Genomic DNA, 114,243 nt, shown 5'->3' with positions numbered 1-114,243 from the left:
CCCATGCCGTCTGGGACTGGCGCGTCATCGGCGATGATGCGCCAATGACGGATGCGTGTCAGTTTGGCGAATCCGATTTCAATTATCTGTCGCGGCGCTGGGAGGCGGCCGGCTGGAGTTATTTCTACGAGCATGCCGCGACGGGCCACCAGCTTGTTCTCATTGACGACACCACCCGCGCGGCGTTGATCGACGGCGGCGCCGACGTTCCCTACCAGCGCCACGGCGGTTCGTACGAGGAAGACGGTATCGGCGAATGGTCCCCGGTGCGCCAGTGGATGCCCGGCAGCGTGGCCGTGGCGCGGTTCGATTTCAAGAATCCGGCCCGGCAGTCGCAGAATATCAGCGCGGTGCCGACCGTGAGCAAGCAGGGCGCCGTGCTGGATATCGAGTCGTATGAATACGCCGGCGCCTACGGCTTCAAGAACCGCCAGGACGGCGACCGCTTGGCCAAGCTACGGATGGAAGAGATGGAAGCGGCCGGCAAACATTTCGAAGGCGCCGGCAACAACCGCTATATGATGCCGGGGCGCTGGTTCCACCTGGTCGGCCATTTCGACGACAGCCTGGCCGTCGGCGAACGGGCCGGGGAGCAGAACGCCTTCCTGATTCTCGAAGTGCGGCACGCGGCAAGCAATAACTATTTGCAGGGCGCGGACGGCCCCGCCGGTTACAGCAACCGCCTGCGCTGCATCCGCAAGGCGATACCATGGCGGCCCGGCCGCAATTTCAACAGCGTCGACACCAGGATCTTGGCGCCGCAGACGGCCAGCGTGGTCGGCCCCGCCGGACCCGACAGCATACACGTCGACAAGTATGGCCGGGTGCGCATCCAGTTCCACTGGGACCGGGTCGGCGAATACGACGACCGAAGTTCGGCCTGGGTGCGCGTCGCCGGTTTATGGGCGGGTAGCGAATTGGGCGCGGCGGCGATACCGCGCGTCGGCTCGGAAGTTTTGGTAGCATGGCTCGATGGTAATCCCGACCATCCGATCATCACCGGCGCCATCCATAACCAGCGCAATATGCCGCCATGGGCGCTATCGACCCAGCAGGCGTTGACGGGCCTGCGCAGCCGCGAGTTGAAGGCCAACGGCGGCAACGCCGCCAGCGGACGCAGCAACCACTTAATCCTCGACGACACCAATGGAAAAATACAGGCGCAGCTAAGAAGCGACCACCAACACAGCCAATTGAGCCTGGGCCACATCACCCGCATCCAGAGCAACGCCGGGCGCCAAGACGCCCGCGGCGAGGGCTGGGAGCTGCGCAGCGACGGCAATGGCGCTTTACGCTCGGGCAAAGGGATGCTGATCTCCACCGAAGCGCGCGCCGGCGCGCAAAGCCACATCACCGACATCGGCGAGCCGTTGCGGCGGCTGACGACGGCGCGCGACCAGCACGAGCGATTCGCCGATTTCGCGCAGCAGCTGGAGGCGCAGGAGAAAAACGCCGACCAGAGCGCGGTGGCCCGGGCCATTAAAGAGCAAAACGAGGCGCTGAAAGGCGGCGGCGAGCAAGGCGAGCTGGCGGCGCCGCATTTGCTGGTGGCGGCCGCCGCCGGCATCGAGGGGACGACGCCGAAAAGCATCCACCTGGCCAGCGGCGAACACACCGCGCTGACCACCGGCGGGCACGTCAGCCTTAGCGTCGGCGAGCGCCTGCTGGCCAGCGTCAAAGGCGGCATCCGCCTGTTCGCGCATCAGATGGGCATGAAACTCATCGCCGCCGCGGGCGTGATTGAAATCAAGGCGCTGACCGACGCGATCAAAATGATCGCCAAGCTCGATATCGAAATCATCAGCACCACCGACAAGATCCGCATCTATTCGACCAAGACCGTTGAAATCGGCGCCGGCGACAGTTTTACGGTGTGGAAGCCGGACAGCATCGTCGACTACACCCAGAACCGCATCACCTTCGCCAATTTTTCGGCGCCCGGGCCAAAAATGATGCCGGGCAGCGTGCCACAACTGCCCGAGGGGAAAATTTGTACCAAGTGCATGCAAAACGCCGCCAATACCGCCGGCACGCTCAGCAAAATCGGCTAACCGCCGCGACGCGCAACCCTTTGTTTTAAAGACGCAATGACACCGACACTCCATTACTTGCTCGACGGCGCCATGGTGGGCGGCGCCGATAGCCGCCTGCCGGCGGCGCTGCCCCATCCGGCCTGGCTGTACCCGCTGGCCGGCCGCGATGACCCCGGCGCGCCGTTCGGCGCCATCCTGCTCGATCCGCAGGCGGCCGCCGCCGCGCAGCAACAGGAGACGCTGCTGGCGTTGCGCCAGGCGGTTCCGTCCGGCTTGCACTGGTCGGTCATCGAATCCGCGCTCACGCCGGCGCAGATGGCGGCGCACCTGAGCCAGTTCACCAAAATCCTGCTGGACGACAGGCAAACCTATTTCTTGCGTTTTACCGATTGCCGGGTGCTGCTGGTCTTGTCCAGCGTGCTAACGGCCGGGCAATGGCGCGCACTGACGGCGCCCATGGCGACATGGGAAATCCATCTGCGCGACGGTAGCCGGCATGCGCTGCCGTTGGGCGGCAGCGACGTCGAGCCGGCCGCCGCGCCCTGGATATTGCGCGACAACCAAGTCGCGGCCTGCATGGACGCGGAGGAAGCGGACATCTTGTTAAACCAGCTTGGCTACACACTCGACAACATGGGCGAAAATATCCACCACTACTGGAACGCCGCCAGACGCTGCGTCGCCGCGTGGCAGCAGGACGGCGCGGGAAACCGGCAGACCTTGTTTTATATTGCGCGCAGGGCGTTCCAGCCGGAAGGAACAGGGCTGCAAGCGAGCGAGCTGAACGCGCTGTTTCTGGCCTCGCCGCCGGTCTGTTGATGGAGGGCGCCCAATGACTATGAAATCCTTGTTGCGATATCTGCAGCGGCTTTGTTACATCGTCGGCGTGTGGATGCTGGCGGCTTGCGCCGGCCCCGGTGGCGGCAGTCGGGCACCAGCCGAAATGATGGGCGTTTCCATTGTCTCAGTGGGCCACATTGGTGGAATGGTTGGTATTCCCAATTTTTATGTTAATGGCGCGTGGGGTGGAAACAGCACCGGTTGGGGAGGTGGAGGAAAGAGAACCTGTTGTGTAAGTTTGCCTAAAATTCCGCAACCGACGTCGGTGACAGTGAAGTGGAAAACTTGCGATATCAGCCACATTGAATTTATCAATGATCGAGCGGTTGATCCGAATTCGAAGTGCAAGTCCGAATGGCACGAGGCCAGCGTTCCGGTGCATTTCACAGTGCCGCCGGGGGATAGTTTTGGTTTGAACATTCATTTTTTGCCGGGCAACAAAGTAGAGGCTTGGTTGGCGAATAAGGGGTTGTTAGCCCCTGACTACCCGGGGCCAAAATATTCGAGTGGTCCCGCCCCGGACTATGCCGTGGAGTAGTTTGGCGCATGCAATTCCAAAGGGGCAGCGATCAAAATGCAATTTGAAAGGGAGAATGCAATGAATGTAATGATGAAATCCACGCTGCGAAATTTGCGATGGTTGTGCTGCTGCGTTGGTTTGCTGGTACTGGCGGCTTGCGCCGGCCCCGGTGGCGGCAGTCGGGCACCCGCCGAAATGATGGGCGTTTCCATTGTCTCAGTGGGCCACATTGGTGGAATGGTTGGTATTCCCGATTTTTATGTTAATGGCTCGTGGGGTGGAAACAGCACCGGTTGGGGCGGGGGCGGCGGAACGACTTGCTGTGTAAATTTGCCTAAAATTCCGCAACCGACGCTTGTGACGGTCAAGTGGAAAACTTGCGATATCAGTCACATTGAGTTTGTCAATGATCGAGCGGTTGATCCGAATTCAAAATGCAAGTCTGAATGGCACGAGGCCAGCGTTCCGGTGCATTTCACGGTGCCGACAGGGAAGAGTTTTGGTTTGAACATTCATTTTTTGCCCGGCAACAAAGTGGAAGCATGGTTGTCCAACAAGGGCGTGGGAAAAGCGGACTACCCGGGGCCAAAATATTCGCGTGGACCCGCCCCGGACTATGCCGTGGAATAGTTTGGAACGTGCAATTCCAAACATACTATTTATGAATAAAGGATAATATTGCTATTTTCGTGAGTGGTAACAATCAGAGTGCAATATAAAGGGAGAACGCGATGAATGTAATGATGAAATTCACGCTGCGAAATTTGCGATGGTTCTGCTGCGGAGTTGGTTTGCTGGTACTGGCGGCTTGCGCCGGCCCCGGTGGCGGCAGTCGGGCACCAGCCGAAATGATGGGCGTTTCCATTGTCTCAGTGGGCCATATTGGTGGAATGGTTGGTATTCCCGATTTTTATGTTAATGGCTCGTGGGGTGGAAACAGCACCGGCTGGGGCGGAGGAGGAAAGACAACCTGTTGTGTAAGTTTGCCTAAAATTCCGCAACCGACGCTGGTGACGGTGAAATGGAAAACTTGCGATATCAGTCACATTAAATTTGTTAATGATCGAGCGGTTGATCCGAATTTAAAATGCAAGTCTGAATGGCATGAGGCCAGCGTTCCGGTGCATTTCACGGTGCCGGCAGGGAAGAGTTTTGGCTTGAACATTCATTTTTTGCCGGGCAACAAAGTAGAGGCATGGTTGTCCAACAAGGGCTTGGGAGAAGCGGACTACCCGGGGCCAAAATATTCGAGTGGTCCCGCACCGGACTATGCCGTAGAGTAGTTTGGAACATGCAATTCAAAATATGCCGTTTATGAGTGAGGAATAATATTTTTATTTTCGAAATTGGTAACAATCAGAATGCAATATAAAGGGAGAACGCAATGAATGTAATGATTAAATCCACGCTGCGAAATTTGCGATGGTTCTGCTGCGGCGTTGGTTTTCTGGTACTTGCGGCTTGCGCCGGCCCCGGTGGCGGCAGTCGGGCGCCTGCCGAAATGATGGGCGTTTCTATTGTTTCCGTGGGCCACATCGGTAGAATGGTTGGTATTCCCAATTTTTATGTTAATGGCTCGTGGGGTGGAAACAGCACCGGTTGGGGCGGAGGTGGCGGAACGACTTGCTGTGTAAGTTTGCCTAAAATTCCGCAACCGACGCTGGTAACGGTGAAATGGGAAAGTTGTGATATCAGTCACATTGAATACAAAAATAATCTAAGAGTTGATCCTGATGCGAGGTGCACACTAGCATGGCATGAGACTAGCGTTCCGGTGCATTTCACGGTGCCGCCAGGGAAGAGTTTTGGCTTGAACATTCATTTTTTGCCGGGCAACAAAGTGGAGGCTTGGTTGTCTAATAAGGGGTTGGGAGAAACGGACTATCCGGGGCCAAAATATTCGAGTGGTCCCGCCCCGGACTATGCGAAGGAGGAATAAACTTGAGCGCTCCCACCCATTATTTGGTGCCGCCAACGCTGCAACGCGCAGACAAATTGCCCCACGGTACCTGCGTCGATTGTAAATCCGTCGTCAACATCGGAGTTTTTTTTGATGGCACCGACAATAATTTTGAGCGCGACAAGGAAAAATCGGGCCATAGCAACGTGGCCCGTCTTTTTTTAGCATATAAAAATGATTATAAAAACGGACATTTCAGCCATTATGTCGCTGGCATTGGAACGGAATTCAATTTAATTTCCGAAAGCAAGCCCTCTTTCAGGGGGAGTCCATGGGGCGCGGGCGGCGAGGCGCGCATCGTATTCGGGCTGTTGCAGGTGTTGAATTCGTTGCACGCGTTCGTCAATGGAAACAGGCGGATGTTTGACGGCGAATGCGTCAAGGCGCTTGCGGGCGATCGCACTGTTGCGGAAACGAATCCCGACCAATGGCCGCCTGCGGCATTGACAGAAGAGGACAAGCTATTGACGGCGCTGGACCTGCCTAGCGGGCTGGTCGGCAATGCGACGCTGCGGCACGCTTTTTTGGCAAAGCACGCCGGGAAACTCGGCATGCAATTGGCGCGCAAGGAAACAACGCCGAATGTTTCTGGGGTTTATCTGGACGTGTTTGGTTTTTCACGCGGCGCTGCGGAGGCGCGCGTGTTTTGCACTTGGTTGTACGAGTCGCTATTAAAGGATGGCAAGCTTTGCGGCGTCCCCGCCTATGTGCGCTTCCTCGGCTTGTTCGATACGGTTGCCTCTGTCGGTCTCAGCGTAACCGGCCACAATTCGTGGGCGACGACCCAGAATTTGCGCATTCACCGCGCCGTTAAAAGTTGCGTCCATTATGTCGCCCTCCATGAATTTCGCAACAACTTCCCCTTGGACAGCGTGTGCGTGGACGGTGTCGTTCCTTCGAATTGCTGCGAGCAGCTCGCCCTCGGTAGCCACAGCGATGTGGGTGGCGGCTATGAGCCCGGGTCCCAAGGCAAGGGCGTTGTTTTGCAGGCGTCTGACCCGCGTACTCCGGAAAAATTGACGGCGACAAGGGCGGGTGGGGATAAATACAAATTGTCGCAACTGCCGCTGAATCTGATGCTCGCCGCCGCGCGCAAGGCGCGCGAGGCACACGGTACCGATGGCGACCCTTGGCTGGACTTTAAATCGGACGAGGGCGATCAGAAAAATCTGACAACAGAATTTGCCTGTGCCCCCGAAACCCAAGTGGCGGTGCAGCGCTATTTCGCCGGATGCGGCGTGGCTCCCGGTGTAAGCGTGGACCAGGCTTTCCGCGAACACATGACCCTGTATGTGGCGTGGCGCGTCGCCGTGACCTTGCAGAAGAACGGATTTCAATCCCTCCCCAGCGCTCAGTATGCGCAGACCACGGATGACCTCCACTCGTTTTACAAGCAAGGACAGGACATGTTCGCCGAGCAGATGAAGGCTATCGATGGCATGACGGGCATGCTGCGCAAACCCACGGAAGACGATTTTAAGGAAAGAAAGTATCACGGCAAGGCCGGCGAGATCCATAGGCGTGCCAAAGCCATGACCGTTGCGGCGGACATCGGCTTGTTTTTCGACCAGTATGTGCATGACTCTTACGCCGGCTTTATTTCAAAATTCGGCGACGGTTTCTTCATGGGAACGGCCCATGGCATCGCCGAACCTCGCCGGTATTTTTGTTATCGCCTGATGTACCAGGGCGACGACAGGCAGCTCAACGTCATGCTCCAGCAACCTCAACCGGCGCAGGAATACGCGTGACGCCGCGTTCATCCACCGCCACCGAAAGTATTGCATGTCACTGCATATTATTACCGTAGGCGACGACACCGATCACGGCGGCAAGGTAATCGGCGGTTCGCCCAACCACTCGATCGCCGGCAGGGCGATTGCGCGCGTTGGCGATCTGGTCGATTGCCCGCAACGCTATCCCGGCGGCCGGCCGCACGGCGTCAATCCGATTCTCGACGGCCACGCCACCTACAGCGTCGACGGCAAGGCGGTGGCGGTGGATGGCAGCGCCACAAGCTGCGGCTGCAAATTGATCGGCAGTGTCACCGCCACCGTCGACTAGTCCGCCTCGTCTGGCTATCGCGTCCGCTTGGCGGGCGGGAAGGGCGCCGGCATCGCCGGCCCGGCGCCGCAGCGCTTCAATGCGATCCGCATAGCGCCTGCTTGGCGGCGTTATGGTTACCGGGCGGCAGGCCGGCTTCCCCCGCTGTTTGCGAATATTTCTCTCATGATGCGACTCCTCCAGCGAAGGCGGCGCGCCGAATTGCAGAATCGTAGTTCCTTTTTTTGCAGCCGACGAGGCCCTATTACGTCTTGTGTGCGCCGCAACAAAATGATATATTTTCCCTCCCTTTGCTACTTAATTTCACATACCGCCATGGCCGATCTGCGTCGCCTGCCCAACCTCGCCGCCCTGCGCGCCTTCGAGGCGGCCGCCCGCCACGAGAACTTTTCCCGCGCCGCCGAGGAAATCCACGTCACCCACGGCGCCGTCAGCCACCAGGTGCGCGGCCTCGAGGAGGAGCTCGGCGTGGCGCTGTTCGTACGCAAGGGCAAGCGCCTGGCGGTGACGGCCGAGGGCCAGCGCTTCGCCGCCGTGGTGCGCAAGTCGCTGATGGAGATCGCCGTCGCGGCCGAGGCCCTGAAGGCGACGGCCGGGCAGAAGCGCCTGACCATCACGGCCATGCCCTCGTTCGCGGCGCGCTGGCTGGCTCCGCGGCTGGGCAACTTCATCGACCTGTATCCGGACGTTGAAGTGGTGCTGCAGTCGAGCGGCCAACTGGTCGACCTGGAGCGCCAGGCGGTCGACGTCGGCATCCGCTTCGGCGCCGGCAACTACCCCGGCCTGACAGTGGAAAAACTGATGTCGGACTATTACTATCCGGCCGTCAGCCCGCGTTTCAACGGCGGCAAGCTGCCGGCCACGCCGCACGAACTGGGCCAATACCACCTGCTGCGCGGCGACGACGAGCCCTGGCTGCCGTGGTTGCGCGCGGCCGGCACCGACGTCGCCGAGCCCAGCGGCGGCATCGTCTTCCACGACCTGGCCATGCTGATCCGCGCCGCCGCCAACGGCGACGGCATCGCGCTGGCGCGCCACGTCATCGTCATGCAGGAAATCGCCAGCGGCGAGCTGGTGCGCCTGTTCGACACCGCCGTCAAGTGCCCGTACGCCTACTACTTCGTCTGCACGCCGCAGGCGATGCTGCGCCCGGAGGTGGGCGCCTTCCGCAACTGGCTGTTCGCCCAGGTGGCGCAGTTCGACGCCAATTACGGTTGGCCTGAATTGCCGGAAAGTAACTTGCAGTCATACGAACATGACTACCGACGGGAGTGGCAATGAACTATAATTCGGCCGCGAAATATTTCATTTTTTATATTTTTCGCCGCGCCACCGCAGCCCGGTCGGCTATGTGAAATTAAGAGAACAAGCTCTCCGACGGGCGCGGCCGCGCCGGCGAAGCTGCCCAAGGTCGTCATCCTGGCCACCGGCGGCGCCATCGTCGGCAGCGGCGCCGACAGCGCCACCGCGCAGATGAAGGCGCCGCTGGTCGAGGCGCGCCGGCGCCTGTTTGCTGCCATACTGGGCGCCCGAACAACTTCGCGGCGGCCCGGCCCGCCGCCCCGGTGCCAATGGCTATCCTCTCCGACATCACCCTTTATCCGATCAAATCCTGCGCCGGCATCAGCCTGCGCGAGGCCACGCTGACGCGCGCCGGCCTGATGACGGACCAGATCTACGACCGCGAATGGATGGTCGTCGACGCCGCCGGCCACTTCCTGAGCCAGCGCGAGCATCCGCGCATGGCGCTGATCACGCCGCGCCTGAAGGCCGGCACGCTGGAGCTGCGCGCGCCCGGCATGCTGCGCCTGGAAATCGAACTCGGCCTGCCCGACCCGCACCTGGCGCCGACCTTGCAGGTGCAGGTGTGGGACGACCGCCTCACGGCCTACGATTGCGACGCCGTCACCGCCGCCTGGTTTTCCAACGCCGTCGGCGTGCCGTGCCGGCTGGTGCGCTTCCACCCGCACGCGCAACGACTGGCCAGCAGCAAGTGGACCGGCGCCGTCGCTGCCCCGACGCTGTTCTCGGACGGCTACCCGGTGCTGCTGGCCGGCGCCGCCTCGCTCGACGACCTCAACGACAAACTGCTGGCGGCCGGGCGCGCCGCGATCCCGATGAACCGCTTCCGGCCGAACCTGGTGCTGGCCGAGCTCGGCGCCTTCGAGGAGGATTACGTCGACACCTTCCAGTTCGGCGCCACCGCGCTGAAGCCGGTCAAACCCTGTTCGCGCTGCGCCATTCCGGCCAACGACCAGGCCAGCGGCGTGCCCGGCCCCGACCCGTTGGAGATCCTGCAAGGCTACCGCGCCAAGCCCGAGCTGGACGGCGCGATTTGCTTCGGCATGAACGCCATCGTCGTCGACGGCGGCGACGAACGCATCCGTGTCGGACAGGAAATCGGCGTCGAGTTGTCATTTTGATTCGCACTCATGCCGTATTTATACGTTTTGCCATATCCAAGCCGGCCAACTTGGCGTAATGTTCTAACTGGCCGGCGCGCCGCGGGCGGCGTCAGCCGCGCGCGCCGCTTGGGACGCTTTGGATAAGGGTTTGGATATGACGTACGATGTGACGGCAACGACGCCGCCGGCTGGCCTGGCAGAGGAAAACCAGAAGTTGCGCGAGCGCATGGCCGCTTTGCTGCAGCAAGCCGAGCAGAACCACGCGATCATGTGCCGGCACCAAGCCTTCGACTTGGAAATCGTCGGCGCCGCCACCTTTCCCGAATTGATCGGGACCATCTTCCGCACCTTGCCGGCGATCTCGGAACTCGACGGCGTGACCCTGAGCCTGCTCGACGAGGGCGGCGACATCTTGCACGTGATGGAGAAGCTGGGCGTCGACTTCGCCGATTTCCCGCAACTGATCTTCGTCGACGGCGAGGCCGCGCTGGGCTTCGGGCCGGGCGGCGCGGCGCAGGCGGCGTCGCCCAAGCCGCTGCTGGGACCGTACGCCGGCGGCGCCCACGGCGCGCTGTTCCCGGCGCCGCCGCAGCCGCTGCGCAGCGTGGCGCTGGTGCCGCTGCTGCGCAACCGGCGCCTGATCGGCAGCCTGAACCTGGCCAGCGCCGACGCCGCGCGCTTCACGGCCAGCCTGGGCACCGACTTCATCGAGCACATGGCGTCGATCATCGCGATCTGCCTGGAAAACGTCATCAGCAACGAGATGCTCAAGTACATCGGGCTGACCGACTCGCTCACCGGCGTCTACAACCGGCGCTACCTGGACCGCCGCCTGCCCGAGGAGATCGCGCGGGCGCGGCGCCAGCGCTACTGCATTTCCCTGATGTACATCGACATCGACCACTTCAAGCGCGTCAACGACAGCGTCGGCCACCAGGGCGGCGACGAGGTGCTGCGCGAAGTGGCCGAACGCATCAAGCACGAGCTGCGCCGCTCCGACGCGCTGGCCCGCTTCGGCGGCGAGGAATTCGTGGTGCTGTTGATTGACGCCGAACTCGACAGCGCGGTGGCGGTGGCCGAGCGCATCCGCGCCAGCATCGCCAACGCCCAGTTCGCGCTGGCGGCCGGGGTCGAGGTCGGCGCCAGCGTCTCGATCGGCGTCGCCAGCCTGGCCGGCGACGACCACGACATCTCGATCGAGGCGGTGGCGCAGCAACTGGTGGCGCACGCCGACAGCGCGCTGTACCAGGCTAAGCAGCGCGGCCGCAACCAGGTGGTCAGCTTCCGTTAGGGTGGGGGATTGCGCGGGCCGGCCGCGCTGGAAGCAAGCCGGGGCAAAGAGCCGGGCTCAAACCTCAATGCCGTTCACTTAACGTGTCGTAGTTCGGATTAGCGCGGCGTAATCCGACACGGTCCGCGGCGGCGCTTGTCGGGTTACGTCGTTCCGGCTAACCCGACCGACGACAATGCTTCGGCGATGTTAGCGCAGCAGCAGGCTCTCGGCGCGCAGGACGGCTTCGGCGCCGCCGCGCAGCACCACCACGTCGCCGGCCTCCAGCACCGTCGCCGCGTCGGCCTCCAGGCGCGCCTTGCCGCGGCGGATAGACGCCACCTCGGCGCCGCAGCCGGCCAGGTCGACCTGGCCCAGCGCCCGGCCGACGCCGCCGGCGCCCTGGCCCAGCGTGACCGAATGCAGGCGCACCAGGTCGGCGTCGTCGCCGACGTCGCTGGCGCCGTGGAAGTAGCCGCGCAGCGAGGCGTAGCGCGCCTCGCGCGCGGCCTGCACCCGGTGCACCACGCGCCGCAGCGGCACCCCCAGCATGATCAACGCGTGCGAGGCCAGCATCAGGCTGCCCTCCATCAATTCCGGCACCACCTCGGCGGCGCCGGCCGCCTTCAGCAGGTCGAGGTCGGTGTCGTCGTGGCTGCGCACGATCACCGGCAGCGTCGGCGCCAGCTCGTGCACCAGGTGCAGCACCCGCAGCGCCGACGGCGTGCTGGCGTAGGTGATGACGACCGCGCTGGCGCGGTAAATGCCGGCCGCGACTAGGCTTTCGCGCCGCGCCGCGTCGCCGTACGAGACGCTGGCGCCGGCGCTTTGCGCCTCCTGCACCCGCTCCGGGTCGAGGTCGAGCGCGTGGTAGTCGATCTTTTCCTCAGCCAGCAGGGTCGCCAGGCTTTGCCCGCTGCGCCCGAAGCCGGCGATGATCACGTGCTTCTGGGTCGACATGGTGCGCGTGGCGATGCGCGTCAGCGCCAGCGATTGCATCATCCATTCATTGCTCGACATCTTCATGACGATCTGGTCCGACTTGGCGATGATCAACGGCGCCACCAGCATCGACAGCACCATCGAGGCCAGCACCAGTTGGATCAGGAAGGGGTCCATCAACTCGACGCCGCCGGCCAGGTTGAGCATCACGAAGCCGAACTCGCCGGCCTGCGCCAGCGCCAGGCCGGTGCGCATCGACACGCCGTCGGAGGAGCCGAACAGCTTGGCCAGCCCGGCGATCAGGGCGAACTTGAGCAGCACCGGGCCGCATAGCAGCAACAGCACCAACCACCAGTTCTCCAGCACCAGGCGGACGTTGAGCAGCATGCCGACGGTAATGAAAAACAGTCCCAGCAGCACGTCGCGAAAGGGCTTGATGTCTTCCTCGACCTGGTGCTTGTATTCGGTTTCGGAGATCAGCATGCCGGCGACGAAGGCGCCCAGGGCCAGCGACAGGCCGGCGCGCTCGGTGATCCAGGCCGCCCCCAGTGTGATCAAGAGCAGGTTCAGCATGAACAATTCCTGCGAGCGCCGCTTGACGACGATGGCGAACCAGCCGCGCACCAGCTTCTGGCCGATCACCAGCAGCAGCAGCAGCACCACCACCGCCTTGGCGCTGGCCCAGCCCAGCGTGGCCAGCAGGTTGTCGGGGTTCTTCGCCAGCGAAGGGATGAGGATCAGCAGCGGCACCACGGCCAAGTCCTGGAACAGCAGGATGCCGATGATCTTGCGGCCGTGCTCGCTTTCCAGTTCGAGCCGCTCTGTCAGCATTTTTGACACGATCGCCGTCGACGACATCGCCAGCGCGCCGCCGAGGGCGAACGAGACTTGCCAGCTCAGGTGTATGTATCGCGGCAATTGCCCGGCGACCAGCCAGCCGAGCAGCATGGTGGCGGCGATCGTCGTCACCACCTGGGCCATGCCGAGGCCGAAGACGATGCGCCGCATCGCCATGAACTTGGGCAGGGAAAACTCCAGGCCGATCGAAAACATCAGGAACACCACGCCGAATTCCGCCAGCGCGGTGGTGGCGTGGCTCTCGGCGGCCAGGCCCAGCGCGTGCGGGCCGATGACGATGCCCACGGCCAGGTAGCCGAGCATCGGCGGCAGGTGCATCATGCGGAAGGCGACCACGCCGAGCACGGCGCTGCCGAGCAACAGCAGGGTCAGTTCAAGCGAGGAAAACATGGAATCGGCATGGCGCGTGGATGGATTTCGTTGTTTGTTGCGACTGGCAAGTTTTTTGCTTTCCTAATTCGTTTATACTTTGGGCATGAGTGTAACCCATGAAAAAACAATGCTGAAAGCTTTTGATGCAAACACCGCGCGGCGGGCGCTGCAACTGGCGCGCGAGACCCTGCAAATCGAGGCGGACGCCATCACCGCGCTGCACGCGCGCCTGGCCACCGACGACAGCGTCGGGCGCGCCGTCGCGCTGCTGCTGAACTGCGGCGGGCGGGTGGTCGTCTCCGGCATCGGCAAGTCCGGCCACGTCGGGCGCAAGATCGCCGCCACGCTGGCCTCGACCGGCACGCCGGCGATGTTCGTGCACCCGGCCGAGGCCGCCCACGGCGACCTCGGCATGGTGACCTCGCAGGACGCCTTCATCGCCATCTCGAACTCCGGCGAAACCGCCGAGCTGATGGCGATCGTGCCGATCGTCAAGCGCATGGGCGGCATCCTGATCGCCATGACCGGCAACCCCGGCTCCAGCCTGGCGCGGCTGGCCGACGTCCACCTCGACGTCTCGGTGGCCAAGGAAGCCTGCCCGCTGAACCTGGCGCCGACCGCCAGCACCACCGTCACGCTGGCGCTGGGCGACGCGCTGGCGGTGGCGCTGCTGGACCTGCGCGGCTTCAAGGAAGAGGATTTCGCCCGTTCGCACCCGGGCGGCGCGCTGGGCCGGCGCCTGCTGACCCACGTGCGCGACGTCATGCGCAGCGGCGCCGCCGTGCCGACGGTGCCGGTATCGGCGACGCTGACCGAGGCGCTGCTGGAAATCACCAAAAAGGGCATGGGCATGACGGCCGTGGTCGACGCCGAACAGCGCCCGCTGGGCGTGTTCACCGACGGCGACCTGCGCCGCCTGATCGAGAAGGTGCAGGACTTCACCAAGGTGGCGATCCGCGACGTGATGCACGCCAACCCGCATTGCATCGGGCCGGACCAACTGGCCGTCGACTCGGTCGCCGAGATGGAGAGCTTCAGCATCAACCAGATGCTGGTGGTGGACGCCGACGGCAAGCTGGTCGGCGCGCTGCACATCCACGACCTGACCCGCGCGAAGGTGATCTGATGACGACCGAAGACACGCTGCGCCGCGCGGCCCGGGTGCGCCTGATGATTTTCGACGTCGACGGCGTGCTTACCGACGGCAGCCTGCATTACGGCGAGGACGGCGAATCGATGAAAACCTTCAACGTCCACGACGGCCTGGGCATCAAGCTGCTGCAGGAATCGGGCGTGCAGACCGCGATCATCAGCGCGCGCCGCTCGCCGATCGTGGCGCGCCGCGCCGCCGACCTGGGCATCAGCCACGTGCACCAGGGCGGCCACGACAAGCTGACGCCGTTTCGCGCCCTGCTGGAAACGACCGGCTTGAGCGCCGAGCAGTGCGGCTTCATCGGCGACGACGTCGTCGACCTGCCGATACTGGCGCGGGTCGGTTTCGCCGTCAGCGTGCCCAACGGGCGCGACGACGTGCGCAACCGCGCCCACCACGTGACCCAGGCCGGCGGCGGCCGCGGCGCCGTGCGCGAAGTGTGCGAACTGCTGCTGCGCGCGCAGGGCAACTATGACAGCGTGCTGGCGCAGTTCCTCGTATGACGCGGCGCTCCCCCTTTCCGGCGGCGGTGCGCCATGCGTAAGCGCCAGCCCCATCCGCAGCGCTGGCGCACCGCGCTGACGCTGCTGGCCGGCGTCGTCTTCGCGCTCGGCAGCTTTTGGCTGCTGCAGGTGCTCAAGCAGCAGGGCCAGGACGGCGTCGTCGGGCAGCCGCGCAACGAGCCCGATTATTTCGTCGACAATTTCAGCGTCGTGCGCATGGGCGTGGACGGCAAGCCGGCCTACATCGTCTCCGGCGTCAAGCTGACCCACCGCCCGCTCGACGACTCGTCCGACATCGAGCGGCCGTACCTGCGCAAGCTGTCGCCGACGACGCCGCCAATGGACGCGCGCGCGCTGCGCGGTCGCATCGACCAGGACAGCAGCCGGGTCCAGCTGAACGGCAGCGTCGTGGTCGACCGGCCGGCCGGCCCGGGCGCGGCCAGCATGAACTTGAAGACCGAGGCGTTGACGGTGTTCCCCGACGCCGACCGCATGGAAACCGACCAGCCGGTGGTGCTGTTGCAGGGCGCCAGCCGCATGAGCGGGGTCGGCATGCGCGCCAACAACGCCACCGGCCAAATCGAGGTCGCGCAGCAGTTGCGCATTACCATTCCGCCGCCGCCGCGCTGACGCGGCCGCCGCCCTTTTACCCAGGAGTACGCAAATGAAGAAAATTGTGTTGTTGGCGCTGTTGTGCGCCGCCTTTGCCGGCGCCGCCCGCGCCGAAAAAGCCGATTCCACCAAGGAAACCGTGATCACCGCCGAGCAGGGCGTCGCCGACGAGGTCAAGCAAACCCGTACGCTGACCGGCAACGTCGTGCTGGTCAAGGGCACGCTGACGATGAAGGCCGGGCGCGCGCTGATCCTGGTCGACCCGCAGGGCTACCAGTTCGCCACCTTCTGGGCCGCGCCGGGCAAGCTGGCGACGTTCCGCCAGAAGCGCGACGGCGAGGGCGACCTGTGGGTCGAGGGCGAGGCCGAGCGCGTCGAATACGACGACAAGACCGAAATGGTCAAGCTGTTCTCGAAGGCCAAGCTGACCCGCCTCGAGGGCAGCAAGAAGACCGACGAGGCCGAGGGGCCGTTCATTTCCTACGACAGCCGCAAGGAGTTGTTCGCCATGGAAAACACCGCCAGCGGCGAAAGCAAGCCGGGCGGCGGCAGCGTGCGCATGGTGATCCAGCCGACCAAGAGCGCCGCTGCGGCGCAGGAGAAGAAGTGATGGAAGCGATCCACGGCGCCAGCACGCTGGTGGTGCGCGGCCTGCAAAAAAGCTACGGCAAGCGCCAGGTGGTGCACGACGTCTCGCTGCAGGTCGAGTGCGGCGAGGTGGTCGGCCTGCTGGGCCCCAACGGCGCCGGCAAGACCACCTCGTTCTACATGATCGTCGGCCTGGTGCCGTCGGACGCCGGCAGCATCGACATCAGCGGCGTCGACATTTCGCGCCTGCCGATCCACCGGCGCGCCCAGCTCGGCCTGTCCTACCTGCCGCAGGAGGCGTCGGTGTTTCGCAAGCTGACGGTGGAGGACAACATCCGCGCGGTGCTGGAAATCCAAAGCGTCGACGGGCGCGCGCTGAAAAAAGCCGAAATCGAGGCCAGGCTCGACACCCTGCTGGCCGACCTGCAAATCGAAAAGCTGCGCGAGAACCAGGCGCTGTCGCTGTCGGGCGGCGAGCGGCGCCGCGTCGAGATCGCGCGCGCGCTGGCCACCAACCCGCGCTTCGTGCTGCTCGACGAGCCCTTCGCCGGGGTCGACCCGATCGCCGTCATCGAGATCCAGCGCATCGTGCGCTTCCTCAAGGAGCGCGGCATCGGCGTGCTGATCACCGACCACAACGTGCGCGAAACGCTGGGCATCTGCGACCGCGCCTACATCATCAACCAGGGCTCGGTGCTGGCCTCGGGCCGGCCCGACGACATCATCGCCAACGAATCGGTGCGGCGGGTCTACCTGGGTGAACATTTCCGCATGTAAATCCGATGAAACAATCCCTGCAACTGCGCACCTCGCAGCACCTGGCGCTGACCCCGCAACTGCAGCAGTCGATCCGGCTGCTGCAGCTATCGACGCTGGAGCTGCACCAGGAGCTTGAGCAGTTGCTGGGCGAGAACCCGCTGCTGGAACGCCTCGACGACCCGCTCGACCGCTCGCTGCGGCTGCTGGCGGACGGCGCGCTGAGCCCGACCGGCGCGCCGCCACAGGACGGCGCGGCGGCGCCGGGGCAAGATAGCGCGCCGGCGGCCGACGCCGAACCCGCGTACGACGGCGCCGAGCACGCCGCCGCCGACAACGGCGACAGCGACTGGAGCGAGATCGGCCGCGGCAAGGCGCCCGACGACGAGGATTCCCGGCCGCAGCTCGAAGCGAGCCAGCGCACGCTGCGCGAACACCTGATGGAGCAAATGCGCGTCACCGTGCAGCCGCTGCGCGACCGCGCGCTGGTCGAGTTGATCATCGACGCGCTCGACGACAACGGCTACCTCGAGGAGCCGCTCGACGAGATCCTGGCGCGCCTGCCGGCCGAGCTGGACGTCGGGGCCGACGAGATGCGCACCGCGCTGGCGCTGCTGCAAAGCTTCGACCCGGCCGGCGTCGGCGCGCGCAACGCCTCCGAATGCCTGGCGCTGCAAATCAAACGCCTGCCGCGGATCGCCATGGTGACGCGGCGCATGGCGCTGCTGATCGTCGAGCGGCACCTGACCTGGTTCGCCCAGCGCGACTTCAACAAGCTGAAAAAGGCCCTGCTGTGCGACGACGAGGACTTGCGCGAGGCGCAGACGGTGATCCGCCAGTGCAACCCGCACCCGGGCGCGGTGTTCGCCGCCGACGTCTCCGACTACGTGGTGCCGGACGTCGTCGTCAAGCGCGCGCGCAACGGCTGGCACGTCAGCCTGAACCACGAGGTCATGCCGCGCCTGCGCGTCAACGCCATGTACGCCAACCTGCTCAAGCAGGGCAAGGGCGAGGGGGCGATGGGCGCCCAGTTGCAGGAGGCCAAGTGGCTGATCAAGAATATGCGCCAGCGCTTCGACACCATCCTGCGCGTGGCCCAGGCCATTGTTGAGAGGCAGAAAAATTTCTTCTCGCACGGGGCGGTGGCGATGAGACCCCTTGTGCTCCGTGAAATAGCTGATAAACTGGGTTTACACGAGAGTACTATTTCTCGGGTAACAACTCAGAAGTATATGCTGACCCCGCATGGCATGTTTGAGTTGAAATATTTCTTTGGTAGCCATGTCGCCACCGAAGCGGGGGGAGAGGCATCATCGACGGCGATACGGGCGCTTATTGTGCAATTGACAGGAGCTGAAGACCCGAAAAATCCTTTATCCGACAGTAAGATTGCGGACATGCTGGGAGAACAAGGCATGGTGATTGCGCGACGCACTGTTGCCAAATACCGGGAAGCGCTGAAGATCCCGCCAGTCAGTCTGCGAAAATCGTTGTAGTTTTACTTTGGTTCCTCTGCGCGCCAGAAGACCGGCGAAGGCACGAACCCGACATCATCTTTAGGAGTGTGTATGAATCTCACTATCAGCGGACATCATCTCGAAGTGACACCGGCCATCCGTGAATACGTACAAACCAAACTGGAGCGCGTGCAACGCCATTTCGATCAAGTCATTGATATTGCTGTCATTCTGACCGTAGACAATCTGAAAGAAAAAGATAAACGGCAAAAGGCCGAAATCAACCTGCGCATGTCCGGCAAGACCGTGTACGTGGAAAGCCTGTCGCAAGACCTGTACGCCGCCATCGACACCCTGATCGACAAACTGGACCGCCAGGTCATGAAGTACAAAACCAAAGTGCAAGAGCACGGTCACGAGGCGATCAAGCATCTGCCCGACACCTACGAAGCCGCCGCCGTCTAATCCGGCCCCCGCTTCCCACCCCGACTAAGGGCGCGTCTCGCGCCCTTTTTTGCGCCCGCGCCCGCGCCGCCGGTGCGCTAGTATACGTTCCTTTCCACCTGCCATCGACCCTGCCATGAGCGAATTCGTCCACACCTCCGTCCAGCACCGCACCGCGTGCATCGTCCTCGACCGCCCCAAGGCGCTGAACTCGTTGTCGCTGGCGATGGTGCGCCAGCTCGCCGCGGCCCTGCTGGCCTGGCGCGACGACGCCGGCGTCGACGCCGTGGTCATCAAGAGCAGCAGCGAGAAGGCCTTCTGCGCCGGCGGCGACATCCGTTTTTTCTACGACGCCGGGCGCGCCACGCCGCTGGCCGGCAGCGCCCTGCTGGAGGACTTCTTCAGCGAGGAATACGCGCTGAACCACCTGATCCACTTTTATCCGAAGCCCTACGTGGCCCTGCTCGACGGCGTGGTGATGGGCGGCGGCATGGGCGTGGCCCAGGCCGGCCCGGCCAGCCGCGTGCGGGTGGTAAGCGAGCGCACCAAGATGGCCATGCCGGAGGTGAACATCGGCCTGTTCCCCGACGTCGGCGGCAGCTATTTCCTGTCGCGCGCGCCGGACCGGCTGGGCCTCTACCTGGGCTTGACCGGGCTGACGATAGGCGCGGCCGACGCGCTGCACGCCGGCCTGGCCGACCACTTCGTGCCGCAAGCCCAGAATGCGGCGCTCACGGCGCTGATCGCGGCCACCCCGGGCGCGTTGCTGCCCGCCGCGATCGCCGCCTTCGCGGCGCCGTTCCAGGCCGAGGCGGGCGCCAGCGCGCTGCGCCAAGAGGCCGCCGCGCTGGCGCGGCATTTCGGCGCCGACTCGGTGGCCGGCATCGTGGCGTCGCTGGAGGGCGACGCCTCGCCCTTCGCGCAAAAGACGCTGGCGGCGATGGCGCAGCGCTCGCCGTTGATGATGTCGGTGACGTTTGAGCTGCTGCGCCGCGGCGCCGCGCTGGGGGTGGCCGATTGCCTGCGCATGGAGCGCACCGTGGTGCGCCACAACTTCGCGCACGGCGAGGTCATCGAGGGCGTGCGCGCGCTCGTCATCGACAAGGACAACGCGCCGCGCTGGTCGCCGCCGACGCTGGCCGAGGTGACGCCGCAGATGGTGGCGGGCTTCTTCGCGCCGGTGTGGCCGGCGCACGCGCATCCGCTGCGCGAGCTGGCGTAGGCCGGCGGCTCCGCCGCTACGGTTGTTCGCGGTGGCGCAATACCACCTGTTCGGTCGGGCCGAAGTGCTGCGCCAGGCGCTCGGCCATGTACACCGAGCGGTGCTGGCCGCCGGTGCAGCCGACCGCCACCGTCAGGTAGCTGCGGTTGTCGGTCTTGAACGAGGGCAGCCATTTGGCGAGGAAGGCGCGGATGTCGCCGAGCAGCTCGGCCGCCGCCGGCTGGGCGTCGAGGAAGGCGATCACCGGCGCGTCGCGCCCGGTCAGCGGGCGCAGCGCCAGGTCGTAATACGGGTTCGGCAGCGCGCGCACGTCGAACACGAAGTCGGCGTCCAGCGGCACGCCCAGCTTGAAGGCGAACGATTCGAAAAACAGCGTCAACGGCGCGCGGTCGACGGCGACGATTTCCTTGATCCAGCCGCGCAGTTTGTTGGCGCTCAATTCCGACGTGTCGATCACATGGCCCAGTTGTTCGATCGTCGACAGGCGTTCGCGCTCTTCGGATATGCATTCGATCAGGGTGCGCCGCGCCGCCGGGTTCTGGCCGGGGCGCAGTTCGTGCGACAGTGGATGGCTGCGGCGGGTTTCGGAAAAGCGCGCCACCAGCGAGTGCGTGGTGGCGGTCAGGAACATGACCTTGACGTCGTGGCCGTCCTGCTTGAGCCGGCCGACGTCGTGCGGCAGACTGGCCAGCGAGGCGGCGCTGCGGGCGTCGACGGCGACCGCCAGCGACTCGGTGCCTTCCTGTAGCAAGGTCGATACGAGCTGGCTCAGCAGCGCTGGCGGCAAGTTGTCCACGCAATAATAACCGGCGTCTTCGAGCACGTTCAGCGCGACCGATTTGCCGGATCCGGAGATACCAGTGATGAGGACTATATGCATAGGCCTTGATCATACAATAAGATCAAACACGGCGCTGAAAGCAAGCTGCTGTACATCCGATGGCAGATGCCATGCCGCCGGCCGGCCGCGCTAGTCGCCGCTCATCGCCTGGCGCTGGCGCTCCATGAATTCCTGCAGCGTGTCGATGCCGCGCAGTTGCAAGATGGTGTTGCGCACCGCCGCCTCCAGCAGCACCGCGATGTTGCGCCCGGCCGCCACCGGAATGACGACCTTGCGCACCGGCAGGCCCAGCACGTCCTCGGTGGGGAACAGGAAGGGCAGGCGCTCGACCTCCTCCTCCAGCGCGCTGCGGCGCACCAGGTGCACGATCAGCTTCAGGCGCATCTTGCGGCGCACCGCCGTTTCGCCGAAGATCGCCTTGATGTCGAGCAGGCCCAGGCCGCGCACCTCGAGCAGGTTTTGCAGCAGCGGCGGGCAGCGGCCCTCGATCATGTTCGGCGCGATGCGCGAGAATTCGACGGCGTCGTCGGCCACCAGGCCGTGGCTGCGCGAAATCAATTCCAGGCCCAGCTCGCTTTTGCCGAGCCCGGAATCGCCGGTGATCAGCACGCCCACGCCCAGCACGTCCATGAAGACGCCGTGCATGATAATGCGCTGCGCCAGTTTCTTCGACAGGTAGACGCGCAGGAAGTCGATCACCTGGGCCGCCGGCAGCGGGGTGGAAAACAGCGGAATGTTTTTTTCATCGCAGATGGCGAGGATGTCGGGCGGCGTTTCCAGGCCCTGGGCGATAATCAGCGCCGGCGGCCCGCCGGCGATCAACTCGCCAATGATGTGGCTGCGCGAGCCGGACTTCAAGCGCTGGTAGTAATTGATTTCCTGGTGGCCGAAGACCTGGATGCGGCCCGGGTGGATCAGGTTCAAATGGCCGACCTGGTCGGCGGCCGAGGCGACGTCGCCGGAAATGAGCCGTTCGCCGCCGGGAAAGCCGGCGAACCAGCCCAGTTGCAGGCTTTCACGGTTGTCGTCGTACAGGCGTTGGATCGTCAGCGGTGTTTGCAGCATGCGCGGGCTCACTCAGGAATGGATAGTCACGCGCAGTGTAGCGCAGTTTAGCCCGCCGCCTGCAGACTGGGTTGCCAGTTGATAATGCGCGCGTGCACCGATTTCGGGTCCGGGTCGGTCGCCAGCGCGGTGCGGAAGGCGTCGTCGGAAAACATTTCGGCGATTTCCGACAGGATTTCCAGATGCTGCTGGGTAACGTGGTCCGGAATCAGCAGGAAGAACAGCAGGTTCACCGGCTTGCCGTCGGGCGATTCGAACGGAATCGGCTCGGCCAGACGCACGAACGCGGCCAGCGGCGCCTTGAGCGTCTTCATGCCCTTGATGCGGCCGTGCGGCACGGCCACGCCATGCCCCAGCCCGGTGGAACCGAGGCGCTCGCGGGCAAACAGGTTGTCCGACACGGTGGAGCGGGCGATGCCGCAATTGTTCTCGAAAATCAGACCGGCTTGTTCAAAGGCGCGCTTCTTGCTGGACACTTCCAGGTCGAGCAGGACGTTTTCGAGAGATAATATTTTGCTGAGGTTAGTCATAACACTAAGTGAAATGGTGCGGTGCACAAAAGGGGCTTGCGAGCAGAATTATAGGCTTGTTTTTGCGCCGTGTAACATGAATTCTGTTGCCGCCACAACCGCCTCAGTCCGCTTGAAGGCGAACCGGGGCCGGCGGCCGCGGCGTCCGCACTCGGGCGGGCCGTGGCTTCGCTATTTCTGGCGCGAAATACGCTGTCTTGCCGATTTTTCCATTCTACATGACTGTTTCGCCAATTATTCAACGCCGGGGCCGGCTCCGGCGGATTTCCAGTAACTTATTACATTGTAAATGAAAACGCGGTCGGTGCCGCTTGCCTGGAAGGTAGGGGCATTGCACCAGCCAGTCAAGGCGCGCGGCGCGCGAACGCGCGCGCGTTTGCGCCGCGTCAAGCGGCGATCGTGCGCGCGCCCTTGACGCGTTTGAACAAGCCCACGTAGCGGAATTCGCCCGTTGCGCCCTGGGCTGGCCGGCCGCTCCGTTTCGGCCGCTACTGGCGGGCGTTGCGCAGGTTGGGCGGACGCTGGCCGGTGCTGAAGTTGCTGCGCCATGGGTTGATGTCGAGTCCGCCGCGGCGGGTGTAACGGGCGTACACGGCCAGTTTTTGCGGCGCGCACTGGCGCAGGATGTCGACGAAGATGCGTTCGACGCATTGCTCGTGGAACTCGTTGTGCTCGCGGAAACCGATCAGGTACTTGAGCAGGCTTTCCTGGTCGATCTGCGGCCCGGCGTAATGGATTTGCACGCTGCCCCAGTCCGGCTGGCCGGTGACCAGGCAATTCGATTTGAGCAGATGCGACAGCAGTTTTTCCTCGACCGGCGCCTCGTCCAGCGCCGCCTTGAGCAGCAGCGGCGACGGCGTGTACTGGTCGATGTCGATGTCGAGGCGGTCCAGCAGCAAGCCGTCGAGTTCGCCCATTTTCAAGCCGGCGAACTGTTCCTGCAAGGTCAGCGCGACCTGCACCGGCGCGCCGAAGCCGCCCGACAGGTCTTGCTGCAGCAGCGCCTGCAGGGCGTCGGCGCTGGCCAGTTTGGTCTGGTTGAAGGAGTTCAGGTAGAGCTTGAACGACTTCGACTCGACGATATTGGGCGAGTCGGCCGGCACGGTGACGCGGGCGATCGCCACCTGCGGCTTGCCGCGCAGGTTGAGCCATGACAGCTCGTAGGCGTTCCAGATGTCGACGCCGAAAAAGGGCAGGGTGCCGTGCAATTGCAGCTCGTCGCGCTTGCCCTGGCGGGGAATCGGGAACAGCAGTTCGGGGGCGTAGTCGCTGCGGTAGGCGGCGCTTTTGCCCAGCGGGGAGAGGTCGGCGGAATTGGTCATGGTGATTTGAAGGTAAGGTGCCGCCGGCTGGCAGCGAAGCAGCGGCGTGAATCTGGGGTCGGGCCTTCTCGCCTTGGCGCTGAGGGTCCGACCCCGGCTGTGCGCCGCCGGTTTTTGCGTATGCCGGCGGCGCGCGGGTGCAGCCCGCCCTCTGGTCGTGGGATTATCCCAGGAACAGCTTGTAGACGGGGTTGCTGCTTTCGTCCCAGTAGCGGTAGCCGAGGGTGGTCAGGAATTGGCCGAACTCGCCCATTTCGTCCTGCGGCACCTGCAGGCCGATGAGGATGCGGCCGACGTCGCCGCCCTGGCTGCGGTAATGGCACAGCGAAATGTTCCAGTTCGGCGCCATGCTGTCGAGGAAGCGCATCAGCGCGCCCGGGCGTTCCGGGAACTCGAAGCGGTACAGCAGCTCGTCCTGGGCCAGGCGGCTCTTGCCGCCGACCAGGTGGCGGATGTGCGACTTGGCCAGCTCGTCGTGGGTCAAGTCGAGCGTCTTGAACTCGTGCTCCTCGAACTTGCGCGCCAGCACGCCCGATTCGTTGCGGTTGGCGATCTGCACGCCGACAAACACGTGCGCCTGGCTCTCGTCGCTGATGCGGTAGTTGAACTCGGTGACGTTGCGCGCGCCCACCAACTGGCAGAAGCGCTTGAAGCTGCCGCGCTGCTCCGGCATCGTCACGGCGAACACCGCCTCGCGCGACTCGCCCAGCTCGGCGCGTTCGGCAACGAAGCGCAGGCGGTCGAAATTCATGTTGGCGCCGCAGGCGATCGTCACCAGCGTTTCGTTCTGGACCGGATGCTTGCTCAGGCTGGCGCGCTCGATGTACGCCTTGGCGCCGGCGATGGCCAGCGCGCCGGCCGGCTCCAGGATGCTGCGGGTGTCGGTGAAGACGTCCTTGATGGCGGCGCAGATGGCGTCGGTGTCGACGATGATGACCTCGTCGACGTACAACTGCGCCAGGCGGAAGGTTTCCTCGCCGACCAGGCGCACCGCGGTGCCGTCGGAAAACAGGCCGACGTCGGGCAGCGTCACGCGCTCGCCGGCCTTCAGGCTGCGCGCCATCGCGTCCGAGTCCAGCGTCTGCACGCCGATGATCTTGATGTCGGGGCGGATCTGCTTGACGTAGGCGGCCACGCCGGAGATCAGGCCGCCGCCGCCGATGGCGATGAAGATGGCGTGGATCGGGCCGGCGTGCTGGCGCAGGATTTCCATGCCGATGGTGCCCTGGCCGGCGATAACGTCGGGATCGTCGAACGGGTGCACGAAGGTCAGCTTCTGCTCTTTTTCCAAGGTCAGCGCGTGGTTGTAGGCGTCGGTGTAGGAGTCGCCAAACAGCACCACCTCGACGTTGGCGCCGCCGCGCGCCTTAACCGCGTCGATCTTCACCGGCGGCGTGGTGGTCGGCATCACCACCAGCGCGCGGCAGCCGAGCCGGGCCGCCGACAGCGCCACGCCCTGGGCGTGGTTGCCGGCCGAGGCGCAGATGACGCCGCGCTTGAGTTGCGCCTCGCTCAGGTGGGCCATCTTGTTGTAGGCGCCGCGCACCTTGAAGCTGAACACGCTCTGCATGTCCTCGCGCTTGAAGTAAATCCGGTTTTCCAGGCGCTGCGACAGCGCCGGCGCGAACTCCAGCGGGGTTTCAATGGCGACGTCGTAGACGCGGGCGGTCAGGATTTTCTTCAGATAGTCGATAGTCATAGTCTGCAAACAGAGTGATTCTGGGCCAGAGGGTCTGGAACGTGTTCGGTGGAGCAAAGACGTGCTGGTCGCGGCGGGTAGCCGAAGCGGGCGCCGCGGCGGCCGCCGGCCGGTGGGCCTGGCGCCAGCGTGCGGCGATTCTCGATTGTACTGTGCGGGTGTTGCGCTTCATTATAATGGACACCTTTCGCCTACCTCAAAGAGTTCGATGATCGAATCTACAATCGCCTGGTTGCTGCACCTGTTGGCGGCGCCCGAAGTGGGGCTGACGTCGGTCTTCATCATCAGTTTTATCTCGGCCACGCTGCTGCCGCTGGGCTCGGAGCCGGCGGTGTTCGCCGTCGTCAAGGCCAACCCCGCGTTGTTCTGGCCGGTGATCCTGACCGCCACCGTCGGCAACACCCTCGGCGGCATGGTCGACTACTGGCTCGGCTACCGCGCCAAGGTGGCCTTCGCCAAGGAGCGCGACACGCGCTGGTTCCGCTGGCTGGCGCGCTACGGCGCCAAGACCATGCTGCTGGCCTGGTTGCCCGGCATCGGCGACCCGCTGTGCACGCTGGCCGGCTGGCTCAAGCTGCCGTTCTGGCCCAGCGTCGCCTACATGGCGGCGGGCAAGCTGGCGCGCTACCTGACCATGACGAGCCTGCTGTTGTTCGTGCCCGACGGCGTCTGGCAACGGATCGGACAACTGCTGGGCTAAAGCCGCCGCGGCCGACGGGATTGTTTATTTGCAATAATAGCCTTTTGTTGGCAGGATCTATCAAGAATGGCGTATTTTCATCATATGGATTTGGTGATATACGCGCTTCGCCGCGTTTCGGGCGGCGCCGCCGGCCTCGCTTAACCCGTAGGGGGGCGAGGGCTGTTCCGGCATGGTGCGGCGCAATACGCTAAAATGCCTCTTTAGGGTCAGTCCACAAGTCCACATATACCATGAACGCCCCCGCACACATCAAAGCACTGCTGGCCGAAACGCCAAACGGTCCCGCCGCCACCCGGCTGCGCGAAATCCCCTATAACTACACGTCGTTTTCCGATCGCGAGATCGTCATCCGACTGCTGGGGGAGCACTCCTGGAGCCTGCTCGACGAGCTGCGCGGCGCGCGCCAGACCGGCCGGTCGGCGCGCATGCTGTACGAGGTGCTGGGCGACATCTGGGTGGTGCGGCGCAATCCCTACCTGCAGGACGACTTGCTGGACAACCCGAAACGGCGCCAGGAACTGATCGCCGCCTTGCACCACCGCCTGGCCGAGGTCGACAAGCGCCGCCTGACGGTGGACGCGGCCAGCGAAGCGAACCTGGACGACGCCGCGGCGCAACGCCGCAGCGCCAGCGTCGAGGCGCTGCTGAAGGCGGCCAGCAAGGCCGTGGCCGACTTCGGCGACGAGTTCCGCCAGACCTACGACCTGCGCAAGCGCACCACCAAGGTGCTGGGCCGCTACACCGAAAAGCACAACATCTGCTTCGACGGCATGAAGCGCGTTGCCCACGTTACCGACGCCACCGACTGGCGCGTCGAATACCCGTTCGTCGTGCTCACGCCCGACACCGAGGACGAGATGGCCGGCCTGGTCAAGGGTTGCATCGAACTGGGGCTGACCATCATCCCGCGCGGCGGCGGAACCGGCTACACCGGCGGCGCCGTGCCGCTGACGCCGCTGTCGGCCGTCATCAACACCGAAAAACTGATTACCCTGGGCGAGGTCGAAATGACCATGCTGCCCGGCGTCGAGCGCGAATACGCGACGCTGCTGTCGGGCGCCGGCGTGGTCACCAAGCGCGTCTCGGACGCCGCCGAAAAGGCCGGCTTCGTGTTCGCCGTCGACCCGACCTCGGCCGAGGCTTCCTGCATCGGCGGCAACGTCGCCATGAACGCCGGCGGCAAGAAGGCCGTGCTGTGGGGGACCGCGCTGGACAACCTGGCCTCGTGGCGCATGGTCGACCCGAACGGCGACTGGCTCGAAGTGACGCGCCTGGAGCACAACCTGGGCAAGATCCACGACGCGCCGGTGGCCAAGTTCAAGCTCGAATGGACCCACCCGACCAGCCGCGGCGCCGCCAAGGCGGCGCCGTTCAAGACCGAGTTGCTGGACATCGCCGGCCGCAAGTTCCGCAAGGAAGGCCTGGGCAAGGACGTCACCGACAAATTCCTGTCCGGCCTGCCGGGCATCCAGAAAGAGGGCACCGACGGCCTGATCACGTCGGCGCGCTGGATCTTGCACAAGATGCCCAAGCACGCCCGCACGGTCTGCCTGGAATTCTTCGGCCAGGCGCGCGACGCGATTCCGTCTATCGTTGAAATCAAGGACTACCTGGACGGCTTGCCGGCCCGCGGCGACGGTTTCACGACGATCCGCCTGGCCGGCCTGGAGCATCTGGACGAGCGCTACCTGCGCGCCGTCGGCTACGCCACCAAGTCGAAGCGCGGCGTGCTGCCGAAGATGGCGCTGTTCGGCGACATCGTCGGCGACGACGAGAACGCGGTGGCCATCGCCGCCTCGGAAGTGGTGCGCATCGCCAACACCCGCGTCGGCGAGGGCTTCGTCGCCGTCAGCCCGGAGGCGCGCAAGAAGTTCTGGCTCGACCGCGCCCGCACGGCGGCCATCGCCAAGCACACCAACGCCTTCAAAATCAACGAAGACGTGGTGATTCCGCTCAACCGCATGGGCGAATACACCGACGGCATCGAGCGCATCAACATCGAACTGTCGATCAAGAACAAGCTGCAACTGGCCACCGCGCTGAGCGACTTCTTCGGCGCCGGCAACCTGCCGGTGGGCAAGAGCGACGACGCCTCCGACGACCGCGTCGACGACGCCGAAATGCTCGGCGACCGCGTGCAGCAGGCCACGGCGCTGCTGCGCCAGGTGACGGCGCGCTGGACCTACGCGCTGGCCGGGCTGGACCTGCCGCTGGCCAGCGCCAAGGACCAGTTGGCCGAATTGGGCCTGGAGCGCCTGCTGCCGGTGTTCGAGGCGCGCCTGGCGCAGCAGCCGGACGCCACCCTGTTCGACGTGGTGCAGGACCGCACCGTGCGCATCACCTGGAAGCAGGAAATCCGCGCGCAACTGCGGCAAATCTTCAACGGCGCCGCCTTCAAGCTGATCCTCGACGAAACCACGGCGATCCACGCCCGCGTGCTGCGCTCGCGCGTGTTCGTCGCGCTGCACATGCACGCCGGCGACGGCAACGTCCACACCAACTTGCCGGTCAACTCCGACAACTATGAAATGCTGCAGGACGCCCACCAGGCGGTGGCCCGCATCATGGTGCTGGCGCGTTCGCTCGACGGCGTCATTTCGGGCGAGCACGGCATCGGCATCACCAAGCTGGAGTTCCTGACCGAGGAAGAGATCGGCGAATTCCGCAGCTACAAGCAGCGCATCGATCCGGAAGGGCGCTTCAACAAGGGCAAGCTGCTGAACCTCGACGGCCTGGGCGCGGACTTGCGCAACGCCTACACGCCGTCGTTCGGCCTGATGGGCCACGAATCGCTGATCATGCAGCAAAGCGATATCGGCGCCATCGCCAACAGCGTCAAGGATTGCCTGCGCTGCGGCAAGTGCAAACCGGTGTGCTCGACCCACGTGCCGCGCGCCAACCTGCTGTACTCGCCGCGCGACAAGATCCTGGCGACCTCGTCGCTGATCGAAGCCTTCCTGTACGAAGAGCAGACCCGCCGCGGCATCTCGGTCAAGCACTGGGAAGAGTTCGAGGACGTCGCCGACCATTGCACCGTGTGCCACAAGTGCGTCACGCCGTGCCCGGTCAACATCGACTTCGGCGAGGTGTCGATGAACATGCGCAATCTATTGCGCAAAATGGAAAAGAAAAGCTTCAAGCCGGCCCTGGCCGCGACGATGTTCTTCCTCAACGCGACCGACCCGACCACCATCAACGCCTCGCGCCAGGTGATGATCGGTTGGGGCTACAAGGCCCAGCGCCTGGGCAATGATTTGCTGAAGAAATTCGCCAAGAAACAGACCAAGGCGCCGCCGCCGAGCCTGGGCAAGCCGAAGGTGCGCGAGCAGGTGATTCACTTCATCAACAAGAAAATGCCGGGCAACCTGCCGAAGAAAACCGCGCGCGCGCTGCTCGACATCGAGGACGACAAGGTCATCCCGATCATCCGCAATCCGAAGACCACCACGGCCGACACCGAAGCCGTGTTCTACTTCCCGGGCTGCGGTTCGGAGCGGCTGTTCTCGCAAGTGGGCTTGGCGACCCAGGCCATGCTGTGGGAAGTGGGCGTGCAAACCGTGCTGCCGCCGGGCTATCTGTGCTGCGGCTATCCGCAGCGCGGCAACGGCGAGTACGACAAGGCCGAAAAGATGATGACGGACAACCGCGTGCTGTTCCACCGCATGGCCAACACGCTCAACTATCTGGACATCAAGACGGTGCTGGTATCCTGCGGCACCTGCTACGACCAGCTGGCGACTTATGAGTTCGACAAGATCTTCCCCGGCTGCCGCATCATGGACATCCACGAGTACCTGCTGGAGAAAAAGGTCAAGCTCGAAGGCGTCAACGGCACGCGCTATATGTACCACGAGCCATGCCACAACCCGATGAAGCTGCAGGAATCGGGCAAGACGATCAACGCGCTGATCAGCACCGTCGACAACGTCAAGATCGAGAAAAACGACCGTTGCTGCGGCGATTCCGGCACCCTGATGGTGTCGCGCCCCGACATTTCGACCCAGGTGCGCTTCCGCAAGGAAGAGGAAATGATCAAGGGCGCCGACAAGCTGCGCGCCGACGGCTTCGCCGGCGAAGTGAAGATCCTCACCAGCTGCCCGGCCTGCCTGGGCGGCGTCTCGCGCTACGGCGAGGAGGCCGGCACCACGGCCGACTACATCGTCGTCGAGATCGCCAAGCACTTGCTGGGCGAGAACTGGATGCCCGACTACGTCAAGCGCGCCAACGACGGCGGCATCGAGCGGGTGCTGGTGTGACCGTCCAGCCCTGCGACCTGTGCGTCCTGCTGGCCGGCTTCGACGCCGGCGCCGGCCTGGACGCGCTGGTGTGGCGCGACGAGCGGGTGGCCGTCGCGCTGGTCGACGAGGCCGGCTATCCCGGCTTTTGCCGCGTCGTCTGGCACGGCCATGTGAAGGAAATGAGCGATCTGGGCGCGGCCGAGCGCAGCCGCGTGATGGAGGTGGTGTGGCAGGTCGAACTGGCCCAGCGCGAAGTGATGCGGCCGGAAAAAATCAACCTGGCCAGCTTCGGCAACATGACGCCGCACGTGCACTGGCACGTGATCCCGCGCTACCTCGACGACGCCCATTTCCCGAACCCGACCTGGGCCGCGGCCCGGCGCGCGCCGGCGGCCGACACGCTGGCGGCGCGCGCCGCGCTGCTGCCGCAATTGCGCGCCGCCATCGTCCAACGCCTGAATTCCTGAGCGCCTGAGCACGCCGCCAAACATTTACCAAGAGAACACCATGACAGGCTCCAGACAATCGGCCCCGACGCCGCAACCGACCGGACTGACGGTGCACAGCAAATCGCGGGTGCTCGACGTCAGCTTCGACGACGGCGCCAACTTCTCGCTGCCGTTCGAATTGCTGCGCGTGTGCTCGCCGTCGGCCGAAGTGCGCGGCCACGGTCCGGGCCAGGAAGTGCTACAGCTGGGCAAGCGCGAGGTCGGCATCACGGCGCTCGATCCGGTCGGCAACTACGCGGTGCAACCGACCTTCTCGGACGGCCACAACACCGGCCTGTACTCGTGGGAGCTGCTCTACAAGCTGGGCGCGCAGCAGGAGCAAGTGTGGCGCACCTACCTGGAGCGCCTGCACGCCGCCGGCTTCCCCGGCGACAGCGGCCGCGAGCCGGGCGCGGCGCTGCCGGCGGCGCCGGCGGCCGGCCACGGCTGCGGCCACAAGCACTAGTGGCGCCGCGGCTGAGCCGCATCCGGCGCGAATTCTTGACCTGGGTTCGCGATTCAGAACAAGCCGGGCCGCGCCGGCGCGCCGCTTGTATAATGCCCGCACATCAATCAGGCTGATAACCATGACCAATACGACGCATTTCGGCTATAAAACCGTTTCGGAAGACGACAAAGTGCACGAGGTGGCGAAGGTGTTCCACTCCGTCGCCGCCAAATACGATGTGATGAACGACCTGATGTCGGCCGGTTTGCACCGCCTGTGGAAGACCTTCACCATCGCCAACGCCGGCGTGCGCCCGGGCTTCAAGGTGCTCGACATTGCCGGCGGCACCGGCGACCTGGCCAAGGTGTTCGCCAAGCAGGCCGGCCCCGGCGGCGAGGTCTGGCTGACCGACATCAACGAGTCGATGCTGCGCGTGGGCCGCGACCGGCTCTTGAATCGCGGCCTGTTGACCCCCACCTTGTTGTGTGACGCGGAAAAACTGCCGTTCCCGGACAATTATTTCGACCGCGTCAGCGTCGCCTTCGGCCTGCGCAACATGACGCACAAGGACCAGGCGCTGGCCGAAATGCGCCGCGTGCTCAAGCCGGGCGGCAAGTTGTTGGTGCTGGAATTCTCGAAAGTGGCGGCGCCGCTGCAAAAGCCGTATGACGTGTATTCGTTCTCGGTGCTGCCGTGGCTGGGCCAAAAAATCGCCGGCGACGCCGAAAGCTATCGTTACCTGGCCGAGTCGATCCGCATGCATCCGGACCAGGAAACCCTGAAAACCATGATGCAAGACGCCGGCCTGGAGCGCGTGCAGTATTTCAATTTGACGGCCGGGGTCGCAGCTTTGCACACGGGTATCAAACTGTAGGAGGTTGGCATGAATATCAAGAAATTTCTGGTCGGCGCGACACTGGCCGCGCTGTCGTTGTCGATGCTGGCCGACTCGATCGCCCGCCCGATGGGCGGCGGCCGCTCGATTGGCCGGCAGTCGCACAACGTGAGCCGCCAGGCGCCCGCGCCTGCCCCGGCCCCGGCGGCGCAACGCCAGGCCCAAGCCGCCGCCGCGCCCGCCGCGGCGCCGGCGGCCGCGGCCAAGCCGCCGAGCCGTTGGAAAGGCATCCTGGGCGGCGCCTTGCTCGGCCTGGGCCTGGGCGCCTTGTTGTCGCACTTCGGTCTGGGCGGCGCGCTGGCCGGCATGATCGGTTCGCTGTTGATGCTGGCCTTGCTGGCCGGCGCCGTCTACCTGATCTATCGCCTGGTGCGCGGCAAGCGGGCCGCCAACGACGGCGGCAATCGCAACGCGCCGTTCTCGGGCGGCTTCGGCGGCAACAATGCGCTGGCCCAGGGCGCCGGCAACACGCCGGAGATCGGCTCGCGCATGCAGCCGCAGGCCTTCGAACCGCTGATGCCGGCGCCGTCGGCCGGCTCGATGCTCGACAAGCCGGCCGCGGCCGCGCCATGGGGCGTGCCGGCCGACTTCGACACGGCCAACTTCCTGCGCCACGCGAAAAGCAACTTCATTCGCCTGCAGGCGGCCTGGGACAAGGCCGACGTCAACGACATCCGCGAATTCACCACGCCGGAAGTCTACGCCGAGATGAAATTGCAACTGCAGGAACGCGGCGCCGGCGCCGACTTCACCGACGTCGTCAGCATCGAGGCCGAATTGCTGGGCATAGAAACGAGCGCCGCCGACTACCTGGCCAGCGTCAAGTTCTCGGGCGCGATGCGCCCGGCGCCGAACGCCGCCGCGGAACCGTTCGCCGAAGTCTGGAACCTGGCGAAGCCGGTGTCCGGCAACGGCGGCTGGTTGTTGGCCGGCATCCAGCAACTGTCCTGAGTGCGCGCACGGTAAATTGCCGCTGCCGTTTATTTCCCGGCAAGCTGGTAAGATCAAGACCGCCCACGATTGCCACGGGCGGTTTTTTTTTGAGGTTTTTTACAGATCGACCGCATGCCCCTACCTATCCCTAGCAGCTCCGCGCTGAGCGCGCCCGTCGTCGCTTCGATCAACCATTTGCTGGCGCAGGAGCCGTGGGCGCAGCAACAGCTCGCGCTGCACGCCGGCAAGGTCGCCTGCGTCGACACCGGCGCGCTGGCGCTGCGCGTGCGCGTCGCCGGCGGCATGTTCGAGGTGGCGCCGGACGACGCCGCCGCCAACGTGACGATCCGCGTCAAGCTGTCGGACCTGCCGCTGATCCTGCAAAACCGCGAGCGCGCCTTTTCCTACGTCAAAATCGACGGCGACGCCGAATTCGCCAACGCCATTTCCCAGCTCAGCAAGACCTTGCGCTGGGAGGCCGAACACGACCTGGAAAAGCTGGTCGGCCAGATCGCCGCCCAGCGCATCGCCGCCGGCGCCAGGGCGGTCGTCGCGGCCGCCAAGTCCGGCCAGCAAAAGCTGGCCGAGAACGTCGCCGAATTCTTCCTCGAAGAGCAGCCGCTGCTGGTGCGTCCGGCCGCGGTCGAGGCCTTCTCGGGCGACGTCACGCGCCTGCGCGACGACGTCGAACGCATCGCCAAGCGGATTGAAAAGCTAGAACAAAAACTGGCGCGCGGCGTATCCGCCGCGGCACCATCACCGGACCTCCAATGATATTGAAATTTTTGCGCCTGCTGAAAATCCTGCGGGTGGTCGTCAAATACGGCCTCGACGAAATCGCCATCTCCGGCCTGAAGGTGCCGCGCACCGCCAAACTGATCGACACCGTCATCTTCTGGCGCGACATCAGCGCGCCGCGCGGCGAGCGCATGCGCATGGCGCTGGAAGAGCTGGGGCCGATTTTCGTCAAGTTCGGCCAGGTGCTGTCGACCCGGCGCGACCTGATGCCGGCCGACCTGGCCGACGAGCTGGCGCGCCTGCAAGACCAGGTGCCGCCGTTCGACTCCGACCTGGCGATCGCGCAAATCGTCAAATCGCTGGGTGCCCACCCGGAGCAGCTGTTCGCCAACTTCGAGCGCACGCCGGTGGCCTCGGCCTCGATCGCCCAGGTGCATTTCGCCACGCTGAAGGACGGCCGGGAAGTGGCCGTCAAGGTGCTGCGCCCGGGCATGAAAAAGCTGATCGACGAGGACGTCGCGCTGATGCACATCGCCGCCGAGTGGATCGGCCGCATCTGGGCCGACAGCAAGCGCCTGAAGCCGAAGGAGGTCGTCGGCGAATTCGACAAATACCTGCACGACGAACTCGACCTGATGCGCGAAGCGGCCAACGCCAGCCAGCTGCGGCGCAACTTCGCCGACTCGAACCTGCTGATGGTGCCCGAGATGCACTGGGACTTTTGCTCGTCGAGCGTGATCGTCATGGAGCGCATGGTCGGCATCCCGGTGTCGCAGCTGGACCGCCTGGCCGCGGCCGGCGTCGACCTGAAGAAGCTGTCAAGCGACGGCGTGGAAATCTTCTTCACCCAGGTGTTCCGCGACGGCTTCTTCCATGCCGACATGCACCCCGGGAACATCCTGGTGTCGGTCGAGCCGGAAACGTTCGGCCGCTACATCGCGCTCGACTTCGGCATCGTCGGCACCCTGAACGACTTCGACAAGGACTACCTGTCGCAAAATTTCCTGGCCTTTTTCCGGCGCGACTACAAGCGCGTCGCCGAAGCGCACATCGAATCGGGCTGGGCGCCGAAGGAGACCCGCGTCGACGAACTGGAATCGGCGGTGCGGGCCTGCTGCGAACCGATCTTCGACCGGCCGCTGAAGGACATCTCCTTCGGCCAGATTCTGCTGCGCCTGTTCCAGACCTCGCGCCGCTTCAACGTCGAAGTGCAGCCGCAACTTGTGCTGCTGCAAAAGACCCTGCTTAACATCGAAGGCCTGGGGCGCCAGCTCGACCCCGACCTCGACCTGTGGAAAACCGCCAAGCCCTACCTGGAAAACTGGATGTCCGACCAGGTCGGCGTGAAAGGCATGATGGAGCGCCTGAAGGGCGAGGCGCCGCGCTTCGCCCACATGCTGCCACAACTGCCGCGCCTGCTGCACCACGCGCTGGCGGTGGCCGGCGCGCCGCGCAACGCCGACACCGAGCTGCTCAAGACCCTGATCGCCGAACAGCGCCACACCAACCGCCTGCTCAGTTTTGTGGTTTACTTCGTCGGCGCCTTCGCCGTCGGCGCGCTCGGCCTGCAACTGATGCTGCGCTGGCAGCACCTGGCATAAGAGGGGGCGCCGGCATGCCCGACTTCCAGGCCCGCGACCCGCTCTCCCCGGCGTTCTGGGACGAACGCTTCGAACGCGGCTTCACGCCGTGGGACCGCGGCGGCGTGCCCGACGCGCTGCGCGCCTTCGTCGCCGGCGCCGCCGCGCCGCTGCGCTGCCTGATCCCCGGCTGCGGCGCCGCCTACGAACTGGCGCACCTGTGCCAGGGCGGCTGGGACGCCACCGCGATCGACTTCGCGCCGGCCGCCGTGGCCGCCGCCCGCGCCGCCGTCGGCCCGTGGGCCGGGCGCGTGCTCGAAGCCGACTTTTTCACCTACGCGCCGGCCGAGCCGCCGCAACTGATCTACGAACGCGCCTTCCTGTGCGCCATGCCGCGCGCGATGTGGCCGCAGGTGGCGGCGCGCTGGGCCGCGCTGCTGGCGCCGGGCGCCTTGCTGGCGGGCTACTTCTTCTTCGACGACGCCCTGCGCGGCCCGCCGTTCGGCATCGAGCGCGCGCAACTCGACGCGCTGCTGGCGCCGCACTTCGACTGCATCGCCGACGAGCCGGTGGCCGACTCGATCGCCGTCTTCGAAGGCAAGGAACGCTGGATGCTCTGGCGTCGCCGGGGCGGCAATCCGTGAGCGCATGGAAAAAGCTTTATAATTCAGGGTTTTGATGATTTTTGCGGAGTTTTGAATGCCGATTTACGCTTACCGCTGTGACGATTGTGGTTTCGCCAAAGATGTCTTGCAGAAGATGTCCGATCCAGTGCTGACGGTTTGTCAGTCGTGCGGCAAGCCTACGTTTAAGAAACAATTGACCGCCGCCGGCTTCCAGTTAAAGGGCACCGGCTGGTATGCGACCGATTTCCGCGGCGGCACGCCGCCGAGCACGGCGCTGCCGACCGGCCCGGCCGACACGGCGCCGGCGAAGGACGCCGCGCCCGCCGCCGCCGCCGCGGCCGCGCCCGCCGCCGAGGCCAAGAGCGCCGCGCCGGCCAAGGCCGACTGAGGTTTTACCACGGCGGACGGCGCGAGCCGCCTGCCCGTCACCAAGAACAGAGAGACCGATGCGTAAATATTTCATTACCGGATTGCTGATTTTGGTTCCGCTGGCAATCACGGCCTGGGTCTTGAACCTGGTGATCAGCACCATGGACCAGTCCCTGTTGCTGGTGCCCGGCAGCACCCAGCCGATGAAGTTGTTCGGCCGCGACTTCCCGGCGCTGAGCACGATTCCCGGCCTCGGCACGGTGTTGACGGTGTTGATTGTGTTCGTCACCGGCTTGCTGACCAATAACCTGGTCGGCAACTACGTGGTGCGCGTGTGGGAAAAGCTGTTGCAGCGCATTCCCATCGTCAATTCCTTGTATTCAAGCGTCAAGCAGGTTTCCGACACGCTGTTTTCCTCGTCCGGCAACGCCTTCCGCAAGGCCGTGCTGGTGCCTTATCCGCACCAGAACTCGTGGACCATCGCGTTCCTGACCGGCGTGCCGGGCGGCGACGTGCGCAACCACCTGGTGGGCGACTATGTCAGCGTGTACGTGCCGACGACACCGAATCCGACCTCCGGTTTCTTCCTGATGATGAAGCGCGGCGACGTCGTCGAACTCGACATGAGCGTCGACGTCGCCCTCAAGTACATCGTCTCGATGGGCGTGGTGGCGCCCGAACCGGCGCCGCCGGCCAAACATTAAACCGACAATAAACGGGCACGCGTCCGCGAAGCAGGGCGCGGCCATCTGAATAATCTAACCTGGACTGAGAAATTTATGTCAATGCGTACACATTACTGCGGCCTCACCACCGAAGCCCTGCTTGGACAAACCGTCAACCTGTGCGGCTGGGTGCATCGCCGGCGCGACCACGGCGGCGTCATTTTCATCGACTTGCGCGACCGCGAAGGCCTGGTGCAGATCGTCTGCAACCCCGAGCAGGCTGAAGTCTTCAAAGTGGCCGAAGTGGTGCGCAACGAGTATTGCCTGCGCGTCACCGGCGTCGTCAGCAACCGCCTCGAAGGCACTGTCAACAACAACCTGAAGTCGGGCAAGATCGAAGTGGTCTGCTCCAACCTGGAAGTGTTGAACGCCTCGGTCACGCCGCCGTTCCAGCTGGACGACGACAACCTGTCCGAAACCACCCGCCTGACCCACCGCGTGCTGGACCTGCGCCGTCCGCAGATGCAAAACAATCTGCGCCTGCGCTACAAGGTAACGATGGAAGTGCGCAAGTACCTCGACGAACTGGGCTTCATCGACATCGAAACGCCGATGCTGACCAAGTCGACCCCGGAAGGCGCGCGCGACTACCTGGTGCCGTCGCGCGTCAACGCCGGCAACTTTTTCGCGCTGCCGCAATCGCCGCAGTTGTTCAAGCAGCTGCTGATGGTCGCCAACTTCGACCGTTACTACCAGATCGTCAAATGCTTCCGCGACGAAGACTTGCGCGCCGACCGCCAGCCTGAATTCACCCAGATCGATTGCGAAACCTCGTTCCTGTCGGAACAAGAGATCCGCGACCTGTTCGAGAACATGATACGCATCGTCTTCAAGAACACCCTCGACATCGACCTGCCGAACCCGTTCCCGGTGATGGACTTCGCCACCGCGATGGGCCTGTACGGTTCCGACAAGCCGGACATGCGCGTCAAGCTGGCCTTCACCGACCTGACCGCCGTCATGAAAGACGTCGACTTCAAGGTCTTCGCCGGCGCGGCCAACATGGAAGGCGGCCGCGTGGTCGGCCTGCTGGTACCGGGCGGCGCCAAGGAAGGTTCCGGCATGCCGCGTTCCGAAATCGACGCCTACACCCAGTTCGTCGCCATTTACGGCGCCAAGGGCCTCGCTTACATCAAGGTCAACGAGAAGGCCAAGGGCCGCGACGGCCTGCAATCGCCGATCGTCAAGAACCTGCACGACGCCGCGCTGGCGCAGATCGTCGAGCTGACCGGCGCCCAGGACGGCGACTTGATCTTCTTCGGCGCCGACAAGGCCAAGGTCGTCAACGACGCCATCGGCGCGCTGCGCGTGAAGATCGGCCACAGCGAATTCGGCAAGAAAGCCGGCCTGTTCGAGGACAGCTGGAAGCCGTTGTGGGTGGTCGACTTCCCGATGTTCGACTACGACGAGGAAAACGACCGCTGGACCGCGACCCACCATCCGTTCACGGCGCCGAAAGACGGCCATGAAGACATGCTGGAAACCAATCCGGGCGCCTGCATCGCCAAGGCCTACGACATGGTCTTGAACGGTTGGGAGTTGGGCGGCGGTTCGATCCGCATCCACCGCGAAGAAGTGCAGAGCAAGGTGTTCCGCGCCTTGAAAATCGACGCCGAGGAAGCCCAGTTGAAGTTCGGCTTCCTGCTCGACGCGCTGCAATACGGCGCGCCGCCGCACGGCGGCCTGGCGTTCGGCCTGGACCGCATCGTCACGATGATGACCGGTTCCGATTCGATCCGCGACGTGATCGCCTTCCCGAAAACCCAGCGCGCGCAGTGCCTGTTGACCCAGGCGCCGTCCGAAGTGGACGAGAAGCAATTGCGCGAACTGCACATCCGCCTGCGCGCCGCCGAGCCGAAAGTCGCTTAACCGTCGTCCGGCCCGCCTGCACGGGGGGCCGCATGCTGTGAAAAAAGGCGCGGGAGACTGCGCCTTTTCTTTTAATATGAGCCATAAAATCCCCGAATCCGTCCTGGTCGTGATCCACACCGCCGCGCTGGAGGTGCTGCTGCTCGAGCGCGCCGACCGGCCCGGCTTCTGGCAATCCGTGACCGGCTCGCTCGACGCGCCCGACGAGCCGCTGCTGGCCACCGCCGCCCGCGAGCTGTTCGAGGAAACCGGCATCGTCGCCGACGCCGCGACGCTCCGCCTGCGCGACTGGCAGTTGTCGAACATCTACGAAATCTACCCGGTCTGGCGCCACCGCTACGCCCCCGGCGTCACGCACAACACCGAGCACGTGTTCAGCGTCGAGGTACCGCGCGACATCGCCGTCACGCTCAGCCCGCGCGAACATCTGCGCCACGTCTGGCTGCCCTACCTGGAGGCGGCCGACCGGTGTTTCTCGTCTTCCAACGCGGAAGCCGTGCTGCAACTGCCGCAGCGCTTGAAATAGCCCCGGCCCACGAAAACCGCGCGCGCTTGAACGGTATTGCGCCCCCGCGCGGGCGCCGTTGTGGCGGCGATGCGAAGCTTTCACCGCCGCACAATTGAAGTCGTGCGGAAATGGCGGCTATGGGGTTAAAATCAAGCCATGAGAATCCGCGTAGCAACTTATAACATCCACAAGGGCGTCTCCTCGATGCGCGGCCAGCCCCGCGTACACGCCTTGAAACAGGCGATTGCCCTGTTCGAGGCCGACGTCGTCTTTTTGCAGGAAGTCCAAGGCCGGCACGACCGCAACGCCGCCCAGTTCGGCGCCGAAAGCCACGGCCACAAGCATTGGCCGGAGACGGCCCAGCACGAGTTCTTCGCCGGCGCCTCGCACCATTCGGCGTACGGCATGAACGCCGTGTACGACCACGGCCACCACGGCAACGCGCTGCTGAGCGCGTTTCCGATCGGCTCCACCCGCAACCACGACGTCTCCGACCACGCCTACGAGCAACGCGGCATCCTGCACTGCGTGCTGCAGACCGAGGGCGTCGACGTGCATTGCTACGTGGTCCACCTGGGCCTGTTCGAGGCCGGCCGCGGCCGCCAGACCGAGGCGCTGATCGAGGCCGTGATGGCCTCCGCGCCGCACGGCGAGCCGGTCATCATCGCCGGCGACTTCAACGATTGGCGCAACAACCTCAGCGACAAGCTGCGCAACGCGCTCGGCGTGGTCGAGGTGTTCGACCAGCGCGCGTCGAATTCGGCGATCGGCGACCTGGTGCGGCAACTGGCGCGGCGCAAGGCGGCGACGCCAACGCTGACGCCGGCGCGCACCTTCCCGGCGGCGCTGCCCTGGTTCCGCCTCGACCGCATCTACGTGCGCGGTTTCCAGGTCGAAACGGCCCAGGTGATGCACGGCACGCTGTGGGCCAAACTGTCCGACCACGCACCCATCGTCGCCACGTTGAAACTGGCGTAGACTGGACCCATGCGATCCGTCACCTATATAGCCGATAACGACATCACACTGCTGCATTGCGGCACCGACTATTTCCCCGCGCTGATCGCGGCGATCGACTCGGCCCGCTACGACATCTATTTCGAAACCTATATCTTCGCCGACGACGACACCGGCAACGCGGTCAAGGCCGCGCTGATACGCGCCGCCGGCCGCGGCGTGCAGGTGTTCATGATCACCGACTGGTTCGGCACCGGCAACGCGCGCGCCAAGCGCATGCACGCCGAGTTGGAGGCGGCCAAGGTGCACCACCGCATCTTCAACCCCTGGTTCCGCCGCGGCGTCACGCGCACCCACCGCAAGATCTGCGTCGTCGACCGCGACGTGGCGCTGGTCGGCGGCATCAACATCAACGACGACATGTTCTGCGACTACGACCACCGCGTCGCGCTGTCGGCGCCGCGCTGGGACTTCGCGGTGCAGGTGCGCGGCCCGCTGGTGGGCGCGATCCACCAGGAGGCCCAGGCGCAGTGGGCGCGGCTCGGCAAGATGGGGCTGCTCAAGCGCATCCACCTGTACCGCGAGCTGCGCGCCGTCAACAAGGCGCAGGCGCGCAGCGTCGTCAAGGCCGGCTTCGTGGTGCGCGACAACCTGCGCAACCGCCGCACCATCCAGCGCGCCTACCTGCAGGCGCTGGGCCAGGCCAGGCACAGCGTGCTGTTGGCCAACCCGTATTTCGCGCCGGGGCGCAAGTTCCGCGAGGCGCTGGCCTCGGCCGCGCTGCGCGGCGTCGAGGTGGTGCTGTTGATCGGCGTCGGCGAAATCTGGCTGCAGGACGCCGTCGCCCATTCCTTCTACCCGAAGCTGCTCGACGCCGGCGTCAAGCTGGTCGAATACCACAAGACCCAGTTGCACGCCAAGGTCGCGGTGGTCGACGACGACTGGGCCACGGTCGGTTCGAGCAACGTCGACGGCCTGAGCCTGTTCCTGAACCAGGAGGCCAACGTCGTCGTCAAGGACGCCGCCTTCGCGCTGGCCCTGCGCGGCCACATCGAGCGCGCCATCGCCGACGGCGTGGTGGTGCACAAGGACGATTTCGCCCACGTCGGGCGCTTGCGCCGGCTCGGCTACGAAGCCGCCTTCATCCTGTACAAACTGGCGATGCGCGTGTTCGCGATGGGCAAATACGCTTGAAGTAGTGCGTTTAAATGAGTACGCTTACATCAGTGCGCATAAACCAGTGCGCTTAACCGTCCCGTCCAACCATCACGCTGAAACCACCATGACCGACACCGTACGAATCGACAAATGGCTGTGGGCCGCGCGCTTTTTCAAGACCCGTTCGCTGGCCACCGACGCGGTCGACAACGGCAAGGTGCGCGTCGGCGGCGAGCGCGTCAAGCCGGCGCGGCCGCTGCGCCTGGGCGACGAGCTGCTGGTCGACAACGGCGCCGACAACTGGGAGCTGCGGGTGCTGGGCCTGTCGGACCAGCGCGGCAGCGCCCCGGTGGCGCGCCTGCTGTACGCGGAAACGCCGGCCAGCATCGCGCGCCGCGCCAACGAGGGCGAGCAGCGCAAGTTGTTCCGCGAGCCGGGCGCCGCCATCAAGGGCCGCCCGACCAAGCGCGACCGGCGCCAGTTGAGCAAGGCCAGCGGTGCCGACTAGGCGGCGAACCGGGCGCGCCCGGAGCAAAATCCCCGATGCTGCGTTGCAGCAATAGAACCTCGCCTCTAATGTTCCCGTTTGACTTTTATGCCCCGGTGGATAATAGTACGAGCGTTCGGAATTCTTTTCAACTGAAGTGGGTTCACATCGTTGCCGACGTACTGTTCCTGTGAATTCGAAACTAGCTTTGAACGGAAATATCATCAATACATCAATTAAATTCATGCGCAAAGGCGAGTTGACCCGCGCGGCCATCCTCGACGTGGCGTTGGACTTGTCCAGCCGCGACGGGCTGGAGGGCCTGACCATCGGCCTGCTCGCCGACAGGATGAACATGAGCAAATCGGGCGTGTTCGCGCATTTCGGCTCGCGCGAAGACCTGCAGATGGAGGTGTTGAAGCTGTACCACCATCGTTTTGAGCAGGAAGTGTTTTTCCCGAGCATGAAGGAGCCGCGCGGCATCTTGCGCCTGAAATCGATGTACGCGCGCTGGATCAAGCGCGTCAGCGTTGAAATCGCCTCCGGTTGCATCTACATCAGCGGCGCGGTCGAGTACGACGACCGGCCCGGGCCGATCCGCGAGGAGCTGGTCTCGATGGTGCGGGCATGGCAGGGCGCGTTGTTGCGCTGCGTCCAGCAGTCGATCGAAACGGGTGATTTAAAACCCGACACCGACCCGCAGCAGCTGGTGTACGAGATGTACGGCCTGATCCTGGGCTTGCACCACGATGCGCGTTTCCTGCGCATCCCCGGTAGCGTGGAACGGGCCCGGCTGGGCTTCAACCGCCTGATCGACAATTACCACAACCCGCGGCCGGGCGCCGCGCCGGCCGCACAGAAGACTTCGTAAGCCGTTGCGCGCGCCGCCTGCGCGCAACTTGAGAATCACATTTAGAGCTATTTAGCCGCCAGGAGAAAAATTATGGGTCAATACGTCGCGCCAATCCGGGACATGCAATTCGTGCTGCACGAGTTCCTGCAAGTTGAGCAAGAGTTGAAACAAATGCCGCACTACGCTGAAGTCGACGCCGACATCATCAACCAGGTGCTGGAAGAGGGCGGCAAGTTCACGTCCGAGGTGTTGTTCCCGTTGAACCACTCCGGCGACCGCGAAGGCTGCCGCCACGACAACGTCGCGCACACCGTGACGACGCCGAAGGGCTTCAAGGACGCCTACAAGCAATACGTCGACGCCGGCTGGGGCGCGCTGTCGTGCTCGCCGGAATACGGCGGCCAGGGCTTGCCGCTGGTGCTGAATAATTCGTTCTACGAAATGCTGAACTCGGCCAACCAGGCCTGGACCATGTACCCTGGCCTGTCGCACGGCGCCTACGAGTGCCTGCTTGAGCACGGCACCGACGAACAAAAACGCCTGTACCTGCCGAAGCTGGTCTCGGGCGAGTGGACCGGCACCATGTGCCTGACCGAAGCGCACTGCGGCACCGACCTGGGCATGCTGCGCTCGAAAGCGCTGCCGCAGGAAGACGGCTCGTGGCTGATCACCGGCAGCAAGATCTTCATCTCGGCCGGCGAGCACGACATGTCGGAAAACATCTTGCACCTGGTGCTGGCCCGCGTGCCGGACGCGCCGGAAGGCTCGAAGGGCATCTCGCTGTTCCTGGTGCCGAAGTTCCTGCCGAACGCCGACGGCAGCGTCGGCGCGCGCAACCCGATCACCTGCGGCGCCATCGAAGAGAAAATGGGCATCCACGGCAATTCGACCTGCCAAATGAACCTGGACGGCGCCCGCGGCTGGATCATCGGCCAGCCGAACAAGGGCTTGAACGCCATGTTCGTGTTTATGAACGCGGCCCGCCTGGGCGTGGGCATGCAGTCGCTCGGCCTGACCGAAGTGGCTTACCAGAACGCCCTGGCCTACGCCAAGGACCGCATCCAGATGCGCAGCCTATCGGGCGTCAAGGCGCCTGAAAAAGCCGCCGATCCGATCATCGTGCATCCGGACGTGCGCCGCATGCTGCTGACGTGCAAGGCCTACGCCGAGGGCGCGCGCGCCTTCACCTCGTACGCCGCGTTGCAGATCGACCGCGAACTGCACCACCCGGACGAGGAAGTGCGCAAGGAAGCGGCCGACGAAGTGGCGCTGCTGACGCCGATCATCAAGGCGTTCATCACCGACAACGGCTGGATCGCCACCTCGGAAGCGATGCAAGTGTTCGGCGGCCACGGCTACATCGCCGAATGGGGCATGGAGCAGTACGTGCGCGACGCCCGCATCAACCTGATCTACGAAGGCACCAACACGATCCAGTCGCTCGACTTGCTGGGCCGCAAGGTATTGATGGACAACGGCGCCAAGCTGCGCAAGTTCGGCGCCAAGATCCAGGCCTTCGTCGAAGAGAACGGCACCGACGAGGCGATGAGCGAATTCGTCACGCCGTTGGGCGAACTGGGCGCGAAAGTGTCCAAGCTGACCATGGAAATCGGCATGAAGGCGTTCCAGAACCCCGACGAAGTCGGCGCCGCGGCGGTACCTTACCTGCGCGTGGTCGGCCACCTGGTCTACAGCTACTTCTTCGCCCAGATGGCGAAGATCGCGCTGGAGAAGGAATCGTCCGGCGACAATTTCTACAAAGCGAAACTGGCCACGGCGCGTTTCTACTTCGCCCGCCTGCAACCTGAAACCGCCACCCTGATCCGTCAGGCGCGCTCCGGTTCGGCCAGCCTGATGGCACTCGACGCCGACTTGTTCTAAGAGATAGAGGATTATTATGACCAATTTCATCGTGAAAAAAGTAGCCGTGCTCGGCGCCGGCGTGATGGGCGCGCAAATCGCCGCCCATTGCATCAACGCCAAAGTGCCGGTCGTGCTGTTCGACCTGCCGGCCAAAGAGGGTGCCAAGAACGGCATCGTGCTGCGCGCCATTGACAACCTGAAAAAGCTCAGCCCTGCGCCGTTCGGCAACAAGGACGACGCCGCCCTGATCCAGGTCGCCAACTACGAAGACAACCTGGACCTGCTGGCCGGTTGCGACCTGATCATCGAAGCCATCGCCGAGCGCATGGAATGGAAGCACGACCTGTACCAGAAGGTCGCGCCGCATATCGCGCCGAACGCGATCTTCGCCTCGAACACCTCGGGCCTGTCGATCAACAAGCTGGCCGACGGCTTCGACGACGAACTCAAGGCGCGCTTTTGCGGCGTGCATTTCTTCAACCCGCCGCGCTATATGCACCTGGTTGAACTGATCCCGACCACCTCGACCAAGCCGGAGATCCTCGACCAGCTGGAAGTGTTCCTGACCACCACGCTGGGCAAGGGCGTCGTGCGCGCCAAGGACACCCCGAACTTCATCGCCAACCGCGTCGGCGTGTTCGGCATGCTGGCCACCATCTACGAAGCCGAGAAATTCGGCCTGTCCTGCGACGTCGTCGACGACCTGACCGGCGCCAAGCTGGGCCGCGCCAAGTCGGGCACCTTCCGCACCGCCGACGTGGTCGGCCTGGACACGATGGGCCATGTCATCAAGACCATGCAGGACAACCTGCCGGAAGACCCGTTCTTCGCCATCTACAAGACCCCGGCCGTGCTGGCCAAGCTGGTCGAAGCGGGCGCGCTGGGCCAGAAGTCGGGCGCCGGCTTCTACAAAAAAGTCGGTAAGGAAATCCAGCGCCTGGACTTCGCCACCGGCGAATACGTCGCCGGCGGCGGCAAGGCCGCCGACATCGTCGCCCGCATCCTGAAGGAAAAGGACCCGGTCAAGAAAATGAAGGCCTTGCGCGAATCGACCAATCCGCAGGCGCAGTTCCTGTGGGCGATCTTCCGCGACGCCTTCCACTACATCGCCGTGCATCTGGACACGGTCGCCGACAACGCCCGCGACATCGATTTCGCGATGCGCTGGGGCTTTGGCTGGAACGTCGGCCCGTTCGAAACATGGCAGGCGTCGGGCTGGACCCAGATCGCCACCTGGATCAACGAAGACATCGCCGCCGGCCATGCCTTGTGCAACGCGCCGTTGCCGGCCTGGGTGCTGGAAGGCCCGGTCGCCGAAAAAGGCGTGCACACGCCGGCAGGTTCGTACTCGGCCGCGTCGAACAGCTTCGTGCCGCGCTCCAGCCTGGCCGTGTACGAGCGCCAGCAGTTCCGCGCGCCGGTGTTCGGCAGCGGCGCCATCGACGGCAAGACCTTTGGCACCACCGTCTTCGAAGACGACTCGGTACGCCTGTGGCACAGCGACGACGAAGTACTGGTGATCTCGCTGAAAACCAAAATGCACGTGATCGGCGAAGGCGTCATCAACGGCCTGAAAATGGGTCTGGCCGAAGCCGAGAAGAATTTCAAGGGACTGGTGATCTGGAACGCCGACGCCGCCGACGGCGGCGCGTTCTCGGCCGGTGCCGACCTGCAAGCTGCCTTGCCATTGTTCATGCAAGGCGGCGCGAAAGCGATGGAGCCGGGTATCAAGCTGCTGCAAGATACCTTCATGGCGATGAAATACTCGAACGTGCCGGTGGTCGCCGCGGTGGCCGGCCTGGCCCTGGGCGGCGGTTGCGAGCTGGCGCTGCACGCGTCCAAGCGCGTCGCCTCGATCGAGTCCTACATCGGCCTGGTGGAAGTGGGCGTCGGCCTGATCCCGGCCGGCGGCGGTCTGAAGGAAGCGGCGGTGCGCGCGGCCAAGGAAGCCCAGGGCACCGACATCCTGCAATTCCTGAAAGCCGGCTTCACCAACGCGGCCACCGCCAACGTGTCGAAATCGGCGCTGGAAGCCAAGAAAATGGGTTATCTGTCGGCTTCCGACGTCATCGTCTTCAACCCGTACGAGTTGCTGCACGTGGCCAAGGTGGAAGCGCGCGCCATGTTCGACGCCGGCTTCCGTCCGCCGCTGCAGACCCCGGTCGCGGTCACCGGCCGTTACGGCTGGGGCACCATCAAGGCGCAGCTGGTGAATATGCGCGACGGTGGCTTCATCTCCGCGCACGACTTCAAGCTGGGCGAGATGATCGCCGAGATCGTTTCGGGCGGCGACGTCGACCAGGGCAGCCTGGTCAACGAACAGTGGTTCCTCGACATGGAGCGTAAAGCCTTCCTGGAACTGCTGAACCACCCGAAAACCCAGGAACGGATCATGGGCATGATGCAAACCGGCAAGCCGGTACGCAACTAAGCCGGGTCGATACGGAAAGAGCGCGGCAAGACTGGCCCCGGGACGCCGAGCGCGGCATCGCCGTCGCCGCAACAACCCCGGGGTCGGGTCTCGCTACGACGGTCGTTCCGAAGCACCGAACTTCGATCAAAAATTTTTGAAAGAACACAATGAGCAAACAACTTCAAGACGCCTACATCGTCTCCGCAACCCGCACCCCGATCGGCAAGGCGCCGCGCGGCATGTTCAAGAACACCCGCCCGGACGACCTGCTGGTGCGCGTGCTGCAATCGGCCCTGGCGCAAGCGCCGGGCCTGGACCCTTCCTTGATCACCGACGCCATCATCGGCTGCTCGTTCCCGGAAGCGGAGCAGGGCTTCAACATCGCCCGCCAGGCCGTGCTGCTGGCCGGCTTGCCGAAAACCGTCGGCGGCGTCACCGTCAACCGTTATTGCGCCTCGGGCATCACCGCCATCGCCATGGCCGCTGACCGCATCCGCGTCGGCGAATGCGACGCCATGATCGCCGGCGGCATCGAGTCGATGTCGATGGTGCCGATGATGGGCCACCACCCGTCGATGAACCTGAACATGTTCACCGACGAAAACGTCGGCATGGCCTACGGCATGGGCCTGACCGCGGAAAAAGTCGCGACCCAGTGGAAAATCTCGCGCGAAGCGCAGGACGCCTTCGCCGTCGAATCGCACCGCCGCGCCATCGCCGCGCAGCAAGCCGGTTTCTTCAAGGACGAGACCACCCCGGTTGAAATCATCACCCGCACGCCCAACCTGGCCACCGGCAAGATCGACGTCAGCACCCGCGTCGTTGACACCGACGAAGGCGCGCGCGCCGATTCGAGCGTCGAATCGCTGGCGAAACTCAAGCCGGTGTTCGCAGCCAAGGGTTCCGTCACCGCCGCCAACAGCTCGCAAATGTCGGACGGCGCCGGCGCGCTGCTGATCGTCAGCGAAAAATTCCTGCGCGAGCACAACCTGACCCCGCTGGCGAAGTTCTCCTCGTTCGCGGTGCGCGGCGTGCCGCCGGAAATCATGGGCATCGGCCCCAAATTCGCCATTCCCGACGCCTGCAAGGCGGCCGGCATCACCCAGGACCAACTCGACTGGATCGAGCTGAACGAGGCGTTCGCCGCGCAAGCGCTGGCCGTCATCGGCGACCTCGGCCTGGACCCGTCGAAAGTGAACCCGATGGGCGGCGCGATCGCCCTCGGCCACCCGCTGGGCGCCACCGGTGCGATCCGCGCCGCGACCGTGATCCACGGCCTGCGCCGCAACAACCTGAAATACGGCATGGTCACCATGTGCGTCGGCGCCGGCATGGGCGCCGCCGGGATTTTCGAACGCATGTAATCTTGAGTTAAAATTAACATCAAAGGGCGCGCCAGGAATTCCTGGGCGCCCTTATTTACATTTGGAGACAGCATGGATATTTTGTGCAGCAAGGCCGACGGCGTCCTGACGATTCAATTCAACCGCCCGGAGCGCAAGAACGCGATCACCACGACGATGTACCAGGCGATGGCCGACGCCATCAACGACGGCGAGCAAGACGCCGCCGTGCGCGCCATCCTGATCATCGGCCAGCCGGAGATTTTCACCGCCGGCAACGACCTCGACGATTTCGCCAAGACCGCGCGCCCGAGCGCCGGCGAAGTGTTTGAAGAGCGCCCGGTGTTCCGCTTCATGCGCGCGCTGAACGGCGCCAGCAAGCCGGTGGTGGCGGCCGTCTCCGGCGCCGCGGTCGGCATCGGCACCACGCTGCTGATGCATTGCGACCTGGTCTACGCGGCCGACAACGCCAAGTTCTCCATGCCATTCGTGCAACTGGGCCTGTGCCCGGAATTCGCCTCCAGCCTGCTGTTCACGCAACTGGCCGGCTACCCGCGCGCGGCCGAAAAGCTGATGCTGGGCGAAGCCTTCCTGGCCGACGAGGCGCTGCAAATGGGCCTGGTGGCTAAGGTGCTGCCGCTGGCCGAATTGCTGCCGTTCGCCCGCGGCCAGGCCGCCAAGCTGGTGGCGTTGCCGGCGGCGTCGATCCGCGCCACCAAGCAATTGATGAAGAACCACCGCGCCGCGCCCATCGTCGACACGATGGCCGAGGAAAACAAGCTGTTCGGCGCCATGCTGCTGGCGCCGGAGGCGAAAGAGGCGTTCACCGCCTTCTTCGAGAAGCGCAAGCCGGACTTCAGCAAGTTCGCCTGATTCCGCGAGCACGGCGGCGCGCTGGAAAACGGTTGTTAAATACCGTTTGACGCGCGCATCGACTTGTCGCAGAATCGCGTCTCTGAAGTTTGATGAACCCTACTTTTTATGAAAGGACCGAGCATGCCACGTACGGCTATCAGCAATGCGCACCACCCATAGCCTCGGGCATGACTGCCCGGGGTCGTCGGCCATCGTTGCCGATCCCGAGCCGGTCGTTCCATACTTGAACCCCGGTGAGGAAACTCGCCGGGGTTTTGCGTTTCCGGGCACGTTTTCCGCGTGCCGCGCCCACCCCGGCATAACAAACCATGAAAGAAATTGTTATGCCAACCAAGATTAAAATCACATTGCCGAAGCCGCGCAACCCATTGGCGGTGGCGGCCAAGAGCCGGCGCGCCGGTTCGCACCAGGGCGAGCAGCCGCAGCGGCTGGCGCGCCGCGCCGAAAAGCACCAGTTGCATTTGCTGCTGGCGGGGCGCAAAGGGGCGGGCGGCGACGACGCGTGACGTCAGTAAAACCGGAGGCGCAAGCCCGCGGGCAGAGCCTCGGGGTCTGGCCCTAATGCCGCCAAGTGAAGGTTGCGTAGGTCGGATGAGCGGAACGCGTAATCCGACGACGAGCCGCTGCCGACGGATGGTTGCTGCGCCCGATATGGCTCCCGGCTTATTTCCAAATTGTATATACAAGCTGGTTTTAATTCGTTCGTGGAATGAAAACCGGCCCTTATAGTGGTTTCTCCCTGGCATTACCCGTGCCCCCGGTCCACAAGGCCGGATGGCGCCCGTACGCCCCCTTTACCCAAAAGGGGGCTCCAATCCCAACAAGAGGAACCCATGTTCAAACCACTCAGTATCAGTCTGGCCATCGCCGCCGCCTTTCCCTCGTTCGCCGCCGCCGCCGACACGCTGGAGCGGGTCGTCGTGACCGGTTCGAATATCCGCGTCACGCAAAAGGAGGGCGCCAGCGCGGTCCAGGTGATCAGCGCCAAGGAACTCAAGGCCAGCGGCAAGGCCAGCATCGCCGACGTCATCCGGTCCATTTCCGCCAACAGCGGCAATAGTTACAACGAGCAGTACACCGGCAGTTTTTCGGCCGGCACCGCCGGTTTGTCGCTGCGCGGCATCGGCCAGAAAAACACCCTGATCCTGGTCAACGGCAAGCGCGTCAGCAGCTACGCCACCGCGCAGGATTTGCAAGAGACCTTCGTCGACCTGAACAGCCTGCCGATGGCGGCGGTGCAGCGCATCGAGATCCTGAAGGACGGCGCCTCGTCGGTCTACGGCTCGGACGCGGTGGCCGGCGTGGTCAACATTATTTTGTACAAGGAATTCAGCGGCACCGAGCTGGGCGCCCAGGCCGGCGCGTCGACCGAAGGCACCGGCCAGAACGAGCGCAGCGCCAGCCTGCAAACCGGCTTCGGCACACTGCGGGACGACGGCTACAGCGTGGTCTTGTCGGTCGACGCGCAGCAGCGCGACAAGTTGCAGCAGAGCGATGTCGGCTGGATGCGCGCGGCCGACTTCCGCGGCCAGAACGGCGGTACGCTGTCGTGGCCGATCACCAATTACACCGGCGGCCAGCCGACCCAGTTGCTGGGCGGGGCGCAGGGGCCGCTGCAATTGACGCCCTACGACAGCATCAATCCGGACAAGAGCGGCAAGGTGCTGGCCTACAATCCGGCGCCCTACAGCACGCTGATCCCGGGCATCAAGCGGGTCCACTCCTCGCTGCGCGGCACGCTGCGCCTGGACGCCGACAGCGAGGCCTACGCCGAGCTGCTGCACAGCTATTCGCGCGCCGACCAGACCTTCGCCGCGCCGCTGTCGGTCAGCAGCAGCCTGCGCGCGTGGAACCAGGACCGCCAGGCGCTCGATACGATCCCGACGGTGCTACCGGTGGGCCATCCGAACAATCCCGGCGCCACGCCGCTGCCCTTCGTCGCCACGCTGTTCGACCTCGGGCCGCGCCTAAAAAGCGACCAGGTCACCTTTTACCGTGCGCTGGCCGGCGCCAAGGGCAGCCGCGCCGGCTGGGACTGGGACGCCTCGCTGGGCCGCTCCGGCAGCCGGCTGGAGGAGACGGTGCAAAATTTCGTCAACCGCTATGCGTTCGAGAAGGTGCTGGCGGACGGCAGCTACAACTTCGCCGACCAGTCGCAAAATAGCGAGGCGCTGCGCCAGCGCCTGCGCCTGTCGACGCTGCGGCCGGCCGCCTCGACCCTGAGCACGCTCGACCTGTCGGCCTCGAAAGATTTGCTGGCGTTGCCGGCCGGCCCGCTCGGCTTCGCCGCCGGCGCCCAGTGGCGCCGCGAACGGATGGATTCGCAGACCTCGACGGCGGTGTTGTCGGGTACCGAGTTGCGCCCGGCGCTGAACATCATCGACGGCAGCCGCGACGTCACGGCCCTGTTCGCCGAATTCAACGTGCCGGTGGTGGCCAAGCTGAACCTGAACCTGGCCGGGCGCGCCGACCATTACAGCGACTTCGGCCGGGCCTTTTCGCCGAAGGCGGCGCTGCGCTACCAGGGCGCCGACTGGCTGCTGCTGCGCGCCACCGTCTCGCGCGGCTTTCGCGCGCCGTCGCTGCCGGAAATCACCAACAGCAGCGCCGTCAGTTACACCAGCGTGCTCGATCCGCGCGACCCGATCTCGCCGACCCAGACCCGCGGCGTGACGCAGATCAGCAAGGCCAACACGGCGCTGCGGCCGGAGCGCTCGAACAACCTGAACCTGGGCGTGGTGATCGCGCCGAGCGGCAACAGCAGCGTCGGCGTCGACTACTACCGCATCAAGCAGCACGGCATCATCGGCACCGAGAGTTCCGACACCATCATCGCCAACGAGGCGCGCTTCCCGGCCCAGATCGCGCGCGACCCGCAGGGCCGCATCAGCACCTTGTACGTGCAATACGGCAACCAGGGCGACCGCGAAGTGTCCGGCCTCGACATCGACCTGCGCCAGCGCTTCCTCGGCGGCGCTTGGGGTAATCTGACGCTGAATGGCCAGCTCAGCCGGGTGCTGCGCTTCGCCGCGCCCTTGTCCGAGGGCGAGGCGCCGACCAACGGCGCCGGCAACAACCACTTCGGCTCGATCCCGACGTGGCGCGGCGTCAGCGGCGCCACCTGGGACATCGGCGCCTGGTCCAACACGCTGACCTGGAACTACGTCGGCGCCTACCGCCAGGGCAAGCGCCCGCGGGAGCGGGTGGCGGCGTTCAGCACGCTCGACGCGAATCTTGCGTGGAAGGTGACGCCGGCGGCCAGCGTGAGCTTCATCGTGCAAAACCTGGGCAACAAGCGGCCGTCGTGGGACAGCTCGACCGACTTCTTCGACTATACCCAGGCCGACCCGCGCGGCCGCTTCGCCTCGGTCAAGTTGAACTACAAGTTCTGACGCCTGCCGTGGGTCGGATGGGCGCAGCGTAATCCGACGCGGCGCCGCCGCCGGCGCCAGTCGGGTTACGCCGTTGCGGCTAATCCGACCTACGAAAGGCGCGCCAACTGCGCCGCATTAAGTGTTGGCGGCGCTTTCCTGCTCGGCCAGTTGCTGGCGGTAGGCGCTGGGCGTGACGCCCGCTTTGCCGCGGAAGGCGGTGGCGAAGTTGCCGGCGTTGTTGAAGCCGACCAGCAGCGCGATATCCTGCACCTCGATGTCGGTCTCGCGCAGCAGCGCCATGCTGCGCTCGATGCGCGCCTCGCGGATAAAGGCGAACACCGTCATGCCGGTCTGGGCGCGGAACATCTGCGACAGTTTTTCGCGGTAGGTGCCGACGCGGCGGGCGATTTCGGCCAGGTCGGGCAGGGTCGCCAGGTTGTCCAGGATCAGGCGCTTGACGGCGTTCACGTAAACCTCGTCGGGCTCCTGCACCGGCGCCGGGGCGGCCGGGCGCGGCGGCTCGACGCGCAGCATCAGGTTCAGGTGCACATGGATGCGCGCGGACAGCTCGGCCGGCGTAAACGGTTTCGACACATAGTCGACCGCCCCCACCGACAGGCCCATCAGGCGTTCCTCGTCGGCGTCGGCGCCGCTCAGGAAGATCACCGGGATGTCGTGCGTGCGCGGATTCGCCTTCAGCAGGCGGCAGGCGGCGTAGCCGTCCATCTCCGGCATGCGCACGTCGAGCAAGATCAGGTCGGGGCGGGTGCCCAGGGCCAGCTGGTATCCCTGGAAGCCGTTGAAGGCCACGCTGGTGCGGTACGGCCCCTCGCTGAGCAGGTCGACCAACATGCGCTGCTCGAACGGCGAGTCGTCGACAATCAGAATGTTCTTTTCGCTGGTGGCGTGTGCCGTATGCATGGTTTGCTCAATACAGATGCGCGATGTGGTCATTATGCCTTTGTTTTTATTGTTTTATGCTTTTCTGTCGCCGGAAAACCGTTGCTTCGGATTGGCGCCCGATCTTAGATGTTTTTTTTGCACATTTTCTCGTCTTTCAAAAGCTTTTCCGCCGCAAGTAAAGGCGCGCATTTTTTAGATGCCTAATAATCGGCCCATGCATGTGTGGCGTACGCCCGAAAAAAAGAGTCGGCGCCAAATCATTTCAATCTTGGAGGGGCTTATGAAACATACGGATTTCGGCAGCATGCCTTGCCCGATCGCGCGCAGTCTGGGCCGGGTCGGCGAGTGGTGGAGCATCCTGATTTTGCGCGAGGCTTTCTACGGCAAGACGCGTTTCGACGAATTTGAAAAGAGCTTGAAGATCGCGCCGACCATCCTGACGCGGCGCCTGGCCGATCTGGTCGACGGCGGGCTGATGGCGCGCCGCCTGTACTGCGCCAAGCCGCCGCGCTACGACTATGTGCTGACCAAGTCCGGCTTGTCGTTCAAGCCGGTCCTGCTGGCCTTCATCGCCTGGGGCAACGAGCAATTCGCGCCCGAGGGCGCCAGCCTGGTGATCGCCAGCCGCGACACCGGACTGGCCGCCGATCCGGTGCTGGTGGACGCCATGACCGGGTTGCCGATCAACGACGAATACTATGGCTTCGCGCCGGGGCCGGCGGCCAGCGACAGCATGCGCCGCATCATCTCGGACGCGGAAAAAGGCCACGCCGCCTAAACCCGGCCCGGCGCTAGCGCCGCACGCAATAATGGCTAAGCGGTTCCGCGGCCAACTGGGCGGCGATGCCGGCCCACGCGCCGGACGCCACCACGCGGCCGATATGGGCCTGGTGCAGCGCCGCGCTGTCCCACTCTTCCAGCAGCGTGAACAGGCAAGGATCGCCGGCCCCGGCGAACACCTGCACGCCCCTGCAGCCTTCCACCTCCGGTAAATCGCGCTGCACCTGCGCCAGCAAAGCCGAAAAACCGGCCGCCGCTTCGGCCTTGGTTTGAAACGTGACGATGACGTGAATGCCGCTCATATAGTGCCTTGCCTTATGCAGTTGGGGAGCACAAAGTGTAGCGGCGCGCGCATGCCGCCACAATGACGCGCCCTGCGGCAACGTTGATCACCACTGCGGATCGGCGGCGGCCATGCGGCGTTGGTACTCGCCCGGGGAGAGTTCGAAGCGGCGCCGGAACTCGCGCGTGAAATGCGCGCTGCTGTCAAAGCCGGCCCTGGCCGCCGCCTCGCTGGGGCGCGCGCCGGCGCCCAGCAGCAGCGTGCGCGCCAGGTCGAGGCGGGCGTCGCGCACATAGCGCATCGGACTCACGCCGGCGACCGCGCGAAAGCTGTGCGCATAGTGGGACGGGCTCATCGCCGCCTGCCCGGCCAGCTGCGCCACCGACAAGGGCCGCGCCACATGCGCCTGGATGAACTGCATCGATTGCTGGATGCGGATCGCCGAGCGCGTGACGGCGGCGGCGTCGCGGATCGCCGCCGCCGCGCCGCCGCGCAGCAGGCGCACGACGATTTCCTCCACCACCAGCGGCGCCAGCATGGCGCGGTCGAGCGCCGCGTCGGTCGCCGGCAGCAGACGCGCCAGCGCGTCGAGCAAGTCCGCCTCCAGCGGCGCGACGTAGTGTTCGCGCAGCGGCCGCGGCGCCCCTGCGGCCTGCCGCTCCAGCGCGATCAGCGTCTTGACCAGCATCTCGGGCGGCAGGTCGAGGTGGAGGGCGAGATAGGGCAGCTCCGGGCTGGCCTGCACCACCGTGCCGTGGCAGATGGCCGCGCCGCCCAGCACCAGGCACTGCATCGCCGCGTAGGTGAGCGCGCGGCCGGCCAGCTCGATGGTCTTGCGTCCTTGCAGCACGACGACGACGCCCGGCACCAGCAGCTGGGTCTTGCGGTACGCGGTCGGCGTGGAAAAGCGGTAATAGCGCAGCCCCGGATAGGGCGAGTCGGTGCGGCCTTCGGCGCTGGCGCGGGCGGCGACCCGCGCGCGCAGTTCGGCCCCGGCCGATTGCGCGGCGCCGGTGGCGGCCGAAGGGGAGGGGACGGCGTGGTCAGGTATCAAGGGAGATGGGACAGTAAGTGCCGGCGCGTTCAACGTTGGAGTATAGCGCAGCGCCGGCGCGAAGATGTCGCTGCGCATATGCGGCCAAGCGGGAGCCACTGAACTTGTCATTCCGGCGCCGGTCAAATTGGTGCGGGCGCGGCGGCATGGGCCGCCACGCATTCATTCCATTTATCAGGAGAAGCAAGATGACTAAAGCGAGAATAGGCCAGCGGCTGTTCGCGGTGGCGGTGGGGGTGATGCTGTTTGGCGCCGCCGCGGCGCGGACCCCAGCGGCCGCGGCGCCGATCGGCAAGGGCGACCAGGCGCTGCTGATTCAAATGGCGCAGGCGAACCGGGCGGAAATCGACGCGGCCAAACTGGCGCAGGGGAAAACCCAAAACCAGGAGGTGAAAAATTTCGCCCAGAAAATGATCGACGACCACACCGCGGCGCTGCAAGAGGTGCAGCAACTGGCGCAGGCGAAGGGCGTCGGCCTGCCGGCCGAGGCCGACGGCAAGCACAAGAAAATGGAGCAAAAGATGAGCGCCTTGTCGGGCGACGCGTTCGACCGCCGCTATATGGCGCAGGCCGGCGTCGCCGACCACCAGAAAACCCATGCGCTGCTGCGGCGCGTGCAGACGCGCGCCAAGGACGCGGACGTCAAGGCGCTGGCGGCAAAGCTGCAACCGACGGTCGAGGAACATTTGAATTCGGTGCGGCAAGTGAACGCCGCGCTCGGCAAGGGCGCCGGCACCGCTTCCGGCAGCTCCGGCACGGCGGGCAGCCAGGGCAGCGGCAACACCGCCCCCGCCACCAAGCCCAAGACCGGCGGTTGAGCGGCGGCCATGCCCGGGGCGCAAACCGAAGAAACATTCTGATCGGCGTCATGCCGGAGTCATAATATTTTTTTATCATCGCTGATTCTTTCTTATTGGAATCAGCCAGATGAGCACTCCACATTCACGCCGCCAGTTCATCCGCGGTTTTGCACTGGGCACCGCCGCGGTGTCGCTGGCCGCCTGCGGCGGCGGCAACGGCGCGACCTTTTCCGCCAGCTTCGCGCATGGCGTCGCCAGCGGCGATCCGCAGGCCGACCGCGTCATCATCTGGACCCGCGCGACGCCGTCCGAGCTGCGCGATTTCGAGGTGCGCTGGGAAGTGGCCAGCGACGAGCAATTCGCCGGCGTCGTCAAAAGCGGCAGCGTCAACACCGGCGCCGCGCGCGACTTCACGGTCAAGGTCGACGTCACCGGGCTGGGCGCCGGCAGCGTGTATTTCTACCGCTTTTGGGTCGGCGACAGCCGCTCGCCGACGGGGCGTACCAAGACGCTGCCGTCGGGCAAGGTCGAGCAAGTCAAGCTGGCCGTGTTCACCTGCTCGAACTATCCGGCCGGCTACTTCAACGTCTACGCCGAGGCGGCCCGGTTGAACGACATCGACGCCGCCGTGCACCTGGGCGACTACATCTACGAATACCCGCGCGACGGCTACGCGTCGAAGGACGCGGCGGCGCTGAAGCGCGAGGTCGAGCCGAAAAACCAGATCGTCACACTGACCGACTACCGCAGCCGCTACGCGCAATACCGCGGCGACGCCGACCTGCAGGCGCTGCACGCCAAGCTGCCATTTATCGCCGTCTGGGACGACCATGAATTCGCCAACGACACCTGGACCGGCGGCGCCGAAAACCACAATCCGGCCACCGAGGGCCCGTTCAGCGCGCGCCGCGGCGCCGCCTTGCAGGCCTACCACGAATGGATGCCGATCCGCCTGCCGGACGCGGCCCGGCCCGACCGCATCTACCGCTCCTTCGACTTCGGCGCCCTGGTCTCGCTGCACATGCTCGACACCCGGGTGATCGGGCGCGACAAGCAACTGAGCTACAACGACTACACCGGCGCGGCGGGTTTCGACGCGGCCAGGTTCGGCGCCGACATGGCCGATCCAGGCCGCCAGTTGATGGGCGCGGAGCAAACCGCGTGGTTGCAACAGCAGATGCGCGCCTCGACGGCGACGTGGCAAATCCTCGGCCAGCAGGTGCTGATGGCGCGCATGCACATTCCGGCGCCGCTGGCGCTGCAACAGATCGGCTTCGGCGACTACCTGGCGCTGGCCGGCAAGGCGCAACAGGACCCGGCCAGCCTGACGCCGGCGCAACGGCTGATGCTGGCGCAGCCGTCGGTGCCCTACAACCTCGACGCCTGGGACGGCTACGGGGCGGCGCGCGAAACCGTGCTCGGCATGGCCAGGGCGATGGATAAAAACCTCATCACCTTGGCCGGCGACACCCACAACTCGTGGGCCAGCGACCTCGCCGACATGCACGGCAAGGCGGTCGGCGTCGAATTCGGCGTCACCTCGGTGACGTCGCCGGGCTTCGAGTACATCTTCCCGAACGAGAGTCCGGCCACGGTGGCGGCGGGACTGGAGCAGGTGATCGGGCCGCTGGTGTACGCCGAAACCGAGCACCGCGGCTTCATGATCGTCACCGCCACGCAGTCGCAGGCCTGGGCCGAGTGGCGCTACGTCAGCACGGTCAAATCACAGACCTACACGGCGCTGCCGGGCAAGACGCTGCGTACGCTGCCGGGCGCGGCGAACCGCAAACTGCTGGCGGTGTGACGCCGGCGGCGGCGGGCGATTTTCGGCGGGCGTAACCCGACAAGCTTGGCCCGGAGCAGCCCGACTCGCTTCGGCCAACATTGCCGGACGACGCGTCCCGCTCATCCGGCCGAGGACACGCAACTTCAGCGCATGCACGCCACCCGCGGTTACGCCGGTGGCGTGGATTTTTTCAGTGCGCTCGTTGCCGAACTTTTGTTACATCTGCGCGCTTTGCTTTTTTTCCTCCGAGATATAAAATAAGCCATCTTTTCTAAAGCATAATTCGACATGCGCAAGTGATGCTGTCGTCCCGTTACGGCCTTGCACGTGCCCGCACATCCGGGTTTCATAGCCTGGCTTCAGGAGCATTCCGCATGCCCAATACGTCCCCGTACAATGTATTTTCCCCCAACGCCGACGCCTGGGACTTGCAGGCGCGCGCCAACGGCGCGTGGTCGCAGCCGGTCAGCAGCGCCGTCATCGCCGCCGCCAAGCTTGGCCATTGGCACATCTACTTAACGCCGGGTCCGCTGCCGTCCGACTGGCTGGGCAACGTCGCCGGCAAACGCGTGCTCTGCCTCGCCGCGGCCGGCGGCCAGCAAGCGCCGGTGCTGGCCGCGGCGGGCGCCGACGTCACCGTGTTCGACTTGTCGAACGAGCAGTTGGCCAAGGACGCCATGGTGGCCCGGCGCGACGGCTTGTCGCTCACCCTGGTGCAGGGCGACATGCGCGACCTGTCGTGCTTTGCCGACGCGTCGTTCGACCTGGTGGTGCATCCCGTGTCGAACCAGTACGCGCCGGTCATCGAACCGATCTGGGAAGAGTGTTACCGCGTGCTGGACCACGGCGGCGCCTTGCTGTCGAGTTTTTTCAACCCGGCCGTCTTCATCGCCGACCGCGATCCGGCCTACGCCGCCGAGGGTTTGATACGACCGCGCTATCAGGTACCCTATTCCGACCTGATCGACCTGGACCAGGCGGCCATCGCCGGCAAGCGGGAACAAGGCCAGCCGATGTTGTTCGGCCACAGCCTGGCCAGCCAGATCGGCGGCCAGCTGTCGGCCGGCTTCGTGATCGCCGGCTTCATCGAGGAAATGCACACGCCGGCGCGCTTCGAGATTGAAAAATTCATGCCAAGCTTCATTGCCACGCGCAGCCTGAAGTTATAACGCCCGGGCGTCCGGGCGCGCAAACGCAGGGGAACGGCTACAATCGTTTCCCATGCTTACCATTCTCACCGTCACCTTTCCCTTTTTCGCGCTGGTGCTGTGCGGCTACGTCGCCGTGCGGCGCAGCATGCTGCCGCTGGTCGCGATTCCCGGCCTGAACACCTTCGTGCTGTTTTTCGCGCTGCCCTGCATGTTGTACCGCTTCGGCGCCGTCACGCCGCTGGCGCAGTTGCTCGACCCCGGCGTGTTCGGCGTCTACCTGCTGTGCGCGCTGGTGATGGTCGGCGTGACCATGGCCGCCACGCTGAGCCACCGCATCGACTGGAACAACGCCGCCTTCGGCGCGTTGGTCGCGGCCTTTCCGAACACCGGCTTCATGGGCGTGCCGCTGCTGCTGGCGCTGCTCGGACCGCGTTCGTCGGGGCCGGTGATCGTCACCATCGTCGTCGATATGGTCATTACCAGTTCGCTGTGCATCGCGCTGTCGCGGGTCGGCGGCGCCGACGGGCAGGGCGGCCGGGCGGCGGTCGGCAAGGCGCTCAAGGGTATGCTCGGCAATCCGATGCCGTGGGCCATCGTGTTGGGGGCGTTGACGTCGTGGCTGGGGCTGGCGCTGCCCAAGCCGTTGATGCAGACCGTCGGCCTGCTGGCGGACGCGGCCTCGCCAGTGGCGCTGTTTACCATCGGCGCGGTGCTGGCGCGCTCGCAGATGAACAGCGCCGACGCCTCGCCGCTGGGCGAGTTCGTGCCGGTCGCGCTGAAGAAGTTGATCTTGCACCCGCTGCTGGTGCTGGGCGTGGGCAACGCGGCGATCGCGCTGGGGCTGCCGCTGGAGCGCTTCGCGCTGACCGTGCTGGTGCTGGTGGCCTGCCTGCCGAGCGCGAGCAACGTGGCGATGCTGTCGGAGCGCTTCGGCGCCAACACCGGGCGCATCGCGCGTATTATCCTGGTGTCGACGGCCTTGTCGTTTTTGACGTTTTCGGCGGCGGTGGTGTTGCTGACTTAAAGCCAAGGACGCAACCCCGGGGTCGGACGGGGACGGCGCGTCCCCGGGGGGCTGGTCCGGTTATTTACATTGCCGGCCGCACCAGCGGCGCCATCGGGTGGTCCGCGCCCAGCCCGGCGGCGATGCTGCGCTTGTCGCGCGCCGAACGGTTCTGGCTGGTCTTCCATTTTCCTTCGATGCGCGTCAGCGGGATTTCGATGCCGACGATGGCCGCCAAGGTCTTGGCGATGAAATCGGGCGGCGCGTCGTCGACGCGCCACGGCGCCGCCTGCGCCGCCTCGTGGCGCGCGGTCAGCCGCTCCAGCATCGCCAGCAGCCACTGCGGGTCGTCGATCGCGCGCAGCCGGCCGTAGCCGTGCACCACCGCGTAGTTATAGGTTGGCACCACCTTGCCGGTGCGCGCCTTTTCCTCGTACCACGCCGGCGTGATGTAGGCTTGCGCGCCCTGGAACAGCACCAGCGTGTCGGCCTCGTGGCGCCACAGCGGATTGGCGCGCGCGACGTGGCCGCGCAGCACGCCGAACGGCGCCTCGGCGGTCGGCGCGCCGACCTCGAACGGAATGTGGTCGGCGCCCAGGCCGGCGGCGCCGTGCGTCACCACCGCGCCGAGCGGGTGGGCGTCGATCAGCGCGTGCAGCACGTCGAGGCGGGATTCTTCAAACAGGGCCGGTTGGTACATGCTCAGCCCTCCGCTTCGGCGACGACGATGTCGGTCTTGAGCGAGTTGGCGATGTAGCACTTCTGGTGCGCCAGGTGGTGTATCGCGGCGCGCGCGGCGGCGTCCGGCAGCGCCGCGCCGGAGAAGGCGATCGACGGGCGCAGCGTGATGCGGGTCATCGCCACGCGGCCCTCGGCGTTGCGCGCCAGCTCGCCCACCGCGTGGTCGCTGTAGCGGTCGACAACGAAGCCGCGCTGCGCCGCGATCGACAGGAAAAACAACATGTGGCAGCTCGACGCGGCGGCCACCAGCGCCTCCTCCGGGTCGAGGTTGGCCGGGTTCGACATCGGCGGCGGCACCGATAGCGGCGACGACGAGGCCGGCACCCGCAGGCCGCCGTCGAAAGACCATTCGTGGGCGCGGCTGTAGCGCTGGTCGGCGAACCCTTGTTGGCCCCGTTCCCATACCAGTTTTGCTTCGAATTGCTGCATGATTGCTCCTATTGGGGTTGACGGACGATGCAGCCCTTGTCCACGGCGGCGAAGCCGATCTTGGGCGTTGGATGGAAGGTAAGCCATCTTAGTGTTCAATTTGGCTTTTTAAAAGATCCAATAAGTGCTATTTTAAAAATACCAATTCAACGAGGCCGCACCATGCACATCACCGCGATCCTGACCGCGCTGCCGCTTGACCGGGCCGATCCGGCGCCGCTGTTCCGCCAGCTGTACGCGGCCATCAAGGACGCCATCCTGCGCGGCGCGATCGGCCCCGGCATGCAGTTGCCGCCGACGCGCGAGTTCTGCCGCCTGCTGGCGATTTCGCGGCAAACCGTGCTGAACGCCTACGCCCAGCTGAGCGCCGAGGGCTACCTGAGCGGCAGTGTCGGCAAGGGCACCTTCGTCAGCGCCGACCTGCCGATCGCCGGCGCCGGCGCCGGCGCGCCCGGGCTGCTGCGCCCGCTGTCGGCGCGCGGCGAGGGCTATCTCGCGGCGATGCGCCAGGTCGCCTACCACCGCGGCAAGTTGCGCGCCTTCCGGGTCGGCATGCCGGCCATCGAGCATTTCCCGTTCGACGTTTGGAGCCGGCTGGAGGCGCGCCGCTGGCGCCGGCCCGACCACCTGATGGGCTACAGCGACCCGGCCGGCTACCTGCCGCTGCGCGAACTGCTGTGCGTGTACCTGAAGGCGTCGCGCGGGGTCAACTGCACGCCGCAGCAGATCGTCATCACCTCCGGTTCGCAGCAGGCGCTGTACCTGCTGTCGACCATGCTGCTCGGCCCCGGCGACGCGGTCTGGATGGAGTCGCCCGGCTACCGCGGCGCCAGCGGGCCGTTGCACGCCGGCGGCGCGCGCGTGTTCCCGGTGCCGATCGACGCGCAAGGGTTGGACGTGGCCTACGGCGCCGCGCACTGCCCGCAGGCGAAGCTGGCCTACGTGACACCGTCGCACCAGTTGCCCCTGGGCGTGAGCATGAGCCTGCAGCGCCGGCTCGAGCTGCTGGCCTGGGCCGCCAAGGCCCGGGCCTGGGTCATCGAGGACGACTACGACAGCGAATACCGTTACACCGGCGCGCCGCTGGCCTCGCTGCAAAGCCTGGACCGGGCCGGCTGCGTGGTCTACGTCGGCACGCTGTCGAAGGTGCTGTTCCCCGGACTGCGGCTGGGCTACCTGGTGGCGCCGCCGGCGCTGGCCGGCGCGCTGGTGCAGGCCAAGGCGGTGCTCGACCGCCACACCGCGATCGTGCCGCAGATGGTGCTGGCCGACTTCATCGCCGAGGGCCACTTCGGCCGCCACATCAAGCGCACGCGCGAACTCAACGCGGGGCGGCGCGCGCTGCTGATGGACGGCATCGCGCGCGACCTGGGCGACTTGCTGGCGTGCGGCCCGGCCGACACCGGGCTGGAACTGTGCGTGCATTTCCGCCGCGGCCACGACGAGGAGGCGGTGGCGCGGGCCGGCCTGGAGCGCGGCATCGAATTGCGCCCGCTGGGCCACTATGCCGACGCCGGCGCGGCCGCCGAATGCCGCGCCGCGCCCGGCCTGCTGCTGGGTTTTTCGGCGATTCCCGAAGCCGAGATCGCGCACGGCCTGAAGGTGCTCGGCGCGATCCTGCGCGGCGGATAGAGCGGATACCCGCGCGCCGCCGCGGCTTGCTGATTTATACTGTGCGTCCCCACTTTGATCAGGCTCCGTCATGACCGTCACCCGCTGCAGCTGGGCCAACCCTGCCAACCCGCGCTATCTCGCATACCACGACAGCGAATGGGGCGTGCCCTGCCACGACGAGACGCGCCTGTTCGAGATGCTCAACCTGGAGGGCGCGCAGGCCGGCCTGAGCTGGGAAACCATCCTGAACAAGCGCGAAACCTACCGCGCCGCCTTCGACAACTGGGACGCGACCACAATCGCCGCCTACGACGCCGACAAGGTGGCCGAGCTGCTGGCCAATCCCGGCATCGTGCGCAACCGCCTGAAGGTGGCCGCCGCCATCACCAACGCGCAGGCCTACCTGCGGCTGGTGCGGGAGGGCGGCAGCCTGGACCAGTTCCTGTGGTCTTATGTCGACGGCGAGCCTATCGTCAACAGCTGGCAGCCGGGCCAGTTCCCGGCCAAGACCGAGCTGTCCGAGCGCCTGTCGAAAGACCTGGCCAAGCGCGGCTTCAAGTTCGTCGGCTCGACCATCGTGTACGCCTACATGCAGGGCATCGGCATGGTGAACGACCACGCCACGACCTGCTTTTGCCGCGCGCCGCGCTGACCCCGTGAGCGCCTACCTGGACGGCAACGGCTTGCCGGCGCGTTGGGCCGGCATGGCGCGCTGCGTCATCCTCGACACCGGCTTCGGCGCGGGCCAGCAGTTCCTGGCGACGCTGGCGGCGTGGCGCGCCGACCCGCGCCGCGCGCGCCGCCTGCACTACATCGCGCTGGCGGTGGCGCCGGACGCCGTCGCCGCCATGCCGGCCGAGCTGCGCGAACAATGGCCGCCGGCGCTGCCGGGCCTGCATCGCCTCAGCCTGGAAGGCGGCGACGTCACGCTCGACCTGATGTCCGGCCAGCCCGACGCCTGCCTGGCGCAGGTCGAGGCCCGCGTCGACGCGGTCTACCTGGCAGCGCCGCTGCGCTCGGCCACGGCGCTGGCGCGGCTGGCGCTGCCGGGCGCCACGCTGGCCGCGCCGGCGGCGCTGGAGCCGGCGCGGCGCGCCGCCCTGTCCGCCGCCGGCTTCGCCTTCGCGGCCGGGCAAGGCACGGCCCGCGCCGTGTTCGCCAGCCGCCAGCCGCGGCCGGCGCGGCCGGCGCCGACCGAGCGCCGCGCCATCGTCATCGGCGCCGGGGTGGCCGGCGCCGCCGCCTGCGAGCGCCTGGCCGCGCGCGGCTGGCAAGTCACCCTGGTCGAGCGGCACGCGCTGCCGGCGCAGGAGGCGTCGGGCAACCTGGCCGGCATCTTCATGCCGCTGCTGTCGCAGGACGACAACCCGGCCACGCGCCTGGGCCGGGCCGCCTACCTGTTCGCGCTGCGCCACTGGCAGCGTCTGGGCGGCGTCGGCGGCGCCTTCACCGGCGCGCGCTGCGGCGTGCTGCAACTGGCGCGCGACCCGGCCCACGCCGGCTTGCAACGGCAGATCGCGGCGGCCGCCGGCTATCCGCCCGAGTACGCGCGCTGGCTGGAGCGGGACGAGGCCGGCGCGCTGCTGGGCGCGCCCGCGCCGGACGGCGGCTGGCTGTTCGGGCAGGGCGGCTGGGCGCGCCCGTCAACGGTGTGCCAGGCCATGCTGGACGCCTGCGGCGCGCGCCTGGAGCGGATTTTTTCAACCGGCGTGCGGGAGCTGGGGCGGCGCGGCGGCGAGTGGCTGCTGCGCGACGCCGGCGGCGCCGTGATCGCGCGGGCGCCGACGGTGGTGCTGGCCAACGGCTGCGGCGCGACGGCGCTGGCGCAGGCGGCCGGCCTGCCGTTGTTGCCGGTGCGCGGCCAGGTGACGCACCTGGCCGAGGGCAGCCTGCCGCAGCCGCCGCTGGTGGTGTGCAGAGAGGCTTACATGACGCCGGCGTTCGACGCCACCGTGTGCGTCGGCGCCACCTACGACGCCGACGCCGATCCCGGGTTGCGCGCCGCCAGCCAGCGCGAGAACCTGGAAAAAATCGCCGACATCCTGGCGCTGCCGGTGCTGGACGCGCCGCTGGCCGGGCGCACCGGCTTTCGCTGCGTGGCGCCGGACCGCCTGCCGCTGGTCGGCGCGCTGCCCGACGCCGGCGCGGCCGCGGCGGGGCGCTGCGAGCGCCTGCGCGACGTGCCGCGCTGGCCCGGTTTGTACGGTTTGCTCGGTTACGCCTCGCGCGGGCTGATCTGGGCGCCGTTGGCGGCCGAACTGCTGGCCGCGCAGCTTGACGGCGAGCCGCTGCCGCTGGAGGCCAAGCTGGCCGCCGCGCTCGACCCGGCGCGCTTCCTGCTCAAGGAGCTGCGGCGGCGGTCTTGAGCGCCGTGCGTTGGCGCGGCCGCGCGCCGCCCGTGCACGTTAAGGACGAAGGCTGGGGGCAAACCTCCGGGTCGCTGGCGGAATGTGTCGCCGGGTGTAACAGCGGTTGCGCTCGCTTGCCGTATTAACTATATTGGTATTTTTTACATGGCGGTCGACATGGATAAGCGGGTAGCCGGGTACGACCTGGCGCGGGCCTTGGCGGTGATCGGCATGGTCGTCGTCAACTTCAAGATCGCCATGCACGCGAAGGTGGCCGGCGCGCCGGGCTGGTTGCGCCTCTTCGACGTCATCGACGGGCGCGCCTCGGCGACGTTCGTGATACTCGCCGGCGTCGGCTTGTCGCTGCTGTCGGCGCGCGGGCGCGCCAGCAACGACGCCGCGCAGATCCGCGCCGACCGCGTGACGCTGCTCAAGCGCGCCGCCTTCCTGTTCGCCGCCGGCCTGTTGTACGTGCAGATCTGGCCGGCCGACATCCTGCATTTCTACGGCGCCTATCTGCTCATCGGTGCCGCCGCGCTGACCTGGCGCAGCGGCGCGCTGCTGGCCGCGGCGGCCGCCATGGTGCTGGGTTTCGCGCTGCTGGCCAGTTTCCACAACTACGAGCAGGGCTGGAATTGGCAGACGCTGGCGTACGCCGATTTCTGGCGTCCCGCCGGCTTCCTGCGCAACCTGCTGTTCAACGGCTTCCACCCGGTCTTGCCGTGGGCCGGCTTCCTGCTGCTGGGGCTGGCCCTGGGTCGCCTGGATCTGCGCGCGCCGGCGGTGCGCGCGCGCGTGTTCGGCGCCGGCCTGCTGTTGGCGCTGGCGGTCGAGGCGGCGGTCTGGTGGGGCGCCGGCCACGCCGCTCCCGGCGCCGGCGTCTGGGCCGTGGCGTGGTCGTCGCAGCCGATGCCGCCGCTGCCGCTGTACTGGCTGGCGGCCGCCGGCAGCGCCTGCGCCGGCATCGCCGCCTGCGTCGCCGCCGGCGAGCGCTGGCGCGACGCGCGCTGGCTGGCGCCGCTGGTGCACACCGGCCAGGTCGCGCTGACGCTGTACGTCGCCCACGTGGTGGTCGGCATGGGCCTGCTCGACGCCGCCGGCCGCCTGGAGGACCAGAGTTTCGCCTTCGCCGTCGGCAGCGCGCTGCTGTTTTGCCTGGCCGCCGTGCTGTTCGCCCACCTGTGGCGGCGCCGCTTCCGGCACGGCCCGCTGGAATGGCTGATGCGCCGCTGCGCCGGCTGATTCCGGGCCGCGCGCTTGCCGCACAGGCTATAATTTGACTTTGGCAATGTTGCATGCCGGCCCAGTGGAGCCCATCAAAATGGAAGACCAAACCAGCTCGCCCGAGCTTTTCCTGTTCCTGGCGTCGACCGTGCACGACATGAAGAACTCGGTCAGCGTGGTCAGCGGCACGCTCGAATCGCTGCTGGCCGCCAACCCGGCCGCGAGCGCGACGCCGTACCCGGAAATGGCGCAGATGCTGTACCAGACCAAGCGCCTGAACGACAACCTGATCCAGCTGCTGGCGCTGTACAAGCGCGTCGGCAAGCCCGGCTACCCGTTCGACGTCAACCCGCAAATGGTCGGCCAGCTGGTCGAGCAGGTGGTCGCGCAGGAGCGGGTGCTGCTGGCCTCGAAGGGCATCGCGCTGCAGACCAGCTTTCCGCCGGAGTTGATCTGGTGCCTGGACGAGGACTTGATCATCGGCGTGCTCGGGCACGCCATCAACAACGCCATCCGCTACACCCGCGACACCATCCGCCTGTCGCTCGCGCAGGTCGGCGACATGCTGGAAATGCGCGTCGAGGACAACGGCGGCGGCTTTTCGCCGGCGCTGTTGGCGGCCGGCGCGGCGGCCATGGACGGCGGCTCCGGCGGCGTCAACTTCTCCACCAACAGCACCGGCCTGGGCCTGTATTTCGCCAGCGAGGTGGCGAAGATGCACAAGCACCGCGAGCGCAGCGGCGCCATCGCGCTGGAAAACGGCGGCGCGCTCGGCGGCGGCTGCTTCATTCTGCGGCTGCCCTGATGCGCGCGCCAGCCGCCGCGCCGGGCAAGCCCGACGCCGCCGCCCAGCCGGAAACGGCGGTGCTGAGCGCCGCGCCGACCGCCTGGGCCGACAAGCACTACCTGCTGGTTGACGACTTCGTCGGCATCCGCATCCTGCTGCGCGAATCGCTGCGCAACCTGGGCGCGCGCCATATCGACCAGGCCGCCAGCGGCGGCGAGGCGATGAAGATGCTGGCCAAGACGCGCTACGACGTCGTGCTGTGCGACTACAACCTGGGCGAGGGCAAGAACGGCCAGCAGGTGCTGGAGGAAACCCGGGTGCGCAACCTGACCGCGCCCAGCGGCATGTGGCTGATGGTGTCGGCCGAGAAGAGCGTCGAGTCGGTGATGGGCGCGGCCGAGCACCAGCCGGACGCCTACCTGATCAAGCCGATCACCGAGGGCGTGCTGCTGACGCGGCTGAACCGGGTCTGGCACAAGAAGCAGGTGTTCCGCGAGATCGACCAGGCCGTGCTGGAGAAGGACTACCTGCGCGCGGCCAGGATGTGCGACGCGCAGATCGAGCACAATAAAATCCATGAAACCGATTTGCTGCGCATGAAGGCCAGCCTGCTGCTGAAAAGCGGCGAGCCGGAGAAGGCGCGCGCCGTCTACGAACGCGTGCTGGCCGAGCGCGACTACAACTGGGCCAAGGCCGGGCTGGCGAAGATCCGCATGAACAACGGCGAACACGAGGCGGCGCGGCAGATGTTCCAGGGCGTGATCGTGGAGAACCGCTACTACATCGACGCCTACGACCAGATGGCCACGGCGTTCCAGCTGATGGGCCAGGACGAGGAGGCGTGCAACGTGCTGGAGAAGGCCGCCAAGCTGTCGCCGAACTCGGTGCCGCGCCAGCGCAAGCTGGGCTTGCTGGCGCTCAAGCTGGGCAATACCGCGCTGGCCGAAAAATCCTTCCGCAAGTGCATCGCCATCGGCGAATACTCGGTGATGAAGACGGTCGACGCCTACCTCGGCCTGGCGCGGGTGTGCGGCATCAAGAACGAGGCGAAGGAGGCCTTGCAATGGCTGCTGATGGCGCAGCGCGAATTCGGCGGCGAACAGATCGATTTGCGCCTGAAAATCACCGAGGGCCTGGTGCACCACGAAAGCGGCGACTACCGGCGCGCCCGCAAATGCGGCGACGAGCTGGAGGAAATGCTCAAGCAGGACCCGGCCCGGCCCGACACGCCCATCTGCATGGAATTGGCGACGCTGCTGTTCGCCGTCGGCGTCAAGGACGCGCCGGCCGAGCTGCTGTGCTACGTCATCAAGAACAACCACGACAACCAGGTGCTGCAGGACGACGTGCAAAAAATCTTCGACAAGGCGCGCATGGCCGAGGAGGGACTGGCGCTGATCCTGGCGTCGCGCAAGGAGGCCTCGGACTTGATGAACAAGGGCGTGCTGTTGTGGAAGACCGACAAATTGGGCGAAGCCGTCGCGTGGATGCGCGCGGCGCGCCTGAAGCTGCCCAACAATATGCGCATCCTGTTCAACAGCGCGCAAATTATCATCTCGCACCTGCAACAGCACGGCTTCGAGCGCGCCTTGTCGGACGAGGCGGTGGGCGTGCTGCTGCACGTCGACCGTATCGCGCCGGGGCAGCAGCGTTTCGCCCAGTTGATGGAGCAATTGGCCGCGCTGGCGCCGGTTGGCGAGGCCGCGCGCGAGGCCGAAGCGGCGGCCGAGGCCGCCGCAGCTGTGGCGCAGGGGTAGGCTTGTTGACGAGGAATCGTGTTTCTGGCGTGTCGAGTGATAAACTACGCTTCAGCGCGGGCTGGCCCGCGCTTTCAGTGTTTCACAACGATAAGGAAGAAAATATGCGTGATGTCGCCAAAGAAGTGTATCAAAAGATGAAGGTAGGCAGCATGGCTTGGGTCCGTCCCGTCGCCGCCAAGGGCGATACCCTGCCCTCGTTCCAGACCGCGCACGACAGCGCCAAGCAACTGGAAGAAGAGGGATTGATCACGATCGGCGAAGTCAAACGCCAGGACGATGGCCTGATCGAGGCGATCCGCATCCAGCGCCTGGCTTAAGCCGGCGCAGGTAACGCTAGCGTGTCGTCAACGCTAAAAATCTAGCAACGGCAAGGAGCCGGGGCCGGACCCCAGCCTTTGCCCTTGGTTTTCGCGGGCAGCCGCTTACGCCTTGGCGGCCTTGACCGCTTTCGGTTTGGCCGGCGCGCGTTTGGCCGGCGCCTTGACGCTGGCCTTGTCGACCGCCGCCGCCGCCGCCGGTTTCGCCGGTTTGTTGGCGGCGTTCAGCTTGGCCGCCGCGTCGGCCGCCGGCGCGCCCGCGCCCGCGCCCGTCACGGCGTCGGACGCCATGGCGGTGCTCACGGCGTTCTTGAACTGGTCCTGCAGCAGATTCCACCAGGCGGTGGGATTGGTCATCGGCGCCGCCGCCGCGTCCGTCAATGGCGGCGCAAGCGGCGCGGGCGCCGCCTTCGCTTCGGCTTGCTTTACTTCGGCCGCCTTCGCCGGCGCCGCCGGGGTAGCCGGTTGCTGGAAGAACGCCGATGCGTACGGCACCGATTCAAACAAGGATTTTTCGCTGGCGCCCGGCTGTTTCACGGCGGCGGCGAACGAGGCGCCCATCGACTTCAGCGTGACGATGGTACCGCGCTGCACTTCCAGCGCCTGGATGCTGCCGCGCAGCATGCTCATGTTCAGGTTGAGCCAGGCTTCGACCGCCTTCAAGTCGCTGATTTTCTTGTCCAGCTCCTCGACCGACAGCGTCGGCGCGGTAATGCCCGGAATGCTCATGCCCGGCACGCCCATGCTGCCCCACAGGTTTTTGACGAAATCAAGGGTGTCCGTCATGACCGCGGCGCCTGGGATGTTGGGCATTTGAGGTGTTGCCATATTGAGTCTCCGTTGGGGATGGTGTGCCCTTAGCGTAGCAGATAAAACGACACCCTTCACAAATAGTTGGCCCTATTGATCTGGCGCAAATGCGGCCCCCGCGACGGCGCCCGGCCCGAACGCGTTAAACTAGCGCCATGACGATTGCCCCCCTCTTTCCCGCCCGCCGCCGCCGCGCGTTGTTGTTGTGCGCGGCCACCGTTGCGCTGCATGTCCTGGCGCTGGACTGGGTCGCCGCCCGCATCGGCCCGCCGCGCGACGCGTCGGCGCCGGCGCCGACGGTCACGGCGCAGTTGCGCCTGGCGCCGCCGCCGACGGCCGTCGCCGCCGTGCCGGCGCCGCCGGCCGAGCCGGCCACGCCGACGCCGCGCCGGCCACGGCCGCAACCGCGGCCACCGGCGGCGCCGGCGCCGCCGCCGCAACCGCAACCGCCGCTCGGCGCCGCCGGCGCGTCCGGCCAGCCTGAGCCCGAGCCCGAGCCGGCCGCGCCGGCGGCCGCGCCGCGCGTGGCGGGCGACGGCGAAGCGGCGCCCGCTGTACAATCGGCGCCGGCCGCCAGCGCCGCCGAGCCGCCCGGCGCGCCGGCCGACGCGCCGCCGCAGTCGGCGCGGCGCTACAAGGTCGAGCTGCCGCCGGCGGCCGATTTCGAACTCGACGTCAAACGCGTCGACGCCGACGGCACCAAATGGAGCGGCGTGGCGGCGATGGCGTGGCGGCGCGACGGTCCGCGCTACACCTTGTCGCTCGAGGCCGGGCTGAGCGTGCTGGTCACGCGGGTTAATTTGCTGGTGCTGAGCAGCGAGGGCGGGGTCGACGACTACGGCATCGCGCCGGTGCGCGCGACCGAAAAACGCAAGGGCAGGGCGCTGACGGCGACCCATTTCAACCGCGCCGACAAACGCATCACCTTCTCGTCGAGCGCGCGCGCCTATCCCCTGCAGCCGGGCACGCAGGACAAGGCGACGCTGCCGTTCCAGCTGGCCGGCATCGGCCGCGCCGACATCAACCAGCTGGCCGGCGACATCGACCTGTTCGTCGGCGAGGACAAGGAAGCGAACATCTTCCGCTTCGTGCTGGTCGGCGAGGAGGAGGTCGACACCAAAATGGGCCGGCTGGTGACGATGCACCTGAGCCGCCCGCCCAAGCCCGGCACCTATTCGTCGCGCCTGGATATCTGGCTGGCGCCTGGCCGGCACTGGTATCCGGTGCAGATCCGCAACACCGAAGCGAACGGCGCCGTGACCACGCAAACCGTTTCCAGTATTACCTTAACTGAACCATCGGGACAATAAGACATGTCGATCACCACCTTGCAACGCACCCTGGCCGCCGCCCTGCTGGCGGCGGCGCTGGCGCCTGCCGCCGCCGCCGACCAGCACCCCAGCGTGAAACGCGCCTTCAGCGTGCCGCCGTCCGCCGACCTGAGCTATTCGATCAAGGCGCGCCAGCGCGGCCTCGGCCTGGCCGGCGACTCCACCACCGCCTGGCGCGCCGGCGACGGCAAGTACTCGGTCGCGTCGGAAACGCGCTCCGCGCTGTTCGGCAAGATCCTCGAGAACAAAAGCGACGGCGCCATCGACGACTACGGCCTGGCGCCCAGCCAGTACTACGAAAAACGCTACCGCAAGGAGCCGGGCACGGCCACGTTCAAGCGCGACAGCAAAACCATCGTCTTCGGCGGCTCCGAGCAAAGCTATCCGCTCAAGGGCGGCGAGCAAGACCGCAACAGCGCGCCATGGCAACTGGTGGCGGTGGCCCGCGGCGCGCCGGACAAATTCACGCCCGGCTCGGAATGGGCGTTTTTCGTGGCCGGCCGGCGCGACGCCGAAGCGTGGGTCTTCAAGGTGCTCAACCAGGAAAGCGTGCACACCGGCGAGGGCGAGGTCAGCGCCGTCCACCTGGTCAAGGCGCCGCCGCCGAACGACCAGGGCCAGCAGGTGGAAGTGTGGCTGGCGCCGTCGCTCGACTGGTTCCCGGTCAAGCTGCGCTTTTCCGACGACGACGGCGACTACGTCGAGCAGACGCTGGAAAAAATCACCAAGAAGTAAGCGCCCACTTCAATGACGCCGGGGACAGACCACGTTTTCCGGGAAATTCTTTCCCGAAAAACGTGGTCTGTCCCCGCTGGCGCCCGAGCCGGCCCCTCCCGCTTCGGGATTGCATGGCGGAACTGATATACTGACGCCCCCGCGAACAGTGACGCGCCGAGCGCGAATAGCAGCTATGCCCGCTCCGCCGCGAACCCAGAATGGCATCCGGAACAGAATGATTGATTTAATGGCAAGTGCAGCTGCGGCTGCGGATCCAAACCAGGCAGAGCAAGAGCACCACGACTCCCTGCAAGCCCATTTCCAGCCCAATGTATCGGCCGACGAGATCGAGCAGGTATTCCATCTGAAGCGCGCGCAGCCCTTGCTGCAAGTGTTTACCGCGCTGTTCCACGGCGGTTTCGACGGCGTGCTGGTGCGCCTGCTGGTATTGCGCGAGTTGGCGGCCGACACGGCGTCGACGGCCTTCACGCGCCCCGACATCAACCAAAAACTGGCCTACCTGCTGCCGGAAAGCCTGGAAACGGTGCTGATGCGCCTGCGCAGCAACCAGTTGCTGGCCTGGGACGCGCAGCAGGCGGTCTACCGCGTCACGCCGATGGCGCGCAACGTGCTGTCGGCCATCGACGCGCTGCTCAGCCTGGGCCAGTCCGAGGACCAGGCCGAGATGGGCTTCCTGCTGTCGCAGGTGGCCGGCGCCCAGGCGGTCGGCGGCGTCTCGGTCGAGCAGTTGCAGCATCTGCTGGGGCGCCTGATGGACCTGACCGAGGAGTTCGCCGACGCCATCGCCTCCGGCTCCGAGTTCCGCCTGCGCACCGCCCAGGCGAAATGGAATATGGCCTGCGACTGGGTCGAAAAGGGTTCCGAGATCATTATCGCCATCACCGGCGACGAGCACGCCGACTCGGCCACCCACCGCGCCGCCCAGGCCATCGGCCGGGCCCAGAGCACGCTGTTGAACATGCAGGGCATGTTCTCGCGCGCCCTCAACCAGATCGAGCGCCAGCGCGTCCACCTGGGCCAGTCCGGCCTGTCGACCACGGACATCAAGCGCTGGCTGCTGCAGCACGACGACCTGGCCTCGCTGGCCGACGGCGCCATCGACCAGCCGGTGATGCCGCTGTTCTCGACCCCGGCCGAGATGATCGACGTCGCCGAAACCGAGCTGCTGGTCGAGCGCGCCGCCGGCGTCGCCCAGACCGGCCTGCCGACCGGCCAGGACGCGCCGACCACCATCAACGACGCGCCGGCGATGCAGCTGGAGCTGGACGACTGGCTGGCGCGCCTGTCCGACTTCGCCGACCTGGCCAGGCTGCCGGGCCCGGACGGCGCCGCGCCGCGGCCGCTGCCGATCCACGAGGCGCTGCTGCCGGCGACGTTCGCGGTGGCCTCGTACCGCGCCTCGATGCTGCCGCTGCTGGGCGACGCCTCCGAGGCCAGCCTGCAGGGCGCGACCGCCAAGCTGGCGCGCCTGCCGGTGAGCTTCACGCCGACCGACGAGATGATCGAATTGCCGGACCTGCACGTGGCCGCCATGTCGATCGCCTCCCTCTCACTTGATTTGGAAAGCGGCCCGGCCGATGAATGACGACTCACAAATTCTGATTGCGCGCCTGCTGACGCACCACACGCTGCGCCGCGACGACAAGCTGGTCAAGCGCGTGCTGTCGGACGAGCTGTTCCGCGCCGAGATCGACGCGCGCCTGCTGGCCTGCGGCCTGAAGCTGCTCGACAACGTCTACGCCGACCACGTCACGCTGGCGCTGACGCGGGCCATCGAGCCGAAGATTTTCGGCGCCCGCGACGTCTGGCAAAACAATAACTTCGGCCTGGCGCGCGACGGCGTGGCCCTGCTGGTGGTGCTGTGGGCGCAGATCATTCTGCCCAAGCGCGAGCGCCAGGAGACCCACCAGCACGCCGAGGACGACCAGAACGACATGTTCGACAAGGACAAGCCGCTGCCGCGCGCCGAGGACACCTCGATCGGCATTTCGTACAAGGCGCTGCTGTCGGACTTCGGCGACAAGCTGGGCAAGAAAACCCGCATGGACATGAACCTGGGCACGCTGGCCAAGCTCGGTTTCATCGAGCGCCGCGGCGACGTGCTGGTCGAAGGGCCGCTGCTGGACCTGATGATGGACACCGACACGCTCAAGGAGCGCATCATCAACGGCGCCCTGGCCGACGTGTTCAAACGTCCGCTGACGGCGGTGGCGGTGGCGGTGGCCGCGCCGGACGAGCCGCAAGCCGAGCCGCTCGACGTGGCCGAATTGATCGACGCCGGGCCGGCCTTCGAACCGGCCGCGGCGGAATTGGGCGCCGCCGCCCCTACCGATACCCCAACCTAAGAGCCCGCCATGTTTCATATCAAATCGCTCGAACTGGTCCACTGGGATTACTGGCAGCGCATCAAGAACATTCCGCTCGACGCCAAGATCATCACGATCGCCGGCCAGAACGGCTCCGGCAAGACCACCTTGCTCGACGCGCTGCGCACCCTGTTCGGGCTGGACTGCTCGATGGGCCGCACCTACAAGCACTACGCGCGCCACTCCGGCCAGCAGACGGCCTGGTTGCGCGCGGTGGTCGACAACAAGAACGTCGGCAAGCAGTTGTCGAACCGGCCGTTCCGCAGCTCCGGCTTTTTCAGCGACGACGAGGTGACGCTGTTCTGCCAGATCCAAAAGAACGGCGGCGACTGGAAGCGCCAGTACCTGATGCGCCCCGGTAACGTGCAGATCGAGGAAATCCAGGACGCCAACGACTGGCTCGGCGTGGAAAACTACCGCAAGCGCCTGGCCAACGCCGGCCTGTCGCCGGCGATGGCGAAAGTGCTGGCGCTGGAGCAGGGCGAGACCGACAAGCTGTGCGAATACGCGCCGCGGCAACTGCTCGACCTGGTGTTCCAGGTGTTCGGCGACAAGGAGGTGCTGGACGCCTACGACGAGGCCAAGCGCCACCAGCGCGACACCGAGACCGAGTTGAAGCGTTTTGAAAGCGAGCTGGAGGCGTCGAAGACCAACCTGGAGGGTTTGCGCCTGCGCGTGGCCAACTATCACCAGTGGGAAGGCTTGCACAAGGAGCGCCGCAACCTGATCGAGGAAGTGCTGCCTAGTTTGCAGTACCACGAGGCGCGCGAGAAGGCCGGCGCCGCCAGCCGCCAGTTGCGCGACGCCCGCAAGCCGATGGCGCAGGCCGACCAGCAACTGATCGACAAGCGCAACGGCCTGGCCGCGCAAGCGAAGGCGCTGAGCGACGCGCAGCAGCAGGAGACGCTGCTGGAGCAGGAGGCGACCGCGCTGCAAAGCCGCCTGTTGCTCATCAACGGCAAACTGAAGCCGCTCGACAGCCTGCTGGAGCAGCGCGAGCGCCTGCAAAAACTGGCCGCCGAATCGGGCAGCGACATCGCCGAGGTGTCGGCCCAGCTGGAGCAGAAGGAGTCCGAGCTGCTGCGCCAGCGCCAGGCGCGCGAGACGCTGACGACGCGCATCGCCGGCGAGCACGCCACCATCGCCGCCTTGCAGGGCAAGACCGCGATGCCGGAACCGGACGCGGTGCGCGGCATGCGCCGGGCCTTGCGCGACGAGGGCATCGGCCACGCCATGTTGTCGGATATTATCGAAGTCACCGACAGCCGCTGGCAGGGCGCCGTCGAGGGCGTGCTGGGCGGCTTCGCCTCGGTGGTGCTGCTGGAAAAGGCGCGCGACGCCGCCAGCGCCTACCGCCTGGCCGAGAAGGAGCGCTACCGCCACTTCATCGTGCCGGAGCTGGTCACCGCGCCGGTGGTCAAGGACGACAGCCTGCTGTCGGTGGTGCGCTTTTCGGCGAAGGCGCCGGCCTGGTTGATCGACCAGTTGTCGCGCATTTCGCGGGTCGACTCGGTCGAAGCCGGCTTCAAGCTGAGCAACACCGAGGAATGGATCACGCCGGACGCCTACCACCGCGAACGGCGCGGCGGCCGCTCGCTGTTCATCGAGGCGTCGCGCTACCGCTTCGGCCAGGCCGGCCGCACGCAGCGCCTCGAAGCGCTGCAAAAAACGCTGCCGGGGCTGGAGGCGCAGGAGGACAAGCTGACGCTGGCGATCAGCAAGCTGGCGTCGGAAGTGGGCGCCTTGAAGGGCCGCATCGCCGGCGTCGACGCGGCCAAGGAACTGGCCGCGCGCCAGGCCGAGTTCGACGAGGCCGGGCGCAACACCCTGCCGCTGCGGGCCGAGCGCCTGCAAGTGGGTTCGCGCCTGGGCGAACTGCAAACGCTGACGAAGAACGCCACCGTCGCGCGCACCCGCGCCGACACGGTGTGGCAGAACGCGCGCATGGCCTTGTCGGAGGCCGAAGCCGGCCTGCGCCTGGGCCACAAGCGGCAGATCGAGCAGCGCGCCGAACACGCCAAGGCGCTGCTGGAGCTGCGCCGCAACTGGCGCCACCTGGCGAAAAGCTGGCGCCGGCCGGCGCGCCGCGGCGCGCTGGTGGCCGAGCACCAGAACGCCCACCAGGTCGATTTGCGCGTCGCCAGCCTGCAGCACAGCCTGGCGCGCGACGACTGGGAACTGGACGCGACCGTCATCGACCAGCACCACCGCCTGGCCGACCAGTTGAACGGCCGCCAGTCGGAGACCGACGAGCGGCGCTACCAGAACAACCGCGCCATCGAAGCCACCGGCAACGCCCGCGGCGCCTATATCGAGCGGCTGCGCTACACCGTCAAGACCTACAGCCGCAACATCAAGGAGCTGGGCGAACTGGCCGGCATCGAAGTCCACGCCGACCCGGTGCGGTTGGAGAACGACGACGTGCAGTTGTCGCAGGCCGGCCTGCACGTGCGCTTCAAGTTCGACGGCAAAGGGCCGATCGGCATGAACGACGGCGAGGCGTCGGGCGGCCAGCAGGTGATGAAGTCGCTGGTGTTGCTGATTGGCCTGCTGAAGTCCGAGGACGGCTCCGGCGGTTTCGTCTTCATCGACGAACCGTTCGCCCATCTGGACATCCGCAACATCCAGCTGGTCGGCGAGTTCCTCAAAAACACCGAGGCGCAATACCTGATGACGACGCCGCTGACGCACAACACCGACGTCTACGACCCGTCCGAGCTGACCCTCATCACCAGCAAAAAGAAGAAGGACAGCGAGTGGGCGCAGCCGATCTTCGTGCTGCAGCGGCGCCTGCCGGGCGCCGCCAAAGTGGCATAACAGCCAGAATGCCTTTCAATTGAGGCGCCGCCAAAGCAAAACAAAAGCACCGGCATAGGGCCGGGTCAGACGGGGACAGCGTGTCCCCGAGCGTCTGCCCCCGGTTTTACGCCGGTGTTTTTTTGCTTCCATTCCCACTGGACAACCATGGAAAAACCCACCCTCGCGCTGCTGCTGGCATGCGTCGCGCCGGCGTTCAAGAAGATAATCCAAGCGCCAGCGCCAGGCGCGAACGGCCGGACGGCGTCGCGGCGCGGGCCGGTTGCATTTCCTACATCCTCAAAACGGGTAACACCTGGAAGAACGGCAGCGAGGACTTCACCTTGAACGTTCCGGCTAACCCGACCGACGCAAACCGCGCGAGCCCATCCCTATGTATTCGCCAAATTCATGCCGGCGATCTGCCCGAGAATGGCGGCCAGCACGTCGAGCTGCTCCGGCGCCGTGTCTTTCAGCAACTCCTGGCTGATCATGTGCGCGGTCGTGACGGCGTGTTGTAGCAGCGTTTGGCCGGCCTCGGTGATAGCGGCGTAGCCGACGCGGGCGTCGCGCGGGTCGGGCTGGCGCGACACCAGGCCGATTTTTTCCAGCGGCAACAGCGCGCGCGTGACGCCGGACGCGGTCAGCGCCAGGCGTTCGGCGACGTCGACCCGGCGCAGGCGTGCGCCCGGCGCGCGGTTCAGGTGGTACAGCAGCTGGAAGTCGCTGAAGCTGATGCCGTGCAGGTTGCCCAGGGTATTGTCGAGCCGGCGCACCAGCACCGCCTGGGCCCGCGCCAGGCGCAGGCAAAAGTCGAGCGCGCCGTCGGCGGCCTGGGTCTGCGGGGTGGTATGCGTCGCTGTCATCTTATCCAATTCGATTGCCTTGTACGTGGGCGCGCAAGTTTACGTCAATACGCGGCGGCGCTGGCAGGTTTTTGCTCCACCCCTTCATAGGTACGACTGCGCCGAGCCGCGCGGGCACTGCTCCAGGTGCATGGCGAGCAGGGTATCGAGTTCGGCCGCCGCGTCGAAGGCCGGATCGGCCGACGGCTGCACCGTGTCGACCTCCTCGAAGCTGAAGCCGGCCTCGCCATAGCGCTTCCAGTCGGCCTGCAGGTCGGCGTTGTGGTGCTTGCCCAGCTTGAGTTCGAAGCGGTGGCGGTTGATGATGCCGGGCAGGTTGGTGCCGCGCCCGATCAGCGCGCGGCCCGTCGCCAGGTTGCGGATGGCGAACACGCCCATCGCCGGCGGATGCAATTTATAGCCCGATTTCAAGGCCGCGTGGCGGGCCTGGCTCATGCTTGTTCCATCTGCGCGAGCAGGGGGCGGCGAGCGGGTCGCATTGCGCCGCAAAAGTCGAGTTCGGCGTGTGGGTTGCGCGGCGTGTGGGCGCTTGTCATGGTCGTCCTTTTAATTGTTTAATGCTTGAGCGATCAAGTATATGGCAATTATTAGAAAGAGTGGTGGAATTTTTGTTGGCGTGGCGGGTGCGGCTTCGGCGTTGAATGCGTTAAAACCAAGGGCGTAACCCCGCGGGCGAACCCCGGTTCTTCGCCTTTGGTTGATTTTCAGCGTTGCCAGCGCGCATACTGTCGGGCGACGCCCATCCACCTAGAATCACCATGAAAAAAACCGACGACATCGCCCGTCAATATTTGGGCCGGCCCTACGAATCGCTCGACGAGCAATCGCAAAAAGTGGCGCGCCACATCGCCGGGCGCCAGCATATCGCCAAGAACACGGCGCTGGCGTTTGACGAGGCAATCAGCGTCGGCCAGCGCGCCGCCGACGCCGTCGCCAAGTTCGGCGGCTCGTGGACCTTCATCATCCTGTTCGCCGTCGTGCTGGTGTGCTGGGTTGGTTTGAACTCCTACCTGCTGGCGAACATCGGCAAGCACAGCTTCGATCCCTATCCGTATATTCTGCTGAACCTGTTCCTGTCGATGCTCGCGGCGATCCAGGCGCCGATCATGCTGATGTCGCAAAACCGGCAATCCGAAAAGGACCGCTACAACGCCGAGCATGATTACGAGGTCAATTTAAAGGCCGAACTTGAAATCATGCTGTTGCATGAAAAAGTCGATTTGCTGCGCGAGGGGCAGTGGGGCGAGCTGCTGGCGATCCAGAAGGAGCAGTTGCGGCTGCTGGGCTGTTTGATAGAGAAGCGCGGCGGCGCCACTTAGGCAGCCAGCGGTTTCTGGCTGCGGCGCCAGCGCAGCAAGCCATAGCCGTAGGCGGCGTAGTAGGCGGCCAGCAGGCCGAAGCTCAGCAAGGTCACCGGGCTTTGCGCGAAGTCGCCCTGCGGCACCGGCACGGCGACGCGGGTGTTCATGTACAGCTCCATGCCGCGGTACAACACGCGCGCCACGAACAGCATCGACACCAGCATGCCCAGGCGCAGGTTGGGCGTGTAGAAGTAGCCCTTGTCGGTGCTCTCGAAGCGCGTCAGCTTGACGCCCCAGACGCCCAGCCAGGCGCCCGCCAGCGCGCCGGCGCCCAGGCACGATAGCGCCAGCACCTCGCCCTTGGTGGCAACGGCCAGCGCGGCCAGCAGCAGCGGCAGCAGCAGCGTCGCGGCCCAGTGGCGCCACAGTTGCGACGCCTGCCGCCCCATCATGCGCTTCAGGCGCGAATAGATGCGCCAGACCAGCAGCGGAATCAGGACCAGCAGGGCGAGCGTTGTTGTTTCCATCGAGGGTATCCGGGGGCCCGCGGGCGGGCGCAATTAAAACCGCGATTGTAAGCCAGATTGCGGCGCGGCGGCCGGCGCCCGCTTGTCTTGCCGATTGACATTTGCGAGTCCTGAAAGCACTATTCCCATTCCACCCGGCGGCGCGCGGGCCCGCCGCGCCGGCGTTTTAGCGCAACCATAGACTGGACCCCCATGACCACACGTATCCCCTTGCTGCCGCTGACGCTCGGCCTGATGGCGGCCTCGCCGCGGGCCGGCGCCCAAAGTTCCGGCTACCAGGCCCCGCCAGCCGCGCTGCAAGCCATCGTCGACGCGCCGCGGGCGCCGGCCCTGAGCCTGAGCCCGCTGCGCAACCTGGCCGCGATGGTGCAAACGCCGGCGCTGCCGGGCATCAGCGAGGTGGCCCAGCCGGAGCTGAAACTGGCCGGCGTACGCATCAATCCGCGCACCTATTCGCAGAGCCGGTTTTCCTTCGGCAGCGGCCTGGGCCTGCTCGACATCGACACCCAGAAGGAGATCGCGCTGAAGGGCCTGCCGCGCGATCTGCGCGTCGCCGACCTGAGCTGGTCGCCCGACCAGCGCCACCTGGCCTTCAGCCACATCAACCTGGCCGATACGGCCAAGGGCGGCGGCGTCGAGCTGTGGCTGGTCGACATCGCCGCGCGCAGCGCGCGCAAGCTGTCGGCGCAAGCGTTGTCGGCGGTCTACGGGCGCGGCTTCACCTGGATGCCCGACGGTAAAAGCCTGCTGATCAAGCTGAAGCCGGCCAAGCTGGGCAAGGCGCCGCAGGCGAGCGGCGTGCCCGGCGGGCCGAGCCTGCAGGACAGCCAGCCCGGCGGCGGCCAGAAGCAGGTGCGCACCTATCCCGACCTGCTCAAAAGCGCCGACGACGCGCTGCTGTTCGAGCATTACGTGACGGTGCAACTGGCGCAGATCGAACTGTCCGGCCAAACCCGCCTGATCGGCGAACCGGGCCAGTTCGCCGCCGTCGCGGTGGCGCCGGACGGGCGCCACCTGCTGACGATGAGCATCGTGCGGCCGTATTCCTACCTGGTGCCGGCGTCCAGCTTCGGCAAACGCATCGAGGTGCGCGACCTGCAGGGGGCGCTGCTGCACACGGTGGCCAACCGGCCGCTGGAGGAGGGCCTGCCGCCGGGCAACGACGCCGTCAGCGCCGGCGTGCGCGAGGTGTCGTGGCGCGCCGACGCGCCGGCGACGCTGGTCTGGGCCGAGGCGCAGGACGGCGGCGACCCGGCCCGGGCGGTCGAGGTGCGCGACATCGTCTACAGCCAGGCGGCGCCGTTCAAGGCGGCGCCGGCGGTGCTGGCCAAACTCGGCTCGCGCTTCGCCGACATCGCCTGGGGCCGCGGCGACGTCGCGCTGCTCACCGAACACTGGTACAAGACGCGCGCGCTGAAGCGCTGGCGCATCGCCCCGGACCAGCCGCAGGCGCCGGCCGAGCTGCTCTACGCCGGCTCGTCCGAGGACCGCTACAACGACCCCGGCGCGCCGGTGATGCGCGCCAACGGCGCCGGCCAGGCGCTGTTGATGATCGGCCCCGACGCCACCATCCTGCTCGACGGCGCCGGCGCCTCGGCCGACGGCGACCGGCCCTTCATCGACCGCTTCAGCCTGGCCACGAAAAAGACCGAGCGGCTGTTCCAGAGCGCGCCGCCGTATTATGAAAACGTGGTGGCGGTGCTGAACGAGGACGGCACCCGGCTACTGTCGACGCGCGAATCGCCGACCGAGCGGCCGAACTACTATGTGCGCGACCTCAGGCGGAGCGGCGCCGCCCAGCTGACCGCGCTGACCCGCTTCGCCCACCCGACGCCGCAGTTGAAGGACGTGCAGAAGGAGCAGATCCGCTACCAGCGCGCCGACGGCGTCGACCTGACCGCGACGCTGATGCTGCCGCCGGGCTACGACGCCAAGCGCGACGGCCCGCTGCCGCTGCTGATGTGGGCCTACCCGCAGGAGTTCAAGTCGGCCAGCGCGGCCAGCCAGACCACCGGCTCGCCGCACCGCTTCAACGGCGTCAGCTACTGGGGGCCGGCGGCCTTCCTGGCGATGGGTTACGCGGTGCTCGACAACCCCTCGTTCCCGATCGTCGGCAAGGGCGAGGAGGAGCCCAACGACAGCTACCTGCCGCAACTGGTGGCGGACGCCCAGGCGGCGGTCGACGAGGTGGTGCGGCGCGGCGTGGCCGAGCGCCACCGCATCGCCATCGGCGGCCATTCCTACGGCGCCTTCATGACCGGCAACCTGCTGGCGCACACGCGCCTGTTCCGCGCCGGCATCGCCCGCAGCGGCGCCTACAACCGCACCCTGACGCCGTTCGGCTTCCAGTCGGAGGAGCGGCCGTTCTGGCAGGCGCAGCCGGTGTACCAGGCCATGTCGCCGTTCAACAACGCCGACAAGATCAAGGACGCGCTGCTGCTGATCCACGGCGAGCAGGACAACAACTCCGGCACCTTCCCGATCCAGAGCGAGCGCATGTTCCAGGCCATCAAGGGGCTGGGCGGCACCGCGCGCCTGGTCATGCTGCCCAACGAAAGCCACACCTACCGGGCGCGCGAATCGATCATGCACATGCTCTACGAGACCAACAACTGGCTCGACAAATATGTGAAGAACGCCCAGCCCTAAAAGGCAAGGGCGGGCAAGCGCGGGCAAGGGAACACGGGCAAGGGGACAGACCACGATTTTCGAGGAAGTTTCTCGGAAATCGTGGTCTGTCCCCGGTTTGAGGTTCGCCGCTTGCCGCGAACGCGGGCGCGCCGGGGCGACTCATGTTAATGTCATCTTTTCAGCGACAGGAGGATACGCCATGGACCCAGTTGCCATCCACGCCCACCGCGCGCCGGACCCGGCGCCGGTCGACGATCCGGTGCCGGAGCCGCATCCGCACCCGTATCCGGCGCACCCGGTGCCGCAGGACGACCCGGTGCCGGACCCGAACCCCAGTTGAAGGCTCTTTGCCTTGGGTTGGTTGTTAACGGCGCCAGCCCGCAAACTCCGCGCTGGCGACCCTAGTCGAACGCCCAGGTGTACAGTACGTCGAGCGCGTTGTTGGTGCCGGTTTGGAATTGCAAGGTGATGCGCTCGTTGAGCTTGTAGCGTAGTTTCACCAGGCTCGACGCCGAGCTGGCGCCCTGTTCGAAGCTCAGGTAGGCGCGCCGCGAGAGGCGCTTGCCGAGCGTGACGACGGTGTTTTCCAGCCCTTTCGCCGAGCCCGTCCCGCTGCCCTGCGCCTGCGCCAGCCCGACCTCGTCGAGGCCGAAGGTGTTGGCCAGGCGCGATTGCAGGCCGCCGCCGCCGCCGCTGCCGCCGAACAAGGCGCCGGCCGCCGTCGTCAGCAGGCCCAGTTCGTTGCCGGCGGTGCCCTCGGTGCCGTGTCCGAGTACCAGCCAGGCTAGCTTCTCGCTGTCGGGCACGGTTGGCGTCGACACCAGCTTGGCGGTCGGCGCCAGCGCCGTGCCGCGCACCTCGACGCCGGCCTCGACATTGCTCTCGGTCAGCTGCTCGCCCTCGGGGCGCTTGCGCACCGCCAGGATGTTCAGGCCGGGATTGTCGTAGGCGCCGGTGAAGTTCAGCAGGCCGCGTTCGATTTGCAGTTTCTGGCCGTAGGCGGCGTAGGTGCCGCTGGCAACGCGGATGCTGCCGACCACGCGCGGCGCGCGCCGGTCCTGCACGCGCAGGTGCACGCTGCCGGCCAGTTGCGCGTCGAGTCCCTTGCCGCGCAGGTAGAAGGCGTCGCCCAGGTCGGCCTCCAGGTCGATGTTCAGCGGCAGCGTCGGCGCCGCCTTGGCGCCGCCTTTCGCCGCGTTCTTGCCCAGCACGATCACGTCCTCGCTCTGGGTCGGCGCGTCCTGCCCGGCCAGTTCGATCAGCGCGCGGTCGGCTTTGAATTTGCCTTCCAGGCGGAAGCGTTTCTGGTCGCGCAGCAGCGTGCTGTGGCCGCTCAGCACCAGGGTGCGGTCGGGCCGCGCCAGCGCCTGCAACTTGTCGGCCACGAGTTTCAATTCCATGCTGGCCTCGGCGTTGGCGAAACGCACCCAGCCGTCGGCGCGGACCTTGCCGTCGCCGCCGTCAAAGCTCAGGCGCTGCAACTGCAACTGGTCGCCGGCCAACTTGGCCTGCAATACGCCGTTGCGCAGCTTCAAGCCCTGGTCGGCCCAGTTCAGCGTCAGCTGGTCGCCGTTGACGTCGCCGTTCAGCAAGGGCGCGCCGATGCTGCCGGTGCCGCTCACCGCCAGTTTCAGGGCGCCGTCCAACTCCAGCCCCGGCTGCCCCGCCAGCGGCGCCAGCCAGGCCAGCGACGCCATGTTGGCGCTGCCGCTCAGGGTCAAGGCGCTGTCGGCGCCGATGCGCCCCTGCAGCATGCGCGCGCTGCCGTCCAGGCGGGCCTGGCCGGCGCGGCTGCCGTCGAGCGCCAGTTGCAGGCGCAGCGTGTTCGCCTGCACGTCGACGCGGGCGTCGAGGGTGCGCAGGCCGAGCGCCAGCGGCACGTCGGCGCCGACGCTGACGTCGCCTTTTTCGCGGAACACGTGCACCATGCCGGCGATGACCGGTTCCGGCGCCGCCGGCGTCGCCGCCAGCAGGTTCAGCGACCATTGCGCGCCCAGCGTCAGGTCGCCCTTGGCGTTGTCGCGCAGGGTCGGCGACAGTTGCGCCAGGTAGGTCAGCGGCACGCCGGCGGCCACGCCGGCGCTGCGCCAGCGGGCGCCGGCCTTGTCCAGGCTTTGCAGGCTGACGCTGCCGCCCGGCAGTTGCAGCACGGCGTTCGACAGCGCGAGCTGTTCCGGGCGCAGCAGGCCGGCGACGCCGGCGTCGGCCGGGCCGGCCAGGCGCAGCGGCGCCGGCGCCTGCAGCGTGAGGGCGAAGCGGCCGCGGTTTTGCAGCGCCTCGACGACGCCGTTCCAGGCGCCGGCGGCGTAGCCGCCCTTGACGCGGGCGGCGGCGTCGAAGTCGTCGCCGCGGGCCGCCAATTGCAAGGTGTGCGCGGCGCGGGTGCCGTTCGTTTGCAGGCGCGCGCTGGCCACGTTCAGGCCCGGGCCGCTGTACTCGGTCAGCACGACGTCGCTGACCAGCGGGTCGGCGGCGCCCTGGCCGGCGCCGACGTTGGCGCTGGCGCGCAGGCTTTTAATGTGGTGTTCGCCGAGCAGGCGCAGGTTGGCGCCGGCCAGCGTGGCGTTGAGCGCCGGCGCCGCCAGGGTGCCCGACAGCGCGCCGGCGCCGCGCAGCTCGCCGCTCAATTGCACGCCCAGTTCGGCCAGCTTGGGCGCGTCGAGTTTCCATTCGAGCCGGTCGCTGGCGGCGCCGAAGCTGCCGTTGGCCTGCATGCGGTTGGCGCCCAGGCGCAGGTCGAGGTCGGCGCGCTCGAGCCGCTTGGCGTTGGCGCTGAGCTTGGCGTGGCCCGCCAGCGGCGCGTTCGCCAAGGTCGATGCTTGCAGCGCCAGGTCCAGCGCCAGGCGCCAGTCGGCGCCGAGCCGGCCGCCGCCGTTGAAGTCGGCGTTGACGCTGCCGACCGGGTAGGCGCCGAACGCGGCCGGGTTGAAGCGCAGCGCGCTGCCGCGCAGGTTCAGTTCCGGCGTGCGCCGCGGCCCGGCCAGCGCTACGTCGCCGCTGGCGTGCAGCACGCTGTCGGCCAGCGGGCGTTTGGCGCGGGCCAGGCCGAGGCCCCTGGCGTCGGCGACGAAGCTGCTGCGCGGCGCCGCCATCGTGCCCTGGATGACGCCGTTGGCCGTCAGCGCGCCGAGCAGTTCGCCGCTGGCGGCCGAGAGTTGTTTGGCGTCGACGTGCCAGGCCAGGGTTTCGCCGGGGGCGCCGAAATCGCCGCGCAGCGCGAGCGTGTTCCGGCCCAGCGCCAGCGTGGCGTCGACGCCGCTGACGTGCTTGGCGTCGGCGCTGAGCTTGCCGGCGCCGCTCAGCGCCTGGTTCAGCAGGCGGCTCGGGCGCAGCGCGAAGTCGCCGTTGAGCAACCACTGCGGCGCGGCGTGGCCGGCCAGGCGCACGTCGACGTTCAGGTCGGCTTGCGGGTAGGCGCCGAAATCGGCCGGGTTGAAGCGGCTGGCGCTGGCGCTGGCCTTGAATGCGCGTTGCTCCTTCAGGCTGGCCTGGCCGCTCAGCGTGACGCTGCCCTTGCCGGCCTGCAGGCGCGCCCGCTGCACCTGCAGCAGCAAGTCGGCCAGGCTGGCCTGCACGTCCAGCCGCAGGCCGTCCTGCGCCAGCAGCGCTGTCAGCGTCAGCGTCTTGCCGGCGCTGGCGAGCTGGATGTCGCCGGCGATCTTGGTGCTGTTGATGCGGCCGTGGATCGCCTTCAGGTCGATGCGGTCGGTGTGCAGCGTGAACGTGGCGCTGCCGACCGGCGCCTCGGGGCCGCTGCGCTCGACCGTGCCGGCGCCGCTGAACTTGCCGGCGGCGCCGAAGTCGAGCAGCGCCGCGTCGATGCTGGTGGCGGTCAGGCTGCCGCCGACCTGGGCGCTGACGGCGCGCAGCGGCAGGCGGCCCTGGTCGAGCGGGCCGGGCGCGGCCTGGTTAATGATGGCCAACCTGCCCGACACGGCCTGGTCGGCGCCGACCTTGGCCCTCAGTTCCAGGCGCAGGTCGGCCTGCGGCAGGTCCGGGTTGTAGCGGCCCGGGTTGATGCCGCGGCCGTTGATGTTGGCCGCGCGCAGTATCACCGGTTCGAACGGCGCCAGGCTCAACGCGGCGTCGACGCTGGCCGGGCCGGCGCTGCCGCTGGCGTTCAGCGCCAGCAGGGCCAGGTTGCCGCCCAGCTTGGCGTCCAGTTGCGCCGGTTTTTCGCCGGCGGCCGCGGCCGCCTGGATCAGGCTGGCCGCGCCGGCCAGCGCGAACGGGCGCGCGGCGCCGATGCTGGCGCTGGCGGCGGCGTTGCCCCAGGGCGTGGCGGCGCTGGCGTCTTGCAGGCGCCAGCCGCTTTTGTCGCCGGCCAGTTTGAAGCGGACGGCGGAAATGACGGTGGCGGCGCCGCCGGCGCCGACAATGCTGAGGCGTGCGACGCGGGCGTCGGCGATGCCGAGCTGGAACGGCGGCGCCACGCTCGCCGGCATCACCGGCGGCGTCGCCGGGCCGACGCTTTGCAGCGCCAGGCTACCCACGCTCAGTTCGCTGATGGCGATGCCTTCGGAGAAGTACTGCAGCGGCGACCAGTTGATGTCGACGTTGTCGGCGCTGATGTGCCGGGTCGGGCTGCGGTAGTCGACGTGGCCCAGGTGCATTTTGTTATACAGCGAGCCGGACACGCCGGTGACGACGATCTGGCCGCCGCTGGCGCTGGCGAGCTTGCGCACCAGCGTTTGCAGCGTCGCTTCGCGCCCGAGCAGCCACAGCGCGCCGGCCAGCAGCGCGGCCACGGCGGCCAGGCCGATCAGGAAATAGCGCAGCGCGCGGCGGCGGCGCGGCGCGATGGCGGGCGGGGTGGTGGCGTCGGACATCAGAAGGTGAATCCCAAAGAGAAGTGCAGGCGGTATTTCTGGATCGCATGGCCGTAGGCGGCGTCGACGTTGATCGGGCCGACCGGGCTTTTATAGCGCACGCCGAGGCCGTAGCCGGACTTCGGGTGCAGCTGCTTGACGCTGTCGGCGGCGTTGCCGGCGTCGTAGAAGAGCGCCGCGCCCCAGGTCGGCGTAAGCCAGTGCTGGTACTCGGCGCCGGCGGTGGCCAGGTAGCGCCCGCCGACGGTGGCCTGGCCCTCCTGCACGCCGAGCTCGCGGTAGGCGTAGCCGCGCACCGACTGGTCGCCGCCGGCGCGGAACAGGTACACCGCCGGCACGCCGGGTTTTTCCTTCGAGGCCAGCACGCCGGCCTCGCCGCGCAGGATCAGCGTGCCGCTCTTGCCGAGCGGCTGGTAGTAGACGAACTTGGCGCTGCCGCGGACGAACAATTCGTCCGTCAGCAGCGGCAGCGGCGCGCCGCCCAACTGGGCGTTGACGACGTAGCCGCTGGTCGGGAACAGCAGGTTGTCGAGCTGGCGCTTGGTCAGGCTGTAGGTCAGCGGCAAACTCTTACTCTGGCTGGCCGCGGCGCCCGCGACAGTCTTGTTTTCGTTGAGGAACTCCAGCGTGATGCTGCGTTCCAGCAGCGGCGTGCCCCAGGCGCGCTTGGCCGCCAGCGTCTCGATGCGCGTGGTTTCGTTCTCGATGTCGCTGCGCTCGAACGAGGCGCCGATGCTGTCGTTGTAGCCTTCCGGCGTGGTGGGAAAGTAGAAGTCGCCGCGCGCGGTCTGCTTCTTGGTCTCCAAGGTCAGCGCGCTCTTGAATTTCAAGCCCAGCAGGTTCAGGTCGTCGTAGTTCAACTGGGCGCGGTTACCGGTGTTGGTGCTGTAACCGACGCCGGCGCTGACGTTCTTGCGCTTGTTCTCGACGACGCGCACCACCAGCGGCACCGGCTCGACGGTGGCGGCGGGGGCGGCCTTGGCGGCGCCCGGTTGGGCCTCCTCGGCGGCGTCGATTTGCTCGTTCAACAGGCCCGACAGGTCGGCGCTGACTTCGACCGCACTGAAGTAACCGGTATCTTGCAGGCGCGACTGCAAGGCTTGCAGCGCCGCCTCGCTGTAATAGGCGCCCGGCTCGATCTGGTTCAAGTTGCGCACGATCGTCTCCGGGTAGCGCCGCAAGCCTTCGATGCGCAGCGCGCCGAAGCGCAGCTCCGGGCCGCTGTCGAGCACCACGCGCAGCTCGGCGCGGTGGCTGTCGGGGTCGACCGTGGCCAGCGTTTCGCTCAGTTGCGCGCGCGGGTAGCGGGTCTGCACCACCTGGCGCAGCAGGTTGCGCTTGGCCGCCTCCCAGTCGGCCTGGCGGAACCGCGCGCCCTCGTGCAGCCGCCAGGCGGCGCGCAGCGCCCGCGTGTTGAATCGTGCTTCGCCGTCCCGCGCCGGGGCGTCGAAGCCGCGCAGTTCCAGCTCGACCTTGCCCACCAGCACCGGTTCGCCCGGCTCGACGCTGACCACCACGGTGGGCGTGGCGGCGTCGGCGTCGAGGCGCGCGCTCACCTGCGGCGTGTAAAAGCCGGCGGTGGCCAGCAGCGCCTTGACTTGCTCCGGCGCGGCGCGCACCAGGCGCTGCAACTGCTCGCGGTCGATGCGGGCGTTGCCCTGGAAGCGCAGCAGGTCGAGGTTTTTTTCGAGCAGGGCGTCGAGCGGCGCCGGCGCGACGATTTTCACCTCGTACCGCACCGCGGCGGCGACGGCCGTCTCGGCCGCCGTGGCGTCGGCGGCGCGCGCCGCCGACGCCAGCGTGGCGGCGCCGGCGGCGACCAAGGCGGCCCGCCCCATTGCTTTTACCAGCGCTTGTGCCAAAATTCGTGATCGCGCCGGTTTGCCGGCTGGTACGGGTATTGCGGGAAACATGGGACTCCAGGAGGGTAATTGCTCCCCGCATGTTACCGGAATAGGCATATAGATGGCGGACGAATAAGATTTCACGCGGCGCCGGCCGGCGCGCGGCGCCGCGCCCACGCAACACTCAAGAATTAAAGAAAGAAAACTATGCTTGCAACTGATACCGCCCTGGTGCTGTTTAGCGGTGGCCAAGACTCCACCACCTGCCTGGCCTGGGCCCTGGAACACTATGCGCGGGTCGAAACGATCGGCTTCGACTACGGCCAGCGCCACGCCATCGAACTGACGGTGCGCCCGACGGTGCTGGCGCGGATGCGCGCCGCGTCGCCGCGGTGGGACGGCCGGCTGGGCCAGGACCACATGATCGACCTGTCGCTGATCGCCGCCATCTCCGACACGGCGCTGACGCAGAACGTCGAAATCGCGATGCAGGCGAACGGCTTGCCGAACACCTTCGTGCCGGGCCGCAACCTGCTGTTCATGACGGTGGCGGCCACGGTGGCCTACCGGCGCGGCCTGACGGTGCTGGTCGGCGGCATGTGCGAGACCGACTTCTCCGGCTACCCGGATTGCCGCGACGATACGATGAAGGCGCTGCAGGTGGCGTTGAACCTGGGCATGGCGACCCGGCTGAAGGTGGAAACCCCGCTGATGTGGCTGGACAAGTGCCAGACCTGGGAGCTGGCGGAAAAGCTGGGCGGCGCGGCGCTGGTCGACCTGATCCGCAGCGGCACCCACACCTGCTACCTGGGCGAGCGCGGCGAGCTGCACGACTGGGGCTACGGCTGCGGCGGCTGCCCGGCGTGCGAGCTGCGCGCGCGCGGCTACCGGCAGTACGCGGCGCTGCCGGCGCCGGCGGCCTGAGCCGGTGCCTCGGTCTGCGGGCCTTCGCGCAGCAGGTCGGCGAAGGCGGCGATCTTGCCCTGCGGCGCGCCGCGGCGGGAAATGAGCAGCGTGCGCGCGCTGTGGAAGCGTCCGCCCAAGGCGTGCACGGAAAGGTAGGCCGTCTCGGTGTAGGTCGCCAGTACCGAGCGCGGCATCAACGCCACGCCCATGCCGGCGGCGCAACAGCCGAGTATCGCGTGGTAGGAGCCCAGCTCGATGATCTGCTCCGGCACCACGGCGGCGTCGGCGCACCAGTCCTCCAGCCGCTGCCGATGCGGGCAGCCCGGCTCGAAGGCCAGCAGTATTCTCTTGTCCAGATCGCGCGCCGAACGGATAGGCGCCTGCCCGGCCGGGCCGACGAGCACCAGTTCCTCGGTGAACGCGGGCAGGCGGTCGAGGCGCTCGTCTGCCACCGGTTCGACCACCAGGGCCGCGTCGAGCTCGCCGGCCGGCACCTGGCCGGCCAAGGTGCGCGGCAGGCCGGTGCGCAGGTCGACGGCCAGCGCCGGATGGCGCCGCTGCAGCGCCGCCAGCAGCGCCGGCAGGCGCGCCGCGGCGGTGCTTTCCATGCATCCAAGGCGCAGCCGTCCGCGCGGCGAAGTGTCGTGGACCGCCTCGTGCGCCTCTTGTGCCAGCGCCAGCAAGCGCCGGGCGTAGTCGAGCAGGACCTTGCCGGCGGGCGTCAGTTGCAAACGCTTTTTTTTGCGCAGGAACAGGGCGGCGCCGATATCGTCCTCGAGGTTCTTGACGCGGGTCGAGATGTTCGACGGCACCCGGTGCAGGATCGCGGCGGCGCGGGTGATGCCGCCGGCCGTCGCTACCGCCTCTCTTCCAGGAGTACCGGGTGCAAATTTGCCAGGTCCAGCGCGATAGCGCCGAGCGGCGCTGACGGCCGCCGCCAGGCGCTTGCCTGCTTACTTCTTGCGCACGATTTCCTGAAGTAAAACAAAGGCTTCGTGCTGGATCGCCGGCTGCGCGGCGGCCAGGGCCTTGTCGGCCGCCACGTAGGCCGGGCGCTTGAGGTCGGCCTTCTCGGCCGGGGTTGGCGTCGGCGCCCCTTCGGGGTACAGGCTGGCGCCGCTGTTATAAGTTTGGAACAGCGCGCGCTTGCCATAGGCGCTGCCATAGAAGCGCGTCATTTCGGTCGCGGTCGCGCTCGACACGAGGCGCGCCACCGGCCCGGCCAGGCGCCGGTAGATCTCTTCGGCCGGCACTTTGGCCAGCTTGTCGTACACCGCCTGGCGTTGCCGCGGGTTGGCGTAGTTGCTGGCGCCGGCGGTCGCGCGCATCATTTTTTCCGCCTGCATCGCGGCCAGCAGCGCGTGCACGGCGGCGATGTGGGCGGCGTCGGGGGCGGCGGCGGCGGCCGGCGCCGCTGCGGCGGTGGCGGCGCCGGACCACGGCGACACGGCGAATAAACCGGCCAGGGCCAGCGCTGTGATTGTTTTCATCAGGTACTCCAGTGGGTTGGCGCGGCGCGATCGCTGCGCGAGCGGGCATCATACGATTAAATCAACAAAAAACAAACGCGCGCCGGAACGGTGGGAAATGGCGGGCAATCGACGTTTCCTTATATGCAATAATGCGCCGTGCCCAAGGCCGGCCGGGCCGGCGCGCGCACGCCGGCCGGCGCGGCCGCGCTGTTGCCGATTAGCTACAAGCGGCGCGTTGCCAGCCGTTGCGCGCTCACGTACTATGGTTCCCATACCCGGCCGATCCCGGTGCGGCGTGGCCGCGCGGTGGCCGCAGCGACGTTTCGATGGTTTTTTCGGCCATGCCAGTGAGTTCCATGAACCAGACCCGCTCCATGCCGCCCGCCGTGCGCTCCATCGAGGACTGGCTGGGACCGCGTTTCCTGTCCCTGTTGATCCTCGGCGTTTGCCTGTGCTTCACCTATGGCGCCTGGCGCGGCGCCGAGGACGACGCCCAGCGCCAGGTGCAGGCCGAGTTCGACTCGCGCGTGCGCGAGCTGGTCAACCTGCTGGCCTCGCGCATGCAAACCTATCTCCAGGTGCTGTACGGCGCGCAGGGCCTGTTCGTCAGCTCGGACGTCGTCGACCGCGCCGAATTCCACGACTACCTGGCGGTGCAGCAGATCGACCTGCACTTCCCCGGTATCCAGGGCGTCGGTTTCATGCGCGTGGTGCCGCGCGAGCAGCGCGAGGCCCACATCGCGACGCTGCGGCGCGACGGCTTCCCCGACTACACCATCAAGCCGGCCGGCGCGCGCGCGCTGTACGCGCCCATCGTCTACCTCGAGCCTTTCAGCGGCAGCAACCTGCGCGCCTTCGGCTTCGACCCTTATTCCGAGCCGGTGCGGCGCGCCGCGCTGGAGCGCGCGCGCGATTCCGGCCAGGCGGCGATGACGGGGAAAATCAGCCTGGTGCAGGAAAACGACGGGCAGGACCGGGCCGGCTTCCTGATCGCCATGCCGCTCTACGACCCGCACCGCGCCCACGCCACGCTGGCGCAGCGGCGCGAGGCCATCCGCGGCTGGGTCTACGCGGCGTTCCGCATGGACGACCTGATGGCCGGCCTGGGCGGCGCCGGCGCGCTCGACATGGAAGTCTACGACGGCGACGCGGTCGGCGCCGGCCAGCGCATGCACGGCGGCGCGCCCGGCGCGGCCGCCGCGCTGGCGCGCCACAGCCGGCAAAGCATCGACGTCGCCGGCCGCCGCTGGAGCGTGCTGGTCGGCGCCGGGCCGGGCTTCGAGCGCGCCGCCGCCGCCAAGCCGCTGTTGCTGGCCTGGGCCGGCGCGCTGCTCGGCCTGGGGCTGGCGGCGCTGACGTGGTTGTTGGCGCGCAGCCGCGCCGGCGCCAAGGCGGCGCTGCACCGCGCCGGTTTGCTGGCGGCGCAATTGAAGCAGGGCCAGGCCAGCGTGCTGGCGATGGCCGAGACGGCGCAGCGCAGCCAGGCGGTGTTGCGCAGCATCCTCGACTCGACCGTCGACGGCATCCTGGTCGACGACCTGCAGGGGCGGGTGCTGAACTCGAACCGCCGCTTCCGCGAGCTGTGGCAGGTGGCCGACGCGCTCGACTGGCAGGCCGACGCCGCCGCGCTGTTCGCGCACATCGAGCGGCAGTTGCGCCAGGCGGCGGTGTTCGCCCGCGGCCGCGTCCAGGCGCCGCGGGACCACCGCGAGCGGCACGACCTGCTGCAGTTGCACGACGGCCGGGTGATCGAGCAGGTGGTGCGCAGCATGCAACTGGGGAGCGAGCAGGCGCGGCTGTGGTCCTTCCGCGACATCACCGAGCGCAGCCAGGTCGAGCAGCGCGAACGCACCCGCCGCCACGTACTGGAGCTGCTGGCCACCGGCGCCTCGCTGGCCAGCGTGCTCGAGGGCGTGGTGGTGGGGGTCGAGGCCGGCCACCCGGCCATGCTGTGCAGCATCGCGCTGCTCGACGGCGAGGGCCGCCAGGCGCTGCTGGGCGCCGCGCCCAGCCTGCCGGACTTCTTCAACGCCGCCATGCACGGCCAGCCGTTGGCGGCCGCGGCGGCCGGCGTCGCCGCCCTGCGCGGCCGCCGCGTCGTCGTCGCCGACATCGCCGTCCATCCGCTGTGGCAGGGCCAGCGCGAGCTGGCCGCGCGCGCCGGCGTGGCCGCGTGCTGGTCCGAGCCGGTCCGCGGCGGCTCGGGCGCTCTGCTGGGCGCGTTCACGGTGTACCACCGCCGCGCGCACCAGCCCAGCGCCGCCAACATCGCCCTGATCGAGGAGGCCGCGCACCTGGCCGGCATGGTCATCGAGCAGGCCCAGGCGGCGCTGGCGCTGCGCGCCGGCGAGGCGCGCTTTCGTAGCCTGTACGACAACGCCCCGGTCGCGCTGTGGGAGCAGGACTGGTCGGCGGTGCGCGCCGAGCTGGTGGCGCTGGAGCGGGCCGGCGTGGACGACCTGGCGGCCTACCTGCTGGGCCATCCGCAGCAGGTGGCGCGGCTGGCCGGGCTGGTGCGCATCCTCGACGTCAACGCCGCCGCGCTGGCGCAGGTGGGCGCCGACGGGCGCGCCGCCGCCGCCGCGCTGAGCCTGGCGCAAAACTTCGACGCGCCGGCGCTGCCGGCGTTCGCCCGCGCGCTGGCGGCGCTGGCGCAGGGCGCCCAGTTGTTCGCCTGCGAGGGCAGTTTCGTGCGCCTGGACGGGGTGGCGCGGCAAAACGAGCTGACCCTGTTGGTGATGCCGGGCCACGAGCGCAGCCTGGATTTCGTCATCGTCTCGACGCTCGACATCACCGAGCGCAAGCGCATGAACGACGAGTTGCTGGTGCTGGCCACCACCGACTTCCTGACCGGCCTGCCGAACCGGCGCCACTTCATGGCGCGCCTGGACCAGGAGCACGCGCGCCTGCGGCGCGAGATCGACAGCTGCGCGGCGGTGCTGATGTTGGACCTGGACCATTTCAAGACCATCAACGACGCCCACGGCCACGCGGTCGGCGACGCCGTGCTGCGCCACCTGGCCGCGCTGATGTTCGACGGCCACCGCAAGGTCGACACGCTGGGGCGGATCGGCGGCGAGGAGTTCGCGGTGCTGCTGCCGGGCACCGACCTGGCGGCGGCCGGCGTGTTCGCCGAGCGCCTGCGCCAGCGCGTGGCCGACACGCCGCTGGTGCTGGCGGACGCCCGCATCGCCGTCACGGTGAGCATCGGCGTCGCCGCCATGAGCCGCCTCGACACCGGCTACGACGCCGTGCTGGTGCGCGCCGACAAGGCGCTGTACCGCGCCAAGGGCGCCGGGCGCAACCGCGTCGAAACCGGCCTCGGCGCCGAGCGCGGCCCGCGCGCCTCGTAGCGAATATTTTTCCTTGCATTAAAAATATCACTGCCTATACTGAATCTCTCCACTTCCGATAGGAGGGCAAGATGGTTTTGAATGCACAGACAGGGGATCAATCGATATCCTCGGCAAACGGTTGCTTCCCGCGCCAGCGTAGCGCCGCAACGTACCACGCGGGGCCGAAAGGCGCGCCGCCGGCCATACCACCGATCATTATCACGCCGTATAGCTACCAGTCGCCGGCGCCGGCCATCGACCCGCGGCGTCCGCCGCCCAGTCCGCCGGTAGCGCCGCCGTCCAGGCCGTCGATGTCCTTCGAATACGCCTGAAGCAAGCCTGGTTTTCCGCCAGCGCCTCCGCGCCGGACTTGCCCTCGCATGGGGCAGGTCCCGCTGCGCGTGGCCGGCAAAAGCGGGCGCGGCCGGGCAATTTCGACTATCATGCTAGGCCCATCTTCCAGACATGAGCCACATCACATGAGTACCGACTCCCCCGACTTCCCCGAACCGGACGACGACGCCAAGATCCAGGAGCCGCGCCTGTGGGTCGGCAACGGCTGGACCGCGCGCGTGATCAAAAACGACGAGGACGAGGGGTGGGCAGTGGCGATGATCAAGGACGGCGAGCCGGAACCGGCGCTGGTCGGCCCCTGGACCATGGGGCGCGACAAGAAAAACCCCAAGCCGCTCGACGTCAACGCCTTCAACACCCTGGTCAAGACGGCCGCGGAAGTGTTGCGCCGGCACGAGCAGCAACTGCACGCGCAGTTGCACAAGAGCTTGTTCGTCAGCATGTCCGGCGGGCAAATCAAGGTCATGCTCGATATCGTGCCGGACGAGGAGCATCCGTACGCGATGCTGAGCGCCTACGACCAGGACGGCGAGGAGCTGGCCAAGGTGCGCACCTCGGCGGCGTTCAAGCTGAGCGCGACCAGCGCCGCCGCGTGGATCGAGAACGATTACCGCAAGCCGTAAACCAACACCAGGGGCGGCGCCGCGGGGTCGGACCCGAAGGTCCGGCCCCGCGGCGTTGCCGCGTCAGATATGCCGCGCCGCTGGCGCAGAGTCGCCCGCCCTTGCTTGCAGGCGCGCCGCCGCGCCGGCTTCCTCCTCCCTGCGGTAGGCGAGCCGGTACAGCAGCGGCAGCACCAGCAGCGTCAGCGCCGTCGACGACAGGATGCCGCCGATGACGACGGTGGCCAGCGGCCGCTGCACTTCGGCGCCGGTGCCGGTGGCGATCGCCATCGGCACGAAGCCCAGCGAGGCCACCAGCGCCGTCATCAACACCGGCCGCAGCCGCGTCAGCGCGCCTTCGACAATCGCTTCTTGCAGCGTGCGGCCCTCGTCGCGCAACTGGCGGATGAAGGCGAGCATCACCAGCCCGTTCAGCACCGCCACGCCGGACAGCGCGATGAAGCCGACCGCCGCCGAGATCGACATCGGAATGTCGCGCAGCCACAGCGCGACGATGCCGCCGGTGAGGGCGAACGGAATGCCGCTAAACACCAGCAAGCCGTCCTTGACCCTGCCGAACATGGCGAACAGCAAAATGAACACCAGCAGCAGCGCCAGCGGCACGACGATCCGCAGGCGCCGCGTGGCCGACTGCAATTGCTCGAACTGGCCGCCCCAGCTGGTCCAGTAGCCGGCCGGCACCTTCACCTGCGCCAGGATTTGCCGCTCGGCGTCGGCGACGAAGGAGCCGATGTCGCGCCCGCGCACGTTGGCGCTGACGACGACGCGGCGCTTGCCGTCTTCGCGGCTGATCTGGTTCGGCCCCGGCGCCAGTTCCAGGCTGGCCACCTCGGCCAACGGTATGAAGCTGGCGCGCCCGGCGCCCTTGGGCAGGGCGACCGGCAGGCGTTTCAACTGTTCCATGTCGTTGCGCAGGCCCTCCGGCAGGCGCACCACGATGTCGAAGCGGCGGTCGCCCTCGAACAGCGTGCCGGCGCGTTGGCCGCCGATCGCCGTGGCGACGGTGTTTTGCACGTCGGCGAGGTTCAGACCGTAGCGCGCGCTTTGCTCGCGGTCGATCTTCACCGTCAGCACCGGCAAGCCGCCGGTCTGCTCGACCTTGACCTCGGCGGCGCCGCCGACCTTGCCCAGCACCGCCGCGATCTGCGCGGCGGTGGCGTCGAGCACCGCCATGTCGTCGCCGAACAGCTTGACGGCGACGTCGCTGCGCACGCCCGAGATCAACTCGTTGAAGCGCAGCTGGATCGGTTGCGAGAACTCGTAGTTGTTGCCGGGCAGGCCGTTGGCGGTGGCCTCGACCTCGGCCAGCAGGCGCTCCCGGCTCTTGCCCGGCAGCGGCCACCGCGCGCGCGGCTTGAGCATAATGTAGCCGTCCGAGATATTCGGCGGCATCGGGTCGGAGGCGATTTCGGCGGTGCCGGTGCGGGCGAACACGCGCTCGATCTCGGGGTGGTTTTGCACCAGCGCGCGTTCCAGCTGGCGCTGCATGGCCAGCGATTGCGTCAAGCTGGTGCCGGGGATGCGCAGCGCCTGGATGGCGATGTCGCCCTCGTCCAGGCTGGGCACGAACTCGCTGCCCATGCGCGTCGCCAACAGGCCTGCCAGCAGCACCGCCACCGCCGCGAAGGCCAGCACCACCGGCGCGTTGCGCAGCGAGCCGTGCAGCGCCGGCCGGTAGCAGCGCTTGGCCGCGCGCATCAGCAACTGGTCCTTCTCGGCCACCTTGTCGCCGATGAACAGGGCCACCGCGGCCGGGATGAAGGTGATCGACAGCAGCATCGCGCCCAGCAGGGCGATCACCGCCGTCAGCGCCATCGGCGTGAACATGCGGCCCTCGACGCCGGTCAGCGCGAAGATCGGCAGGTACACCACCATGATGATCAGTTGGCCGTACAGCAGCGGCCGGCGGGCTTCCCGCGCCGCCGCGAACACCTCGTGAAAGCGTTCGTCGCGCGTCAGCGGGCGGCCGCGCGCGGCCTGCGCGTGGGCCAGCCGGCGCACGCAGTTTTCGACGATGACGACGGCGCCGTCGATGATGATGCCGAAGTCCAGCGCGCCCAGGCTCATCAGGTTGGCGCTGACGCGGTAGCCGACCATGCCGGTGAAGGTGAACAGCATCGCCAGCGGAATCACCATGGCGGCGATGACGGCGGCGCGGATGTTGCCGAGGAACAGAAACAGCACCGCGACGACCAGCACCGCGCCCTCCAGCAGGTTGTTCTTGACGGTGCCGATGGCCTTGTCGACCAGCACGGTGCGGTCGTACACGGTGACCGCGTGGACGCCCTCGGGCAGGCTGCGGTTGACCTCGACCATTTTGCGCTCGACCGCCTGCGACACGCTGCGGCTGTTTTCGCCGATCAGCATGAAGACCGTGCCGAGCACGACTTCGCGGCCGTTCTCGGTGGCCGCGCCGGTGCGCAGCTCGCGGCCGATGTCGACGTCGGCGACGTCGGCGACGCGGATCGCCACGCCCTCGACGTTGGCGACGACGATGTTGCGCAGGTCCTGCATCGAGGCGAGCTGGCCGGGCGCGCGGATCAGCAACTGCTCGCCGCGGCGCTCGATATAGCCGGCGCCGACGTTGCCGTTGTTGCGCTCCAGCGCCGCCACCACGTCGGCCAGGCCGAGGCCGTAGGAGGCCAGTTTTTCCGGCCAGGGCGCGACCTGGTATTCCTTGGCGTAGCCGCCGATGGAATTGATCTCGGTGACGCCGGCGACGTTGCGCAGTTGCGGCTTGATGATCCAGTCCTGGATTTCGCGCAGGTCGGTCGGCGTGTAGGGCGCGCCGTCGGCCTTCCTGGCGCCTTCCCTGGCCTCCACCGTCCACAGGTAGATTTCGCCCAGGCCGGTGGAGACCGGACCCATCGCCGGCGCGGTCCCGGCCGGCAGTTGCTGGCGCGCCTGTTGCAAGCGCTCGTTGATCATCTGGCGGGCGAAGTAGATGTCGGTGCCGTCCTTGAAGACCGCCGTCACCTGCGACAGGCCGTAGCGCGACAGCGAACGGGTGTGCTCCAGGTTCGGCAGGCCGGCCATCGCCGTCTCGACCGGGAAGGTGATGCGCTGCTCGGTCTCCAGCGGCGAGTAGCCGGGCGCCGCCGTGTTGATTTGCACCTGCACGTTGGTAATGTCCGGCACCGCGTCGATCGGCAGTTTTTGGTAGTTGTAGATGCCCAGCGCCGCCATCGCGGCGACGGCCAGCATGACCAGCCAGCGCTGGTCGATGGCAAAGCGTATCAGTCGTTCAAACATGGTGGCTCGCCTTCCGCGTCAATGTTCGTGGCCGGCGCTGGCTTTGCCCAGCTCCGACTTGAGGATGAAACTGCCGACGGCGGCGTAGCTGGCGCCGGCCGGCAAGCCCTTGACGATTTCGACCAGCTTGCCGTCGCCGCGGCCGAGCGTAACCGGGGTCGCCTGGAAGCCGCCGGCGACCTTGACGAAGACCGTCGGACGCTGTTCAACGGTTTGCACCGCGTCGGCGGCGACGGTGACGGCGGCGTCGCTGAAGCCGGAGGCCACCTCGACGCTGACGAACAGGCCGGGGCGCCAGGCCATCGCCGGATTGGCCATCGCCACGCGCGCCTTGGCGGTGCGGGTCTGTTCGCCGATCAGCGCGCCGACGTAGGTGATGCTGCCGTCGGCGCTGGCGTCGAAGGCGCTGGCCTTGACCTTGGCCCGGCCGCCGACGCGCACCGCGTTCAAATCCTTCGCCGGCACGGCGATTTCGGCCCACACGGTGGACAGGTCGGAGAGGACGAAGATGTTGGCGTCCTCCTTGACCGCCTCGCCCAGCGCGATGTGCTTTTCCAGCACCATGGCGTCGAACGGCGCGCGGATTTCATAGCGGTTCAGCGGGCCGGCGCCGGCGGCGTCGGCGCCCAGCGCGCTGAGCTTCTGGCCGGCGTTGCGCACGCCGATTTCCGCCTCCTGCATCGCCTGCCGGGCCTGCAGGTAATCCTGTTCGGCCGAGATTTTTTCCTGCCACAGCCGCTGTTCGCGCTCGTAGGTCGAGCGCGCCAGCGCCAGGCGCCTTTGCGCCGACAGCAATTCGCTGCGCTGCTCGGACAGGCCGGTGCTGGCGATGACGGCCAGCACCTGGCCCTTCTTGACCAACTGGCCGAGGTCGGCGCGCACGCCTTCGACGACGCCGGCCAGGCGCGGCACGACGTGGGCGGTGCGGTCTTCGTTGAAGCGGATTTCGCCGGCCAGCGCGACGCTGGTGCCGATGCGCCCGGGCGCGGCGGCGGCCACGCCGATGCCGGCGGCCTTGATTTGGGCGTCGCTCAGTTCGAGCTTGCCCTCTTCTTCGTGGTGCGCCGCGCCGGCCGACGCCGAGGCGGTGTCGGCGGCGGCGGGCGTGGCCGGGGCGGTGGCGCCCAGGATCAGGGCGGCCAGCAGCGCGCCGGCGCCGAGGATGGCGGCGATGGCGATGCCTTGTTTCTTGCTTGGTTTGATATCCATAGAGTGTTCCTTATTCGGCGGCGTGGGCCGGTTCGCCGAGGATGCGGTCGATCTCGGCGGCGGCTTTGTGCGCGTCGGCCAGCGCGCGCAGGTGTTGGGTGTTCGCTTGCAGCAGCGTGCGCTGGGCGTCGAGCACGTCGATGAAGGCGAACTTGCCGTATTCGAAGCCCTTGGCGGCGGCCTCGTAGGCGCTTTGCGCGCCGGGCAGGATGTCGCCGCGCAGCGCCTCGACTTGCTGGCGCGCGTCCTGCAGCGTCTGGCGCGCCGCGGCCAGTTCGGCGCCGCTGCGGATGCTGGCGGCGGCCAGTTCGTCGGCCGCCTTGTCGCCGCGGCGCAGCGCTTCGAGCACATTTCCCTGGTTGCCGTCGAACAGCGGCAGCGGCAGCGACAGGCCGAAGATGGCCTGGTTGCGGCCCAGTTCCGCCGAGCGCTTGACGCCGACGCTGACGCTCAGGTCCGGCGTGCGGCGGCTGCGCTCCAGCTGCGCCATCGCGGTGCGCTGGGCCAGCGCGCTGCGCGCCTTGAGCACGGCGGGGGCGTTGCCCAGGCGGCGCGCCAGGTCGGCCTCGTCGGGCAGGGCCGGCAAGGGTTCCAGCCGGCCCTCGGCCTGGCTGAAGGGCGGCGCCGGATTGCCCCACAGGGCGGCCAGGCGCTTGCGCGCGCCGGCCAGCGCGCCGCCGGCCAGGTTGGCGTCGAGCCGCGCGGCGGCTTCGGCGACGCGGGCGCGGGTTTGCTCGACCGGCGAGGCCTTGCCGGCGGCGACGCGGCGCGCGGCGATGTCGCCGGCGTGGCGCGCCAGCGCGGCGGCGCTGTCGGCCAGGCGCAGGCCTTCCTGCGCGGCCAGCACCTCGACGAAGGCGACGCTGACGGCGGCGCGGGTGGCGGCGCGTTGCGCCGCCAGGTCGTGGGCGGCGCCGTCCCGGCCGTGGCGCGCCGCGTCGATGCGGGCGCCGCGCTGGCCGCCCAGTTCCAGCGTCTGGTTGAGCTGGACGGTCGTGCTGCGGGTGGCGCGGCGGCTGTCTTCGACCAGGGTTTGCAGTTGCGGGTTGGGCAGCGCGCGCGCCTGTTGCGCGGCGCCGTCCAGCGCCGCCGCCTCGTGCCGGGCGGCGGACAGGTCGGGGTTGGCCCGCATGGCCAGGGCCAACGCGGCCGGCAAGGTCAGGGCGGCGGCCGCTTCGCCGGCGTTGCCGGCGGCGGCGCTGTACGTGTCGTGCGCGCCAGACGGCGTTGGCGTCGCGGCCGTTGCGGGCATGGCGAATACCGCCACGCTCAGTGGCAATAAAAATCGGTGCATCGAATTCTCCGGATAGTAGGGAAGGATTCGACGAGACCTCAGCTCGTTTCGCTAGAAAATGGCGTTAGCGCAGGTGTGGTGGCGGTCCCGTCGGCTAGGCGACGGAACGCCAGTCGGGCCGCTTGGGGCCGTCCGGGATGTGGGAGGCGTAGAAGAAGGGGCAGGGCGCGACGGCCAGCGAACCGGGGGCCAGCGCGGCCAGGCCGGACGTCACCGGAAAGCTGGCCTGGCCGATGCCGTGGCAGAAGTTGCAGTCGCTGTGCGGCTGGCCGGCGTCCTTCTTGGCCGGCGTCTGCTCCGACTTGGTCTGGTGCTCGTGGCCGTGGTGGCCCAGGTGCCGGGCGCTCTGGTCCTGTTCGTGCTGGCAATAGGCGCTCGCCGCGGCCCAGGACATCTGGAGCGGCAAGACCAACAGCAGCAGGATCAGGAAGAATTTTTTCATCAGGGGGCTATTTTAATCGATTGCGGACCGGCGCATGCGATGGGGCTGGCGCAGACTTCCCTGGTCCTGCTAGTATTTCCCATATGAATTAATTAATAAGGGAAGAATCGATGGAAAGCCGTCTCAGCCGCCTGGAAGCGGTGCAAAGCATGTTGTTGGAAATCGGGCAACGGTCGAGCACCTGCAGCGATATCAGCGAATTCCTGCAAGCCGTGCACGCGGCGCTGGGGCGCATCATGTACGCGGCCAATTTCTACGTGGCCCTGAGCGACCAGGAGGACGGCCTGGTGCGCTTCCCGTATTTCGTCGACGAGTTCGACCCGGCGCCGGACCCGCGCGCCGGCCACCGGCTGGCCACGCCGGAGCAGTCGCCGACGGCCTGGGTGATGTTGAACCGGCGCCGGCTGGTGATGACGGCCGAGCAGGAGTCGGCCAGGGAAATCGACGGCGCCAGTTGGGGCGGCGGTACCCCGGCCGAGCACTGGATGGGTTGTCCGCTGTTCGACCGGCAGCACCAGGTGCTGGGCGCCATCGTCATCCAGAGCTACGACACGCGGCATACCTTTTCCGAGGAAGACCAGGCGCTGTTCGAGCTGATCGCCAGCCACGTTTCCAGCGCCTTGCAGGGCATGCAGAGCGTCGACCGGCTCGAGCGCGCGGTGCAGGAGCGCACCGCCTCGCTGGCGCACGAGGTGGCCGAGCGGCGCCGCGCCGAGGCGCTGCAGCACGCGCTGTACGAGATCGCCAACCTGTCGGCGTCGGCCTGGGACGCCGATAAGATGTACGTGCAACTGCACCGTATCATCAGCGGCCTGGTGAGCGCGAAAAACTTCCTGATCGCGCTGTACCACCCGGAGGGCAAGGACATCAGCATTCCGTATTTCGTCGATGAAAAGGACCTGCAGGCGCCGGTCAAGCGCTTCCGCTACGGCATCGGCATGAGTTCCTATGTACTCGAGCGCAAGCAAGCCTGCCTGCTCGACGCCGGCGCCTACGCGGCGCTGGCGGCCGGCGGCCAGATCGACGAGCCGCTGGGCGACGTCAACATCGCCAGTTGGATGGGCGCGCCGATGCTGCTGGGCGAGCAAGCCTACGGCGTGATCATCGTGCAAAGCTACGACCAGTCGGTGCTTTACAGCCAGGCCGACCTGGACATCCTGGCGTTCATGGCCAGCCACGTGGCGGTGGCGATCGCGCGCATGCAGGCGGAGCGCGCGATACGCCGCGCCAAGGACACGCTGGAGGAGCAGAACGCGGCGCTGAACGACGCGCTGACGGCGCTGCGCGAGGCGCAGTCGGAGCTGGTGCGGCAGGAAAAGCTGGCCTCGCTGGGCCGCCTGGTGGCCGGCGTGGCGCACGAGATCAATACGCCGCTGGGCATTTGCGTGACGGCCACCAGCCACCTGGTGCAGGAGTTGAAGCTGACCCGGGAGGAGATGGCGGCGGGCGAGTTGAACGAGGACGGCCTGAACCAGTTCTTCGACATCATCGACCAGACGCTGCGCATCATGACCACCAACACGCAGCGCGCGGCGGCGCTGGTGCGCAGCTTCAAGCAGGTGGCGGTGGACCAGTCGTCGGACAATATCCGCCATTTCAACCTGAACAATTACCTGGGCGAGGTGCTGTTGTCGCTGCAACCTAAGTTAAAGGGCAAGCCGATCGAGGTCGTGGTCGACTGCCCGGCGGATATGGAGCTCGACAGCTTCCCCGGCGCGGTGTCGCAGATCGTCACCAATATGGTGGTCAACTCGCTGGTGCACGGCTTCCCGCAGGACATGCCCGGGACCATCCGCATCGCCGCGCGCTACGACGGCGACTGCGTGCGGCTCGACTACGGCGACGACGGCGCCGGCATGGACGCGGCCACGCTGGGCCAGTTGTTCGACCCCTTCTTTACCACCAAGCGCGGCTCCGGCGGCAGCGGCCTGGGCGCGCACATCCTGTACAACCTGGTGACGGGCGCGCTGGGCGGCAGCGTCAAGGCCGACAGCGCGCCGGGCCGCGGGCTGCAATACCAGCTGCGCTTCCCGCGTTCGCGCCGCTAGAAAAACGCCGGCCCCAAGGCGTCGGCGGGAGGCGTAATCCGACGCCAGTCGGGTTACGCCGCCGGCTAACCCGACCCACGAAAACCCTGAACTTAGCGGTGCGGCGCTACCGGCTCAGTCGGGGAAGCGCTCGTTGATCGCCAGCGCCTTGTCGATGTTCTGGATCAGCAGCTCGACGTAGACCGGGTCGAGGTGGTGGCCGCTCACTTCGCGCAGGTGGTCGACGACCTCGCCGACCGGCCAGGCGTCCTTGTAGCAGCGCTTGTGCATCAGCGCGTCGAACACGTCGGCCACCGCGACAATGCGCGCGTACAGGTGGATGGCATAGCCGGCCAGGCCCTGAGGGTAGCCGCTGCCGTCGAATTTTTCGTGGTGCTGGTGGGCGATCACGGCCGCCGCCTTCAAGATCGGCCGCTGCGAGCCGTCCAGGATCGACAGGCCGACCGCCGGGTGCTGCTTCATGATTTCCCATTCCGCCGCGTCGAGCTTGCCCGGCTTGAGCAGCACCGCGTCGGGCGTGGCGATCTTGCCGATGTCGTGCATCGGCGCCGCGTGGCGCAGCACCATCGTCTCTTCCTCCGGCATGCCGGACGCCTGCGCCAGCAAGTGGCAGACCTCGGACATGCGCCGCACGTGGTTGCCGGCCTCGTTCGAGCGCGATTCGACGACGTCGCCCAGGCGCAAAATCAATTCGGCCTGGGTGTCGGTGATTTCCTGGGTCAGCAGGATGTTGTCGAAGGCGATCGCGACGCCGGAACAAAACACTTCCAGCAGCTTGGCGTCGATTTCGGAGATTTCCTCGACGCCCTTCAAGACCAGCAGCGAGGCCTTGCCGCTGCTGTTGGGGAAGTAGCCGACGTAGGTGTCGCCGTGCAGGCGCGAAATCTTGTTGCTCTTGGCGTCGTCGAGTTGCGCCAGCAGCTCCGGGCTCAACATGGCGCCGTCCTCGGGCTCGCCGATGCGCGCCAGCACCTCGTAGTCTTGCTCGCCGCTGATGGCGCTGGCGCCGCGCAGGCGTAGCAGCATGCTCGTCTCCAGGCGCAGCAGGGCCACCACTTGCTGCAGCAGGCCGCTGGCGAAGTCGCGCAGGTTGCGTTGCTGGAAGATGTGGGCCGAGGCGGCGATCACCCGTTCCAGGCCCTCGCGGTAGTTGAGCTGGGCCAGGCGGGCTTCCTCGACCTTCATGATGTCGCGGTAGGCGCGCAGCGCGGCGAAGGTGGTGGTGAACAGCTTAGTGCGGTCGAGTTCGGTCTTTTCCTTGTAGTCGTTGATGTCGTAGTTGACGATCACGCGCTCCTCCGGCGCCTGGCCCGGCTGGCCGGTGCGCAGCACGATGCGGGTGAACTGGTTGTCCAGTTCCTCGCGCATCCAGCGCGCCACTTCCAGGCCGCTGTCCTCTTTTTCCATGACGACGTCGAGGAACACCAGCGCGATGTCGCTCTCGCGCGCCAACACTTCCTTGGCCTCGGCGCCGCTATAGGCGTGTACAAAACTCAGGCTGCGCCCGTCCAGTCGGAAGCGGGTGAGGGTGAGCTTGGTGATGTCATGGATGTCGGGTTCATCATCGACCAGCAAAATTTTCCACGGCGCTAACTTGGGCGTTGCTGAAGACAAAAAGGACATAGGGCGAGTTCCGCAAAAAGGCACAACTAACGCAATGCTAACGACGCGGCCGGCGCGGTGTTTACCCGGCGAAGCCGCAGCGGCGCTGCGCGGGTTCAGGGCGCATGTAATCGATTGTAGACTGACATCAAACTATTAACAACAAGCAATACAACCTGCGTGAGGCAACAGGGCAACACGCGGGGCGCGGGCCGGCTGACGAAAAAAAACTGCCGAATTGCAATAAATAACCAGTGGTGGCCGTATTTATTCGTGTTTAATAGTAAATATCCGTGCATACGAAACAATACTTTGTTTTTGTTAATGTTTGTAACTTTTGGGAAAAATATTTTGCTTGTCGATCATATGCCAGAGGCGACAGACGTAACAAAATATTGCTTATGCTGCCAAGGGACGGGGAAAGGCCTATAGTCGCTTGACGGTCGGCGTTGGCCTGTGCCGCCGCTTCCATTGGAAAGGATAGATCATGCGCGTATTTTCTCGAACCATGCTGGCGGCGTGCGCGCTGGCGCTCAGCGGCGGCACTTGGGCGGCCGTGAGTGTCAGCTACACCCAGCCGGAAAAATTCTCCGACCTGCCGTTCTCGATAGCGGAGCGCGAGCGGATTCTCAAGGAGTTGAGCGCGCATTTCCTTATTCTGGGCAAGAGCTTGCCGGCCGGCCAGAACCTGAACGTCGAGGTCCGCGACATCGACTTGGCGGGCAGGGAAGAGCGGACCGGCCGGACCGCCGACGAGATCCGGGTGTTGCGCGGCGGCGCCGATTGGCCGCGCATCAGCTTGCGTTATACGCTGGAGTCGAACGGTCAGGTACTGGACAGCGGCGAGGCGAAGTTGTCCGACATGGCGTATATGAACAAGCTCAACCGCTATGCGTCGGGCGACCGCTTGCGCTATGAAAAGCGCATGATCGACGACTGGTTCGCCAAGCAGTTCAAGGCCGCGCCGCGTGGCTAGCGCTGCCGGCGCCGCGCGCGGCGCCTCAGTCCATCCAGTTCACCTGCGGGAACTTGGCGCGGAACTCGTCCGGCATCGGCACCACCTGGCTGGTCTTGTAGTTGAAAAACACGAAGCCCGACTTGGCCATCGCGATCAAGGCCTGGTCGCGCGGACGGCTGACGCGGAAGGTGATGTCGCCGCCGTATTTGTTAAAGTCCATCACGCCCACCTCGAACAGCAACTGGTCGCGCGCGTGCGCCTCCGCCTTGTAGGTGGTGGCCAGGTCGGTGACGATGATGCCGGTGCCGTCGATCTCGGTTTCGCGCACGCCCAATTCAAACAGGAAACGCGCGCGCGCCTCCGATATCATCGAAATCATCGAATCGTTGCCGAGGTGGTTGGCGCCATTGATGTCGGTCACCCGCACCGTCAGTTGCGACGAATAACAATATTGATCTTCGGGAAATTCAAGTTGTAAACGGGCCATGTTGTCCTCGTGAGCGTGGGCGGCGCGCGGCGCGATGCGTACGCGTAACACGCAATTCTAGCGCCTCGCTTTCGGCGGCGCCGGGAAAAATGCCCAGCCTGGCCCTCCCGCTCACGGCGCCCGCACGATGCGGTAGACGGTGCCGGCCGCGCTCAACATATAAAGTTCGTTTTGGCCGTCCTGCCCGAACCAGACGACGTTGCCGATGTCGGCGACCGGCCAGTCGCGCACCTCGCCCACCGCGCCGTTGCGGTAGACCAAGCTTCTCAGCGAGCCGCCGCAATAGTCGGAATACAGGTCGCCACCGCCACCGCCGCCGCAGGCGGTCAGCGCCGGCAGCAGCACGGCGAACGGCAGCAGGTGCGGCACGCGCCGGACCAGCCGGGCTATGGCGGCGCGGGCGGCGGGGGCAAAAACGGCGGGGTTCGGGTTGGACATGGCAGGCTCCGCGGGACGATGGCGAACGGCGGTTCGCCTAGGAGTAGACCTATGCGGCGTAGCCTAGTTCAGCGCGGCCAGCTTGGGTTGGCAGCACGCGCTTGGCCTAGTCGCGCACCTTGTTGGCCTGGAAGCTGGCGGCGCGCCCGGCGCGCTCGGCGTCGTAGGCGACGCCGAAGGTCATGTCCAGGTCGGCGCCGTCGAATTGCTCGCCGCAATCGCTACAGGCCAGCGCGATCTCGAGCCGCTTGCCGCAGTGCCGGTGCACCACGTTGAGGGCCGCTAGCGCCGGATCAAGTTCGCCCCATTTGTCGCCCCAGCCGGCCAGCGTCAGCACGATGGGGAACAGGTCCTCGCCCTTGGCGGTCAGGCAATATTGGTAGCGCCGCGGCTTGGCGTGGTAGACCTCGCGCGCCAGGACGCCGTCGCCCTCGAGCCGCTTCAGGCGCGTCGACAACAGGTGCGGCGACATGCCGGTCTGGGCTTGCAGGCCGTCGAAACGCTGGTTGCCAAAGAATAGTTCGCGCATGATCAGCATGGTCCAGCGATCGCCGACCACCGCCAGGCAGCGCGCGATGGGGCACAGCGTATCGCCAATTTCCGACCAGTTCATCTTGACTCCTGCAGTGTGAGGATGCGATTTTAACGGTTCCCGCGGCGCCGCTCACGTTCGTTTGACAGGCCGCGCGCGGCTGAATTGGCGTATGGATAATGTTGTTGTCAGGAATGTATTGGCTGCCCCGGCAAGCGGCATAGTATTGTCGGGTGGCATTTATTGCCGGCGGCGGCGGCGGCGCTGCGCCCGGCGTCGAAACAGCCCTATAATCGGACATGAACATTGCCCGTGCTATATTTTTTTTGGCCGGCTTGGCGCTGCTCGGCCTGGCCGTGCCTACGCGGGCCGGCAACCTCCTTTTCAACGGCGCCCCGGTGGCCTCGTGCACGCTGGCGGGCAATGCCTACACCTGCGCCACGCTGGCGCTGGGGGGCCAGAACGACGTCGTGACCATCGCCGGCGGCTACGCGGTGACGGTGGCGGCCGGCTCCTTCGACTTCGGCTTCCACCAGGGGCTGGTCATGAGCGGCAGCGCCGCGTTGACGGTGAACGGCAACCTCGACATCGGCGGCGTTAAAACCGACAACCTGCAAATTAGCGGCGGCACGCTGACCGCCCGGGGCGGCACCTTCAGCATGGGCGCGCAGGCGCAGAGCATCGTCGCCAATATCGCCGCCACGACGATCAAGATCGGCAGCGGCTCGGCGACCAAGGTGACCGGTAGCCTGAGCGCCGTCGGCAACGTCGACATCGCCTCGCACGCGACCGTGGTCGGCGCCATCTCGGGCGCCGACGTGAGCACCGGCGCGCAGTCTTCGCTGAGCGGCAACGTCAGCGCCCGCGGCACGTTCACGCTGGCCTCGGGCAGCGCGCTGCAGGGCGCGGTGACGGCGGCGACGATCGACATCAACGCCGCCAACAGCACGGTGAACGGCAACCTGACGGCCTCGACCAAGCTGAGCGTCGGTGCCAACAACACCGTCAACGGCAACCTGGTGTCGGCCGTCGTCGACGTCCACCCCTCCGGCGTCGTGGTCAACGGCAACGTCACGGCGTCGACGTCGCTCACGCTCGGCTCGGGCGACGCGATTTCGGGCGACGTTGTGGCCGGCAGCGTCACGCTGGAACCGGCGGGCGCCTATATCGGCGGCAACGCCACGGTGGACGCAATCACGCTGGGCAGGCACGGGCGGGTGGCCAAGACCATCACCTGCAACGGCGGCACCGTCGACGCGCCGTGCAACTGCGTCACCAACGACAGCGGCTACGACGCCTCCAGCACGCCGAGGGGGCCGAGCTGCGCCGCGCCGACGCCGGCCGGGCCGCACCACATCCTCATCACGCACCCCGGCACGGCGCTGACCTGCCAGGCGCGCGCGGTAACGCTGACGGCCTGCGCCAACGCCGCCTGCAGCGCGCCGCACTACAGCGGCAAGCCGAGCGTGACGCTGACGCCGGGCAGGCAGGCCGTCACGCTCGACGCCAGCGGCGTCAGCGGCGCCGCCACGGTGCGCCGGCTCACCAGCGGCGCGGCCACGCTGGCGGCGCAGTCGAACCCGGCGGCGCTGTCGAACCCGGCCACCTGCGTCAACGCCGCCACCTCCGACCCCGCCAAACAATGCATAATGGAATTCTCGGACGCCGCCCTGGTGCTCGGCATCCCCAACCACCGGGCCGACAGCATGGTCGGCATCTCGGTCAGCGCGGTGCAAGCGTCCGGCGACCGCCAGGCTTGCGTGCCGATGTTCGCCAATGCCGACAAGGTCGTCAACCTCAGCTGCGTGTACGACAACCCCGCCACCAGCGGCGTCAAGGCATTGCTCGCCGGCACGGCCATCGCCTGCGGCGCCGGCAGCGTCGCGGCGCCGCTGCATTTCGACGCCGGCGGCGTGGCCAGCGCCGGCTGGAAGTACGCCGACGTTGGCCGCATCAGCGTCAACGCCGTCTACAGCGGCAGCGCCGCGGGCGGCGACGCCGGGCTGCTGATGCGCGGCTCGGCCGCCTTCGTGGTGGCCCCGGCGACGCTCACATTCGACAAGGTCTGGGACGGCGCCACGCCCGCAGTCGACGCGCAGAGCGCCGCCAGCCCCAGCGTCGCCGGCGCCGTGTTCACCACGGCCGGCAAGGCGTTTTCCGCGACGATCACGGCGCGCAACGTCAACGGCGCCACCACCGGCAACTTCGGCGCGGAGACGCCCAGGCAAACGGTGAGCCTGGCGGCAACGGAGGGGCTGCCGGCGCCGGCTACCGGCTACGGCGGCTTGAGCGGCAACCTGGCGCCGTCCTTCGGCGCCGGCACGGCGACGGTCAGCGACTTGGCCTGGAGCGAAGTGGGCGTCATCAAGCTGAGCGCCAAGGTCGCCAACGGCAACGGTTACCTCGGCAGCGCCGGCGCGCCGACGCTGGACTCCGCCGGCAAACTGCTGAACGCGGACACTGGCAGCGGCAACGTCGGGCGCTTTATTCCCGACCGTTTCGACACCCTGGTACTGCCGGCCGGCGCGTTGACCGCGGGCGTGCCGATGACCTGCATTGCCGGGGTGTTGAACTGCGTCGCTCCGCTCAACGGCTTCGTCTACGCCAGCCAGGGCTTCGGCTTGCAGGTGCGGGCCTTGAACGCCGACGGTATCGTTACGCGGAACTATTCCGGCCCCGCCAGCCCCGCCAACCCCGCCGGCACCAACCTGGCCAAGCAAGTTCTGTTGACGGGCTGGCTGGCCAACGGCGGCACCACCCAGAACGCGGCCGGCGACCCGCGTTACGCGGCCGGCGCCGGGGCGCCAATGGCGGCGTCGTTGTTCGTGCTGGGCCAGGCGCGGGCGATCCAGACCTATGTCTACCCGGCCATCACCGCGCTGCCCAGCAAGGTGTTTTTCCGCGCCATCGACAGCGACCGCGCCAGCTCGCTGCGCGCCGTCGCCAGCGACAGCGCCGAGGCCGGCCTGACCGTCGTCAGCGGGCGCATGCTGATCCCGAACAATTACGGCTCCGAGTTGTTGCCGATGACGATCACGGTGCGCGCGCAACTGCGCAACGCCGCCGGCGCCTGGATCACCAACCTTGCCGACAGCAGCGCCTTGACGCCGAGCGCGCTGAGTCTGAGCGCCTGCACGAAGAACCTGTACAACGCGGCCGCGGCCAGCAAGTGCAAGGCGGTGCTGCTGGCCGGCCCGGCCGGCCAGCAGCCCTTCACCGGCGGCGAGGCCAGGGTGCGCTTGGCGGCCCCCGGCGCCGGCAACAATGGCAGTGCGATCATCAATTTCCTGTTGCCGGGCAATCCGAGCAGTCTATACCTGCCGAGCGCCCCGGCGCAGGCCACGTTCGGCCTCTACAAGGCCGGGCCGATCATTTATCTGCGCGAGCTGTATTAAAGCTGTCGCGCCAGGCATGGTCTTCACCATCACCGGAACCCGACCATGCGCGTTACCTCCGAATGGACCTGGCCGAGAACCTGTAGCCGGGCCGGGCTGGGGTGTTTATGGTAATGTCCTGCCCGGATGGGCGCCAGCAGGCTACAACAGCACGACCCTGGCGCCCGCTTGAACAATAATATGTGGGAATAAAGATGGCCAAAGTAAGCGTTTCTGTGACATTGGCGGCACCGGCCGCGCGCGTGTGGGAGTTCATCGGCGGCTTCCACGCGCTGGCCGAGTGGTCCAGCTCGATCAAAAGCAGCCTGCCGGAGCAGGGCGGACGCGTGCGCCGCCTGAAGACCACCGACGGCGCCGTCATCGCCGAGCGCCTGCAGAGCTTTAGCGAGGCGCAGCGCGAGTACAGCTACAGCATCGTCTCCGGCCCTATTCCGGTGAGCAACTACCACTCGACCTTGAGGGTGCTCGGCGACGACGACGCCGCCGAGTGCAGCGTCGAATGGTCGAGCCAATTCGACGCCGTCGAGGGCGTCGAGGAGGCCATGGTCGACGTGTTCCAGCATTTGTACGAGAGCGCCTTCGTCGATTTGCGGCGGCTGATGGGCATTTGACGGCAAGCGGCCGGGGACGCTGGAAACAGTGACGAATAGTTCAGTATTTAACGATTTGGCCGTCGATTCCCCGATTTTTCTGTCTTTTACGCGTAAAAGTTGGCAATCTCTGGTCCGGTTCCGCCCGGGCCGCGCCAGTACAGAGTAAACTGTATACAGCATTCTTTCGCATTGGGCGATTCGAGCGAACTTGTGAGTGAATTCATGTCCGACACACCTATTTCCCTATTTTCCGACCTCAATCTCAGCGACGCGCTCGTGCGCGCGCTGAAAGACGTCGGCTACGAAGCACCGTCGCCTATCCAGGCGGCAACCATTCCTTTGTTGCTGGCTAACCGCGACGTACTGGGCCAGGCGCAAACCGGCACCGGCAAAACCGCCGCGTTCGCGCTGCCTATCCTGTCGCGCATCGACCTCAAGCAAACCACGCCGCAGGCGCTGGTGCTGGCGCCGACGCGCGAACTGGCGATCCAGGTGGCCGAGGCGTTCCAGGTGTACGCCCAGCATATTCCCGGCTTCCACGTGCTGCCGATCTACGGCGGTCAAAGCTACGGCCCGCAACTGTCGGCGCTGCGCCGCGGCGTGCACGTCGTCGTCGGCACCCCCGGCCGCGTCATCGACCACCTCGACAAAGGCTCGCTCGACCTGTCGAAGTTGAAGACGCTGGTGCTGGACGAGGCCGACGAGATGTTGCGCATGGGCTTTATCGACGACGTCGAGCGCATCCTGCAAGAAACGCCGGACACCCGCCAGACCGCGCTGTTCTCGGCCACCATGCCGTCGGTGATCAAACGCATCGCCACCACCTACCTGCAAAATCCGGCCGAAGTGACGGTTGCCGCCAAGACCGGCACCGCCGACAACATCCGCCAGCGCTACTGGCTGGTGTCGGGCATGCACAAGCTCGACGCGCTGACCCGCATCCTGGAAGCGGAAACCTTCGACGGCATGATCATTTTCGCCCGCACCAAGCTGGGCACCGAGGAACTGGCCGGCAAGTTGCAGGCGCGCGGCTTCTCGGCCGCCGCCATCAACGGCGACATCCAGCAAGCCCAGCGCGAGCGCACCATCCAGCAATTGAAGGATGGCAAAATCGATATCCTGGTGGCCACCGACGTCGCCGCCCGCGGCCTGGACGTCGAGCGCATCAGCCACGTGGTCAACTACGACGTGCCGCACGATCCGGAAAGCTATACCCACCGCATCGGCCGCACCGGCCGCGCCGGCCGCAGCGGCGAGGCGATTTTGTTCATCACGCCGCGCGAGAAAAACCTGCTGAAGGCGATCGAACGTTCGACCCGCCAGCCGATCGGCATGCTGGAACTGCCGACGATCCAGGCCGTCAACGACGTGCGCATCGCCAAGT

At 66.7% G+C, this 114,243-nt stretch carries 97 protein-coding genes (2 of these 97 only partly in view); 70 read left to right on the top strand and 27 right to left on the bottom strand.

The features are described from left to right. The 11 genes from JANGC3_RS0117545 to JANGC3_RS0117510 form a co-directional block, all read left to right on the top strand. Window positions 1-2,051, top strand: the 3' portion of a protein-coding gene (locus tag JANGC3_RS0117545; protein WP_035788797.1) for a type VI secretion system Vgr family protein. The gene continues 430 nt to the left of window position 1, outside the view; 2,051 of the gene's 2,481 nt are visible here — the last part of the coding sequence; its start codon lies off the left edge, out of view; its stop codon occupies window positions 2,049-2,051. Between the two features lie 36 nt (window positions 2,052-2,087). Next, window positions 2,088-2,852, top strand: coding sequence for a DUF4123 domain-containing protein (locus tag JANGC3_RS0117540; RefSeq protein WP_081611900.1), 765 nt, complete (start codon window positions 2,088-2,090; stop codon window positions 2,850-2,852). Between the two features lie 13 nt (window positions 2,853-2,865). Further along, window positions 2,866-3,411, top strand: coding sequence for a DUF3304 domain-containing protein (locus tag JANGC3_RS31720; RefSeq protein WP_081611899.1), 546 nt, complete (start codon window positions 2,866-2,868; stop codon window positions 3,409-3,411). Between the two features lie 60 nt (window positions 3,412-3,471). After that, a complete protein-coding gene (locus tag JANGC3_RS31715) occupies window positions 3,472-4,023 on the top strand; it encodes a DUF3304 domain-containing protein (RefSeq protein ID WP_198292037.1) in 552 nt (183 codons plus the stop codon). Window positions 4,024-4,124: 101 nt separating this feature from the next. Further along, window positions 4,125-4,676, top strand: coding sequence for a DUF3304 domain-containing protein (locus JANGC3_RS31710; protein ID WP_081611897.1), 552 nt, complete (start codon window positions 4,125-4,127; stop codon window positions 4,674-4,676). A 101-nt stretch (window positions 4,677-4,777) separates the two neighbouring features. Then, window positions 4,778-5,332, top strand: a complete 555-nt coding sequence (locus JANGC3_RS31705) for a DUF3304 domain-containing protein (RefSeq protein WP_081611896.1) — start codon at window positions 4,778-4,780, stop codon at window positions 5,330-5,332. A gap of 2 nt (window positions 5,333-5,334) precedes the next feature. Continuing rightward, complete coding sequence (locus tag JANGC3_RS0117530) at window positions 5,335-7,104, top strand: T6SS phospholipase effector Tle1-like catalytic domain-containing protein (protein ID WP_081611895.1); 1,770 nt, start codon at window positions 5,335-5,337, stop codon at window positions 7,102-7,104. A 34-nt stretch (window positions 7,105-7,138) separates the two neighbouring features. Next, window positions 7,139-7,417: a PAAR domain-containing protein gene (locus tag JANGC3_RS0117525; RefSeq protein WP_017877796.1), complete on the top strand. Its 279-nt coding sequence runs from the start codon at window positions 7,139-7,141 to the stop codon at window positions 7,415-7,417. Between the two features lie 315 nt (window positions 7,418-7,732). Continuing rightward, complete coding sequence (gene gcvA, locus JANGC3_RS0117520; protein WP_017877795.1) at window positions 7,733-8,698, top strand: transcriptional regulator GcvA; 966 nt, start codon at window positions 7,733-7,735, stop codon at window positions 8,696-8,698. Between the two features lie 290 nt (window positions 8,699-8,988). Next, entirely contained in the window at window positions 8,989-9,840 is an 852-nt protein-coding gene (locus JANGC3_RS0117515) for an MOSC domain-containing protein (protein ID WP_017877794.1), read from the top strand. Between the two features lie 136 nt (window positions 9,841-9,976). Continuing rightward, a complete protein-coding gene (locus tag JANGC3_RS0117510) occupies window positions 9,977-11,113 on the top strand; it encodes a GGDEF domain-containing protein (RefSeq protein WP_017877793.1) in 1,137 nt (378 codons plus the stop codon). A 189-nt stretch (window positions 11,114-11,302) separates the two neighbouring features. Here JANGC3_RS0117510 and JANGC3_RS0117505 read toward each other — a convergent pair whose 3' ends face one another. Further along, on the bottom strand, window positions 11,303-13,282 hold the full coding sequence (locus tag JANGC3_RS0117505; RefSeq protein ID WP_017877792.1) for a monovalent cation:proton antiporter family protein: 1,980 nt from the start codon (window positions 13,280-13,282) through the stop codon (window positions 11,303-11,305). An 85-nt stretch (window positions 13,283-13,367) separates the two neighbouring features. Here JANGC3_RS0117505 and JANGC3_RS0117500 point away from each other — a divergent pair, with 85 nt between their 5' ends. The 8 genes from JANGC3_RS0117500 to JANGC3_RS0117465 all read left to right on the top strand — a co-directional run bounded on the left by JANGC3_RS0117500 (window position 13,368) and on the right by JANGC3_RS0117465 (window position 19,999). Beyond that, window positions 13,368-14,390, top strand: a complete 1,023-nt coding sequence (locus tag JANGC3_RS0117500) for a KpsF/GutQ family sugar-phosphate isomerase (RefSeq protein WP_035787786.1) — start codon at window positions 13,368-13,370, stop codon at window positions 14,388-14,390. Then, the gene (locus tag JANGC3_RS0117495) at window positions 14,390-14,920 is read left to right on the top strand and encodes a KdsC family phosphatase (protein WP_017877790.1); all 531 of its coding nucleotides are present in this window, start codon (window positions 14,390-14,392) and stop codon (window positions 14,918-14,920) included. The genes JANGC3_RS0117500 and JANGC3_RS0117495 overlap by 1 nt, the downstream gene beginning before the upstream one ends. 33 nt (window positions 14,921-14,953) lie before the next feature. After that, window positions 14,954-15,550 (top strand): LPS export ABC transporter periplasmic protein LptC, encoded by a 597-nt coding sequence (gene lptC / locus JANGC3_RS0117490; protein WP_017877789.1) that lies wholly within the window; start codon window positions 14,954-14,956, stop codon window positions 15,548-15,550. Window positions 15,551-15,584: 34 nt separating this feature from the next. Continuing rightward, entirely contained in the window at window positions 15,585-16,142 is a 558-nt protein-coding gene (lptA, locus tag JANGC3_RS0117485) for a lipopolysaccharide transport periplasmic protein LptA (RefSeq protein ID WP_017877788.1), read from the top strand. Next, complete coding sequence (gene lptB, locus JANGC3_RS0117480; protein ID WP_017877787.1) at window positions 16,142-16,897, top strand: LPS export ABC transporter ATP-binding protein; 756 nt, start codon at window positions 16,142-16,144, stop codon at window positions 16,895-16,897. Before lptA ends, lptB begins: the two co-directional genes overlap by 1 nt. A 5-nt stretch (window positions 16,898-16,902) precedes the next feature. After that, window positions 16,903-18,372 carry an RNA polymerase factor sigma-54 gene (locus JANGC3_RS0117475; RefSeq protein WP_017877786.1) on the top strand — a complete coding sequence of 490 codons (1,470 nt, stop codon included), beginning with the start codon at window positions 16,903-16,905 and terminating at the stop codon, window positions 18,370-18,372. A 72-nt stretch (window positions 18,373-18,444) separates the two neighbouring features. Next, window positions 18,445-18,798, top strand: coding sequence for a ribosome hibernation-promoting factor, HPF/YfiA family (gene hpf, locus JANGC3_RS0117470; protein WP_026133122.1), 354 nt, complete (start codon window positions 18,445-18,447; stop codon window positions 18,796-18,798). A gap of 115 nt (window positions 18,799-18,913) precedes the next feature. Beyond that, the gene (locus JANGC3_RS0117465; RefSeq protein WP_017877784.1) at window positions 18,914-19,999 is read left to right on the top strand and encodes an enoyl-CoA hydratase/isomerase family protein; all 1,086 of its coding nucleotides are present in this window, start codon (window positions 18,914-18,916) and stop codon (window positions 19,997-19,999) included. A 16-nt stretch (window positions 20,000-20,015) separates the two neighbouring features. On the opposite strand, the gene rapZ is transcribed toward JANGC3_RS0117465, so the two are convergent. The 5 genes from rapZ to ilvA all read right to left on the bottom strand — a co-directional run bounded on the left by rapZ (window position 20,016) and on the right by ilvA (window position 25,456). Beyond that, complete coding sequence (rapZ, locus tag JANGC3_RS0117460; RefSeq protein WP_017877783.1) at window positions 20,016-20,879, bottom strand: RNase adapter RapZ; 864 nt, start codon at window positions 20,877-20,879, stop codon at window positions 20,016-20,018. A gap of 90 nt (window positions 20,880-20,969) precedes the next feature. After that, on the bottom strand, window positions 20,970-21,905 hold the full coding sequence (gene hprK / locus JANGC3_RS0117455) for an HPr(Ser) kinase/phosphatase (RefSeq protein WP_017877782.1): 936 nt from the start codon (window positions 21,903-21,905) through the stop codon (window positions 20,970-20,972). Between the two features lie 47 nt (window positions 21,906-21,952). Continuing rightward, window positions 21,953-22,435 (bottom strand): PTS sugar transporter subunit IIA, encoded by a 483-nt coding sequence (locus JANGC3_RS0117450; protein ID WP_017877781.1) that lies wholly within the window; start codon window positions 22,433-22,435, stop codon window positions 21,953-21,955. A gap of 488 nt (window positions 22,436-22,923) precedes the next feature. Further along, window positions 22,924-23,757, bottom strand: a complete 834-nt coding sequence (queF, locus tag JANGC3_RS0117445) for an NADPH-dependent 7-cyano-7-deazaguanine reductase QueF (protein WP_017877780.1) — start codon at window positions 23,755-23,757, stop codon at window positions 22,924-22,926. Between the two features lie 163 nt (window positions 23,758-23,920). After that, on the bottom strand, window positions 23,921-25,456 hold the full coding sequence (gene ilvA / locus JANGC3_RS0117440) for a threonine ammonia-lyase, biosynthetic (protein WP_017877779.1): 1,536 nt from the start codon (window positions 25,454-25,456) through the stop codon (window positions 23,921-23,923). 208 nt (window positions 25,457-25,664) lie between these two features. On the opposite strand from ilvA, the gene JANGC3_RS0117435 reads away from it, so the two are divergent. The 23 genes from JANGC3_RS0117435 (at window position 25,665) to JANGC3_RS0117325 (ending at window position 52,918) form a co-directional block, all read left to right on the top strand. Then, entirely contained in the window at window positions 25,665-26,156 is a 492-nt protein-coding gene (locus tag JANGC3_RS0117435; RefSeq protein ID WP_017877778.1) for a YqaA family protein, read from the top strand. A gap of 233 nt (window positions 26,157-26,389) precedes the next feature. Further along, a complete protein-coding gene (locus tag JANGC3_RS0117430; protein ID WP_017877777.1) occupies window positions 26,390-30,415 on the top strand; it encodes a DUF3683 domain-containing protein in 4,026 nt (1,341 codons plus the stop codon). Beyond that, window positions 30,412-30,864, top strand: a complete 453-nt coding sequence (locus JANGC3_RS0117425) for an HIT domain-containing protein (protein ID WP_017877776.1) — start codon at window positions 30,412-30,414, stop codon at window positions 30,862-30,864. Before JANGC3_RS0117430 ends, JANGC3_RS0117425 begins: the two co-directional genes overlap by 4 nt. Window positions 30,865-30,904: 40 nt before the next feature. Then, window positions 30,905-31,351, top strand: coding sequence for a gamma-butyrobetaine hydroxylase-like domain-containing protein (locus tag JANGC3_RS0117420; RefSeq protein WP_017877775.1), 447 nt, complete (start codon window positions 30,905-30,907; stop codon window positions 31,349-31,351). 121 nt (window positions 31,352-31,472) lie between these two features. Continuing rightward, window positions 31,473-32,207, top strand: coding sequence for a bifunctional demethylmenaquinone methyltransferase/2-methoxy-6-polyprenyl-1,4-benzoquinol methylase UbiE (gene ubiE, locus JANGC3_RS0117415; protein ID WP_017877774.1), 735 nt, complete (start codon window positions 31,473-31,475; stop codon window positions 32,205-32,207). A gap of 9 nt (window positions 32,208-32,216) precedes the next feature. Further along, on the top strand, window positions 32,217-33,179 hold the full coding sequence (locus JANGC3_RS0117410; RefSeq protein ID WP_017877773.1) for a Tim44 domain-containing protein: 963 nt from the start codon (window positions 32,217-32,219) through the stop codon (window positions 33,177-33,179). Window positions 33,180-33,293: 114 nt separating this feature from the next. Then, entirely contained in the window at window positions 33,294-33,935 is a 642-nt protein-coding gene (locus tag JANGC3_RS0117405) for a ubiquinone biosynthesis accessory factor UbiJ (RefSeq protein ID WP_017877772.1), read from the top strand. Then, window positions 33,932-35,500, top strand: a complete 1,569-nt coding sequence (gene ubiB, locus JANGC3_RS0117400) for a ubiquinone biosynthesis regulatory protein kinase UbiB (protein ID WP_017877771.1) — start codon at window positions 33,932-33,934, stop codon at window positions 35,498-35,500. Before JANGC3_RS0117405 ends, ubiB begins: the two co-directional genes overlap by 4 nt. Before the next feature lie 14 nt (window positions 35,501-35,514). Then, the gene (locus JANGC3_RS0117395; RefSeq protein ID WP_017877770.1) at window positions 35,515-36,123 is read left to right on the top strand and encodes a hypothetical protein; all 609 of its coding nucleotides are present in this window, start codon (window positions 35,515-35,517) and stop codon (window positions 36,121-36,123) included. A 55-nt stretch (window positions 36,124-36,178) separates the two neighbouring features. Beyond that, window positions 36,179-36,493: an FmdB family zinc ribbon protein gene (locus JANGC3_RS0117390; protein ID WP_026133121.1), complete on the top strand. Its 315-nt coding sequence runs from the start codon at window positions 36,179-36,181 to the stop codon at window positions 36,491-36,493. A 58-nt stretch (window positions 36,494-36,551) separates the two neighbouring features. Further along, the gene (locus tag JANGC3_RS0117385) at window positions 36,552-37,178 is read left to right on the top strand and encodes a DUF502 domain-containing protein (RefSeq protein WP_035787785.1); all 627 of its coding nucleotides are present in this window, start codon (window positions 36,552-36,554) and stop codon (window positions 37,176-37,178) included. A 75-nt stretch (window positions 37,179-37,253) separates the two neighbouring features. Continuing rightward, the gene (gene aspS / locus JANGC3_RS0117380; protein WP_026133120.1) at window positions 37,254-39,068 is read left to right on the top strand and encodes an aspartate--tRNA ligase; all 1,815 of its coding nucleotides are present in this window, start codon (window positions 37,254-37,256) and stop codon (window positions 39,066-39,068) included. Window positions 39,069-39,144: 76 nt separating this feature from the next. Continuing rightward, the gene (nudB, locus tag JANGC3_RS0117375) at window positions 39,145-39,594 is read left to right on the top strand and encodes a dihydroneopterin triphosphate diphosphatase (protein WP_017877766.1); all 450 of its coding nucleotides are present in this window, start codon (window positions 39,145-39,147) and stop codon (window positions 39,592-39,594) included. 138 nt (window positions 39,595-39,732) lie between these two features. Then, entirely contained in the window at window positions 39,733-40,554 is an 822-nt protein-coding gene (locus JANGC3_RS0117370) for an endonuclease/exonuclease/phosphatase family protein (protein ID WP_026133119.1), read from the top strand. A 9-nt stretch (window positions 40,555-40,563) separates the two neighbouring features. After that, a complete protein-coding gene (locus tag JANGC3_RS0117365; protein WP_017877764.1) occupies window positions 40,564-41,727 on the top strand; it encodes a phospholipase D-like domain-containing protein in 1,164 nt (387 codons plus the stop codon). A gap of 88 nt (window positions 41,728-41,815) precedes the next feature. Continuing rightward, on the top strand, window positions 41,816-42,199 hold the full coding sequence (locus JANGC3_RS0117360) for an RNA-binding S4 domain-containing protein (RefSeq protein WP_017877763.1): 384 nt from the start codon (window positions 41,816-41,818) through the stop codon (window positions 42,197-42,199). A gap of 223 nt (window positions 42,200-42,422) precedes the next feature. Further along, window positions 42,423-43,049, top strand: a complete 627-nt coding sequence (locus JANGC3_RS0117355; protein WP_017877762.1) for a TetR/AcrR family transcriptional regulator — start codon at window positions 42,423-42,425, stop codon at window positions 43,047-43,049. Window positions 43,050-43,121: 72 nt separating this feature from the next. Next, window positions 43,122-44,912 carry an acyl-CoA dehydrogenase C-terminal domain-containing protein gene (locus JANGC3_RS0117350; protein ID WP_026133118.1) on the top strand — a complete coding sequence of 597 codons (1,791 nt, stop codon included), beginning with the start codon at window positions 43,122-43,124 and terminating at the stop codon, window positions 44,910-44,912. A gap of 16 nt (window positions 44,913-44,928) precedes the next feature. Continuing rightward, window positions 44,929-47,325, top strand: coding sequence for a 3-hydroxyacyl-CoA dehydrogenase/enoyl-CoA hydratase family protein (locus JANGC3_RS0117345; RefSeq protein WP_017877760.1), 2,397 nt, complete (start codon window positions 44,929-44,931; stop codon window positions 47,323-47,325). Between the two features lie 149 nt (window positions 47,326-47,474). Then, complete coding sequence (locus JANGC3_RS0117340) at window positions 47,475-48,671, top strand: acetyl-CoA C-acyltransferase (RefSeq protein WP_017877759.1); 1,197 nt, start codon at window positions 47,475-47,477, stop codon at window positions 48,669-48,671. Between the two features lie 72 nt (window positions 48,672-48,743). Next, window positions 48,744-49,523, top strand: a complete 780-nt coding sequence (locus tag JANGC3_RS0117335) for an enoyl-CoA hydratase (RefSeq protein ID WP_017877758.1) — start codon at window positions 48,744-48,746, stop codon at window positions 49,521-49,523. Between the two features lie 326 nt (window positions 49,524-49,849). Continuing rightward, on the top strand, window positions 49,850-50,032 hold the full coding sequence (locus tag JANGC3_RS0117330; RefSeq protein WP_157406701.1) for a hypothetical protein: 183 nt from the start codon (window positions 49,850-49,852) through the stop codon (window positions 50,030-50,032). 327 nt (window positions 50,033-50,359) lie between these two features. Next, entirely contained in the window at window positions 50,360-52,918 is a 2,559-nt protein-coding gene (locus tag JANGC3_RS0117325; RefSeq protein WP_017877756.1) for a TonB-dependent receptor plug domain-containing protein, read from the top strand. A 117-nt stretch (window positions 52,919-53,035) separates the two neighbouring features. Here JANGC3_RS0117325 and JANGC3_RS0117320 read toward each other — a convergent pair whose 3' ends face one another. Further along, window positions 53,036-53,821, bottom strand: a complete 786-nt coding sequence (locus JANGC3_RS0117320; RefSeq protein WP_017877755.1) for a response regulator transcription factor — start codon at window positions 53,819-53,821, stop codon at window positions 53,036-53,038. A 262-nt stretch (window positions 53,822-54,083) separates the two neighbouring features. Between JANGC3_RS0117320 and JANGC3_RS0117315 the strand changes: the two genes are divergently transcribed. Further along, complete coding sequence (locus JANGC3_RS0117315) at window positions 54,084-54,581, top strand: winged helix-turn-helix transcriptional regulator (RefSeq protein ID WP_017877754.1); 498 nt, start codon at window positions 54,084-54,086, stop codon at window positions 54,579-54,581. 13 nt (window positions 54,582-54,594) lie between these two features. On the opposite strand, the gene JANGC3_RS0117310 is transcribed toward JANGC3_RS0117315, so the two are convergent. Further along, the gene (locus tag JANGC3_RS0117310) at window positions 54,595-54,885 is read right to left on the bottom strand and encodes a putative quinol monooxygenase (RefSeq protein WP_017877753.1); all 291 of its coding nucleotides are present in this window, start codon (window positions 54,883-54,885) and stop codon (window positions 54,595-54,597) included. Window positions 54,886-54,972: 87 nt separating this feature from the next. Next, window positions 54,973-55,998: an AraC family transcriptional regulator N-terminal domain-containing protein gene (locus tag JANGC3_RS0117305; protein WP_157406698.1), complete on the bottom strand. Its 1,026-nt coding sequence runs from the start codon at window positions 55,996-55,998 to the stop codon at window positions 54,973-54,975. A gap of 110 nt (window positions 55,999-56,108) precedes the next feature. On the opposite strand from JANGC3_RS0117305, the gene JANGC3_RS0117300 reads away from it, so the two are divergent. The 4 genes from JANGC3_RS0117300 to JANGC3_RS0117285 all read left to right on the top strand — a co-directional run bounded on the left by JANGC3_RS0117300 (window position 56,109) and on the right by JANGC3_RS0117285 (window position 60,681). Beyond that, window positions 56,109-56,738, top strand: coding sequence for a DUF4142 domain-containing protein (locus JANGC3_RS0117300; RefSeq protein ID WP_017877751.1), 630 nt, complete (start codon window positions 56,109-56,111; stop codon window positions 56,736-56,738). A 109-nt stretch (window positions 56,739-56,847) separates the two neighbouring features. Next, on the top strand, window positions 56,848-58,524 hold the full coding sequence (locus JANGC3_RS0117295; protein WP_017877750.1) for an alkaline phosphatase D family protein: 1,677 nt from the start codon (window positions 56,848-56,850) through the stop codon (window positions 58,522-58,524). Between the two features lie 356 nt (window positions 58,525-58,880). Further along, window positions 58,881-59,675 (top strand): class I SAM-dependent methyltransferase, encoded by a 795-nt coding sequence (locus JANGC3_RS0117290; RefSeq protein ID WP_026133117.1) that lies wholly within the window; start codon window positions 58,881-58,883, stop codon window positions 59,673-59,675. 52 nt (window positions 59,676-59,727) lie between these two features. Beyond that, entirely contained in the window at window positions 59,728-60,681 is a 954-nt protein-coding gene (locus tag JANGC3_RS0117285; protein ID WP_017877748.1) for an AEC family transporter, read from the top strand. A 64-nt stretch (window positions 60,682-60,745) separates the two neighbouring features. Here JANGC3_RS0117285 and JANGC3_RS0117280 read toward each other — a convergent pair whose 3' ends face one another. Next, a complete protein-coding gene (locus JANGC3_RS0117280) occupies window positions 60,746-61,360 on the bottom strand; it encodes an FMN-binding negative transcriptional regulator (protein ID WP_017877747.1) in 615 nt (204 codons plus the stop codon). Between the two features lie 2 nt (window positions 61,361-61,362). After that, complete coding sequence (locus tag JANGC3_RS0117275) at window positions 61,363-61,830, bottom strand: OsmC family protein (protein ID WP_017877746.1); 468 nt, start codon at window positions 61,828-61,830, stop codon at window positions 61,363-61,365. A gap of 162 nt (window positions 61,831-61,992) precedes the next feature. Here JANGC3_RS0117275 and pdxR point away from each other — a divergent pair, with 162 nt between their 5' ends. From pdxR to JANGC3_RS0117240, 7 genes are all read left to right on the top strand, one after another. Continuing rightward, the gene (gene pdxR, locus JANGC3_RS0117270; protein WP_017877745.1) at window positions 61,993-63,462 is read left to right on the top strand and encodes a MocR-like pyridoxine biosynthesis transcription factor PdxR; all 1,470 of its coding nucleotides are present in this window, start codon (window positions 61,993-61,995) and stop codon (window positions 63,460-63,462) included. A gap of 70 nt (window positions 63,463-63,532) precedes the next feature. Beyond that, the gene (locus JANGC3_RS0117265) at window positions 63,533-64,096 is read left to right on the top strand and encodes a DNA-3-methyladenine glycosylase I (protein WP_017877744.1); all 564 of its coding nucleotides are present in this window, start codon (window positions 63,533-63,535) and stop codon (window positions 64,094-64,096) included. Window positions 64,097-64,148: 52 nt separating this feature from the next. Further along, complete coding sequence (gene mnmC, locus JANGC3_RS0117260; protein WP_035788790.1) at window positions 64,149-65,810, top strand: FAD-dependent 5-carboxymethylaminomethyl-2-thiouridine(34) oxidoreductase MnmC; 1,662 nt, start codon at window positions 64,149-64,151, stop codon at window positions 65,808-65,810. Window positions 65,811-65,969: 159 nt separating this feature from the next. Continuing rightward, window positions 65,970-67,034, top strand: coding sequence for a DUF418 domain-containing protein (locus JANGC3_RS0117255; RefSeq protein WP_026133115.1), 1,065 nt, complete (start codon window positions 65,970-65,972; stop codon window positions 67,032-67,034). 79 nt (window positions 67,035-67,113) lie between these two features. Then, a complete protein-coding gene (locus JANGC3_RS0117250; RefSeq protein ID WP_026133114.1) occupies window positions 67,114-67,821 on the top strand; it encodes a sensor histidine kinase in 708 nt (235 codons plus the stop codon). Continuing rightward, complete coding sequence (locus JANGC3_RS0117245; protein ID WP_017877740.1) at window positions 67,821-69,560, top strand: response regulator; 1,740 nt, start codon at window positions 67,821-67,823, stop codon at window positions 69,558-69,560. Before JANGC3_RS0117250 ends, JANGC3_RS0117245 begins: the two co-directional genes overlap by 1 nt. A 104-nt stretch (window positions 69,561-69,664) precedes the next feature. Beyond that, entirely contained in the window at window positions 69,665-69,880 is a 216-nt protein-coding gene (locus JANGC3_RS0117240; protein WP_026133113.1) for a hypothetical protein, read from the top strand. A gap of 105 nt (window positions 69,881-69,985) precedes the next feature. Here JANGC3_RS0117240 and JANGC3_RS0117235 read toward each other — a convergent pair whose 3' ends face one another. Beyond that, window positions 69,986-70,708 carry a PhaM family polyhydroxyalkanoate granule multifunctional regulatory protein gene (locus tag JANGC3_RS0117235; protein ID WP_026133112.1) on the bottom strand — a complete coding sequence of 241 codons (723 nt, stop codon included), beginning with the start codon at window positions 70,706-70,708 and terminating at the stop codon, window positions 69,986-69,988. Window positions 70,709-70,845: 137 nt separating this feature from the next. On the opposite strand from JANGC3_RS0117235, the gene JANGC3_RS0117230 reads away from it, so the two are divergent. From JANGC3_RS0117230 to JANGC3_RS0117210, 5 genes are all read left to right on the top strand, one after another. After that, on the top strand, window positions 70,846-72,000 hold the full coding sequence (locus JANGC3_RS0117230; RefSeq protein WP_026133111.1) for a DUF3108 domain-containing protein: 1,155 nt from the start codon (window positions 70,846-70,848) through the stop codon (window positions 71,998-72,000). A 3-nt stretch (window positions 72,001-72,003) separates the two neighbouring features. Beyond that, window positions 72,004-72,756, top strand: a complete 753-nt coding sequence (locus JANGC3_RS0117225; RefSeq protein WP_017877736.1) for a DUF3108 domain-containing protein — start codon at window positions 72,004-72,006, stop codon at window positions 72,754-72,756. Window positions 72,757-72,985: 229 nt separating this feature from the next. Continuing rightward, a complete protein-coding gene (locus tag JANGC3_RS0117220; RefSeq protein ID WP_085945298.1) occupies window positions 72,986-74,344 on the top strand; it encodes a hypothetical protein in 1,359 nt (452 codons plus the stop codon). Next, window positions 74,337-75,104, top strand: coding sequence for a hypothetical protein (locus JANGC3_RS0117215; RefSeq protein ID WP_017877733.1), 768 nt, complete (start codon window positions 74,337-74,339; stop codon window positions 75,102-75,104). The genes JANGC3_RS0117220 and JANGC3_RS0117215 overlap by 8 nt, the downstream gene beginning before the upstream one ends. Window positions 75,105-75,113: 9 nt before the next feature. Further along, window positions 75,114-77,942, top strand: coding sequence for an ATP-binding protein (locus JANGC3_RS0117210; RefSeq protein WP_017877732.1), 2,829 nt, complete (start codon window positions 75,114-75,116; stop codon window positions 77,940-77,942). 371 nt (window positions 77,943-78,313) lie between these two features. On the opposite strand, the gene JANGC3_RS0117205 is transcribed toward JANGC3_RS0117210, so the two are convergent. Both JANGC3_RS0117205 and JANGC3_RS0117200 read right to left on the bottom strand, forming a co-directional pair. Further along, on the bottom strand, window positions 78,314-78,787 hold the full coding sequence (locus JANGC3_RS0117205; RefSeq protein ID WP_017877731.1) for a MarR family winged helix-turn-helix transcriptional regulator: 474 nt from the start codon (window positions 78,785-78,787) through the stop codon (window positions 78,314-78,316). Between the two features lie 84 nt (window positions 78,788-78,871). Next, entirely contained in the window at window positions 78,872-79,222 is a 351-nt protein-coding gene (locus tag JANGC3_RS0117200; RefSeq protein ID WP_017877730.1) for a GIY-YIG nuclease family protein, read from the bottom strand. Window positions 79,223-79,545: 323 nt separating this feature from the next. Here JANGC3_RS0117200 and JANGC3_RS0117195 point away from each other — a divergent pair, with 323 nt between their 5' ends. Then, the gene (locus JANGC3_RS0117195) at window positions 79,546-80,106 is read left to right on the top strand and encodes a DUF1003 domain-containing protein (RefSeq protein ID WP_017877729.1); all 561 of its coding nucleotides are present in this window, start codon (window positions 79,546-79,548) and stop codon (window positions 80,104-80,106) included. Here the strand turns inward: JANGC3_RS0117195 and JANGC3_RS0117190 are convergent. Further along, complete coding sequence (locus tag JANGC3_RS0117190; protein WP_017877728.1) at window positions 80,103-80,615, bottom strand: hypothetical protein; 513 nt, start codon at window positions 80,613-80,615, stop codon at window positions 80,103-80,105. The genes JANGC3_RS0117195 and JANGC3_RS0117190 overlap by 4 nt on opposite strands. A 192-nt stretch (window positions 80,616-80,807) precedes the next feature. Between JANGC3_RS0117190 and JANGC3_RS0117185 the strand changes: the two genes are divergently transcribed. Together JANGC3_RS0117185 and JANGC3_RS33315 are read left to right on the top strand one after the other, a co-directional pair. Then, window positions 80,808-83,264 carry a S9 family peptidase gene (locus JANGC3_RS0117185; RefSeq protein WP_035787784.1) on the top strand — a complete coding sequence of 819 codons (2,457 nt, stop codon included), beginning with the start codon at window positions 80,808-80,810 and terminating at the stop codon, window positions 83,262-83,264. Between the two features lie 181 nt (window positions 83,265-83,445). After that, entirely contained in the window at window positions 83,446-83,586 is a 141-nt protein-coding gene (locus JANGC3_RS33315) for a hypothetical protein (protein WP_017877726.1), read from the top strand. 61 nt (window positions 83,587-83,647) lie between these two features. Here the strand turns inward: JANGC3_RS33315 and JANGC3_RS0117175 are convergent, their stop codons facing one another. Both JANGC3_RS0117175 and JANGC3_RS0117170 read right to left on the bottom strand, forming a co-directional pair. Beyond that, window positions 83,648-88,075, bottom strand: coding sequence for a translocation/assembly module TamB domain-containing protein (locus tag JANGC3_RS0117175; protein WP_017877725.1), 4,428 nt, complete (start codon window positions 88,073-88,075; stop codon window positions 83,648-83,650). Then, window positions 88,075-89,913, bottom strand: coding sequence for an autotransporter assembly complex protein TamA (locus JANGC3_RS0117170; RefSeq protein ID WP_017877724.1), 1,839 nt, complete (start codon window positions 89,911-89,913; stop codon window positions 88,075-88,077). Before JANGC3_RS0117170 ends, JANGC3_RS0117175 begins: the two co-directional genes overlap by 1 nt. A gap of 213 nt (window positions 89,914-90,126) precedes the next feature. Between JANGC3_RS0117170 and queC the strand changes: the two genes are divergently transcribed. After that, complete coding sequence (gene queC / locus JANGC3_RS0117165) at window positions 90,127-90,843, top strand: 7-cyano-7-deazaguanine synthase QueC (protein ID WP_017877723.1); 717 nt, start codon at window positions 90,127-90,129, stop codon at window positions 90,841-90,843. Here the strand turns inward: queC and JANGC3_RS29540 are convergent. Both JANGC3_RS29540 and JANGC3_RS29535 read right to left on the bottom strand, forming a co-directional pair. Then, window positions 90,804-91,766 carry a LysR substrate-binding domain-containing protein gene (locus JANGC3_RS29540; RefSeq protein ID WP_081611894.1) on the bottom strand — a complete coding sequence of 321 codons (963 nt, stop codon included), beginning with the start codon at window positions 91,764-91,766 and terminating at the stop codon, window positions 90,804-90,806. The two genes, queC and JANGC3_RS29540, sit on opposite strands and share 40 nt — an antisense overlap. Window positions 91,767-91,778: 12 nt before the next feature. Beyond that, a complete protein-coding gene (locus JANGC3_RS29535; protein WP_017877721.1) occupies window positions 91,779-92,315 on the bottom strand; it encodes a hypothetical protein in 537 nt (178 codons plus the stop codon). Window positions 92,316-92,653: 338 nt separating this feature from the next. Here JANGC3_RS29535 and JANGC3_RS0117150 point away from each other — a divergent pair, with 338 nt between their 5' ends. Further along, the gene (locus JANGC3_RS0117150) at window positions 92,654-95,650 is read left to right on the top strand and encodes a sensor domain-containing diguanylate cyclase (RefSeq protein ID WP_017877720.1); all 2,997 of its coding nucleotides are present in this window, start codon (window positions 92,654-92,656) and stop codon (window positions 95,648-95,650) included. A gap of 461 nt (window positions 95,651-96,111) precedes the next feature. Then, on the top strand, window positions 96,112-96,609 hold the full coding sequence (locus tag JANGC3_RS0117140; RefSeq protein WP_017877718.1) for a hypothetical protein: 498 nt from the start codon (window positions 96,112-96,114) through the stop codon (window positions 96,607-96,609). Window positions 96,610-96,672: 63 nt separating this feature from the next. Here the strand turns inward: JANGC3_RS0117140 and JANGC3_RS0117135 are convergent, their stop codons facing one another. From JANGC3_RS0117135 to czcI, 4 genes are all read right to left on the bottom strand, one after another. Then, the gene (locus tag JANGC3_RS0117135; RefSeq protein WP_017877717.1) at window positions 96,673-99,861 is read right to left on the bottom strand and encodes a CusA/CzcA family heavy metal efflux RND transporter; all 3,189 of its coding nucleotides are present in this window, start codon (window positions 99,859-99,861) and stop codon (window positions 96,673-96,675) included. Window positions 99,862-99,879: 18 nt separating this feature from the next. Beyond that, window positions 99,880-101,070, bottom strand: coding sequence for an efflux RND transporter periplasmic adaptor subunit (locus tag JANGC3_RS0117130; RefSeq protein WP_017877716.1), 1,191 nt, complete (start codon window positions 101,068-101,070; stop codon window positions 99,880-99,882). A gap of 10 nt (window positions 101,071-101,080) precedes the next feature. After that, window positions 101,081-102,364: a TolC family protein gene (locus tag JANGC3_RS0117125; protein WP_026133109.1), complete on the bottom strand. Its 1,284-nt coding sequence runs from the start codon at window positions 102,362-102,364 to the stop codon at window positions 101,081-101,083. 94 nt (window positions 102,365-102,458) lie between these two features. Next, entirely contained in the window at window positions 102,459-102,806 is a 348-nt protein-coding gene (gene czcI / locus JANGC3_RS0117120) for a cation efflux protein, CzcI family (RefSeq protein ID WP_017877714.1), read from the bottom strand. A 110-nt stretch (window positions 102,807-102,916) separates the two neighbouring features. Here czcI and JANGC3_RS0117115 point away from each other — a divergent pair, with 110 nt between their 5' ends. Continuing rightward, window positions 102,917-104,854: a GAF domain-containing sensor histidine kinase gene (locus JANGC3_RS0117115; RefSeq protein WP_017877713.1), complete on the top strand. Its 1,938-nt coding sequence runs from the start codon at window positions 102,917-102,919 to the stop codon at window positions 104,852-104,854. Window positions 104,855-104,968: 114 nt separating this feature from the next. Here JANGC3_RS0117115 and JANGC3_RS0117110 read toward each other — a convergent pair whose 3' ends face one another. Further along, window positions 104,969-106,477 (bottom strand): DUF3369 domain-containing protein, encoded by a 1,509-nt coding sequence (locus tag JANGC3_RS0117110; protein ID WP_026133108.1) that lies wholly within the window; start codon window positions 106,475-106,477, stop codon window positions 104,969-104,971. A gap of 466 nt (window positions 106,478-106,943) precedes the next feature. On the opposite strand from JANGC3_RS0117110, the gene JANGC3_RS0117105 reads away from it, so the two are divergent. Then, entirely contained in the window at window positions 106,944-107,432 is a 489-nt protein-coding gene (locus JANGC3_RS0117105; protein ID WP_051068322.1) for a DUF3016 domain-containing protein, read from the top strand. Window positions 107,433-107,457: 25 nt separating this feature from the next. On the opposite strand, the gene JANGC3_RS0117100 is transcribed toward JANGC3_RS0117105, so the two are convergent. From JANGC3_RS0117100 to JANGC3_RS0117090, 3 genes are all read right to left on the bottom strand, one after another. Further along, entirely contained in the window at window positions 107,458-107,901 is a 444-nt protein-coding gene (locus JANGC3_RS0117100) for a thioesterase family protein (protein WP_026133107.1), read from the bottom strand. 111 nt (window positions 107,902-108,012) lie between these two features. Then, window positions 108,013-108,339 (bottom strand): hypothetical protein, encoded by a 327-nt coding sequence (locus JANGC3_RS0117095; protein WP_017877709.1) that lies wholly within the window; start codon window positions 108,337-108,339, stop codon window positions 108,013-108,015. Between the two features lie 106 nt (window positions 108,340-108,445). Next, window positions 108,446-108,952 (bottom strand): winged helix-turn-helix transcriptional regulator, encoded by a 507-nt coding sequence (locus JANGC3_RS0117090; protein WP_017877708.1) that lies wholly within the window; start codon window positions 108,950-108,952, stop codon window positions 108,446-108,448. Window positions 108,953-109,170: 218 nt separating this feature from the next. On the opposite strand from JANGC3_RS0117090, the gene JANGC3_RS0117085 reads away from it, so the two are divergent. From JANGC3_RS0117085 to JANGC3_RS29525, 3 genes are all read left to right on the top strand, one after another. Further along, window positions 109,171-112,266: a polymer-forming cytoskeletal protein gene (locus tag JANGC3_RS0117085; RefSeq protein ID WP_081611893.1), complete on the top strand. Its 3,096-nt coding sequence runs from the start codon at window positions 109,171-109,173 to the stop codon at window positions 112,264-112,266. Between the two features lie 194 nt (window positions 112,267-112,460). After that, window positions 112,461-112,877 carry an SRPBCC family protein gene (locus JANGC3_RS29530; RefSeq protein ID WP_035787782.1) on the top strand — a complete coding sequence of 139 codons (417 nt, stop codon included), beginning with the start codon at window positions 112,461-112,463 and terminating at the stop codon, window positions 112,875-112,877. A 204-nt stretch (window positions 112,878-113,081) separates the two neighbouring features. Then, on the top strand, window positions 113,082-114,243 hold the 5' portion of the coding sequence (locus JANGC3_RS29525; RefSeq protein WP_085945325.1) for a DEAD/DEAH box helicase. 1,103 nt of this gene lie beyond the right edge of the window; only the first 1,162 of its 2,265 coding nucleotides appear in the window; its start codon is at window positions 113,082-113,084; its stop codon lies beyond the right edge, outside the window.

Source organism: Janthinobacterium sp. CG3 (assembly GCF_000344615.1).
Classification (GTDB): domain Bacteria; phylum Pseudomonadota; class Gammaproteobacteria; order Burkholderiales; family Burkholderiaceae_D; genus Janthinobacterium.
Note: the sequence above shows the minus strand (reverse complement) of the source record. Positions and strands in the feature narration are given on the sequence as shown.

Excerpts from the sequence above, each read along its gene's own strand:
- JANGC3_RS0117540 (WP_081611900.1), top strand. The coding sequence starts at position 2,088 with ATGACACCGACACTCCATTACTTGCTCGACGGCGCCATGGTGGGCGGC.
- JANGC3_RS31720 (WP_081611899.1), top strand. The coding sequence starts at position 2,866 with ATGACTATGAAATCCTTGTTGCGATATCTGCAGCGGCTTTGTTACATC.
- JANGC3_RS31715 (WP_198292037.1), top strand. The coding sequence starts at position 3,472 with ATGAATGTAATGATGAAATCCACGCTGCGAAATTTGCGATGGTTGTGC.
- JANGC3_RS31710 (WP_081611897.1), top strand. The coding sequence starts at position 4,125 with ATGAATGTAATGATGAAATTCACGCTGCGAAATTTGCGATGGTTCTGC.
- JANGC3_RS31705 (WP_081611896.1), top strand. The coding sequence starts at position 4,778 with ATGAATGTAATGATTAAATCCACGCTGCGAAATTTGCGATGGTTCTGC.
- JANGC3_RS0117525 (WP_017877796.1), top strand. The coding sequence starts at position 7,139 with ATGTCACTGCATATTATTACCGTAGGCGACGACACCGATCACGGCGGC.
- gcvA (WP_017877795.1), top strand. The coding sequence starts at position 7,733 with ATGGCCGATCTGCGTCGCCTGCCCAACCTCGCCGCCCTGCGCGCCTTC.
- JANGC3_RS0117515 (WP_017877794.1), top strand. The coding sequence starts at position 8,989 with ATGGCTATCCTCTCCGACATCACCCTTTATCCGATCAAATCCTGCGCC.
- JANGC3_RS0117510 (WP_017877793.1), top strand. The coding sequence starts at position 9,977 with ATGACGTACGATGTGACGGCAACGACGCCGCCGGCTGGCCTGGCAGAG.
- JANGC3_RS0117505 (WP_017877792.1), bottom strand. The coding sequence starts at position 13,282 with ATGTTTTCCTCGCTTGAACTGACCCTGCTGTTGCTCGGCAGCGCCGTG.
- JANGC3_RS0117500 (WP_035787786.1), top strand. The coding sequence starts at position 13,368 with ATGAGTGTAACCCATGAAAAAACAATGCTGAAAGCTTTTGATGCAAAC.
- JANGC3_RS0117495 (WP_017877790.1), top strand. The coding sequence starts at position 14,390 with ATGACGACCGAAGACACGCTGCGCCGCGCGGCCCGGGTGCGCCTGATG.
- lptC (WP_017877789.1), top strand. The coding sequence starts at position 14,954 with ATGCGTAAGCGCCAGCCCCATCCGCAGCGCTGGCGCACCGCGCTGACG.
- lptA (WP_017877788.1), top strand. The coding sequence starts at position 15,585 with ATGAAGAAAATTGTGTTGTTGGCGCTGTTGTGCGCCGCCTTTGCCGGC.
- lptB (WP_017877787.1), top strand. The coding sequence starts at position 16,142 with ATGGAAGCGATCCACGGCGCCAGCACGCTGGTGGTGCGCGGCCTGCAA.
- JANGC3_RS0117475 (WP_017877786.1), top strand. The coding sequence starts at position 16,903 with ATGAAACAATCCCTGCAACTGCGCACCTCGCAGCACCTGGCGCTGACC.
- hpf (WP_026133122.1), top strand. The coding sequence starts at position 18,445 with ATGAATCTCACTATCAGCGGACATCATCTCGAAGTGACACCGGCCATC.
- JANGC3_RS0117465 (WP_017877784.1), top strand. The coding sequence starts at position 18,914 with ATGAGCGAATTCGTCCACACCTCCGTCCAGCACCGCACCGCGTGCATC.
- rapZ (WP_017877783.1), bottom strand. The coding sequence starts at position 20,879 with ATGCATATAGTCCTCATCACTGGTATCTCCGGATCCGGCAAATCGGTC.
- hprK (WP_017877782.1), bottom strand. The coding sequence starts at position 21,905 with ATGCTGCAAACACCGCTGACGATCCAACGCCTGTACGACGACAACCGT.
- JANGC3_RS0117450 (WP_017877781.1), bottom strand. The coding sequence starts at position 22,435 with ATGACTAACCTCAGCAAAATATTATCTCTCGAAAACGTCCTGCTCGAC.
- queF (WP_017877780.1), bottom strand. The coding sequence starts at position 23,757 with ATGACCAATTCCGCCGACCTCTCCCCGCTGGGCAAAAGCGCCGCCTAC.
- ilvA (WP_017877779.1), bottom strand. The coding sequence starts at position 25,456 with ATGACTATCGACTATCTGAAGAAAATCCTGACCGCCCGCGTCTACGAC.
- JANGC3_RS0117435 (WP_017877778.1), top strand. The coding sequence starts at position 25,665 with ATGATCGAATCTACAATCGCCTGGTTGCTGCACCTGTTGGCGGCGCCC.
- JANGC3_RS0117430 (WP_017877777.1), top strand. The coding sequence starts at position 26,390 with ATGAACGCCCCCGCACACATCAAAGCACTGCTGGCCGAAACGCCAAAC.
- JANGC3_RS0117420 (WP_017877775.1), top strand. The coding sequence starts at position 30,905 with ATGACAGGCTCCAGACAATCGGCCCCGACGCCGCAACCGACCGGACTG.
- ubiE (WP_017877774.1), top strand. The coding sequence starts at position 31,473 with ATGACCAATACGACGCATTTCGGCTATAAAACCGTTTCGGAAGACGAC.
- JANGC3_RS0117410 (WP_017877773.1), top strand. The coding sequence starts at position 32,217 with ATGAATATCAAGAAATTTCTGGTCGGCGCGACACTGGCCGCGCTGTCG.
- JANGC3_RS0117405 (WP_017877772.1), top strand. The coding sequence starts at position 33,294 with ATGCCCCTACCTATCCCTAGCAGCTCCGCGCTGAGCGCGCCCGTCGTC.
- ubiB (WP_017877771.1), top strand. The coding sequence starts at position 33,932 with ATGATATTGAAATTTTTGCGCCTGCTGAAAATCCTGCGGGTGGTCGTC.
- JANGC3_RS0117395 (WP_017877770.1), top strand. The coding sequence starts at position 35,515 with ATGCCCGACTTCCAGGCCCGCGACCCGCTCTCCCCGGCGTTCTGGGAC.
- JANGC3_RS0117390 (WP_026133121.1), top strand. The coding sequence starts at position 36,179 with ATGCCGATTTACGCTTACCGCTGTGACGATTGTGGTTTCGCCAAAGAT.
- JANGC3_RS0117385 (WP_035787785.1), top strand. The coding sequence starts at position 36,552 with ATGCGTAAATATTTCATTACCGGATTGCTGATTTTGGTTCCGCTGGCA.
- aspS (WP_026133120.1), top strand. The coding sequence starts at position 37,254 with ATGTCAATGCGTACACATTACTGCGGCCTCACCACCGAAGCCCTGCTT.
- nudB (WP_017877766.1), top strand. The coding sequence starts at position 39,145 with ATGAGCCATAAAATCCCCGAATCCGTCCTGGTCGTGATCCACACCGCC.
- JANGC3_RS0117370 (WP_026133119.1), top strand. The coding sequence starts at position 39,733 with ATGAGAATCCGCGTAGCAACTTATAACATCCACAAGGGCGTCTCCTCG.
- JANGC3_RS0117365 (WP_017877764.1), top strand. The coding sequence starts at position 40,564 with ATGCGATCCGTCACCTATATAGCCGATAACGACATCACACTGCTGCAT.
- JANGC3_RS0117360 (WP_017877763.1), top strand. The coding sequence starts at position 41,816 with ATGACCGACACCGTACGAATCGACAAATGGCTGTGGGCCGCGCGCTTT.
- JANGC3_RS0117355 (WP_017877762.1), top strand. The coding sequence starts at position 42,423 with ATGCGCAAAGGCGAGTTGACCCGCGCGGCCATCCTCGACGTGGCGTTG.
- JANGC3_RS0117350 (WP_026133118.1), top strand. The coding sequence starts at position 43,122 with ATGGGTCAATACGTCGCGCCAATCCGGGACATGCAATTCGTGCTGCAC.
- JANGC3_RS0117345 (WP_017877760.1), top strand. The coding sequence starts at position 44,929 with ATGACCAATTTCATCGTGAAAAAAGTAGCCGTGCTCGGCGCCGGCGTG.
- JANGC3_RS0117340 (WP_017877759.1), top strand. The coding sequence starts at position 47,475 with ATGAGCAAACAACTTCAAGACGCCTACATCGTCTCCGCAACCCGCACC.
- JANGC3_RS0117335 (WP_017877758.1), top strand. The coding sequence starts at position 48,744 with ATGGATATTTTGTGCAGCAAGGCCGACGGCGTCCTGACGATTCAATTC.
- JANGC3_RS0117330 (WP_157406701.1), top strand. The coding sequence starts at position 49,850 with ATGCCAACCAAGATTAAAATCACATTGCCGAAGCCGCGCAACCCATTG.
- JANGC3_RS0117325 (WP_017877756.1), top strand. The coding sequence starts at position 50,360 with ATGTTCAAACCACTCAGTATCAGTCTGGCCATCGCCGCCGCCTTTCCC.
- JANGC3_RS0117320 (WP_017877755.1), bottom strand. The coding sequence starts at position 53,821 with ATGCATACGGCACACGCCACCAGCGAAAAGAACATTCTGATTGTCGAC.
- JANGC3_RS0117315 (WP_017877754.1), top strand. The coding sequence starts at position 54,084 with ATGAAACATACGGATTTCGGCAGCATGCCTTGCCCGATCGCGCGCAGT.
- JANGC3_RS0117310 (WP_017877753.1), bottom strand. The coding sequence starts at position 54,885 with ATGAGCGGCATTCACGTCATCGTCACGTTTCAAACCAAGGCCGAAGCG.
- JANGC3_RS0117305 (WP_157406698.1), bottom strand. The coding sequence starts at position 55,998 with ATGCGCAGCGACATCTTCGCGCCGGCGCTGCGCTATACTCCAACGTTG.
- JANGC3_RS0117300 (WP_017877751.1), top strand. The coding sequence starts at position 56,109 with ATGACTAAAGCGAGAATAGGCCAGCGGCTGTTCGCGGTGGCGGTGGGG.
- JANGC3_RS0117295 (WP_017877750.1), top strand. The coding sequence starts at position 56,848 with ATGAGCACTCCACATTCACGCCGCCAGTTCATCCGCGGTTTTGCACTG.
- JANGC3_RS0117290 (WP_026133117.1), top strand. The coding sequence starts at position 58,881 with ATGCCCAATACGTCCCCGTACAATGTATTTTCCCCCAACGCCGACGCC.
- JANGC3_RS0117285 (WP_017877748.1), top strand. The coding sequence starts at position 59,728 with ATGCTTACCATTCTCACCGTCACCTTTCCCTTTTTCGCGCTGGTGCTG.
- JANGC3_RS0117280 (WP_017877747.1), bottom strand. The coding sequence starts at position 61,360 with ATGTACCAACCGGCCCTGTTTGAAGAATCCCGCCTCGACGTGCTGCAC.
- JANGC3_RS0117275 (WP_017877746.1), bottom strand. The coding sequence starts at position 61,830 with ATGCAGCAATTCGAAGCAAAACTGGTATGGGAACGGGGCCAACAAGGG.
- pdxR (WP_017877745.1), top strand. The coding sequence starts at position 61,993 with ATGCACATCACCGCGATCCTGACCGCGCTGCCGCTTGACCGGGCCGAT.
- JANGC3_RS0117265 (WP_017877744.1), top strand. The coding sequence starts at position 63,533 with ATGACCGTCACCCGCTGCAGCTGGGCCAACCCTGCCAACCCGCGCTAT.
- mnmC (WP_035788790.1), top strand. The coding sequence starts at position 64,149 with ATGGCGCGCTGCGTCATCCTCGACACCGGCTTCGGCGCGGGCCAGCAG.
- JANGC3_RS0117255 (WP_026133115.1), top strand. The coding sequence starts at position 65,970 with ATGGATAAGCGGGTAGCCGGGTACGACCTGGCGCGGGCCTTGGCGGTG.
- JANGC3_RS0117250 (WP_026133114.1), top strand. The coding sequence starts at position 67,114 with ATGGAAGACCAAACCAGCTCGCCCGAGCTTTTCCTGTTCCTGGCGTCG.
- JANGC3_RS0117245 (WP_017877740.1), top strand. The coding sequence starts at position 67,821 with ATGCGCGCGCCAGCCGCCGCGCCGGGCAAGCCCGACGCCGCCGCCCAG.
- JANGC3_RS0117240 (WP_026133113.1), top strand. The coding sequence starts at position 69,665 with ATGCGTGATGTCGCCAAAGAAGTGTATCAAAAGATGAAGGTAGGCAGC.
- JANGC3_RS0117235 (WP_026133112.1), bottom strand. The coding sequence starts at position 70,708 with ATGGCAACACCTCAAATGCCCAACATCCCAGGCGCCGCGGTCATGACG.
- JANGC3_RS0117230 (WP_026133111.1), top strand. The coding sequence starts at position 70,846 with ATGACGATTGCCCCCCTCTTTCCCGCCCGCCGCCGCCGCGCGTTGTTG.
- JANGC3_RS0117225 (WP_017877736.1), top strand. The coding sequence starts at position 72,004 with ATGTCGATCACCACCTTGCAACGCACCCTGGCCGCCGCCCTGCTGGCG.
- JANGC3_RS0117220 (WP_085945298.1), top strand. The coding sequence starts at position 72,986 with ATGGCAAGTGCAGCTGCGGCTGCGGATCCAAACCAGGCAGAGCAAGAG.
- JANGC3_RS0117215 (WP_017877733.1), top strand. The coding sequence starts at position 74,337 with ATGAATGACGACTCACAAATTCTGATTGCGCGCCTGCTGACGCACCAC.
- JANGC3_RS0117210 (WP_017877732.1), top strand. The coding sequence starts at position 75,114 with ATGTTTCATATCAAATCGCTCGAACTGGTCCACTGGGATTACTGGCAG.
- JANGC3_RS0117205 (WP_017877731.1), bottom strand. The coding sequence starts at position 78,787 with ATGACAGCGACGCATACCACCCCGCAGACCCAGGCCGCCGACGGCGCG.
- JANGC3_RS0117200 (WP_017877730.1), bottom strand. The coding sequence starts at position 79,222 with ATGAGCCAGGCCCGCCACGCGGCCTTGAAATCGGGCTATAAATTGCAT.
- JANGC3_RS0117195 (WP_017877729.1), top strand. The coding sequence starts at position 79,546 with ATGAAAAAAACCGACGACATCGCCCGTCAATATTTGGGCCGGCCCTAC.
- JANGC3_RS0117190 (WP_017877728.1), bottom strand. The coding sequence starts at position 80,615 with ATGGAAACAACAACGCTCGCCCTGCTGGTCCTGATTCCGCTGCTGGTC.
- JANGC3_RS0117185 (WP_035787784.1), top strand. The coding sequence starts at position 80,808 with ATGACCACACGTATCCCCTTGCTGCCGCTGACGCTCGGCCTGATGGCG.
- JANGC3_RS33315 (WP_017877726.1), top strand. The coding sequence starts at position 83,446 with ATGGACCCAGTTGCCATCCACGCCCACCGCGCGCCGGACCCGGCGCCG.
- JANGC3_RS0117175 (WP_017877725.1), bottom strand. The coding sequence starts at position 88,075 with ATGTCCGACGCCACCACCCCGCCCGCCATCGCGCCGCGCCGCCGCCGC.
- JANGC3_RS0117170 (WP_017877724.1), bottom strand. The coding sequence starts at position 89,913 with ATGGGGCGGGCCGCCTTGGTCGCCGCCGGCGCCGCCACGCTGGCGTCG.
- queC (WP_017877723.1), top strand. The coding sequence starts at position 90,127 with ATGCTTGCAACTGATACCGCCCTGGTGCTGTTTAGCGGTGGCCAAGAC.
- JANGC3_RS29535 (WP_017877721.1), bottom strand. The coding sequence starts at position 92,315 with ATGAAAACAATCACAGCGCTGGCCCTGGCCGGTTTATTCGCCGTGTCG.
- JANGC3_RS0117150 (WP_017877720.1), top strand. The coding sequence starts at position 92,654 with ATGAACCAGACCCGCTCCATGCCGCCCGCCGTGCGCTCCATCGAGGAC.
- JANGC3_RS0117140 (WP_017877718.1), top strand. The coding sequence starts at position 96,112 with ATGAGTACCGACTCCCCCGACTTCCCCGAACCGGACGACGACGCCAAG.
- JANGC3_RS0117135 (WP_017877717.1), bottom strand. The coding sequence starts at position 99,861 with ATGTTTGAACGACTGATACGCTTTGCCATCGACCAGCGCTGGCTGGTC.
- JANGC3_RS0117130 (WP_017877716.1), bottom strand. The coding sequence starts at position 101,070 with ATGGATATCAAACCAAGCAAGAAACAAGGCATCGCCATCGCCGCCATC.
- JANGC3_RS0117125 (WP_026133109.1), bottom strand. The coding sequence starts at position 102,364 with ATGCACCGATTTTTATTGCCACTGAGCGTGGCGGTATTCGCCATGCCC.
- czcI (WP_017877714.1), bottom strand. The coding sequence starts at position 102,806 with ATGAAAAAATTCTTCCTGATCCTGCTGCTGTTGGTCTTGCCGCTCCAG.
- JANGC3_RS0117115 (WP_017877713.1), top strand. The coding sequence starts at position 102,917 with ATGGAAAGCCGTCTCAGCCGCCTGGAAGCGGTGCAAAGCATGTTGTTG.
- JANGC3_RS0117110 (WP_026133108.1), bottom strand. The coding sequence starts at position 106,477 with ATGTCCTTTTTGTCTTCAGCAACGCCCAAGTTAGCGCCGTGGAAAATT.
- JANGC3_RS0117105 (WP_051068322.1), top strand. The coding sequence starts at position 106,944 with ATGCGCGTATTTTCTCGAACCATGCTGGCGGCGTGCGCGCTGGCGCTC.
- JANGC3_RS0117100 (WP_026133107.1), bottom strand. The coding sequence starts at position 107,901 with ATGGCCCGTTTACAACTTGAATTTCCCGAAGATCAATATTGTTATTCG.
- JANGC3_RS0117095 (WP_017877709.1), bottom strand. The coding sequence starts at position 108,339 with ATGTCCAACCCGAACCCCGCCGTTTTTGCCCCCGCCGCCCGCGCCGCC.
- JANGC3_RS0117090 (WP_017877708.1), bottom strand. The coding sequence starts at position 108,952 with ATGAACTGGTCGGAAATTGGCGATACGCTGTGCCCCATCGCGCGCTGC.
- JANGC3_RS0117085 (WP_081611893.1), top strand. The coding sequence starts at position 109,171 with ATGAACATTGCCCGTGCTATATTTTTTTTGGCCGGCTTGGCGCTGCTC.
- JANGC3_RS29530 (WP_035787782.1), top strand. The coding sequence starts at position 112,461 with ATGGCCAAAGTAAGCGTTTCTGTGACATTGGCGGCACCGGCCGCGCGC.